This window comes from Idiomarina aquatica, assembly GCF_003987185.1.
Classification (GTDB): domain Bacteria; phylum Pseudomonadota; class Gammaproteobacteria; order Enterobacterales; family Alteromonadaceae; genus Idiomarina; species Idiomarina aquatica.
Map to the genome: position 1 here is coordinate 860786 of NZ_PIPS01000001.1, position 115343 is coordinate 976128.

Below are 115343 nucleotides of genomic sequence, written 5' to 3' on the forward strand. Positions count from 1 at the left end.
CCTGATGAACCAGTTGGCTATGGAGTCTGCCATGAACGTAATCTTCTACTGCAAAGTCATTATTAGGCCAATCAGACGAAACTTTACGACGATTTACGTCAATTTTACGGTCACTAGCGGTAAACACGATTTCCTGACTTGCCGCCTGCGTTCGTTTGGGTGAGTAATAACTTGCCAACCTAGAAGATAATATATCAGAGGGGCTCTCATCAACTGGCGGGACGTTAGTGCCGTTATCTTTTCGGGCGAACATCAAAAAAGAGTTTGCCAGATCTGCAGAAAGGCCATTACGACTAATAACATCCCAAGCACTTTCTAACGAAAATAACGGGTTAGCGATGCCCTGCCGGTCATAATAGGCGGTATTTGCCAGCAAACTGCCCAACTCAAAATTTTCATTGTTATAACCCGCCGGGTGAACAATAAGACTAGGTAGTTTATAGTCGGGCAAAGATAAGTGAGTTTGAACACTAGAGAACCCGGCTTTTTTTATGCGCTTCTCCAGCTCTTTGCGACCAAACGTAATTGGCGTATTCTCCCCGTACGTGTCGTTAATACCGGCCATTAGCCCAACACCGTGATCTTCTGGTGCACCGGCAAAATACTTCAAACCGAGCTGATTTTCGATCGCAACAATAAGCTGTCCGCCAGGTTTTAAATACGTTAGCGCTCGCTGCAGGACATAGTGAATGGGATCGTCAGCATCAACATATATTTGTGAATATTCGAGCACACCGATTAAGGTGACAACATCAAACTGCGCTTCAAACGGCACGTCCTGTAACTTATCCTGAATAATTGTCACATTTTTCAGATCGCGGCAACGCTCAGCCGCTATCGTGGCGCGCTGTATACTGCCTTCAACCGCAACCACTTGCCCAGCGTGCTCTCCTAAAAACCGCGTGATCGCACCACACCCGCAACCGAGCTCTAAAACACTCGCACCAGCAAGGTCCCCAACAAAAGGCCTCAGCAGGTTGGTTCGGTCAGCTGATAAATGGTACTCGCTCGGCCAATCAGTTTGATGCGGTAAGAGTTCCGATGAAAACACACTGACATCGTTACAGGACTTTACAGCATCCAAGATGCGTTGCTCTATCGCATCTCCATCAGAGTAACCAAATTCGTCATCGGATAGTCGCGCCCAAACGTTGTTTTCAGGTAAAAACGCGTAGGCATCTCCCAAAAGCTGATCAATACTGTCCAATTTAAGTGATTTATTGGCTAGCTTTCGCTCATGAATCATAAAATTTATATCGTAACCCACTTCGTTAGTTAACTGTTCTTTTTGATTCTGAATACGGGCACTAGACAGTTGCTTTGAGAACTGGAAATCAAAACTGAAACTGCTCGATAACTGAAAATAGTGTTCGGCAATATCAACGTGATCAGCTAGATAGTTGGCTTTGGCTAAACTGTTGTAAATACCACCAAGAACCAGCGATGCAGACTCATATTGAGCAGATGAAGGTGCCGTGGAACCTTTACCGATGAAGCACCTAGCTGTATCGAAATCACCGTATTGATAACACGCAACAGCGAGCTTCATTAATGATTGAGCAGATAACGAACTAGAAATGCTTCCACACTCGGCATGTAACGTTTTCCAGTCGCCCACGTACCATGCGGATTCTATGGTTCCATTAATTTCGTGATTTTTTGGTGGCATGTTATTTTATTACTCTTGGTTCAAGTCAAGCAAGCAGGCCGTAGACAATACGCTGGTTATGCAATTTGATTCTAGCCATTTATTAGCGTTATTTACCTCACTCCAGCTTGACACAAAAACAAAGTCCAAACCAGCGTATTGTGCAGACTCGTGGTCGTATTTGCTATCACCAATAAAAAGTGCTGGCTGCTGAATATTCCCAGTTTCTAATTCACGATCCAAGATGTCTTTTTTGGGAGTGGGGCTGCCAAAAATACCACCATCAAAAAGTGATGCTAACCCCCGTTTTTCAAACACCAATCTCAGCTCATCTTGGTCGCCGCCAGATACAATCAACCAACGGCTGTCGGGGGTTTGTTTGCGGAGCTTCTCAAGCCCTTCGGCAACGTCGCAAGTTAATAAGCCATCAACAACCTCTGTTGCATAGCGCTCTAGCAACTCATCAAGCCCTGGACCTTTAATATTACCTGCGATTTCCTCTAAGAAGTGTGCGAACTTTTTGTACCGTGATATACCTCCATTTTCGGTATGATACTTAACAAAGGTACTAGCTGCCTTTTCACCATAGGGTAACGTAGCCTTATAAAAGGCCTTGGTTTTTACGTGGTTTGAATTTAGAACAACACCATCGCAATCAAAAACTAGTGTCTTATATTGACTCACGCTTCGCATCAATTAATTTGCCTTTCTTGTGCCCACTCAATCATTTTTAACATACCGTCGCTAAAATTAGTTAAGCTTTTGACGTAAGAACCTTCGAGCAATCGAGTAGGATCTCCGGTTTGTCCATGAATGTCGCCCCTAGTTGAGCCTGAAAACTGTGTAGGCTTAGCGAGCTTGACTTTATTTTCGATAAATGTGCATACCTCATTTACTGTTGTGCCCTTACCAGTACAAACATTAATAATGCTTTTAGCCTTTACATTGGCCTCTAAAACTGAAACAAAGGCTTGAACCACATCATCGATGTAAACAAAATCACGAAACCTATCACCGCTGCCCTTTACAAGAATTTGTTTCTGTCTCAAAGCTTGTGCCAAATATATACTTGCCATACCCTGATTAAGGTTATCTAAATTCTGTCCTGGCCCATAAACATTGAACAGCCTCAGTGATGTACAATTTATTCCATATTCTTTCGAGTACAGACTCAGGTAACGTTCACTTGCAAGCTTACCTACAGCATAAAATGATACAGGGTTAACTGTTTGCTCTTCACTTAATAATAATGGATTTTCCTGTTCTCCATAAACAGTTGCAGAACTAGCAAAAATAAACTTTTTTATATTCTTCTCTATTGCAATTTGTAACAAATTAAGTGTGGAGGTCACATTGGCATTAAGATCATAGATGGGATCTGAATAACTTACATCAGCACTACTTTGCCCTGCGATGTGAAGAATGCCATCAAAACTATACGCTGCTAACAGACTTTTTAAGTGAGAAGAACTTACATCAAGCTTAATAAATTCCACATCACTAGGTATATTTTCTAACTTCCCTGTAGATAAGTTATCTACACCAACGACCTTGTAATTTCTTTTCAATAGATCCTTTGCAACAGCTGCTCCTATAAAGCCTGCTACCCCCGTAATAAGTACGTGTCGTTGCATGATGATTTATCCTAGTTTGTTTTTACGAAGCCAATTTTCAGTTCTACCTAGATCTTCAATCGTGTGTACATCAAAGCTCTCATCTACCACTAATGGTTTTATTCTATCACCCAGAAACGTCCATGGTTTTTGGCCTTTAGCACTATAAAACGAGTTTTTTAAATTCATTGCCCAAAAACTGTGGCAAAGAAAAAAGCAATCACTGAGCTCTTGTCTATTAGTGGAAACATTTTCCTCTCCAAAGTCAAAAAAAGGAATTAACTCTCCGCTATCATTTAATGTTTTTGCCCTATACGGGTGGTGATCTTGATCTTGATAAACAGGTACAACAGCAGACAACTCCGGCTCAGCTTTCAATATTTCAACCGCTGTTTTGATCCATTCCGGCTTTATGGTTCCGGTATTTGCCATTAATACTACTAACACATCAGTACTTTCATCAATTTTCTGTAAAGCATGTCGTATAACATCAAGGTGTTTAGCTGTTGCTGTAGCAAGCTCTAACGGCCTGACTATTTTCGTGTAACCTATTTCCTCTGCAGCTGAAAGAATCTTGTCACAGTCACTGCTCACATAGAATTCATCAATTACCCCGGATTTTTTCGCGGCAGATGCTGGATAGTACAATAACGGTTTGCCTAAAACTGGTAGTACATTTTTATCTTTAAGAGTGTTACCGCCTCTTCCCGTTAATAAAGCTGTTATTTTCATTTCTAATTATCTCTATATAAATTGTGTATTCAACAGCGGTTCGAGGTGAAAATAAATTTGCATGCCTCGGTAAAAATATTCACATCGACCGAGTAGGCGATGTAGTCAAAGCCCTGCTGTTTAAATTTTTTAAGGTTTTCAAGGCTATCACAAAACGTTCCCAGCGCGACATCTGCTGCCTTTGCTTGCTCAGCTATTTTCTGCATCAACTCGGTCACTTCCGGAGCATCAACTTCGCCCGGTTTACCGACTGATTGCGATAAGTCGTATGGGCCGATAAACAGTACATCAATGCCCGGAATCGCAAGGATCTCTTCTAGGTTATTGACGCCTTCTACCCCCTCAACCTGCAAGATCAGTAACTTTTCATTCGCTGATGAAAAATAATCACTTTTGTCCTGCGTTCCAAAGTTTGCTGCACGCACGAAACGGCACACACCGCGACTGCCTTTCGGGTGAAACTTGGCCGCCGAAACAGCTTGCTTGGCCTGTGCAACCGTATTAACGTTTGGCACTTGAACGCCATCAGCCCCCGAGTCCAATGCACTACCTATGCTGTGCTCGTCATTCGACTTAGCCCGGATAATTGAATGGACTCCGCCTAATTTAGCTGCTCTTACATGGTTATGGACCGTTTCATAAGATACTGGACCATGCTCCATATCGATAATGATAAAGTCCAACCCCGCATAACCGCATGCCTCAACGAACGCACTGTCGGTGGTCTTACTAAAACACCCTAGTGCGGTTCGAGCCTGAAACGTTTCTTTTAGTGACATTTATCCCTCTCACAAGCCGTAAATGCTTTTCGCTGGCAACGAGTACCGCGTTGGTGTCAGTGATGTCAACGGCACAACATCACCCGACTCAACATACGTATGGAACAGCGCGTTCATTTCAACATTTCGCGGATCATCCGCACCATACCCATCAAATCCGACCATCGATACAGAAGATGCTTTACCACTGTTTATTACCGCTAACGCATACGCCACAACTAACGATGTCGGAACCGTACAGGAATGCTCATTAAATACAAAAGTATTCGCTTTAACATTCAAACCAAAATCATAAATTTCTTTAGAGCTTAACGAGCTTTTCACATCATCAGGCAACATACTATATGGCGTTATCAGCGGGTGGGGCAACTTCGCGTGCTGGTCGCAATCTGCCAGTAGCCTGACTGGATGACAGGCAATACGAATATCGATAAGACTAGCATCAATATCTGATTGGGTATTAAGTGCCAGAACCAGCGGTTTATTTATTTTGATATGACGTTCAATAGCTACCTTATGACTTTTTATACCGGGCCCCGTGCCTATCAACAGAACTTCCCGACCTTCAAACACCGACGATGGGGACCAGCCGCCTGATGCCTCACCATTATAGAAATGACGCGCCGTATCTAACGTATCAAAGCTGAACTTCTTGCCGCCCTCCTTACGCAGGTGCTCAATCACGGCCAACACGTCTTCTTCGCTGAAACGAGCGTCGCTGAGCATTTCCTGAATATAGGTCGGGTGGATACCGTATTTGCCTGACAAGTAGTAGTATGGATTCGTACCCCAGCCATAATGCTGTTGCATCGGCTTAAAGTACTTACGGATGATGGTCATCAGTGGCACGATATTCAGTGGTGTTCCGCGACGCTGCGCAATCTCAATTGCCAGCTCTTCGGTGCGCGAGTTACCCGGTCCCCGTCCCATACCGGTTACCGTAGCATCAACCCAAGTCACGCCGTCATCCAGTGCTCGCAGGGTGTTAGACAGTGCCAGACCCAGATTATCATGAGTGTGGATACCCAACTCGCCTTTCCATTCGCTGCGCAGCCAGCCAATGATGTCAGACGCTTGATCGGGACTCATGCTGCCCATGCTATCGGCGAAGTACAGTGCGTCCAGCTCATAACCCGAGGCCACTTTTGCAAGCGCTTTAATTTCCGCTTCGCTTCTATCAGCTACCTGCATCAGGTTAAAACCGACCAAGTAGCCCTTATCTTTTAGCCAACTTACCGCGTCCAGCGCTTCCTCAAACTCATGCACATGGCAGGCAATACGGACTAAATCAACCGGCGAATCCGATGCTGAGGCCGGAAACAACGTTTCCAGCGCAGTCGTCATTGATTCAAGGCCCACCAATTCACTGGCATTGACCATGACTCCAACCGTTAAGCGAGCCGGGATTGGTAGGCTGCACAGATAGTCGTCCGTAGTGTACGCACAAGCGCCTTTAAAGCCGCTGTTCTTTAATGAGCGCAGACCAAGCTCCACCATATCGACACCGGCAGCCTCCATGGCTTCGAGATACTCGTTGACCAGCTCAGGGTCAAAGTTCCAGGCATTATAGTAACCGCCATCTCTTAACGTGCAATCTAACAACTTCATTGAGTTCACCTACATTTTCAAAAAATTAAATTCGATTCTAAATTTCAAAATATCGCCACTCTATATAACTAGCTAAAAATTTGTAATCATTTAGCCATCAAAAACACAGTGCTAAAGATCAACAAGCTTTGGGATAATCGAGGTTATTCAAATACTCTTTAAATAAAGACTCATAATGCTCTATCGCACTTCGGAAATAGTCACTAAACTTTAAGTTCATTGCCAGAATAGAGCTTTCAGATTTAGTTGATTCCAAGAGAATGAGCATAAAGGTTGCCTTTAAAACCGGACATGAGTCTAAAACTTCTAAATTTTGAGTAATATAAATATCATACGCATCATCACGTACTATTCTATTTGAAAGCATACCACCCCAATAATGAATCTGTTTTTCAAGGTTAGGGTTTTTTTCGGGCTTAATTGAATAAATTAATCTAAACGTATTAGCAAACCTTTCAGTAAATAAGGAATTTGATATAGCTAGAGCGCATGCCCGTTGGGTTATATCTCCAAAATCTATAAATGTCTGAACGACCGACCAGAGACTTCTGACAGTTAAGATTTTGGATATTACGTTAAAATTTTTTATAAAAAAAGACTCAAAAAACTTCCAGTCCTTATCTATATACTGATAACTTTTACCATCAAACCTTCCTCTCCACCCAAAAGCGCGCTTCCCTCTTCTAAGTCTTATCATTAATAACTTAAAGGCTATTATATCTGGATATTTCTCGAATATCTGTTCTGTAGATAAGCTCTGAATGGAAAAGTCTTTCCGATCAGTAACTTGAAATTGTTCGAACTTATCTCTCCATTCTAAATATGAACCGCAAAACTTAATAATCTCAAATTTTTCGTCATCAGCCTTTAACAATAATGTAAAAAAATTACCTTCTAAATTATCGTTAAATATTCTAGATGTATCAAATCCACATTTGATATTTTTTGTGAGCTCTAGTTTTAAGACATCAGGTCGATTCTGATCTATTGGCACTATAAAATTTCTTCCTAAAGCATCGCTTATACTAATCTTATTATTGATATAGCGAGGTTCAGAAACCCAACCTGATAACTTCCCATTATCGTAATCAATTGAATAAATCATTTTAAATACCAATAGAGAAATCTTCTTTTTCTGTTGTCAAGTGTGGATTGTAGAAAGGATCCTGGGTTAATATTCCACCCCATATAGTAACCATATAATTCACTTCAGTTTTAAATCGATCCTTTTTTTCCTTGGTGTCTTCATGACCGCGACTAATCGACTCATGATGATAAAGTTCAGCATATGGTGTCCATAAATTACGATAGCCTGCCTGCCGAACTTTCAAACAAAAATCTACGTCGTTAAACGCAACTTTTAAATCTTTTTCATTGAGACCACCAACCTTTAAGTAGGTATTTCGTCTAACTATCAATACAGCTGCTGTTACAGCCGATAAGTTTTGCGTGAGCTTTAATCGTGAAAAATAGCCAGACGCACTGGTGTCAAAATACTTATGAGAATGACCTGCTACACCACCAATTCCCAAGATAACACCGCCATGCTGGATTTGGCCATTTGAATAATAAAGCTTTGCCCCCACACAACCGATATCTGGCCGGATAGCGTGACTTACCATTTCTGTTAACCACTCGGGATTAATAACTTCTATATCGTTGTTTATTAGTCCTACCAATTCGCCCGACGTCTGTTTAACACCAAAGTTATTAATGGCCGAATAATTAAAGGGATGGTCGTAACGTAATACGCTAACACGCTCATCTTCTTCTTGGATCTGTCTGAAAAAGCTTAACGTTTCGGGCTCGACACTTCCGTTGTCCAAAATAACGATTTCGTAGTTTGGGTATGTGGTTTTTTCCAAAATGCTACGCACCGCAACTTCAGTAATGGCCTTTCGATCTCTCGTCGGTATCAGCAGTGACACCTTAGGAGCCTTGTCTGGTAACGGCCAGTTTACCTTATAAGTGTTGGGGACTAAGCCAGCCTCGACCTTAACCCCGGATGGGCCATTATCAGTAAAGTAGTCCTGCAAGGCTTTAATACCCGCTTCAGTTGTGTAACTTTTTTCGCCTGACGCCAATGCGGTTGAACCTTCTAGCATGCGCCAATGATAGAGGATGCGCGGAATGTGATGTATTTCATTATCTTTGACATGCGAAAGACACCGTAACAGCAAGTCTTGATCTTGCGAACCCTCAACCCCGGTTCTGAAGCCTCCAATCTTTTTAATAATCTCGGTTTTGTAGACCCCGAGGTGTGAGACATAATTTTGTGAGAAGAATAAATCTGGGTTCCAGTCACACTTAAAATGCGGGCTGGAACGATTTCCTTCTTGATCGATTTTATCCTCATCACTGTACAAAATTTTTGCATCTGGATGATGGTTAATAGCTTCAGCCATAAAGTAAAGGGCGTGTTTTGCTAGCATATCGTCATGATCCAGCAGGACAATGTAGTCGCCCGTTGCTACCTCTATGGCAGAATTTGTCGCCCTTGAAATATGGCCATTCTCAACTCTTTTGACGACTTTTACCCTACTATCCGCCTTAGCGTATTCATCTATTACTTTCACAACATGGGGCTTTGGAGAATTATCGTCAGCGATACAAAACTCGATGTACGGGTAACTTTGATTTAATACCGATTCAATACACTCGCGAAGGTACTGTTCATCCGTGTTATAGGTCGGCATAACAATCGAGAACAGTGGTTTGTGCTGCCATTGTTGAATATCACGTTGGACTTGCTTTTTAGAGGGTAGACTTGGTAATTCGACCTGCTTGATCCAGTCTTTATAACTAACTTTATTGGCTTTCGGTTCCAAATGAGCATCATAATCAGTATATAATTTTTCATTCGCGTTTTGCGAATTATCGCCTAAATTTGGAACCTTTTCATTATCTAGCAAACCAACCATCATTGTGTCTTTAGCAAATTGATGGTCTATTTCGCCAAACGAAAAACTATCTAAAACAAATTCATCTTTATGATCGATAGGGTCAATACGGACTGATTTAACGGGAGCCTTTAAAAATATAACTCTTGAAACTTGCTCTTCCGATTTTCCGAAAATATTAACAGTATCGTTTTCATTAAATCCGTCTCCATAATCCAGATATAATCGCGTCGTATAGTTTTTTCTTTCAGACAGTAGTTTTAGCTTAAGCCCTACGAGTTGAAAACCTCTAAGAACGGGGTTTTCAAGGCTCAATAAAAAACTTGGGTCATCATTTAATGCTTTGAAACTATTATTTTCATTTTTTAGGTTCGCATTTATAATGAGCTTTTCTTTATCTAGCCTGAATTTATTGATAAGTTCATGTTTTAATGATACCAACTCTTTCTTATTATTTTTTATCCTTAATAGATTTTCTAGCGCAGAGGATTCACAACTCTTTTCTTGACGTTTATAAAGAATCGATAGATTAAATAATATGAAGTCACTTACGGCATCACTTTTCGATACCCAAAGCGCTCTATAGTATTGTTTTTCTGCAGCCTCTAATTTTCCATCCCTAAATAACTTATTAGCTTTAGAAAAAACTGTCTTCTTCCTTGAACCGCCGTTTCCCTTAGTCATTTGTTCTCCTGACATCTTAAACGAGAATCTGTTTACTTAAATTTTTTAATGTCATCAAAGACTGAGCCATTTTCATCTTTTTGCGAAAGCTCGACTTTACCATTAATGATCGGCCATTTAATATTCACAGTCTTATCATTCCATAGTAACGAATATTCGTCACCGGGGGCATAATAATCGGTACATTTATATTGGAATTCTGCATATTCACTGGTTACATAAAAACCGTGTGCAAACCCTGGCGGTACCCAAAGCATTTGTTTATTGTCTTCGTTAAGATGTACACCGACCCATTGACCGAATGTTGGAGAGCTTTCTCTCATATCAACCGCCACATCAAATACTTCGCCTCGGGTAACTCTTACCAGCTTACCTTGTGGGTTTTGATGTTGAAAATGGAGGCCCCTCAGAATACCTTGCTTAGACGCTGAGTGATTGTCTTGAACAAATTCGTAATTACCACAATGTTTTACAAACTCATCTTGGCGAAAGGTTTCCATAAAAAAGCCACGTTCGTCACCAAAAACTTTTGGAGTCAGTAATACGACGTCTGGGATTTCTAGCTGTTTATAGTCCATAATTATTTGTTTCCTTCCTCGGATCTGATTTTGAATAAAATATCTTTAAGCACCTCGACTTGAGCTTCGACTTTTTGCATTTCTCTGCCAATGGCATCCTGATTTAACTTTGTTTTTTCGTTTTCTTCTGCAAGTTTATAATTTGCTTGCTCAAGCTCTGTGTTTCGTTTTGATTTTATTTCTAGTTTTTGTGTTAAATCCTGTTTTTCGGATTGAAGTTGCTTTAGCTCAATTTTTAGTTTTGAAAGTTCGGCGGCGGTTTTCTCCAACTGCTCCGATGTTTGGGTTAGATTATGCTTTAATTTTTCGAGTTCTTTACTCGTGCCGGAGGCAAGAGCTACGGCGTCGTCGCGTTCTTTTTTCACTTGTTCGAGTTCTTTACTCGTGCCGGAGGCACGAGCTACGGCTTCGTCGCGTTCTTTTTTGATTTGTTCGAGTTCTTTGCTCGTGCCAGAGGCGCGGGCTAAGGCGTCGTCGCGTTCTTTTTTGATTTGTTCGAGTTCTTTACTCGTGCCAGAGGCACGAGCTACGGCTTCGTCGCGTTCTTTCTCTGCATCGGAGGCACGAGCTACTGCTTCGTCCCGTTCTTTTTTAAGTTTGGCGAACTCGGCGGCTGAGTATTTATCGAAGGAGTAACACAGAACCGGGAAGTCTGGATCGTCGTATGGCTCGTTACGGGTATGGTACCCTTGTTTATCCAGCCATTGTTTGATTCGCTCAAGCGTACCGCCTTGCTCAAAGGCTTGTTCGGTGGTGGTGGTTAGCACCATCTGTGAGAACAATGGCTTTTGGCCGGCTTTCAGTATCGACTCAATCAGCTCCAATGCCTGTCCTGGCAGGTCAACAATCAGCAGGTTGTTTTCTTTACTGCTTAGTTCCAGTTGCCGCACAAAATCCGGCAATGCCTGGGTATCAACGGCTTTTTCCTGTTTCAACTTTAACCCGGGGAATAGTTGATCAAGCTCCTTGGCTTTTTTTAAACCACTGAACTCGTCCAAATTATAGCTGAACCAGGTCTTTGTTGTTCCATCGTCGGACACTACATGTTTGTGCAGGGTAACTTTGTCGCTGTTTTGCAGTGCGTTCATCGCTTGCTGCAACGGTTTGTGTTTTTTGCTGTCGCCTTCCACCAGGTGCCAGTGGTTGGCGTTAATTTGCGTCAGTAACTCGTCCAGGTTCTCACCATAGCCAGCGCCAAGGTAGACCACGGAATCAAATGTTATTGCTGCGAACGGATGTTTTGCTGCCATGACTTTACTGCCCCGTTACTTATTGGTGTTTTTCGGTTGAGGCTTTGGCAGCCGTCCTTCTGCCTCCCCGTACAAGACGAAATGTAGCAGTGGGTTTACTCCTTCCTGCGCTACATCGGGGTTTTGCTCAAGATAAAAGGCGCTGTTAAATTTCGGGCTGGGGTCTCGTGCTTCGAAACCACCGAAACGCAGGTAATGTTCAGCGGGATTTACCCCGGCTTCCTGCAAGTCGGGATATTGTTGCAGATACCATTGGCCGTCAAAATATTTCGAACTTTGTAGTTGTGCAGCCTGCTCCTTGATCCATGCGTTTTTGTCACTGCCTTTGCGTTTGCCCAGCTTAAGCCGGTTTTTAATGCGTGACGACAGCGCGCGTTTGGCTGGTTGCTTTGTGGTAGTCGGTTCCATTGCAACGGAGGTTGCCGTTTCTGCGGATGCTGCGCTGTCCGTATCTCGTGTTGCAGTAATTACCGGTTCTGCTGTCTGCTGCGTTTCTTCTGTGCGGGTGTTTGATGCCTGAAACTGTTGGTTCAGAGTTTGCAGTTCCAGGGTGATGAGTTGCTGGTTGAGTCTGGCAATTTCGGCTTCTTTTTGGGCCAGTAATTCTTTACTCGCGCCAGAGGCGCGAGCTACCGCTTCATCGCGTTCTTTTTTAAGTTGTGCGAGTTCTTTACTCGCGCCAGAGGCGCGAGCTACGGCTTCGTTGCGTTCTTTGTGCGCTTGGTTCAGTTGCTTTTTGCTGACGGTATCGGCAAGGGCCACTTCTAACTGTGCTTGAGTGTCCATCAGTTGTTTGAGCAGCTTTTTATTGTCAGCTTTTAATGTCGCGATTTGCTCTTTGTATTTTGCATCTATTTTCTTTTCATTTGCCATGCGTTTTTCATTAATCTCGCGGTTTCGTTTTTCAGCTTTTTTTAGTGCCTCTGCGTTACTTATTACCTCTGTCTCAAACTGTTCCTGAAGTTTTTGTAATTGCTCAAAGATCTCATCATTTTCTTTTTTCAATGAATCTTCTGTTTTCAACAATTCACTTTGTTTTATTTGCTTTCTTTCGAGCTCTTCCTGAATATTTTGCAACTCATTAAGCAGAAGTTCATTTTCGCTTTCCAGGTTTTTTAACATTGAAACGTCAGCAGCTTTTTTCTCTGCTTCGTCAGCGCGTTTAATGCTATTGCTTAGCTCCTGCTTGATTTGTTCCAGCTCTTTATTCAGTACAGATGCCTGGGCTTCGGCCTCATCTTTGGCATTTTTGAGCTCTTGCTGCTTATCCAAGGAAGTTTCGTATTCCTCTTGTACTTGCTGCAACTGGAGTAACAGTAATTCGTTTTCTTCTTTGGCTTCTTTTAGTTCGTTGCTCGTGCCAGAGGCACGAGTTACGGCTTCGTCGCGTTCTTTTTTGAGTTGTTCGAGTTCTTGGCTCGTGCCGGAGGCGCGAACCACGGCGTCATCGCGCTCTTTTTTGATTTTTTCGAGTTCTTGGCTTGTGCTGGATGCACGAGCGACGGTGTCATTGGCTTGTTGTAGAACGCTTTCGACATCCACATCGACGTGGTAGGCCTGTTCGGATAGCTGCAGAGTGCTGGCCTCCAGTTGCTCGATGATGGCCATGATGTCGTTATTTTGCAGCACTAACTGGTGTCCCGCCATCAAGGTCAGATGGCCGGGGCTTACATCAAAAACTGCTAACTCGTTGCTGTCCAGTTCGGTTTGTTCGGCCAGTGCATCTTGGTGTTCCAGTGCATCCTGTAAACACAGTAACCGCACTTTTCGACGGTTTTTACGTTGTGCCTGGAGGGCTTCGTTAATGCCGTTTAACCAATCACTACACACGTCTGCGGCTTTTTTTCCCTGCTCTAGCCCGTGCGCTACATACACACTAGGGTGACTGTAAAACACGTGAACGGTGTCGTCACTGGTTTGCAACTTCTCGGCAATCTGCTTGGCAGTGGCTGGTGTTGCCGTATCGGCAAACACATGAACGCTCATTATCTCTGTCATCTAGGGTGTACCCGTATTCGTTAGATTCTGTTTTTAATCGGATTAGAGTTTTAATATTTTTATCAATTTGCGGTTTACATCACGCACGTTAAAGCGCGCTTCAGCCATTTTACGACTGGCGCGGCCCATCGCAATCAATGCGTCTGGGTTATCAATCATGCGTTGCATCGCCTGCTCCAGCGCATCCACGTCGTGTGGCGGCACCAGGTAGCCATTAATGCCTTCGTCCACGGTCTCACGGCAGCCGGGGCCGTTGGTGGTGATCACCGGACGGCCGACGGCAAGGGCTTCCTGAGTGCTGCGCGGCAGCCCTTCACGGTAGTAGGAGGGCAACACAAACACGCTACTTTGCTGAATATGAGGTACTACATTATCAACCTGACCGTGATGCACAATCACTTTTTTATCAACGTAGTGGTTCAGTTCTTGCTGCGACATACCGTGCTGTGGTGAGGCGGCGCCCACCACGGAAAAACGCACGTTAGGATGACGTTTTTTAATGCGCTCGGCGGCCTGCACAAAATAACGGATGCCCTTTTCGTTGAGCAGCCGCCCGACAAACACAAAGGTTAACGGTTTTAGCGGCACCTCGGTATGGGCAAAGCGTTCGAAGCACACGCCAATACCGCCCAACACCACGGTGTTGGGTAAGTCGACGTTGCAATGGTGCTTCAGATCCGCCTGATCGTCATGGTTCAGCAAAATCAACGCGGTCGAGCGTGGCAAAGCCAGTCTGAACAGCCAGCACTGTATTTTTTTTGCCAGCCGCATTTTCAGGCTGGGCTTGTGGGCCGCGACGGTAAAGGGTCGCCCCAGCCCCTCAATTTTCGCGATACGCTGCGGTATCCGCGCGAACCAGGCAGCCAGCGTACCGTAGATAGCCGGCTTGGCAAAATAACAAAAACTGATGTCGATGCGATGCTGTTTAAACGCTTTGTACAATTGCCATAAGGTTTGCAATTCGTTGAGCGGGTTGAGTGAGTAACCGTCCAACGAGTAGCGCACCGGAATAAACCCCATCTCACGAATTTTCATTTCGCTGGAGGTGGTATAATCAATCGCAAAGGCATAGATCTTATGGCCTTTGGCGGCTAGCTCACGCATTAACTCGCCGCGGAAGCCAAGCATCACACTGACTTCTTTGCCGACAAAAGCGACCCGCTTTTGCGTTAATCCGGACGCTTGTGCCATGTCGGTTAGTACCGGCGTAGCATGTGTTTTATCACGCGCCGCAGCAGCCGTTTCGCGGTGCTGATAAGGCGGGTTTTGGCGCGGACCGTAAATGCTGTTGTCGATGACTGCTCTCGCTGTTGTTTCAATAACCTGTGAGATAACCAGTTAATAACCTCTTCAGGGCCTACCTCGGCCGTGCGGTTGTCCCGGCTGTCAGCGTACCCGGGTATACTGTACCGTGGGTAACAAATGAGGCTGGCCGCGACCAGCTCGGCCAGGCTCCGCCGGCGGCTGCGGCGCGGGTTAGGCAGATGATCCCGGGTTAACCCCCAGCCACTGTAAAACGGCTGGCCGTAGCAATGAACCTGTTTATTGACCTGACCCTGCCAGCGCAGCAGTGCTTCAAAGCCGGTTAATGAGGTCAGTGTATGCACTTCGTCGGCGATCGCCAGCACGTGATTGATGCTGACGTCGGTCACAATAACATCGGCGTAATCGCTGGCCTTTTGCTCGTGCCGGCCTTTACCGCGGGCGCCGGCGACAACGTCGGGATGCGGCTTATAAATGATCAGTGCCTGCGGGTTATCCTCGCGTACCCGCTGCAACAGGCTGATGTTGGTTTTTAGCTGCGGCGAACCTAACTGAATGCTGGCGTCGGTTTCGACCTGCCCCGGTACCAGTAAAATGCGTTGTTGTTTTTGTTCGGCATGCGCTTGCAGCGCTGCGCCCTGCGGCCAGTGGGTATTACCCGTGTTGTATTTATTGATGCCGCTTTGATTAAGCTGTTGTATCAATGCTTCAGCACGCTGTTGCAGCGCGTCACTGAAGGTTTCATGCTGCAGCATATGCTCCAGATCCGACGGCCGGGTGGCATCAAAATACAGCCCACGGCGGTCGATAACCCAGGAGCACGGCTGGGTAAATTCGGCCCCCAGGCCGACCGAGCGGATAAAGCCGTCTTCTACCCGGTAAACGGTGACCTTGGGGTGAAAGGCGCTGTCTGGGGTTTTTAGCCCCCAGATTAAGGCGGTAGCGCCTTCGGGTACCTGGTCTGGCTTGCTGACGTAGATTGGCTTTAGGTGCCCGAAAAAGCGTTGCCAGGACGACTTCCAGAGTTTGTTGACGCCGACGATGTAAACCCCGTAGCGTGCGCCTTGGCGCACGGATGTTTCTGTCGCGTCAGGACGCGACCTACGAACGTCGGGGTGCGACGTGCCATCGGGATCAGTGTTTGTGGTCACGGATGATCGCGCGGGCCAGATGTACGATGGCGGCGATAAACAGGGTAAATAACAGGAATACCACCCAGTTGTACATGCGCTCCGGCTTGGTTGAATACTCCGGCTGAGTCGGGAACTCCAGTATCGACACCTGTTTGAGCTTCCGGGCCGCTTCGATGCGGGTACTTTCCAGCGCGGTAATAGTGGTGGTGTACAACTGTAACGCAAACTCAGCCCGCAGTTGCAGGGTTTCGTACTCGGCCGAGGTCTGGTTCAGCGCGTTACCGGTTTGCTTCGCCAATTTGTCCTGCTCTAACTGGATTTGTTCTTCTAACGAGCGGATCTCGCTGCTTAGCCGCATCACCTCTGGCGACTGTGGGCTTTGATAGCTCAATAACGCTTTTTTCCGCGCCTCTAACGCGGCGGTTTGTGCCTGCAACTGCGATACCGTACTGAAGATCGCCTGTACCGTTTGAGTGGGTGCTACCAGGCCCTTTTCGTTTTGAAACTGCAGCAATCGTTCGCGCGCATCAAACAACCGTTGTTCCGCAATTTTCGCCTGCTCGTCGATAAATTCGACCTGCTCTTCGGCCAGCCGCTGACCCATTCGGTTCATGTGCTGTTCGCCTTCATCCAGCAACGCTTGCACAATGTTGGTTGCCATCTCACGGTCATAGGCTTCCACCTGAATTTTTAAAATGGCTGAATACTCATCAAATTCGACGCTGATGTGTTTTAGCATGTATTCATGGAAGTGCTCGATGGGCACATCGGCGCTGCCGAGTCGTGACCAACGGTCAATAAACTGTTGTGAATAGTGGCTGCGGAGATCCAGATCCTGTTGCAGTTTTTTTAACATCGTCACCGACAGCAGATGGTCGCGCAGTAACAACAGATCACCCGAGCCCTGGGTACCGCTTAACAGCGATGAGATGTTCATGCTCGACAGATTCACTTCGGGGCTTTCCAACACGATGTGAGCGCGTGACACGTAGCGGTCGGTTGCGATCAGTCCCCAATAAATGGCGGCGATGACAATTAACACGCCCGCCAAAGCCCAGTGCGGCTGTCGTTTGGTAAAGCGGCGTGCAAAACGCAGTAATTTGCTCAGCAAAGCTTAATCCTCGTCGTCTTCGGTTAGGTTGCTGCGGTCGTATTTACCGCGGCCCTTTTTCTTTTTGTGTGCCGGCACCCGGCCGATGCTTTCGTAGTAGGCGTCCAGCGCATCATCGAGTTGGTCGTACCAAATGGCTTCGCCGTTGTGCAAAAAGATGCCTGACTGACACAGGTCGCGCAGGATCTTAACCTGGTGCGACACCATAATAAGGCTGGAACGGCCAACCCGATCCTGAAACGCCTTCGTGGCTTTTTCTTTAAAAGTGACGTCACCGACGGCTGTAGCCTCGTCCGACAGATAAACGTCAAAATCGAACGCCAGTGACAGCCCGAACCCCAGCCGGGATTTCATACCACTGGAATAGGTTGCGATGGGCTTGTCAAAGGCCGGCCCCAGCTCGGCGAAGTCTTCGACTTCTTTGATGACTTCGTCAACGTGCTTGTTGCCACCCTGTATGCGGGTTACAAACTTAACGTTCTGGCGGCCGGTCATCGATGCCTGAAAACCGCCGCTTAGACCAATCGGCCAGCTGATGCGGCAGCGTTCAATGATTTCGCCTTTGTCGGGTTTGTCCATGCCGCCCAGCAATTGCAACAAGGTGGATTTGCCGGCGCCGTTTTTACCGACAATACCCACCGATACGCCACGGGGAATTTTAAAGTTAAGGCCCTTGAGTACCCAGCCACCGCCAAAGGGGCCGTGATAGCGCTTCCAGACATTGCGCGCCTCCAGCATCGGTAATTCACTCACCCTTGCACCTCATTGTGTCTACGTAGCTTGCGCCTTTGGCGCAAGTCATAGTGCTTGTGCCAGCATTGCTTGCGCCCAAGGCGCAAGCTACGAACGGCGTTCATCGTGACACCATCCGCATTTTAAACCTAACGTGCAGCATTAGACCCAATAGAATTGTGCATATAGCCCATTCATACACATAACTCAGTTCAACTCCTCGCAACATATGATAGGTCGAAAAAAAGCTGCCGCGGATGAGTTCAATTGCATGCAACATTGGGTTATACAGCAGATATTCCTGTATAGCCCGAGGCATCATTTGCATTGGGATCATAACTCCCGAGAGAAGGTAAAGTGGTAAAGAAACCAGACTAACAATTTTTCCTGCCTCAGGAAAAAATGTAACCAAAACAGAGAAGCACAGAGCAAAGCCTAACCCTAACAACGCCACACCTAACCACACTTGAATAGCTTCCAAGGGTTTATGGGGTATCATATTAAAATCAAGTAGCACAAATATGGTTATCATTATTAGAGCTACAATGCTATGTAGAACCCCCTCCATTGTACAGCGAACTATCACGGTATCTGTAGGATGCACTTGACGGTAACAGAACAGAGCTTTATTGCCATTAATCGCTGACATGCCTCGGTTCCATAGCGCTTGGAACTTAAAGTACGTCAACAGGCCTATTACCAACCACGGAATAAACTCCACACCAGGCACCAACCTTCCACGACCAATCATATCGCGTACTGCAACGAGTAATACGACGTGCAAGATAGGCTGCAGAAACAACCACACCGGCGCAAAGCGATCCTGAGTCAGGCGCGCACTAAACTCGCGCATAAACAGCGCGCTGTATACGTGCCAGGTTACCAGGTACGGTGACCGCTGCTTGGCGTGCGGAATGCTCATATCGCTGTCAGCGGCCTATAAGTCCAGTGCCACTTTGGTGGCCACCGCGATTTGATAGACAATTTGCGAAATCGACTGAGCCAACTGGATGTTTTTACTGCTGACCGCTGGCAATACCAGAATTTCGTCACCGGCGCGCAGTTGCGCCTCGTCGGCGTCCACCACTTCACCGTTTTGACGCACGATTAAAATGCGGTCATCGTCGGCGCGCTGGGTGATGCCACCGGCACCGTCGATGTAATCCCACACCGTTTTATTATCCACAAACACCGCCGATTGTGGCACGTACACCTCGCCGCTGATCAGCACCGAGTCGGTACGTTTTGGCAGCGTCACCACGTCACCGTGCTGCAACCGAATGTCCACCAATTGATCGTTATTGGTGACCACCAGGCGGCCGGTGGGTTTGGTGTCGCGGGCTTTTTCCACAAACTGACTGATCAATTCAGCTTCCTGCGCCCGTACCTGCGCCTCTTCGGCGGTCGATGACGGCGCCCCCAGGTAGGTTTGCTCTAGCCGGTCGAGGCTTTCTTCCAATGCTTTTTTCTGGCGCTCAGCTACGCTCTGACGGCGGATCGAAACGCTGTTGTAATCGGTTTCTTTCGGGTCAATCGCGACGGTGTTTAAAAATTCCAGTAAGCGCGCGCCTTTCGGCAACACAAAATACGACTGCCCAAGGTAACTGCCTTCTACCTGCACTACGATTTGATCCGCGCGCACGTCGGCAAAGAAGGCGATCTCGTCACCGTCCGTGACTTGTGTCTGCTGAAACTGTTGCAGGGTAAAATAGTCGGCTACCGGATTAACCCCACGGGTACCAACCAGCAACGCGTGCGACACGCCCGGGTTCAGCTTGGTCAACTCGGCAATGCTGGCACCGCTGGCTTGGTTTTCAACCAATTCGTAGTGATAGGCGCGGCCCACATCGCCATAAACGGTCACTTTCGGGCCTCGCTCATGCACCAATAAGGTGTCGCCTTCTTTCAGTTGTGGGTGCTTTAACTGGCCGTTTTGTAAAAAGTCGTACAGATCCAGAGTTTTCAGCACCTTACCGTCGCGCATTAAATCGATGCGGCGGTAGGACCCCAGTTCGTTGTCGATGCCCGAGGCCTGATCCAGAAAGTACAACACCGAGTCGCTCGGTACGCCAGCGTAACGGCCGGGACGATTGACCTTACCGGTGACCATCACCGCGACCGGCTGCACCCCCTGTACGTTGGTGTAGACGTTGACTTCGTTGGGGTAGACGGTTTTAATCGCACGCGTGATAACGCTGTTTAATTGCCCGGCTGGGGTACCCTGCACTTTTACCGGCCCAACGGAAGGGATAAAGACAAAGCCCTGCGCGTCGACCGGCAGAATGCTCTGTACTTCGGTTGCGCCCCAAACCCGCAGCGTGATTTGATCACCCGGCATGATTTGATATTCCGGGTTTAACCCGTCTGAACGCATGCCCCGGAAACCGCCGCTAAACAACTCGGCACCGTAGGGCTTAATGGCGGCGCGCTCCTGCTCCGACAGCATTTCTTCCATTACCGGGCCATAGGTGCCGGTGCGCCAGCTTGAGCGGACCGGTTGCTGCACATTTTGCCCGGTCAGCGGGGACAGCTGTTGTCCCGATGCTGAAAACACCTGCGGATTCACTTGCGGCGGCAGGCTTTGTTCGCTTTGCTGACCGGACTGCGATGCCATGCGTTGCTCGGCTTCAGCCCGTTGTTCGGGGCTGAGATCCGACAAACTTTGTGCCTGAGCGGTGGTGACCAGTGTCGAGCTGAGCATACCCGCCCCCATCAATGCGCTTAGAGCGATAACGCGTAAACCCTTCATTGTGAGCCCCCCTCGGTCAGCGCCCGGCTTTCGAACGCCGGCGTTAGCCCCCAACGTGGATTGGCATCCGGTGTCTGCGCGGCGCTGTAGTCGCAAGCTATGCGTTGCGTATCAACGGCCTGCAACCGCACACAGTAACGACCACTGGCGGCAAAATAACGGTTAATGACTTTGGCCTGAAACTGCTGCCGTCCCTGGGTAGCAATATCGACGACTTCTCCCACCTGGGCAAAACGCACGTCGCGGCTGCTGGCCGGCGTCAGATAATCAATACTGTCGCTGTTCAGCCACTGGCTGGTGTCGGTTTGCGAGGCACATGCGCTTAACAACATGGCCGCCGTTCCGAGCAGAGTTCGTTTGATGGTCACGGGTACATTCACAGGTTTTGATTCCCTTTGCTGTGCAGTTTTGTGCCTTGTTGGATGAATTTTGGGCACGCTACCGCCCTTGGGTTGCGGTTCCCAAAGGCCGATAAATAGGTACATCTTAATTGAGCGTTATTGTACCGACGCAGGCGCCGGCTATCTAGACCTTGAGCAGTCCGATTTGTTAAAAACTGTTTAATTGCTGTAAAAAGCATCACGTCCGTCGGTAACACCAAATAAGGTGCGTTGGCGCATCAGCATCTGTCCGCCGTCACGGGTAAGCGGTGTCCAGCCCACGGTGGCGCGGCCTTTTGAGTCACGGATTTGGAACAAATCAAACGGCAGACTCAGATAAAAGCCTTTGGTAAAGCTGCCCTCACCGTAATCTTCCGCCGACACGTTGGTCTTGGCGGCATAGGCACCGACGATGACGCCGCTGTCAAACTTATGTTCGAAGTTGACCTGCACGCCCCAGTCTTTGGCCAAAAAGCGGCCGGCCGCCACCCGCACCATGGTGTCCGGCAGGAACTCCGGCTGCCAGTAGCCCGATACGTGCCCGGTGATGACATCATAGTCACGGTAGCCGAAATGACTGTCGAAGTCGCGTTGTTTCGCCCAGTTGATGTCGGCAGCAATGCCCCAGCCCTGGTTGTAGGGACGATATAAGATCTCGCTGCCAACACCGCCGAACATCCGCTCGAAATAGCCGCCATACACCGAGGCATACCAGTTTTTATTCAACTGCTTAAGGTAGGTCGCCTGTAAGTTTTCCAGCCAAATATCGGAGAATTCGACGTAACTACGGACAAAGGTGCGAACCCGCGGTAGCGGCGCATCTTCGTCGGTGACCAAAAAGTTGAACTCATCGTAGTTGCCGGCCAAACGCAGTGCAGCGCGACCATCGACAAAGAGATTTTCTTTGATCTCCCAGGTGCTGTACGCGTCAGCACGCAGCTCGTACATGTAAAAGTTTTCTGGACTACCAAAGGATTGCTGAATATAGGGGCGCACGCTGAATGACGGCATATTCCAGTCGGTATCGCGTCGAGACAACTGTCGCCCTTGTGTGGCGATGGTGTCAATATCGCCGCGCTGAATGGCTTCTCTGGCATCGGCGTCTATGGTTTCAGCACGCATCGCCGCTTTAATTTTGTCAGCGTCGATGGTGGTTTGCCGCAGTTTAATGCCATACGGTGCGTCGATGAGGCGATACGCTTCTATCGACTCTGGCAGTTTGGTGGCCAACAGCCGGCCGGTGCGTTCATCACTTTCGTCGCGATCGCGATAACGGGTTTGATAACCGTAGCTGTTCAGGGTTTTACCGTCGTCATCGATGGTCAGTTCGGCACTGACCCAACCGGTTTCGCGATACACCTCGCCCGCCAGGCGGTCGGCATCCAGTTGGTCGATGTACACCGGCCGGCGGGTGTTATCGAGATCTTCTGCCAAACGCTTACGCGGGCGCTGTTTGTATTGGGTGATGTCGTTAAAGTTGGTGCGTAGGTTAAAACCAAACATGACGGTGTTACCGCGCTCGAAACTGACCTGTACGTTGGCGTATTCGTGCAGCCGGTAATGCAACCCGAGGTTCCAGTTGGAATCCTGTATGATCGGCGTGCGTGACGATTCATCGCTGTAGTCGTTGCCGTCGTATTCAACTTTGACGCTCAACGGCTCCCACGGCGTTTGCCATTCGACACCGCCGTACAGCGCGGCATTACCTTTAAACCATTCGTCGTATTCAAAGCTGCCGCCTTCACCCCGGAACCCACCAGGTCGCTCGCAATAGGAGTCGGTGAGTTTACAAAAGGGGTTATCGATATTGCCGCTGCGGCCTAAATAACCCCAACCGATACCGAGGGTGAAATCGAAATCGTGCCAGCGCTTCGAGGCCACCAGGTACTCACCGGAGAACTGCCCGGTGCCGGCGAAATCGCGTAAGCCAACGCTCACTTCGGGACGGTACTGGGTTTCTTCCCAGAGTCGGAATTTCACATCAACGCCGCGGTCTTTGTAGGTTTGGTCACCGGAAAAGTCGGGGTTGGGATTATAAAGCCGGGTACGCACGTCGTTGTAGCGAATGATGGTTTCCAACCAGGGAAACAATTGCAGGCTGAGACCAACGCGCCGGTATTCGTCGTTGTCGTAATAAAACACGCTGAATTCGCCCTGCCGAGCCATGCGTGCCGACGGCATTTGTAATAGCCCGGTACCGCCGACATCGGTTTGCGTAGGCTCGTAGCGTAAATAATCCGGAATGTCCTGCGCCTGGGCAGCGCCGGTGAGGCTCAGCGCGACCATGCCTGAGGTTAGCAGCCCCTTACGGGTTAATGGCGAAAAACGGCTCATTCGTTACGTCCTGCTGCGTCGTAATGTTTTAAGATGCGTACCATAAGTTCATTAATACCGGTGAGTTGCTGCGGCAACTCGGATTCGTCCAGGCCGATGTAAAGTAATGTGCCGCCGGTCAGTTGGGCCGGCACCGGACAGTCGTGTGGGTTAGCCAACGCCAATGGTTGCTGCCGACGATGGTCGTAGCAACGCGCGAGTTTATGGCTGTTGTAATTAGCTACCGGCCGATGGGCGACACTGCCGTTGCTGTTAATTTGCCAGACAAATCCAGGCTCTGCAGCGGCGCCGGGGGGATGTTGCCGCAATAGCTTCTGAATACGGTTGTCGTTGGCCGGGCTTTGTAACACCGGCGTGCCGGGATTTTGAGTCACCCCAAACCATTCAACCACCGCGCTGCGCTGAGCGAATTTCAGACGAAAGTGTTGGCTCTGCTGATTATCGGCGAGAACCGGGTTACTGCCTTGTTGCAAGCGCATGGTCTGCCAAGGGATGCCAAGATAGTAACTGGCGTAAAAGTCACTGTGCTGGAGCTGCTGTTGCAACTGCTGCGCTGCTTGCACTAACGCTGCGTTATTCTCGCCGCGGGCGTAACGCTCGATGGCGTTCAAATGCTGGCGGGCTTGCTCGATCATGCCTTGTAAATCGTATTGCAACTGTTGCGAGCCAATGCGGCTGGCTACCCAGTCAAATTCACCAGCCCGGCTGAGCAATGGTTTGATCACGCCGGTCAGTCGAGTACCCGGCGGAACACTGTACTGCTGCTGTTCACCGTTGGGATACACCACATCCAGCGTCAACGGCGGCTGTTCGGCGAGCGCTGTACCACTCACGAACAGCGCCCATGTCATTAATCGTTTCAACCGTATACGCAACGCCACTATTGACCTCCGTTCGTGACATAGGGTTTTAGCTCTACCCACTCGGCACGAGGAAAGTCAGGCGTCAGCTGTTGTGTTGATTTAACCACCCGCGGCTGTTGCTGGCTGATCCAATAGTGGTTTTGATAGTGCCATTGTTGCCCCGCCAGCGTTGCTGTTAAGTGCTCCGTCCAACGGGTTGCTTCGATGCGACGGTCCCCCGGCAGCGTCAGGGTTTCGGTGTCACCGCGACGGAATTCACTGCGGATGTGATAACTTTGTTCGTCCATGCCTTCGCCGACATACACGGTTGCCTGCCAGGTTTTTTCGCAATCACGCGCCGCAGTGGTTAGACAGACTAACGGATCCGCTGATTGATCATGCACGCTTTTCAAGGGCCGCTCGATGGCGTCGAACGGACTGTCCAGCCCTTCGGTTTCGAGCATTCGCCCGTGTCGTAATACCACCGATTCGTTATTGGCTGAAACGTAGGTGTGCCGTTCACCGTCGACAAAACCAAGCACCACCGCCGCTCGCGGTTGGTTCTCGATGGTCACGTACTGACTGGCGTAGGTCAGATTATTTATCTGGGTATCGGTAAGTGTCACCGAGTCTGCGCCAAAAACGGCGTATTCGAGGGTATTTTGCACGCTTTTAACATAAGCACTGCACCCGGTTAACATTAATCCTGCCGCCAATGTCGCCAGTACCGTTTTTGTGCCTGTTGAGTTGATGCGCTGCATTATTTGTCAGAATCCTATTTTTATGGCGCAAAGCTGGTTTTAGGGTATAAAAAAAACCGCTGCGTGAACAGCGGTTTTTCATTTACCTTACAACCTAACGACTGAGTGGAATTAACCGCCCGTTGTCGTTGTTGTGGTGGTTGTCGTCGTTGTTGTTGGCGGCGGCGGTGGCGGAGGCGGCGGAACGATATCATCATCGTCGTTTGCCTCAGCGATTGCTGCTGCCGCTACCGCTGCTGCCGCTACACCTGCAGCGATTGCACCGGCGCTGATGCCACCAGCGGCTGCTGCACTGGCACTAGCACCGGCTGCGCTACCAGAAGCACCGCCTCCGGCTGTACCAGCACCACCTTCTTCCTGTGGTAATGGCAATGGTTCTGCCATTACAGGAGAGGCAGCCAGCATGGTTGCTGCGATTGCAGCTGCTAACTTCTTCATCATGTAAAACACCTCAATATGTGTTTGTTATCGATTGGCCAATCAAACCACACACCTGTGGTTGATTACCTACAAACGTAGCGCGAAGCGGCCTGTTTTGCAAGCGGTTTTTTGGCTTCGCTTCGCTCCGCGGTTTGGGGCCTTCGGCCGGGATGGGCTTCGCTTCGCTCCGCGGTTTGGGGCCTTCGGCCGGGATGGGCTCGCTTCGCTCGCGGTTTAGGGCCTTCGGCCGGGGTGGGCTCGCTTCGCTCGCGGTTTGGGGCCTTCGGCCGGGATGGGCTTCGCTTCGCTCGCGGTTTGGGGCCTTCGGCCGGGGTGGGCTTCGCTTCGCTCGCGGTTTGGGGCCTTCGGCCGGAGTGGGCTCGCTTCGCTCGCGGGATAGGGCTGCGCCGGCTTGGGGTTTTATCGTTATCCCGCGAGCGAAGCGAGCCTAAACCGCGCGAAGCGCCTAAACCAGCCGTAGGCTCTATCCCGCGAGCGAAGCGAGCCTAAACCGCGCGAAGCGCCTAAACCAGCCGTAGGCTCTATCCCGCGAGCGAAGCGAGTCCAAACCGCGCGAAGCGCCTAAACCAGCCGTAGGCTCTATCCCGCGAGCGAAGCGAGCCCAAACCGCGCAAAGCGCCTAAACCAGCCGTAGGCTCTATCCCGCGAGCGAAGCGAGCCTAAACCGCGCGAAGCGCCTAAACCAGCCGTAGGCTCTATCCCGCGAGCGAAGCGAGCCTAAACCGCGCAAAGCGCCTAAACCAGCCGTAGGCTCGGAGACAGTTGTTGTCGGTTGTATAAAATGTTTAAATCGTGTTAACAACTCAACATCTCATTTGGTACCTTTGTATGACATTAAAACCTCTTGCGCTTGCCGCGTTGCTGGCATTGCCTGCGGCAGCTGAAACCCAGTACCCCGATGTTCATTCGATGATGACTCAGGGTAATTTGATTGTCGGTTCTACTCTGAACGTTGCCGGTCAAACGCTTAAAATTGCGGACAGCAGTCTGCCCGAGCGTGGCTTTCTGGTTCTGGAGACACTACGCCAGGTAAATGGTAAAAACGCCTACCGCGGTTTTGTCCAACAGGGGCCGGATGTCACTCTGACGGTGTTGCAACATGCCGATGGTTCCATTACGAAGATTTATCAGTCCGACAACGGTTCCGAAATAAAGACAGTGAATGGGGTACGGAAAGAGCCGCTGCAACCTTCTGTGGATGTTGATTCGACCGCTCGTGCCGAAGGCACAAGGTACGAAGGCGTAGCTCGTGCCTCCGGCACGAGTCCCCAACCTCAATTATCCCCCGCTCCGATCGACGACGGGCTTAACCGCGTTGACACATTGGTGTTGTTTGATCCGCGGCTGCCGGCACGGGTTAATATGATTGGCCGTCAGTTCGAAACCGATTTGCAGGGGGCGATGAATCTCACCCAGACCATTTTCAGTAACTCTGAGTTGCCGTTTGAGCACAATCTGGCCGCAACTCACGCGATCAACCTGCCAAGCACCACCGACCGCTACATTAACTCGCCGACCGAGGATATCCTTGATGAACTGGTCGCCAGTGGCGAAGTGCAACGGCTTAAAGACATCTACGACGCTGACGTTGTGCATTACATCGGCATCACCGACCAGGTGTGTGGACAGGCATTTGTTGCCAATGATATCGATTTGAATAACGAATTTAACTCGACCTCGCTGGATTTTCAGGTGGCTTACACCAACTACGGCTGTTTGGGGAACAGTACCTTTGCGCACGAGCTCGGCCACAACTTAGGTCTGTACCACGACCGTTACACCCTGGCCAACAACGAAGACGGTGCCGGCGAGTCGTTTGATAATCATATCCCTTACGGTTACATCGAGCCCGAAGGCCAGTTTTACACCACCATGGCGTATCAAAGCAGTTGCACCGACGTGTTTGCCACCGCTGAATGTGAGTCTGCGCCGATTTATTCCAACCCGGATGTGGTCATCGACGGTGAATCGGCCGGCGCCCCGGCCGAAGTCACCGAATCCGCCGACGCCAGCCGTGGTTTAGCGCTGACGCTACCTTGGGCCGTGGCCTACTCGAGCCTTCAGGATTATACCGGTATGAGCCTGACCCCCGCCGGCGACGGTGGCGGGGTGTTAAGTTTTGCCACCAACGACAACCTTGATTACGTGCTGCTTGACCGCTCCTGTAATGACAACCGCTTTTTCACCGCCGCGCAAATTGCCGACGGCACCGATGCCAGTAGCGGTGTTGCCAGCGGTTCGTTAAGTGACAGCTCAACGCTGCGCGCCTGTGTGCTGGAAGCGACGGACGCCGCCAATTCCGGTTATCGGCCGGTGGCTGAATACCAGGCTAATATTGATCAAAGTGGTTCTCAGCCTGCCTACCTGCTGGTGCAGAATAACAGCCTGTGGGTGTACGACAGTAGTCTGGCGCAAACCATCGACTTTATTGTATCGGACGATACGGTAGCTAACAGCGACATCGCACTGGCGTTGTTTAACGACGCAGCAGGCGGCCGTCCGGCACTGGCCGATGGCATCGCGCAGGCACAACAGTGGTTTGATGTGAGTATCAGTGGTAGCGGTAGCGAGCGTACGGCGACGCTGAATTTTATTAAATCCCCGGCAGAAATCGCGCTGGAACTGGCGGCTGACGACCAGCGTAACCCCTTCCATTTACCCTTGGCGCTGGTCGACACCCGTTACAATGAATACGCCGTAGCGTCCGTTGTTTGGGTGACCGATGACCCAGAACAACCAGGCAAAGGCCTGCCTTATGGCTTTTTCGAAGACGGTGAATTTTTGCTGGACGAACAACCCTACGAAATTTCAGCCTTGCTGAATAACCTTCCGGCGGATGCGACGGTAACGGTTGAGCAGGCCGGCGATATTACTTTACCGAATTTTTCATACACGGTGACCGAAGGTGATACGGCCAATCAACGTGTTATTGAGGTACAAGGTGACCCGGTTAATATTGACGCGAACGGCACCTGGCAGCTGATTGCTCGTTGGGGTGACCGCGCCGACCAGCGTGTTACCTTAAACTTGAGCGGCTACGCCGAAGATGGCAACCGTGTTGAAGACGTGCAAGTGTTGTCGGAGTTGGTTGAAGGGGTTGATATCCTGCTGGAAGTTACCCTCGCCGATCTTGAGGATAACTCATTCTGGGACACCTTGGAGATCCGTCGTTTAGTCCCCGGAGCCGAAGACGTTGTTTACGATACGCCCGAGTCACAGGACGGCAACCGGTTTGTGTTTAACTTGGGGCAACTGGATGCCGATGACTACGAGTTTCAGATAGCGCTGGACTATGTTGATGGTGGCCAGATTGTCTATTCTTTGGATCTAACCGTCGCTGAGGGCGATGGTGGCGGCGGTAGCGTCAACCAGGCACCAACGGTTTCAGTCAGTGCCGACAGCTCGACTGTCGAGGTTGGGGACAGCTTGGTAATAAGTGCTTCGGCTTCCGACCCCGACGGTGACGAATTGACGTACTCCTGGGAGCAGGTTTCCGGTAACGACTTGACCTTATCCGGCACGGATACTGATGAGTTGACCGTAACCGCCAATGAAGAGGGCTCGTACACCGTAGAAGTGACTGTTACCGACCCATCCGGCGCCAGCGATACGGCATCGTTTGAGTTTAGTGCAGAAGCCGCAGCGGTCGAGCCACCACCGGTCACCGAACCGGACAACGGCGGCTCCAGCGGCGGCAGCAGCGGCTGGCTGGTTATTTTGCTGGCGTTGTTAGGCTCGCTTCGCTCGCGATTTAGAGCCTTCGGCTGATCTAGGCTCGCTTCGCTCGCGGGATAGAGCCTTCGGCTGACCTAGGCTCGCTTTGCTCGCGGGATAGAGCCTTCGGCTGACCTAGGCTCGCTTTGCTCGCGGGATAGAGCCTTCGGCTGGCCTAGGCTCGCTTCGCTCGCGGGATAGAGCCTTCGGCTGACCTAGGCTCGCTTCGCTCGCGGGATAGAGCCTTCGACTGACCTAGGCTCGCTTCGCTCGCGGGATAGAGCCTTCGGCTGACCTAGGCTCGCTTCGCTCGCGGGATAGAGCCTTCGGCTGGCCTAGGCTCGCTTCGCTCGCGGGGTAGAGCCTTCGGCTGACCTAGGCTCGCTTCGCTCGCGGGGTAGAGCCTTCGGCTGATCTAGGCTCGCTTCGCTCGCGGGATAGAGCCTTCGGCTGGCCTAGGCTCGCTTCGCTCGCGGGATAAAGATCAAACCCTAAACCGGCGCAGCCCGATCCCGCGGAGCGAAGCGAGCCCATCCCGGCCGAAGGCCCTAAACCGGCGCAGCCCTAAACCGCGGAGCGAAGCGGAGCCTATTCCGGCCGAGGGCCTTAAGCCGGCAGGCCTGAAAAACCGACAATATCTTACAATTCTTGCAGTTGCTGTCAGCTGGCAAACTCGTTAAGCATGTATCATCTTTGAAGCTTCTTTTTCAATACCTGTAGGAGGCTTCGTGCTTTATAACCGCGCCAAACTCATCTCACTATCTGTTTTCATCACTCTATCCCTATCCGGCTGTGTCAGCACCACCCCAAAGCTCGGTGGTAGCGGTGGCATGACCACCAGTGGCGGCGCCGGCGGCGCATCCGCCAGCGGCGCTAATTCAGAACTTGAGCGCTGCGATGCACCACTGGGTACACTGTCGGTATTTGAGGATACCGAGGACAATTGGTGGCGGGACTATCAAAGCCGTTACCCCAAGCTCGGCTCTACCCTGCCTGTGATTCGACTCATGATCCAGCAATCTAATTGTTTTGTGATTGTCGAACGCGGAAAAGCAATGGCCGCCATGCGCGCCGAAAGAGCATTGATGGACAGCGGCGAGTTGCGCGCCGGCAGTAACTTCGGCAAAGGCCAGTTGGTATCCGCCGACTATACCGTCACCCCGTCAATTCAGTTTTCTGAAAAAGGCACACAAAAGGCAGGCGCCCTGCTCGGTGGCTGGGTAGGTTTAGTCGCCGGGGGACTTTCGGCTAATGAAGCATCAACCACGCTAATGCTGATTGATAACCGCTCCGGTGTACAGGTTTCAGCCGCGACCGGCAACGCCAAGAACTATGATTTCGGTGGCTTCGCTGGATTCTGGGGGCTGGGATTAGGTGCCGGCGGTTACACGGATACCCCAGAAGGAAAAGTGATTTCCGCCGCGTTCCTGGATTCCTACAACAATATGGTTCGCGCACTGCGCAATTACAAATCTCAGGAAATCGCAGGGCCAAGACTTTCGGCGGGATAGGCTCGCTTCGCTCTGCGATTTAGGGCCTTCGGCCGGGATGGGCGCTTCGCGCGGTTTAGGCTCGCTTCGCTCGCGGGATAAAGATCAAACCCTAAACCGGCGTAGCCCTATCCCGCGGAGCGAAGAGGAGCCTATCCCGGCCGCAGGCCCTAAACCGCGGAGCGAAGCGAAGCCTATCCCGGCCGCAGGCCCTAAACCGCGGAGCGAAGCGAAGCCTATCCCGGCCGCAGGCCAAAAACCGCGCGAAGCGAAGCCGGGAGAGCCGGGAGTGTTTAGAATTTGTAGGTTATACCGACGCGGAACTCGTTGTCGATGTCATCAAAGTTGCCACGGAAACCGACATCGGCGGCAAAGTTCTGGTCAAAGTTATAACGCACCGATGCCCCTACTGAAGCATAGCCATCGAGCGCAGTATCGTAACTGGCATCAAACATGGCACTGGCCTGGGTACTCAATGGTAGTTCGGTACCAATACCTGCGTATGCACCGGTGTCGTCGCTGCGACCAAAATCATAATGGCTTACACCGCCACGGATAAATACCGGTGAATTCGTGATCAAATACTGACCACCTGCACGAAGACCGACATCGCCGAGATCAAAAGCTTCTGCTTCAACGACCCAATTGCGATCCAGCTGACGCGACGCCTTAATAAAAAAGTCTGAATCACCAAAGTCATTGTAACCACCGCTCACATAAGTGCGGTCTTGAGCTTCTGCTGTCGCCGCGATGCTTACGGCCAAAATTGCGGTTAATCCGATTAACTTTTTCATGTTACTGCCTCCTGTGAAATACGTGATCTCAGTATGGCACTTTGGCTGAATTCGGCTAGGGTTGGGGGCGTAAAGGTTTTGCAAAACTTTGGGCTCGCTTCGCTCGCGGGCTAGAGCCTTCGGCTGTTCTGGGCGCTTCGCGCGGTTTGGGCTTCGCGGCTTAGGCTCGCTTCGCTCGCGGGCTAGATCCTTCGGCTGATCTGGGCGCTTCGCGCGGTTTAGGCTTCGCGGGGTAGGCTCGCTTCGCTCGCGGGATCAAGATAAAACCCCAAACCGGCGCAGCCCTATCCCGCGGAGCGAAGCGACGCCTACCCCAGCCGAAGGCTCTAAACCGCGAGCGAAGCGAAGCCCACCCCAGCCGAAGGCTCTAAACCGCGGAGCGAAGCGGAGCCTATCCCGGCCGAAGGCTGGAAATCATAGGGAGAATGTTATGGATTACAGGAAGTTGAAAGTTTGGGAGTTATCGTTGTCGAGTTGTTTTCTTGTGCTGGAGCAGGCGGAAAGTTGCCGGGTGTTTGTTTTTAATGACCAAATTATTCGTTCGTCGCTCTCGGTGCCAAGCAATATTGCAGAGGGAATGGTGCGACCAACTGCAAAGCAGCAATTGCAATTTCTGAATTATGCGCGGGCTTCTAATGCGGAAATGGAAACTCAGATTTTAGTGGCTCAACATGGACACTATTTTTCGGCTGATGCCTGCAGTACGCTATTGCAGAACTGTACTAGGGTTGGGGTCATGCTGTTTAGGTTGATGCAAAAAATCGAGAGTCGTTAGAGCCTGCGGCTGATCTGGGCGCTTCGCGCGGTTTGGGCTCGCTTCGCTCGCGGTCTAGGGCCTTCGGCCGGGATAGGCTTTCGGCGGTTTAGGCTCGCTTCGCTCGCGGATTAAAGATAAAACCCCAAACCGGCGCAGCCCTATCCCGCGTAGCGAAGCGAAGCCTACCCCAGCCGAAGGCTCTAAACCGCGGAGCGGAGCGAAGCCTACCCCAGCCGAAGGCCCTAAACCGCGAGCGAAGCGAGCCTACCCCGGCCGAAGGCCCTAAACCGCGGAGCGAAGCGAAGCCTACCCCGGCCGAAAGCCCTAAACCGCGGAGCGAAGCGGAGCCTATCCCGGCCGAAGGCCCTAAACCGCGAGCGAAGCGAAGCCTACCCCGGCCAAAGCCCCTAAACCGCGAGCGAAGCGAGCCTACCCCGGCCGAAGGCCCTAAACCGCGAGCGGAGCGAAGCCCACCCCGGCCGAAAGCCCTAAACCGCTAGCGAAGCGAAGCCTACCACGGCCGAAAGCCCTAAACCGCTAGCGAAGCGAAGCCTACCCCGGCCAAAGGCTCTAAACCGCGGAGCGGAGCGAAGCCTACCCCGGCCAAAGGCCCTAAACCGCGGAGCGAAGCGAGCCTACCCCGGCCGAAGGCTCTAAACCGCGGAGCGAAGCGAAGCCTACCCCGGCCGAAGGCCCTAAACCGCGAGCGAAGCGAAGCCAATCAAAGCTCCGCTTCTTGTACTTCGATGTAGGTTTGTTCGCGCCAGACGCCTTCGATTTCGATGATGGAGCCGACTTCGAGGGCGGCGAAAAATTCTTCTAGGGTCGCGCTTTCACCGTCGATTTCCAATTCGCTGTTTGAAGTGAAGCGTAACTCGTGGCCGTTAACGATGACGCTGTCGCCGTCAATGGACTCTACGGAGCCTTCAAATTCGGCTTTGCCGCGTTTGTCCGCTCCATTGTCGTCATCTTCGTCTTCATCGTCTGCTTCGATTTCGACTTCGCGGGCTACCAAGATGTCACCGTCGTAGTCACCTTCGACCTCGACTTCGATGTCGGTTTCAGCGCTGAACAATGCGACAAACTCCTCAACGGTCAGTTCTTCATCGTCACCTTCAAACTCGGTGTTGTCAGCAAATGCGACGCTGATGCCGGCGACGGTCATGCCGTCGACGGTTACATCACTGGCAATGCCTTTGACTTCACCTTCGCGGTCGTCCTCTTCTGCGCGTTTAATTTTTAGCGCCAGATATTCGCCGTCATCGTTGACCACAGCCAATACTTTTAGCCAGTCGTTAACGGCGATTCGGTCAAAATTAAACTGACGTGCGCCCTGACCGGAGGTATCGAGGTAACTGGTGTCTTCGTCAACAACAAAGGTGATGTCGTTAACCACGAAGGTTTGCGCGTCAGCATCGACGGCGGTGACCTGACCTTCGGTCTTCTGGCGTGCTTCCTTAGCAATAAATTCGACTTCTTTGGCGTTTAACTGCTCACCGTCGTATTCCGCTTCGACTTTTACCCGCACGCCGTTGGTCAGGCGCGAGGCCGGGCCGTCTTCAAATTCGGTGTCGTCGGTTACGGTAAAGGTATAGCGGTTAACCTCAAAGGTACCTGCGGTTTCATCATAGCCGCTGACGATACCGGCAATTTTTACTTCGTCGGCATCATCGATGTCGTCAAATTCACGATCTTTGTTCTCAATTTCGGTCGCTACCAGGGTCTGTGTTTCAGCATCAAACGCTTCACCTTCGACTTTAACGTACAGACCGTCTTCCAGATCGTCAGCCGTCATGTCATCAAACTCGGCACTGCTGTAGTCAATGGTCAGTTCGTTGAGCATGAAGGTTTGTGCTGTGGTATCGAGCGCACTGACGGTGCCTTTAAGCTTCATTTCCGTTTCGTCGTTTTCCAACTCGATACGGGTCGCATAAAAATCGCCGTTGTCATCGATGTAACCACTCACTTCGATGATATCTCCTACCGCCAGGGTATCGGCGTCGGTTTCGTCGAACTCGGTTAAGTCATTAAAGACGACTTGCTGGCCAAGCACTTCAATAATGCCGGCTTCACGGTCAATAAAGCTGACCGGACCTTGCAAATGTTCTTCGTAACGGATATCGGTGGCTTCAGGGTCCTCGCCATCGTTAGAGGAGGAAGCCGCCAGTGAAACAACCATACCGACTTTAAGATCACCTTCTGTTGCCGCCGGATTATTGCCGGTCGCAATGTTGGCGTTCTCTGAGCGATAGCGCTGACCGTTTACATACACACTACCAAACCCGGTTATTACGCCTTCAGTATAAACCGTGGTTGAGCTGCCGCTGTTGTCATCGCCTGGCGGTGGGTTGGACACGTTGTCATCGGATGAATCGGAGCCGCCGCAAGCAGCCAGTGTGGTGGACAGTGCAAGTGCAATGAGTGATTTAGAGAAACGCATGGTAACCTCCCGTGCGAATAATCAAAAAAGTGTAACAAAGTATTACCATGCTTCTGATTAGTTACAAAGGGGTTTACGGGAAATTTACTATTTAGGCTCGCTTTGCTCGCGGGGTAGAGCCTGCGGCTGGGATAGGCCTTCGGCGGCTTAGGCGCTTCGCGCGGTTTAGGGCCTTCGGCCGGTGTAGGGCTGCGCCGGTTTGGGGTTTGATCTTTATCCCGCGAGCAAAGCGAGCCTAAACCGCCGAAGGCCTACACCAGCCGCAGGCTCTAGACCGCGGAGCGCAGCGAAGCCTACCCCGGCCGAAGGCCCTAAACCGCGGAGCGCAGCGAAGCCTAAACCGCGAACGAAGTGAGCCTAGAAAGCCGTCCGGGCGTTGCGGAACAGGCGCATCCATGGGCTGTCTTCGCCCCACTCGTCTGGGTGCCAGCTGTTGGCGACGGTGCGGAATACGCGTTCCGGGTGCGGCATCATGGCGGTGACTCGACCATCGCTGTTGGTCACCGCGGTAATGCCATTCGGGCTGCCGTTCGGGTTACACGGATAGCTTTCCGTGACTTCGCCCCAGTTATTGATGTAGCGCATGGCCACCTGACCGGCATTTTCTAACTGGCTTTGCTGCGCCGTGTTCTTGAACTCGGCGCGGCCTTCACCGTGCGACACCGCAATCGGCATCCGTGAACCGGCCATGCCGCTGAAGAACGCTGAATTGGACTCGGCTACCTCCACCAGGCTGAAACGGGCTTCAAAACGTTCACTGCGGTTGGTGACAAACCGCGGCCAATGATCGGTTCCCGGGATCAGTTCTTTCAACGTGGTCAGCATCTGACAACCGTTACAAACCCCAAGTGCCAGCGTGTCGTTACGTTCAAAGAACGCCTGGAACTGCTCGCGGGCGCGGGCATTGAACAGAATCGACTTCGCCCAGCCTTCACCGGCGCCCAGTACGTCACCGTATGAGAAGCCGCCACAGGCCGCCAGCGCTTGCATATCTTTGAGGTCAACACGGCCAGCGAGAATGTCACTCATGTGCACGTCAATGGCTTCGAAACCGGCACGATCCCAGGCTGCGGCCATCTCATAGTGAGAATTAACGCCCTGCTCACGTAAAATCGCCACGCGTGGGGCATTGCCCTTACTGATGTATGGCGCCGCAATATCCTCGTGTACATCAAAGGTCAGATCCGCCTGCAAGCCCGGGTTGTCAGCACGCTGCTTGAGCTGGAATTCCTCATCAGCGCAGACCGGATTATCCCGCAGTCGCTGCATCTGATGGGTGGTTTCCGCCCACAGAGTACGGAAATGGGTGCGCGAGCCAGTAAGTACTTGCTTACCGTCGATGGTAAAGCTCACCTCATCTTTCTCGGTTGGCTGACCAATGTTGTGAACCAAATGACCGATGCCGTTGATGTGATACGCCTTCATCACATGTTCAAGTTGTTCGTCGGTAACCTGCAACACCGCACCGAGTTCTTCTGAGAACAGCAATTTCATGGCATCTTCGGTGGTCGAGCCAAAATCACGCCCGAGCGCACGGCCGCCGGCCTTGGCGGCGTCGTCGAGATCAATCTCAACACCGCAATGGCCGGCAAACGCCATTTCGGCCACAGTGGTGAATAAGCCGCCGTCGGAACGGTCGTGATAGGCAAGGATACGACCTTCGCCGATCAGTTCCTGGGTGGTTTCGAAGAAGGCTTTAAATTCGCCCGCGTCATCTAAATCTGGCGTTTCAGTACCGAACTGCTGGAACACCTGTGCCAGCGCCGAGGCGCCTAATCGGTTTTTACCGTTACCTAAGTCCACCAGCAACAAATGAGTCTTGCCTTTATCCAGGCGCAACTGCGGTGTGAGCGTATTACGAATGTCATTGACCCGTGCAAACGCCGTGATCACCAGCGACATCGGTGCGGTTACTGCTTTATCTTCACCGTCTTCCTGCCACTGTGTTTTCATCGACATTGAATCTTTACCGACCGGGATGGTGATGCCTAACGCCGGGCAAAGCTCTTCGCCGACGGCTTTCACGGCTTCATAAAGGCCAGCATCTTCACCGGGGTGGCCGGCTGCCGCCATCCAGTTGGCCGACATTTTCACGCGTTGCAGATGGCCAACGTCAGCTGCGGCAAGGTTCGTTAACGCCTCACCCACTGCCATCCGCGCGGATGCGCCGTAGTTCAGCAATGCCAGCGGCGTGCGCTCACCCATCGCCATGGCTTCGCCGTGATAGGTATCGTAGCTTTGTGCGGTAACGGCCACATCAGCCACCGGGATCTGCCACGGACCAACCATTTGGTCACGGTTAACCAGGCCGGTAACGGTACGGTCACCGATGGTGATTAAGAAAGTTTTCTCGGCAATCGCCGGCAACCGCATCAAACGTTCTGCGGCTTGCTGAGGGCTAATACCGTCCAGTGTCAGCACCTCGCCCTCGGCTTTTTTGCTTTGCACGTCGCGATGCATTTTCGGTGGCTTACCGAGCAACACGTCCAGCGGCAGATCGATCGGCTGGTTATGGAATTTAGCGTCGTTGAGCAAAATGGTCAGCTCTTCGGTGGCCTCGCCAATAACGGCGTATTCCGCGCGTTCGCGGGCACAGATGTCTTCAAAGCGCTGCAGATTTTCCGGCGCAATCGCCATCACATAACGTTCCTGCGACTCGTTACACCAGATTTCCAACGGCGTCATACCCGGTTCGTCGTTCGGAATGTCACGCAGTTCAAACTTGCCGCCACGGCCGCCATCGCTGACCAGTTCCGGCATGGCGTTGGACAAACCACCGGCACCAACGTCATGAATAAAGGCGATGGGGTTGTCCGCACCGAGCTGCCAGCAGCGGTCGATGACTTCCTGGCAGCGACGTTCCATTTCCGGGTTGTCACGCTGCACCGAAGCGAAATCGAGATCCTCGGTTGATTCACCGCTGGCCATCGATGAGGCAGCACCGCCGCCCAGGCCGATGTTCATCGCTGGACCACCCAATACCACCAGTTTGGCTCCGACCGGGATGTCGCCCTTTTGCACGTGCGCTTCGCGAATATTACCCAAACCGCCGGCGATCATGATCGGTTTATGATAGCCGCGCATCTCACGGCCATTATGGCTGTTGACGGTCTGTTCAAAGGTGCGGAAGTAACCGGTCAGTGCCGGACGACCAAATTCGTTGTTAAATGCGGCACCACCCAGCGGACCTTCCAGCATGATGTCCAGCGCGGTCACGATGCGCGCCGGTTTGCCGTAGTTTTCTTCCCACGGCTGCTTGAAGCCCGGGATGTTCAGGTTAGAAACACTGAAACCGACCAATCCGGCTTTAGGTTTGGAGCCGACACCGGTAGCGCCTTCGTCACGAATCTCACCGCCGGAGCCCGTTGCTGCACCCGGATACGGCGAAATGGCCGTCGGGTGGTTGTGGGTTTCGACTTTCATCAGAATGTGAATGGGTTCGTGGTTGTAGCTGTAGGTTCCGGCTGCGCCTTCACGGTTTAGGCTCGCGCTTTGCGCTTGCGGTTTAGGGGCTGCGCCCGATATCGGGGCTGGGTAAAAACGGCCGGCGTCGAACCCTTCCATCACGGCGGCGTTATCTTTGTACGCCGACAATACGTAATCCGGGGTTACTTCATAGGTGTTTTTGATCATTTTAAACAGCGACTTCGGCTGTTCGACACCGTCGATGGTCCAGTCGGCGTTAAAAATTTTGTGTCGGCAATGCTCTGAGTTGGCCTGCGCGAACATGTACAACTCGATGTCGTTCGGGTTGCGGTTGAGTTTTTTAAAGTTTTCAACCAGATAGTCAATTTCGTCGTCGGCCAGCGCCAAGCCCAGGCTGATGTTGGCGTCAGCCAGTGCCGCGCGGCCGCCGGCCAGGATGTCGACGCTGGACAATGGTTTTGGCTCATGCTTCTCGAATAACTTTTCGGCGTCCTGCTCGTGATACAACACGGACTCGGTCATACGGTCATGCAGCAGCGCAGCGGCCTGTTTTTGTTCTTCGCCGGATAAATCCCCCTCGAGGAAATAGGCAATACCACGCTCGATACGATGGACATTCTTCAAGTCGCAGTTATGCGCGATATCGGTCGCTTTTGATGCCCAAGGGCTGATGGTACCCAGACGAGGGGTAACCAATAGATAGTTGCAACCATCCTCGTGGGACTGTGCCTCGCCGGCATCCGGGCCGTAAGTTAAGAGTTTTGTGAGGGTATCGCGCTGGGCGTCTGAGAGCGGTGAGTGTAGATTTACGAAGTGTCGGTATTCGGCGTAGAGCCCTTTGACCGGCAACCCCGCCTGCTTTAACTGTTCGAGTTTCTTGGTAATTTTAAAGGCGGATAATGCCGGTGCACCACGAAAGATTTCCACTTTGCTGTCTCCAAACGCTGGGGAATTTTTGCGTGCGAAGTATACAGTAAAGCATGGGTTAATGGAATTCCTAGAGCCTTCGGCTGGTTTAGGGCCTTCGGCCGGTTTAGAGCCTTCGGCTGGTTTGGGCCTTCGGCTGGTTTGTGCTCGCTTTGCTCGCGGTGTAGCTTGCTGCCTTCGGCGCAAGGGTTTGGGGGCTTCGCCCGTTAAACCGCGAAGCCTAAACCGGCGCTGCCCTATCCCGCGCGAAGCGCCCAAACCGCGCGAAGCGCCCGGATCGCGAGCACAGCGAGCCTAGAGAGCAAGTTCGCTGTAACTAAAGGTTGCGGTAACTTCTTTTTGCATCCATTCAAGCATGACGAAACAGCGTGATTCGCCGTCGAGTTTAATGACCTTTGCCAGGAAGCCTTTGAAGGGACCGGATTTTATTTCGACCTTGTCGCCAACCTTGGGCGCCAGCGTATCTTCGCCTTGATCCAGCTGTTTGAGCTGCTGGATAAATTCGTCGGGGATTTGTGGAATATTGTCACCAAAACGCAGTACTGAGGCGACGCCGTAGGTGCTGCGCAGTTTGTAAAATTGCTCGATGAGGTTGTCGGGGTGCACGAAAAGATAGCCCGGGAACATGGGTTCGAGGACTTTTTGGCGCACGCCACGGCGGATTTTTTCTACCATTAACTGCGGGCAATAGGCTTCAAAGCCTTGGTTTTCAAGGTTTTGTACTGCCCGGACTTCCTGTCTGGGTTTGCTTTTTAAAACGTACCAAGCGTCGTTATCCATAACTCATCCACCCTCGTTTATTGTGTTTTTTACCGCTAAGTTTTTTTCACCGCGGAGAGCACTGAGAACGCGGAGAAAAGACTTTTAATGGAAAACCCATTTGTTCAGGCTTTGGTTTTGGAATGGGCTTTGTGCCCATCAACAACACCAGCAATTATATCATCCGTGAGCTTTGGTGTTTTAACCTTAAAAAAACTCTGTGCTCTCAGCGCCCTCTGCGGTGAACACGGTGTTTTTTCACCGCGGAGAGCACTGAGAACGCGGAGAAAAGACTTTTAATGGAAAACCCATTTGTTCAGGTTTGGTTTTGGATTCGGGCTTTGTGCCCATCAGCAACACCAGCAATTGTATCATCCGTGAGCTTTGGTGTTTTAACCCTAAAAACCTCTGTGCTCTCTGCGCCCTCTGCGGTGACCCGCTTGTCTCTGCGCTCTAGCCTCAATCGATTTTTGGGTTGCCGCCTTTTTGCACGATGCGGAACCATTTTTCGCGGCGTTCGGTGATGCGTTTACGGCGTTTGCGGATGACCGCGCGGCGGCGTGCGTCGTTTGCGGTTTTGCGGATTCGGCGCATGGTTGGCTCCTACGTGTGGGTTCGGGGGTATTGTGCCTTAACTTGCGCCGAAGGCGCAAGCTACCAAAGGTGCGGGTGCGTTATAAGCGTCCTTGTTCGTCGAGCCACTTTAACGTGTCATAAAAACGGCGGATATTGCCAACATAGGTGACCGGCTCGTCACCGCGGGCGAAACCGAATTTAGTCTGGCGGTAGAACTCCTTCTTGCGCAGCAGCGGTAACCGCTGCTTAACGTCCAGCCAACGATCGGGGTTACCGCCTTGACGTTCCGTCAGTACCCGCGCGTCCTCGAGGTGTCCAAAGCCAATGTTATAAGCGGCCAGTGCAAACCAGGTGCGATCTGGTTCGGGTATGCGTGCCGGAATGCGCCGCATCATCCGCTCCAGATAACGGGCTCCGCCACGAATGCTTTGCTCGGCATTAAGACGGCTTTTCACCCCCATCGCCTTGGCTGTCGGCAAGGTCAGCATCATCATCCCCCTCACCCCGGTTGGCGATACCGCCCGTGGATTCCATAACGACTCCTGATAAGAAATCGCGGCTAATAGCCGCCAGTCCAGTGTACCGGCATGCTCTTTAAATACATCAATATACTTAGGTAGCGTGGTTTTTACCGCCTCAATGAACAGGCTGGTGGTGACGTAGTTAAATTGTTTGACGTGGCCAAAGTGGCGCTCTTTGATATAGGCTAGGCGCCCACTGCTGCGAATTTCACCAAAATACTGAATAACAGCGCTGTACAATGAGTCATCCGTCGTTTGCGCCAGGGCCCAGGCGACCGGCTGATCGTGTTTAAGGGTAAAGGCGACACTCAAACCGGGGTAGGCACGGCGTTGCACTTCCAATTGGTTGCTGTCAGCAATGGTGTAGTCGATTTCTTCGCGGGCCACCATACGAAGTAATTCCACCGCATCGTGGTCACGGGTCGCGCGCCATTGCAAACCGGGAATACTCTCGCCCAGTGCCTTTAGGTATTCATGGTGTGAGCTGCCTTCGACAACCACAATCTCACCGTCGGTGACTTGCTGTAAATCCCGCGGGCGCTGGCGGGAGCCTTGTTTAAACACCAGTTTCTGGCTGATGATGTCATACGGAGGGCCAAAGCGGTACAGCGTAGCGCGTGCTGAGGTTCGGTCAAGACCGGCAGCAATGATGTCAACGTCACCACGTCGTAACATCGTGAACAGGTCATTCACATCAAAGCGCGGCACCATCTGCAGCTCAACACCCAACCGATCGGCGAAGCGCTTGGCTAGGTCATACTCAAAACCTTGCTCGCGATCGTGATCAAAATAGTAGCTGGTCGGATTCATCAATGTACCGACCCGCAACACCTGACGTTCTTTAACGACCGTCAGCTTGTCGGGGACCTGCTGGGGCTTGCAGGCGACCAGCGTCACCACACATAAGAGCCACAGAACAACACGCACAAATAGACTTGGCATTCGCTTCCTATTAATGAACTGACAGGGTCATTTTAAGGCGGTCTTAAATCGATGCCAAGTTATCTTATCCTTAAATACTCTGATAGTGCTCCATGGCCGCCCGAACTTTACCCATATAAGCACGAGTTTCCTGGTAAGGAAGTTTTTCTTCCAGCCGCTGATAAACTGCCTCTGGCGTCATCTGATTGATCACGTCGATAGCTTCTTGCACACTCTTTTCACCGCGAGGATGAAACGCTGTTGCCACGTTGCCGGCGCCGGTGTTGTATGCGGCAATCATGCAGTAAAGACGGCTTTCAGGGTTTTCAATTTGCTTCAGGTAACGATCCCGCAACAAGGCCAGGTAGTTTCCACCAAACCGCATGTTTTGTGACGCTTCGAACAATACGTCAACACTCGGTGGCTGCTGTTTTCCATAAACCAGACGATTGACATCCAGGCCGGCGGTGCTGGGCACAATTTGCATCAACCCAAAAGCGGGAATGGGTGACTGCGCCAGTGGATTGAAGCTCGACTCGGTTTGCATGACCGCCATGAGCAACGCAAACGGCAGGTTCAATTCCGTCACCACCTGGCGAGCATCTTCCATATAAGGTTTTGCCCGTTGGCTATACACACTGCCGCTGTTGAGGCTAATCGTCATCCGTTGAATGCGTTTCACCGTTGGTGGCGGTAATTGTTCTTGCTCAACGTTTTCCGGTGCCGTCGTTGCCGGTTGTTCCGATTCAACATCGGCGATGGTTTCCTGCACAACTTCAGCCGGCACTTCGGCCTGATCTTCGCTGGCTTCGATGGTTGCCTGTTGCAGTATGCCATCGACATCAGATTCAGGCACCCAACTGGCCAGTACCGTTTGATCATTAGCAACCGGAATAGACTGTAGGATTGGATCGCGTTTTGCCTGCTCTGTTACCGGCGTTTCACTTAAGGCGGTTAACAGTGCTTCGACCTCCTTGATGTCGATAGCATCATCACTTAAACGCTCAACCACAATGCTGTTATCGGCGTAATCGATCACCGTTTTTTGTTGCAAATCGTCGGAGTAATGCACGTACGTATCAGCATCTGAGATTTCAGCCTTATCACCCCACTGCGCTGTCACACGTTGCTTAAACGACTCGTAAGATTTTAAGTATTCAGCCTGGTAGTCCGTATAGCGTTGCTGATACTGTTGTTTAAACGCTTCGTAAGACTGCGTTGTCGCAGGCGTAGACACCACCATCAGTGTCGCTGCGCTGATTCCCAGATACCAATAGTTCATGGTTATAGCTCTTCTCTGACTTGTTCGAGTTTTGACTTCGAATTATCAATCAAAAACTGCTGGAACAACTCCGGGTTTTCCGGATCAATCGGGTTATTAAACAAGCGGTCAACGTTTTCTTTGTAACCGGCCTCGTTTAAGCCTACCAACACATAAACACCACCGTTAGGGCTGGTTTGTGAACGATAAATACGGCTATAAACCACGTTCATTGCCAGTTCACTGAGCATGGTCTGTTCGATAGCGTCAACACTGACATTTTCGCCATTGGTGGTTTTATCGGCCGTGTAACGTTTGTACTCGGACGCGATCTGCTGAGCAAAGTTTTGTGCCAGACGATTACGAGCTTCCTGCGCGGCCACGTCTTTCATGAAACCCGGACCGGCCGATTTTTTCGGCGAAAAACCGACAGCCTGAACCCACACATCTTTTACCGGCTGTTCACAAATCCAGCCTGGTGCTTTATGGTCAGGAGCGTCCGGAAACACACAGGGGTCATAGCTTACTGGTTCACCACCATTACTGGCGCACCCGGAGAGTGCGCCAGCGGTGACGAATAAGCTGGTGATTAACCACTTTTTCATCGAGTATCTCACTTATTTTATGATCTTGTTAATACAGAAGCCCGGTAACCAAGCATCGCCTTCACCGATTCCACACTCAGAGTGACGAAGCTGGATAACGTGACCGCGACGAATTTGATTGACCAAGTTTTTGTCGCTGACATAAACATAGGACATATCTGTGCCCACGCCCTCAACAATTTCACCCTCACCTAACTCAACCCGAGTGATTTTTTCTTTGGTGTACTCAGATGCCGGGATTTTCTCCATTTTGAAGATTTTTACTTTAGCACCGGCTTGTGCACCTTTTGATGTGCCCAGGTTAGTACGAAACAAGGTACCACTTTCACCGTCACGACGCTCCAGTACATAGAAGTTAGGCGCTAGCGGTGTTAACAGTTGATGCATGTTGCTTTCTACTGCATCCGTCGTCGCTTCATTCACCATACTGCTCATCGCACCGTCAGACAGAGGACAACGACTGTTGCTGGTTTCGGTGCTGGACAATTCGCTACCTTCAAATTTCCAGGTACCTACAGGCTGCATTGACGGCAGATAATACGCTTTTACATCAACGCTTGATGTTGCTTTAAAGTCACAGTGTGCAGGGTACACTTTGGTTTCACCGTCATCACGTTCGGTACGGCGTTCGGTAAAATCATAAGAGACACCCACGCTTTCGACTTTGGCCATAATCGCAATGTCTGCTGCCAGCACGCCTTGAGTGTTGTACCGGCCTTCTTCCTCAGCAACTATCAGCTCTTGCTGTAATTGACGGGCTAAATCACGGTCGATAACTTTATTGCCTGACTTCAACAGCAGCGATTCGACCTGGCCATAGACTCTTTCGGCGATGCTGCTTGGTACGTCGCTGCTGTACTTAACCGGAGTAACCACTACACGGAAGCCGGGATCTCTCACCTGTTCTGGCGTTGGCATAACTTGCGCGTCAGGAAAGTTGACGACACGAGTTTCAGCCACTTTCGGACCTGAACTCATACAGCCAGTAAGTGCTAACGCCAGTGTTGAGATTGCGGTTGCTTTAATGAGGTTTTTCATAACGATTCCCTAATTTAAGTTTTCAAAGCCTAAGGTTATCCAAAGACCTCTTTCCTTTAGATTATTAAGCGCTGTCGTGACGGCTCCCCGGTCAGCAGAACGACTGCTGCTCACCGACGACACTTTATTACTCCAGCTTTTGGTTTTAAGAAGCTGACCGCCTTCGGTAACGGAAAACTTCAGGTTCATTTCACTCACATACTGACCAAACATCTCTTTGCGAGCGATAGTGGCCGAGTGTTCTATCCAGGTTGGGCAGTTGCTGCGACAAATCGGCAATCCCTGCTCCGCCAGTTCCAGTTCCAACACTTCGTTGATCTGTGGCAGCTCACCTTTGATCCCGATACGTAAGGTGCTCTTGTCCAGTAATCCACTGACCGCCTGATATAAGCTAGGGCCAGCCTGATGGTCGCTGATACCGGTCAGGCGCGCTTCCAGTACGTCCGCCTGCTGTGCCTCTAACAGTACGTCTTTCAGTTGTAGGTAATCGTTTAATGTTGTCGCCGGGCCGCGTTGGATTTGCGGTACGATAAGTGCCTTTTGATTTTTTAACTGGCGCTGCCAGTCTGCAGCCAGTTTTTGCTTGTCCAGTCGCACCAGTACGCGAGTACCCGAACCTTCATCAGCGGTACGCAAAACGCTGTAATAACCGAGTTGCATATCGGCAACCTGGGTCTTAATGGTACGGCGAATATCATCCGCGCTGATGCCTGACATATCCTGCGTATTGCGGCTCATTTCCGAGGCGATGGTGGTGCCTAACTTGCCGGCAATGTTATTCAGCGCCAGTTCCTGCGCCTGTTGCTTAGTATATCCTTCACCCAGCCCATAAAAGTATTGTTCATCATCCACCGGCGGCGAATTCCACCAGTCCTGCGCGATGGCTGCGCTGGTACTGCAGGCGCTGGTTGCCATGACAGCGACTGCTACTAACAAAGCTTTCAGGCGTATCATCGATTAACTCTCCTGGCCAAAATAGGCTTTAAACTCATACCGCGTCAGCACCATTTCTGCGGCCTGCTCCAGGCTTAACCGGCCTAATACATAGGTATTTGGGCGCTGCTGTTCGCGTAACTGGGTTAACTGCGTGCGCAACAGCTCGGTATCGTCCAAGGCGTAGGCGTCACTGATGCGGTTAAGGGTTTCTGCGATGGGTTGTACCTTGCGCTCAGAATCGCGGTGATCCGCTCCATACTCGACATAAGCAAGATAACGGTTATAGAACAGTCCTTCGCGCGCCAGCTGTTTTTGTTCCATGTAGTAATGAATGTTGGCGGCATCGGCTGTAAACACACCGGCAAAGTCTTGCATTTGAGCAAAGCTTTGCTCACCCAGCGTTAAGTCTGAAAATGTAATCGGCGGATGAAATGCCGGCCGCAGCGAGGTGACGGTGTAGCCGGTTACCTGATTTTGACGAACCGCCAGGGTCAGCATAAATTTGGGATGTTGGTAATAGCGGTATTGCGTATCGGCTTCGAGCGAGCTGCTCTTGATCAGCTTCGCGACACCGAACACCTGTTCAAGGTACTCTAAGTTACCACCGACCCGCACTTCGGATAGCATCTCCAACTCGACCTCATCGGTGAAGTGGGTGATGAATCCCTGGTAAGTGTCGATGAGTAGATCCCGCGTGTCGACCCATTGCCCCATGGCGATGAGCGGTAACGACACCGTAACGATAATACGTGCCAGTTTCTTCCAGAATCCCGGCGGCTGCGCCGAGTTAGCGGCGGTATCGGTTGGGGTCGATGACGACGGTTCACCTTGCATATGTGGGGCTTCCCTGCTTTACTGTTTCTTTACAAATCTTTACGTTGCAAGGGTATTTTAATGTACGATAAAGTGCAACATTAAATGTTAAAAATTCATACAAACTTCAACGTTCCCATCCACTTAATTCCGGCCGATGCAAATAAAACCCTTGTAAGAAATCCACATTAAGCAGGCGCAGGCGCTCTAAAATGGCGTGACTGCTGACAAATTCAGCAATGGTCTTGATGTTAAGATTACGAGCCATATCGACAATGCTTTTCGTCACCAGGTAACTTTGCTCATTATCGACAATGCCGCTGATGATGGAGCCATCAATTTTTATGTACTCCGGCTTTAACTGCACCAGATAAACGAAGTTGGAATAGCCACTGCCAAAATCATCGATGGCGATGGTCGCGCCGAACGTTCGCACACGGTCGATAAACTCACTGACCCGGGCAAAGTCATTGACCGCCTCCGATTCGGTAATTTCAAAAATAATGCGCTGCCCACCATAGTGCAGTAATTGCTGTTCGATAAAAGCCACGGTGTCGGTGTCCAAAATATCCTGAATACATAAGTTAACGGACACCTTACAACGGTTGTGGCCGGCAAATTCCAATGCGCGAACGACCATTTCTTTGGTCAGTTCGGCGTAGTAACGGGTCTTTTTCAGGTGATCGAGAAATTCCAACGGCGAAACCACGCGGCCATTGCGCAGTTTTATCCGTGCCAGTGCTTCGTATTTGTCGTTACCGGTGCCTGGGTCTTTAGCGCTGCACATCTTGTGGAAACAAGCGAGCAAGCGGCCGTCCCGTAGCGCCTCCTTGATTTCCTCGACCCAACAGAAGGCATTATCACCACTGTCACTGCCATCTTTTATCACCACCGCTCGGCCATAAAACTTAGTTTTGGAGTCAGCCACCGCGCTTTCGGCGTAAGCAAGCGCCCGGCTCGGTGAAATACCGATACCGACGGTTAACTGAATATCGCAGTCAATGTCATTAAACAGAATGTCTTTATGTTCGAGTTCGTACTTAACCTGCTCTACCATCAGGCAGAACTCGTGCTTTTGCAGGCGCTGGCGGGGCCGAATCGCAAAACAAGCGCCATTTAAGCGATACACTTTTACCTCGTAGCTTTGCTCTAATAGCTTGAATTGCTCGCCCAGCTTGCGGATATAGACATCACCGATGTCGATCCCCCAGTAGTCGTTAAACAGTTTGAAGTTGCGAAGGTCAAACACCGCGGCCGCCCCCACTTTGCATTCTTTCAGTTCATTAAGGAGCGCCATGCGATTAGGCAACCCGGTGAGATCATCGGTTAGCTGCTCCCTTAACTGGTGACGTACTTCTATGATGTCAGTGACGTCATTACGAATACTCAGAAATTGAGTGATCTCGCCGTTGTCATCCAGCACCGGCAGGATGACGCTTTTAACGTAGTAAGCACTACCGTCTTTGCGCAGATTTTTTATCAGGCCACGCCAGGGTTTCCTGTTACTGATCGTCTGCCACAGTTGTTCAAACACCCGCTGCGACATATCCGGATGGCGAACGACATTGTGCTTTTGCCCAATCAGCTCGCTGCGCTCATAGCCACTGATTCGAACGAACTGTTCATTGACATAGGTAATCACACCATCCCGATCTGTGATCGAGACAATGGCGCTGTAATCCAGAGCGCGCAGAAAATGTTGCAGTAAATCAATACTGAGTGACTCATAGGGATCGTCGATATAATCGGCCAGTGAGTACAAACTTGATGCCGAGTTAGTGAGCTGTTTCATGCGCAACGCCCTGTTGTGCTTCCCAAAATTGAAGGGTGAGTTTGTCCAGTTGATTGGCAAATTCGACCGTGCGATGGCTGACCTCGCGACTGAGCTGAACCGCCTCAAGATTTTCCTGCGCACTGGCGCGGATACCGGCGACCGAGTCCTGTACGCTGTCGCAGGCCTGTTGCTGTTGCTCTACCGCGCTGACAACCTGTTCGGTCAAAGCACTAACGCGGCTGATGGCGTCCACCACGGTGGTTAAATAGTGTGCCGCCTGTTGGCTGCTCTCAACACTATCGGCCGCCATCGTCTCCCCTTGTTGCATGGTGGTCACTGCCTGTTGCACCGATTGTTGCAGTTGCTCAATAACACCGCGGATGTCAGCCGTTGACTCCTGCGTGCGGTTTGCCAGCGAGCGCACTTCATCGGCAACCACGGCAAAACCACGCCCCGAGTCGCCCGCGCGCGCAGCCTCAATAGCAGCATTTAGCGCCAACAGATTAGTTTGCTCGGCAATACTAAGGATGACATCAAGGATTTGTTCAATGTCCTGACTGCGCTGCGAGACCGTCGATATCACCGATGACGCCTGTTGCAGTTGTTGCGTCAATTGCTGGATTGACTGTTCGGTCGCCTGAATCACAGCTTGACCATCTTCGGCGGTTTGTAACCCGCGTTGCGTGGCATCCGCGGTTTGCCGGGTACTACTAGCAACTTCATGCGCGCCCTGCTGCATCTGTTCCAGCGCTGTCACCACCGCGTCGGTCTGCTGTAGCTGGCTTTTACTGCCGGTTTCCGACTGCATAACCGCACTGCTAAGGCTCGACGCATTATCGGACAAGGCCAGTGAGGTGTCGTGGATACGGCCAATCAGTGCCGAATTTTCAGCCTCCAATTTCTTCAGCGCCAGCAATAAATTGCCGGCCTCGGTATTGTTGCCGGTGTAGATGTAACGCGCGACGGGATCATCAATCACGTCTTTCGCTTTACTGACCGCCTCACGGTAGGGTTGCCAGGTCATAATGACGAGCACAATCGATAAACAGACCGCAGCTAAGACACTCAAACTAAACATGGTTAACGACGGGGCAATAATAAGGCTGGCAGCGGGGATAAAGTAAGGTAGCAGGACACTGAGTAACAGCCGGATGTGGGTTGGCATGGCATCAGCAAGCTTCCTCACCCGCCGCCCTTGGTTGAGTGTCCGATAGATGTCGCTTGCCCGCTTTACCCAAATCGATTGCGCTTTGCGCCGCACCGACTGATATTCGGTAACTTTGCCGTTGTTTTTAATGGGGGTAACAAAGGCATCAACCCAGTAGTGGTCACCGTTTTTACAGCGGTTTTTCACCAGTCCCATCCACGACTGACCTTGCTTGAGGTTATCCCAGAGCATCTTGAACGCCTGCTTCGGCATGTCGGGATGACGAACGATGTTATGGCCATGACCAATCAACTCGTCACGCTGAAAACCGCTGATGTCAACGAAGTCCTGATTAACGTAAGTTATCTGGCCTTTTAGGTTCGTTGTTGACAGGATGTTTGCGCGTGCCGAAAAGGTTTGTTCAACACCGGTCACTGTTGCCTGTTTTGGCGTAGGCATAAGAGTCCCCTAATAACCCTGTACAAAATATGGACTTAGTAATTTACTAGAGGTTTGACGTTAAAAAAACGTTAATTAGGTGTTATCAGGGATGAAGTTGACGTAGATCAGGACGTACCGTGCGCCTTTGGCGCACGTTGTTAACCATTAAACCGCAGAGGCCGCTGAGAGCGCGGAGAAAACCTCTTAATATGGAAAACCCAATCGTTCCGGCTTTGATTTTGAGGGCGGGCCAAGCGCCCATCACCAGCACCGGTGGTGATACGGTCCGGGAAGCTGTTCGTTTTAAAATTAAAACCTCTGCGTTCTCTGTGCCCTCTGCGGTGAAAAGGTAGTGTCGCGCCATAGGCGCGACGTACCGTTGTTACATGGACTCTAGTGCCCAGTTGACGTAGAGGTCGACACCGGTGCGCAGTGCGTCCTCATCGGCATAAAAATACGGCGAGTGGTTAGACGGCGCTTCGTCCATGTCTTGATCCGGCGGAGTTACCCCGAGGAAAACAAACATTCCCGGTACTTCCAGTGCATAAAACGAAAAGTCCTCTGCCCCGGTCACCAACGGCACTTCACGCACCTTATCCGCACCGGCAATGCGCTTGGTGATCGGCAACATTTCCTCGACCAACTCCGGGTTGTTGACCGTTACCGGATACCCCAAGTCAATCTTGACCTCGGCCTCAGCGCCGTTAGCCATCGCAACATGCTTAGCGGTATGCTCAAGCTTTTCGTGGATGTCTGCACGAATGTCCATATCGAAGTTACGAATAGTACCTATCATGGTTACTTCGTCAGGAATGATGTTGTTGCGAACGCCGCCTTCAACAATACCGTAGCTCAGCACCGCCGGCGCTTTGGTGATGTCAGACTGGCGACTGATGATGGTTTGCGAGCTGTTGATGATCTGCGCTGACGTCACAATAGGATCAACCCCACCCCAAGGCCGTGAACCGTGGGTTTGAACGCCTTTAACCTTAATTTCAAATTTATCAGACGAAGCCATCAGCGGGCCTTTGCGATAACCGATGTGACCGGTCGGGAAGCCGCCCCAAACATGGATTCCAAATACGCGCTCCGGCTTGTAGCCTGGGAATACGTTAGTGAACAAGCCTTCTTCCAGCATCAGCTCGGCACCACCCTCTTCACCTTCCGGGGCGCCTTCTTCTGCCGGCTGGAAGATAAACAGTACGTTACCGTTAAGCTGATCTTTCATTTTCACCAGTTGTTCGGCTGCGCCCATCAGCATGGCAACGTGGGTGTCGTGACCACAGGCGTGCATGACGCCAACGTCGTTACCACGGTAGGTTGACGTAACGGTCGATTTAAACGGCACATCGGTTTTTTCCGTTACCGGCAGCGCGTCCATATCAGCCCGCAAGGCGATGGTTGGCCCATCACCGTTGCCTTTGAGCAACGCGGCGACACCGGTATGTGCAATACCGGTTTTCACCTCCAGCCCCAGCGACTGCAAATGATTGGCGATGTATTTAGCGGTTTCGTATTCACGGTTACCGAGTTCCGGGTTGGCGTGAATATGACGACGCCATTCGATGACTTTTGCTTCGAGTGTGTCATCAATGGCAACCGGTGATTGCTGTGCCGCAGCCTGAGGAGCCGCAAAAGAAACGGCGCTAATGGCCGCCGCAAGTAAGAGCTTTTTCATTGTTATTCTCCCTGGATGATCTGCAATCATCTTAGGGGGAAAACAACGAATCTGCAATCAACGATTGGCAAGGGTAGCTTGCGCCTTTGGCGCAAGGGCAGCGGTAGTAACAAGCAGGCTTTACAGGCTCTGTTGCTCCCGCGGCAGGGGGACGCTGCAAGCCCACACGGATGTGCTCGTGGCGGTTCCTGGTCAAACCCCCTCGAGCTCTGGCAGAAGCGGGCTTGCTTTAGGGCCCACCCTTGCGCCAAAGGCGCAAGCTACCGCCAAAGGCGCGAGCTGCCGCCAAAGGCGCGAGCTACGGCTAGCGGCGGGCGCGGAAGAACTGGCGCAGGATGTCGCCGCAGGCGTCGCTGAGGATACCGCCCTGGACGTCGACTTTGTGATTCATGGAGGCGTGATTGAGCACTTCTATGGCGGTGCCGGTGGCACCGGTACGAGGATCGGTGGCACCAAACACCAGCCGTTTAACGCGGGCGTGGGTAATTAATCCGGCGCACATGGCACAGGGCTCGAGTGTCACGTACAGGGTGGAGTCAACCAGCCGATAGTTGTCGATGGCTTTGCCGGCGGCTCTTATGGCTTGGGCTTCAGCGTGCGCTGACGGGTCGGACAGCGTGATGACCTGGTTATAACCTTCACCAACGATTTCGTCGTTAACCACCAGCACAGCTCCTACCGGCACTTCGTCCTCTGCCGCCGCTTTTGCCGCCAGCTCCAGCGCCCGCTGCATGTAGATTTCGTCTTGATTCATCTTCTTATCCGTAGCGTGCGCCCTTGGCGCATGTTTTTAAAACATTGACCTCTGCGGTTCAGAGTTTTGCTCTTTTTGCACCCTAGTGTCGCGCCAAAGGCGCGACCTACATCACCGCGCCGGTGATGGCGTAAGCGATGGTGGCGCCTGCGCCGGCCAATAGCGCATAGGGCAATTGGGTGCGCACGTGATCGATGTGTTCAGTGCCGCTGGCCATCGAGGCAATAATCGTCGTGTCGGATATCGGTGACGCGTGATCGCCAAAGATTCCCCCCGAAATCGCGGCGGCGATAAACGGTGCCGCCGGTAGCCCCAGGGTCATGGCTATCGGAATCGCCAGCGGCAACATAATAGCAAAGGTTCCCCAGCTCGAACCAATCGAAAATCCAGTGATGGCTGACAACACAAAAATCAGCGGCAGCAACATCCACACGCTAACGCTGCCGTCCAGCACCGACGCCAGAAATTCACCGGTACCCAGATCACGGGTTAGCCCACCAAGCGTTATGGATAACCAAAGAATGACCGCCAGCGGTAAGATATTCCAAGCTCCCTTCAAGGCACTGGTTACGATCTTAGCCGCACCTGCCGAGCCGGTAAGCAACGTCCCCAGCATTGCCAGCCCCAACGCAATATAGATGGCAACAAATACGCTGAGCGTGCCATCGCCCTCAACCAGCACGCCGTTACCGGTTATCAACAGCATCACCGGCACCATTACCACTAGCGCTATCAGGCTCAGCAACACCACCGCCGTGCCTTTGCCAAAGCTGGCTTCCTCATCAGGACCATCGGACCAAGTGTGCTGGGTTACGCGGTTGGGCTTAGCGTTACGTTCAAAGGCCTTCATCGGGCCGATATTCCAGTCGAACCATGCCACAAACAGCGCCAGCAGTACCGCGAAGATGGCGTAAAAGTTAAAGGCAATGGATTGAATAAAGACCAGCAATGGCTGCTCTACCCCTTGATTAGCAATCAACGTGAGATTAAAGGCGCCCCAGGCATTGAGTGGGATAAGAATACAGATCGCCGCGCAGGTGGAGTCGACGATGTAAGCAAGTTTTTCGCGCGAAATGCCAAGTCGATCGTAGATAGGCCGGGATGTGGTGCCGGAGATCATGATGGTGACGTTGGATTCGATAAAAACGATAACGCCGAGTACCCAGGTCATAAGTCGGGCGCGGCGTTTGGATTCAACCCATTGTTTTTGTTCGAGTTTTAGCACGAACTGTTTGAACGTTCCGCCTTTTTCAAGGACGCCAAACAAGGCGCCGATGCCAAGGGTAAAGAACCAGACCAGCATGTTGCCGGGGTCGACCAGGGTACTCCAGGAGCTGAGTAGGACGCCTTCGCTGATGTCACTGCTGTGGGGCCAAAACAGGAGTATGTTGGCGAGCAGAATGCCGCCGATCAGGGCGAGCAGTACTTTGCGTGTGATGATGGCAAAAATGATCGCCAGTAGCGATGGCAGCAGGCTTGTCCAGGTCAGTTCCATGGGTCATTTCTCTATTGAATAATGTGCTGAGGTTATCGGAATTTTCTTGGTTTTTCTAGCGCGGCGCGTTGCGCCGCGCTTGGCGCCGCCTTTGGGCGGCTTGCTGGGCGGCTCCGCTTCGCGGTGCCTTGCTTGGCGTTCGCGGTGCGAACTTGCGTGGCGCGGCTGCGCCGCTTGCTGTTTTGCGCCTTGTCGCCTTCGGCGACTTGGCGCTTTGCCCTTGCCGCTACGCGGCTCGGGCGTTGGTTTCCTCCTTGCCGCTTTGCGGCTCGGGCGTTGGTTTCCCCCTTGCCGCTTTGCGGCTCTGGCGTTGGTTTTCCCCTTGCCGCTTTGCGGCTCGGGTGTTGGGTTGTTGGGCTATACTTTTTGTTTTGCCATGGAGGGCGGTTGGTGAGTTATAAAAATCTAAGGGTTTGGCAGGGGGCGTTGGAGATTGCGGTTGAGGTGCTGAGGTTGGTGGAGTCTTGCCAGAATTATGCCTTTGCTGATCAGGTAAGACGTTCGGCGATTTCGGTGCCGTCGAATATTGCTGAGGGGATGACGCGGGATAGTGAGGTTGAAAAAAATCGTTTTTTAAGTATCGCCAAAGCATCCAATGCCGAATTGGAAACGCAGTTATTGATTGCAAAAAAGTTAGGATATTTCAGTAATGATGTATGCGAAGAGTTGTTGAAGCAAGTCCAAAAAGTAAACTTTCAATTGTATTACGTGACTGCTCCCCGCCCTGCCGGGCGAGGCTTCCAACTTCTCAGGCAGCAACCGGCGCGTGGCCGGATTTACGCAAGCCTCCATTGGCAGGAACCGACAGTCCTTCGGCTCTTAGTTTGATAATACCCTGCTGGCGGATATTGACCGCGGCGTTGATGTCGCGGTCAAGCTCTGCTTTACAAGCAGGGCACGACCAGTTACGCACCGACAACGGCAGGGTGTCTACCTTGTGCCCACAGCAGGAGCAGATCCTGGAACTGGCTAACCACTGGTCGATTTTGACCAGATGTTTGCCCTGCTCCTTCGCCTTGTATTCCAGTTTCTGAATCAGGCCGAACCAGCTTGCGTCTGCGATGTGCTTCGCCAATTTCCGGTTCTTCAGCAGGTTCTTCACTTTCAATGTCTCGACCACCACCGCTTGGTTGTCGTCAATAAGTTGTCGGGACAGGTTGTGCTGGAAATCCGCACGTGCATTCGCTAGGCGCTCATGCGCCTTGGCAAGTTTCAAGCGTGCTTTCGTACGTCCTTTGCTGCCTTTCCGGCACCGGGACAGGGCCTTTTGCTTGCGTCGCAAGTTAGACTGAGCGCGTTTCAGGAAACGGGGATTCGTCGTTTTGTTACCTTCGGAGTCGATAGCAAGATGGGTTAGCCCCATATCAACGCCCAGCACGGTATCAACGCTATGCAATGGGGCAGGTGTTTGCAAGCCGTCTTCGACCAACAGCGAGGCATAGTATTTCCCTGTTACCGTGCGCGACAGCGTTACGCTCTTGAGCTTTCCGTCCAGCTCACGGTGGACCTGCGCCTTAATCGGTTTCATCTTCGGCACTTTGATCCAGTTCTCACCAGCACTTACACTCGTGCAGTGGTAGCTGGATTGTTTACCGTGTTTGCGCTTGAACTTCGGATAACGGGCGGGAAGCTTCGGGTCAAAAAAGTTCTGGAAGGCTTTATCGAGGTTGATGCACGCTTGCTGGAGTGCAATCGAATCGAAATCCTTGAGCCAGTGATACTTGCGGGACTTTTTCGCCACCGCCAACAGCGGCTTAAGGTCTTTCTTGGCCTTGAGCTTAAGGCCGTGGCGTTTGTACTGTGAGCTGATGATATGCAACGCCTTGTTGTACACGAACCGCATAGCACCGAACTGGCGGTTGAGAAATTCCGCCTGTTCAGGTGTCGGGTAGATGCGTACTTTCGTGGCCTTTAACATTTCAGCGCTCATTGATATGATTCATTTATTATAAGCCAGTAAGGTCACTCTTCAAGTGAGTATGCATAATAAAGCGTTGCTGTCAGATTACCTCCGAAAACGCCACAGCGTCACCAAGCTGGTTATGCATCTGGTCTTTACCACCAATCGGTTTCATCACGCCGGATACGCATACTCAATACCCACATACCCCGGCAAAGCAAAAGCGCAGCGCTCTGGTCACGCTCTTACTTTGCCTGTAGTGCAGGCGGGGCAACTATTGAAACACTGAGAGAGTATGTGCAGAGTCAGGCTACATCGGACTAGAACCGCTGCGCGGTTCCCGCTTGTATCCCCGCCCGATTGGGCGAGGGTTTACGCGGAGTTTTGCTAAAAATAAAAGTCGTGCCAAAGGCACGACCTACGTAACCCCGAGCCGCAAAGCGGCAAGGGCAAAGCGCCGAGTCGCCGAAGGCGACAAGGCGCAAAACCAGCAAGCGGCGCAGCCGCGCCAGGCAAGTTCGCACCGCGAACGCCAAGCAAGGCCCCGCAGAGCGGGGCCGCCCAGCAAGCCGCCCGAAGGCGGCGCCAAGCGCGGCGCAACGCGCCGTGCGATTAAAACTTATATTCGACGCCGATGCGTGCTGTCCATAGTGATGGACCCGACACCCGACTTTGAACATTCGGTTCTAAGAACTGGTCGAATACATACTGACCCTGTTCATTACGGTACGCCGATACCACTTCCTGATACTGCGGGAAGCCTGCTTGATACAGAACACCCCAGTCGTCATTCAGTAAGTTGGTCAGGTTATCAATGGTAAAGAACAGGCTGGCTTTATGACCTTCCATTAAACCCGGCAGATCTTGTGAAACGTGCAGGTCTAATTTATGCCACCAGGAACTGTACTGGGCGTTGCGCTCGGCTGAACCGCCGGCGTATTTGCCCAAACCTGAATCGTTCAGCCATGCAAAGAAGGCCTGTTGATCGAAGTTGTCGGTAAATACGACATTCGGGTCGTCTGCACCGTCTGGTACGTACAGCAACTGACGATCATCGGCGATATCAAGCCCCTGAATCGCCGGCTGGTCAGGAGTATTCTGGAACACATAGCTGTATGGACGACCTTTGTTGGCAGAGCCAAACAGTGACACCGTGGTGTTCAGCCCGTCAAAAAATTCTTTTTGATAGGTTAAACGCAAGGTAAAACGGTGTGGTATCTCGTAGTTCGAGGTAGCCGCAGACGGATTGTTAAAGTTGTCCGTGGCGAAATTCGCGTAGTTTGAGTACGCCACTGAGCTGGTCATTGGGTTACCATCTTCCGACTCGGTGAAGGCATACGCCAATGAGCCGCTCAGACCGAAGTCGTAGCTCTTGCTGATCGCGGTAGAGAATGAGAACGCTTTGGTGTCATCACTTAAGTTGGTTAACATCAAGTCTTCAGAACGACCCGCTTCGCGTTCGCCGTAAATTGGACGCCCGTCGGCCATCGTGCCAACCTGCTCAACGGCGATGTTTTTGATGTACGCTTCGTTTTTACGAACGGTGTACATGAAATCCGTCATCAGGATGTATTCGTCCGGGAAGGTGTAGGTTGCACCGAGCGCGTACTTCCATTCACTTGGAATGTCAAAGTTAGGATCCAACACATTGACCGCTGAATCGTTGGTCGCGTTGGTTACCGCGTCAACCAGCTCAGCCGGTGCATCATAGCCCGGACGCCCTTCGCCGCTCAGTGGTACGTCGAACAGGTTAAAGCCACTGAGAGAAACCTGAGTCTGGCTGATGCCATCCTGCTGGAAGTTGTTGGCCAACCACACGTTGGGATTACCACCGGAGTAAAGACCAATACCACCACGAACTTCAAGTGACGGGCTGACATTCCAGTTGATGCCAATGCGTGGCTGGAACAGGCCTTCGCCGTCGAGGTTCGAGGCATTGGTGAAACCGTAACGCTGGACGAAGTTCGGGTTTTCCTGCGGGTAGTCGTCGCTGGTGTACCAGTCGTAACGGAAACCCATGGTGATGGTCATGTCCATCGGCGCGTAATAGTACTCGTCCTGTAAGTAGGCGGTGTTGGTGGCGTATTTGAACGCACCGGCGGCATCACGTGGGTTGTTGGTGCCGGTACCCGAGCCATAGTAGTAACGGCCGACATCGCCGTTAATAAAGTCTTCCAGCGAGTAGAAGTCAATTTCACCACCGCGGGAATGCTGCACAAACATGTTAAAGATGTCGAGCTCTTCGCGCTCGAAGCCACCAAAAATGACGTGGTCACCGACAAAATAGGTACCCGCCATTTTGTAGAACATGGTTTCATAGTAAAGATCGTTGGCCTGACGTGAGTCATCGGCGCCAAAATAAACGGTGGCCGATGATGGCGTACCGTTGTTGTCGTGATCAAACTGGGTATTGATCTGGAAGTCGGCGATGTCTTTTGGACCAATGGTTTCCTGCAGGTTATCGAGTTCTGAATAGCCGACCCGGAACTCGGTGGAAAAACGGTCGGTCCAGTCAGAGTATAATTGACCAACGTACGAGGTGAACTCGGCGCCACGGTTATAAAAATGGTTTGAGAATTCGTATTCGAACGCATTACCACCGTCTGATGGAGTAATCGAAGAACCCTCGTTGTAGTTGTAGGTGACTGAGGCACGGTGGGCGTCGTTAATTTGCCAGTCCAGCTTCAGCAACATTTTTTCGTCTTCAACCGGCGACGACAAGAGTGGTTCGCCGACGTCATAGCCGTAAACATCACGAGCGATCTGTGCGATCTGATTTAATTGCTCCTGACTGACGCCGTTAACGACCGTAGCTGCATTACTGTTGGCCGGACCAAAATCGAAGTTATCCGCGCCTTCAAATTTTTCATAAGAGGCGAAGAAGAACAGGGTATCCTCAATGATCGGGCCGCCCAAAGTGAAGCCATAACGGTCTTCTTCAAAGTCGGCCTGCTCCAGCTTAGTGCCTTCCAGTTCATCACCGATCATAGATTCGTTGGTGTAGTCGTAGAAGAAACCACCGTGGAATTCGTTAGAACCCGATTTTGTTACGGCGTTGATGTTACACGCGGTAAACCCGCCGTATTGCACATCAAAGGGCGCAAATTCTACAGCCACCTGCTCGATGGCATCGTAGGAGAACGGCATACGTTCGGTTGGGTAACCGTTCGAGTTGAGGCCAAAGTTATCGTTCATGCGTACGCCGTCAACCGTCAAGCTGTTAAAACGCGGGCTTGCGCCGACACATTGAATGCCATCACCAAAGCTTTGGTCAATGTAAACACGGGGATCAACGCGGACGATGTCTTTCAAGTCACGGTTGATGGCCGGCAGGTTCTCCAGGTCACTCAAGTTAAAATTGGCCGCCGGACTGTTGCTGCCGTAGAGCGAGTTCGCCATGGTAGAACCGGTCACTGAAATGGTTTCCATATCCGCTTCCAGCACCACGCGCACGGACTCAGAGTCACCCAGTGTCAGATAAATGTTTTCAATCACGTCGCGACGGCCACCAGGACCTTCTGCAACGATGGTGTAAGGACCACCGACGCTGAGACCTCGTGCCGAGAAAGCGCCCTGTTCGTTAGTGGTATACGTACGTGTCGTACCGGTACGTTCGTCACGCAGTTGGATGGTTGCATTGGCCACGATTTCGCCCGATTCGGTTGCTACCGAGCCACGTAAATTAGACGAGGTGTCTTGCGCGACAGCCGCGCCTGACAAGGTCATGGCAACAGCCGCAGCAATCGCGGTGCGTTTGAAAGTTAACGTAAACATGATATTCGTTCATCCCTAGTGTTGTTTTTTTGAACACATATCAGGGTATAGTCGATTTATGACAAGTTTGTGAACTCTTTTTCGGATCTGAGCAAAAAAAAAGCCGCGTTAAAAACGCGGCTTCTGTTTCCGTCTATCAATGGCTGCTTAGAAGGTGTATTTAACACCCAACTTCAAGCGCCAAGTTGATTCTTCTGCTTCGAAGATGTTCCAGTCGCCGTAACCATAGAACGGGTCGGTGTACATGTAACGACCTTGGTCATCAAGACCAGCGAAGTCTACGATGGTTTGGTTGGTGTACTGCTGACGCAATACTTCGCCTTTTGAGCTGTCGATCAAGTTCAACAGGTTGTTGATGGTCACGTAGAAAATACCTTTATGACCTTCGGCGAATCCAGGAACTTCCTGCTGGAACTGGAAGTCCATGCTGGTAACCCATGGTGAACGACCAACACCTTTCGGTGCAAAACCACCCGCGTACTTATCCAGGCCTACGTCACTGAAGTAAGCCATAACTTCTTCATAAGACAGTGGGCTTTCCGGGCTGAATGCTGGATCGTCAGCACCAGTCGGGATGTACGGCAGATAAGAACCACCGCCCTGGAAGTAACGCTGATCACCGAAGTCACCATCGTTATACAAGCCCATGGTGTAGCTGAAAGCTGTACCTGAACGACGGTTGAAGAACAAGTTGAACTTAGACGCATAACCGTCAAAGAACTCTTTGCTGTAACCTAAAGCAATTTTCAGGCTGTGCTCAACTTGATAGTCAGCTGTGCCAATAATGGCTTCGTTACGGTCACGTACGATGTTGTACTGATAGTTTGACGTCGCTGTAGAAGACGTACCAGGGTTACCCTCTTCGATGTCCTGATGCGTGTAAGCAGCATACATGTTGAAGCCGTTATCCCACGCTTTTGACAACGAGGTGGTGAACAACCAGGCAGTACCTGTTTTGTCTTCATTCGTCAGTTGCAAGTCATAGTGACCTGTCGGTGCTGTTGGATCGCACGGTTCATAAATAGTGATTCCAGCAGCTGTTTCACCGGCTTCACAGCGAGAAATATCAACCCACTGGCTGTTGTCGGTCATCCACTTACGCGTCACTTCAGCGGTCGCCTGGAAGTCGTTACCGACGTTCGGGATGTCGAAACGATAGTCAACACCAACGCGGGCAATCCAGTCAGACGGGATGTCGTAGTTCGGGTCGATGCTGTTAGTATCGCCGTCACCAGCCGCCATGCTGTCCAATACGGCTTGTGGAATTTGCGCAACGTTTTGATCGTTTAGGTAAGCTTCTTCAGGTACCACGTCACGATCGAACTGAACCAAGGTGTAACCGTCGTTAGAGAACGAGTTTGAAATCCAAACATTAGGACGGCCACCAGAGAAACGACCTAAGCCAGCGCGAACAACCATGTCATCGGTAGCAAACCATTTGAAGTCCACACGCGGTAAGATGATGTCTTTGCCATCCAGGTTTTCCTGGTTGCTGTAACCATAACGGTCAACAAAGTTTTGGTTCAACGTAGGCTTGTCGTCTACCAGGTAGGTTTCGTAACGAACACCCAGACCTAACTCCATGGTGTCGCTCAGGTACCAGTTGTCTTGCACGTACAAGTTCAACATACCCAGTTCGAAGTTGGCCGCTGCGTCAGTCGCATCGTTGGTGTAAGCATTTTCATAGAAGAAGTTGCTTGCATTACCCGCTTCGAAGTCGTCGATTGAATCGAATGACCAAGAACCCAGTGAGTTACGAACGAATACGTTATACACGTCAACGCTGTCGTATTCACCACCAAACTCGATTTCGTGGTCGCCGATCAAGTAGTCAAAACGAGCGCCGATCTTAAAGTTATCGTTTTCAAGTTGGTTAGCATGACGGTTTGAGTCAGGACCAAAGTTGATGGTACCGCTTTCGGTACGAACACTGACGTCACCAAAGTCTTTGGTTACCAGCCCAGAAATTGCTTCTACCGCTTTGTGGCTAACGTAGATCTCGCTTGATAAGTCTGCGCTCCAGTCAGAGAACAGCGACAAACGAATCAAGTCCATGTTCTGCTGGTAGTTGTACCAGTTGGTGTCCAGGTTCAACGAGTTAGCACGGCTGCTAACGCCACGCAGGTTATTACCTTCGGTGCGGTTATAAGTCAGCGCCGCACGGTGGTCGTAGTTGATGTTCCAGTCTAATTTAACCAACAGGTTATCATTTTCAGTATCGCGAACGGTGTCCCAGTTACCGATATCGATACCATACTGGCTTTGAGCGATTTGCTTAAGGCGCTCGTACTCTTCCAACGTTACGTTACTGTCGTTTGGCGCACCGGCACCGGCTGGACCGTATTCGATTTGTGCGGGTTCCTGAGCGTTCTCGTAGTTTACGAAGAAGAACAATTTGTCCTGAACGATCGGGCCACCCAGCGCCAGGCTGTATGTGTCACGCTCGTAATCCAACGGGACTTCACGGTCGTTTGAAGGGTTTACCGGATCGCCGGCCCATGCGTCGCTCATGCGCTCATAGGTCAATGAACCGTGGAATTCGTTCGTACCTGATTTGGTTACTGCATTGATGCGGCCGCCTGAGAAACCACCTTCTGACGCGTCAAATGGAGCGACGTCTACAGCGACTTGCTCAACCGCGTCGATAGAAATCGGTGAACGCTGCGTTGGGTAACCGTTGCCGTTCAGACCGAAGTCATCATTCACACCAACACCGTCGATTGAGACGCTGTTGTAACGTGGGTTAGCACCACCAATACTCATTGGTGTTTCGCTACCTGACAACAGGTTTACGTATGGGTTTAAACGTGCAACTTCTTTCAAGTCACGGTTAAACGTTGGTGTGTTTGCAATATCGTCTTCGCCGAAGTAGCTGCTGCTACCGCTGTTGGACGAGCCGATGATCGCAGAACCAGAAACCTCAATACGTTCCATATCAACAGCTTCAAGCTCAGCATTGATACGGAAAGGTTCGCCTAGTGACAAGTATACGTCTTCGTATACTTTACGGCCGTTCTCACCTTCGATAACGATAAGGTAAGGACCGCCAACGCGCAGACCTGAGTTAGAGAATGCACCCGCTTCGTTGGTTGTCGCAACAGAGCGTGTTCCGGTAGGAATGTGAATGATTTCAACACGTGCATTAGCGGCAACTTCGCCTGAAGCTGTAACTACGTTACCACGTACAACAGATGAAGTGTCCTGCGCCATAGCGCTGGTCGATAACCCAACAGCTAGCGCTAACGCAGCCGAAAGGCGACTCACTTTAAAATTCAACGTCATGAGTTATTTCCTGGTTTTCGATTGAGGGTTAAAACAAAAAGCAACGAGCGAAGGTTTATATCGCGTAAAGATGACAAATTGATGAAAGCTTTGAAAAACTTGGGATTTATTCTAAATACAGCAGGGGAGATAGAAACAGCAAATCGTGAATTTCGTTTTCCCCGAAAAGATGAGGAACCGCGGCACAACAACTGATTAGCCACCGGAAAGCTGACAACGAGACAGGCTTCGCGGGTGTGGTAAGAGTTCGTCGCTGTGTATGGAGCGGTTGAAATCATTAAGCTTTTGATACCATTTTATGACATTAATGTGTCAATTTGTGCGCGCATTTTAATTAATTAAGCAACGCTTGCCTAGTGCCAATTGAACCTTTATTGTAAAAACTTGTCGTAGCTTCCCCTCACAAGGCGTACTCATGGGCTTTATGCGTTTTAACTTTTTTCTCTTGGCAGCACTTTTCATGGTTTCTTCTACATCGTTTGCGTCTGATCGCGTCCGGATAGCGACATTTAATGTCAGTATGGACGCCAGTAATTATGTCGATTATGAACAATTACCCACAGTCACGGAGTCTCCGGTTCCGGCGCAACTGGCCAACGGCAATGAGCAAATTGCCGGCATTGCTGAGATATTGCAACGTGTACGTCCGGATATCGTGCTACTGAACGAGTTTGATTATGTCGAGCGCGAACGCGGCATTGACGTGTTCCTGCGTGACTACCTGGGCGCATCGCAGAACGGTCTGCAGCCGCTTGAATACCCCTATGTTTACACCGCTCCGGTTAATACCGGTGTGCCATCGGCGTTTGATCTTAACCGCGACGGTGAAGCCACTGGCCGTGGTAATGATGCCTGGGGTTTTGGTTGGTATCCGGGTCAGTACGGCATGGTGATCTTGTCGAAATATCCGTTGGCTATCGATGACGCGCGCACCTTCCAACATTTCTTATGGCGCGATATGCCCGGCCATCATGTCCCCAAAGTACCTAATGAAGCCGGCGAACTGACCGCTGAAAACTGGTATTCCGACGAGGTCATGGCACAGTTCCCATTAAGCTCTAAATCCTATTGGGATGTGCCAGTTCAGGTCGGCGAACGCCGTATTCATTTACTCGCTGCGCACCCAACACCGCCGAGTTTCGATGGTCCGGAAAACCGTAACGGTATGAAGAACTTTGATGAAATTCGCTTAATCCGTGACTATCTGACACCAGGTGCTGATAACTACATTTACGATGACGATGGTGTACGTGGCGGTTTAGCCGCTGATGCCGCTTTTGTCATCTTAGGTGATCTTAATGCGGCACCGGGCGCCGGCGGCGTTGATGGTGCCATTGAGCAACTGCTTGAGCACCCCCGCGTGAAGGATCCTGCGCCGACCAGTAAAGGTGGTAAACGTCATTCTCCGGATATCGATGGCGCTGAGTATCACACCGCCGCCTGGCGCAAGCGCGTTGATTATGTGCTACCTTCAACGGACTTAACCGTTAACGACGCCGGCGTATTCTGGCCTATCAAAGGACAGCAAGGCTATCGCTTAATGGCCGAGCGCGGCGCATCCTCCGACCACCGGTTGGTGTGGGTGGATATTGAGATCTAGGCGCTCCGCGCGATCTAGGCTCGCTGCGCTCGCGGTGTAGCTTGCTGCCTTCGGCGCAAGGGTCTAGGGGCTTCGCCCGTTAAACCGCGAAGCCCTATCCCGGCCGAAGGCCCTAAACCGCGCGAAGCGCCCAAACCGCGAGCAAAGCGAGCCTAAAAAGAGGGAAAAGGAATGGACATTTACTCGGTTTCGAAACTGAACAACGACATCCGTCTGGCGCTGGAGCAGCAGTTTGGTAATGTCTGGCTGGTGGGTGAGGTGTCGAACTTTGCTGCGCCGGGTTCCGGCCATTGGTACTTTACCCTTAAAGACGACAAAGCACAGATCCGCTGTGCGATGTTCCGTGGCAATAATCAACGCGCTAAGATCCGGCCGCAGAATGGTGTCCAGGTTTTGGTGCGGGCACGGGTCACCGTCTATGCCCCTCGCGGTGATTACCAGCTGATTGTTGAACACATCGAAGATGCCGGTCAGGGTCTGCTGCAACAGCAATTTGAACAATTGAAAGTGAAACTGGCTGCTGAAGGTCTGTTTGCCAATGAACGCAAACGCCCGCTGCCGACGGATATTCGGCGGGTCGGCGTGGTCACCTCACCGACCGGTGCCGCCATTCAGGACATTCTGGCGGTGATGAAACGGCGCGACCCAAACGTTGAAGTGATCATCTATCCCAGTGCGGTTCAGGGTGAAGCCGCGATTCCACAATTAAAGCACATGCTGCACAGCGCCTTTGTCCGAAACGAGGTCGACGTTCTGATTGTCAGCCGTGGCGGTGGCTCCATCGAGGATCTTTGGTGCTTTAACGACGAAGGGGTAGCGAGAATGTTGGTCGATGCGCCGATGCCGGTGATCAGCGCCGTTGGTCACGAGATCGACTTTACCATCTGTGACTTTGTCGCCGATTTGCGCGCCCCCACGCCGTCAGCAGCTGCCGAGGTGGTCACCAAGGACCGTAGTCAGACGTTGCAGCAGTTGCAGTCACTGCAGCAACGCCTGATGCTGGCACAACAACGTAAACTGACGCACAGCGCGCAACGCTTTCAACACCTGCAGGTGCGTCTGCAACAGCAACATCCGCAGCGCCAACTGCAACAACAGGCACAGCGCGCGGACGAATTGCAGGCGCGCGCAACGCGTGCCATGCAGGTTCAGTTGCAGCGCTTAATACAACGCCAGAATTATTTCCAAAGTCGCCTACAAGCGTTACATCCACAGAAGGATCTGGATCGTTGTCAGCGTCGATTAAGTGATGTGCAACAGCGGTTAAACCCAGCAATTGAGCGATTGTTGAAGCAGAAAACAGAGCAGCAGCGCAGCTTGATGCAAGCACTGAACATTGTCAGCCCACTCAACACCCTCGACCGAGGTTACGCTATCGTTCGCGATAACAACGGCAACGTCATACGCGACAGCCAGCAAGCACCGCCGGGCACCGAGCTGGCTATTCGTTTAGCGAAAGGTGAGTTGAGGGCGGTCTCGGCGCTTCACGCGGACTAGGCCCTAGGCTCGCTACGCTCGCGGTTTAGGCGCTTCGCGCGGTTTAGGCTCGCTGCGCTCGCGGTGTAGCTTGCTGCCTTCGGCGCAAGGGTCTAGGGGCTTCGCCCGTCAAACCGCAAAGCCTAAACCGGCGCAGCCCCATCCCGCCCGAAGGGCCCATCCCGGCCGCAGGCCCTATTCCCACTCAATCGTTGCCGGTGGTTTGCCGGAGATGTCGTAGGTTACCCGTGAAATGCCGTTGACCTCGTTGATGATGCGGTTGGATACCTTCTCCAATAGCTCATACGGCAGGTGCGCCCAGCGCGCGGTCATAAAGTCGATGGTTTCTACCGCTCGCAGTGCGATAACCCAGTCGTATTTGCGCTGATCGCCCATCACGCCGACCGACCGCACTGGCAGGAATACCGCGAAGGCCTGACTGACTTTGTGGTACCAGTCGGCTTTGTGCAACTCTTCGATGAAGATGGCATCGGCCCGACGCAGTAAATCGCAATACTCTTTCTTGATCTCGCCCAGTACCCGTACACCTAAACCCGGTCCCGGGAACGGATGACGGTACAGCATGTTGTACGGCAGGCCGAGTTCTAAGCCAATTTTGCGTACTTCGTCTTTGAACAGTTCACGCAACGGCTCAACCAAGCCCAACTTCATGTCTTCCGGCAGACCACCGACGTTGTGATGCGATTTGATCACATGCGCTTTACCGGTTTTGGAGCCGGCTGACTCAATGACGTCGGGATAAATGGTGCCCTGCGCCAACCAGTCGACTTCGGTCAGTTTGGCCGCTTCTTCGTCGAAGATTTCGATAAAGGTATTACCGATGATCTTACGTTTTTTCTCTGGATCGTTTTCGCCCTTCAGCGCATCCAGGAAGCGATCTTCGGCTTTCACCGGCAGAATGTTCAGGCCGTAATGGTCGCCGAACATTTCCATCACCTGTTCGGCTTCATTTAAACGCAACAAACCGTTATCAACAAAAATACAGGTAAGCTGTTCGCCAATGGCGCGATGCAGCAACATCGCCGTGACTGAGGAGTCAACACCACCGGACAAACCCAAAATGACTTTATCGCTGCCAACCTGCTCACGGATACGTTCAATCGCATCGTCGATAATTTGCTCTGGTGTCCAGTTTTTCTCGCAACCGCAAATGCCGCTGACAAAATGTTCCAGCATACGCATACCCTGACGCGTATGCGTCACTTCCGGGTGGAACTGCACGCCGTAAAAACGACGCTCTTCGTCCGCCATCGCGGCGTACGGGCAGTACGAGGTTTTGGCCACGGTGTGGAATCCTGCCGGGATGGCATCGACTTTATCGCCGTGGCTCATCCAGACATCCAGCAACGGCGCACCGGATTCGCTGACCGCATCTTCAATGGCTTCAAACAACGGGCTTTTCTCGACCAGTTCGATTTGCGCGTAACCAAATTCGCGCTCCAGGGACCCCTGTACCGAACCACCCAGCTGATGCGCCATGGTTTGCATACCGTAGCACACACCCAGTACCGGCACGCCGGCTTCAAATACGTAATCCGGTGCGCGTGGCGAACCTTGCTCGGTCACACTTTCCGGACCACCGGACAGAATGATGCCTTTCGGGGCGAAGTCACGGATGTCCTGTTCGTCAACGTCCCAAGCCCACAGCTCGCAGTAAACGCCAATTTCACGGATACGGCGCGCAATCAACTGAGTGTATTGAGAGCCGAAGTCTAAAATCAGTATTCGATGATCATGAATGTCTTGAGTCATGCTGTTTTTCGTTTCCTGTCGGATAAAAAGGCGCTACTTAAGAGCTGCGATAATTCGGTGCTTCTTTGGTGATCTGCACATCATGGACGTGCGATTCACCCATGCCGGCCGCGGTCACTTTGACAAACTGCGGCTTGGTGCGCAGTTCTTCGATGTTGGCGCAACCGGTTAAGCCCATGGCCGAGCGCACACCGCCCATCTGCTGATGGATGATGGCCGAAATCGGTCCTTTATAGGCGATGCGGCCTTCGATACCTTCGGGGACCAGTTTTTCCGCTTCGTTCGAGCTTTGGAAATAGCGATCTGAAGAGCCGTTACGCTGATTCATCGCACCCAGGCTGCCCATTCCACGATAGGATTTGTAATAGCGGCCCTGATACAGCTCGACTTCGCCCGGCGATTCTTCGGTACCGGCCAGCATGCTACCCACCATGACACAGTGCGCGCCTGCCACCAAGGCTTTGGCGATGTCGCCGGAGAAGCGGATACCGCCGTCGGCAATCACCGGGATGTCAGTACCTTTAAGGGCGTCAACCGCGTCGGCAATGGCGGTAATCTGTGGTACGCCGCAACCGGTGACGATACGAGTGGTACAAATTGAACCCGGGCCAATCCCCACTTTCACCGCGTCAACACCCGCTTCTGCCAATGCCTTAGCACCCGCTGCGGTTGCTACGTTACCGGCGATGATCTGTAAGTTTGGATAGTCTTTACGCGTTTTCGCAACGCGATCAATCACGCCCTGAGAATGACCGTGTGAGGTATCGATGAGCAGAACGTCAACGCCTGCTTCGACCAGCAACTGGATGCGTTCTTCGGTACCCGGTCCAACGCCGACCGCTGCGCCGACACGCAAAGAGCCCAATTCGTCTTTACAAGCGTTGGGTTTGTTCTCGGCTTTTTCAAAGTCTTTCAGCGTGATCATGCCTTTCAGTTTGTAGGCATCATCGACCACCAGAATTTTTTCGATGCGATGCTGGTGCATCAACTGCAGGATTTCTTCGCTTTCAGCGCTTTCATGCACGGTGACCAAACGGTCTTTACCGGTCATGACGTCTTTTACCTGCTTAGCGTCATCGTCTTCAAAACGGGTGTCACGGCCGGTCACGATGCCAACCAGATCGCCGTTTTTCTCGATCACCGGGAAGCCCTGAAAGCCATGTTCAGCGGTCAATGCTTTGATTTCACCGATGGTGGTGTCAGGGTGAATGGTAACCGGGTCTGTGACCATGCCACTTTCGTATTTTTTCACTTTACGAACGTGTGCAGCCTGCTGCTCAGCGGTCATGTTTTTGTGGATAAAACCGATGCCGCCTTCCTGCGCCAGCGCGATCGCCAATGGGGCTTCGGTGACGGTGTCCATCGCCGCTGATACCAGAGGCACGTTCAGGGTAATTCCGCGCGTCAATTTGGTGCGCAGATCGGCTTGATGAGGCAGAACGGTTGAATGTCCGGGGACGAGTAAGACGTCGTCAAAGGTAAGGGCTTCTTGGGCGATTCGCAGCATTGCAACACTCCGTAGGGGGATTCATGTTGCGCGTGGATTATACATACCGACGTCATTTTAAGCAAGCTCTTCTGCGCAATTTTCGTGGGCGAAAATTGCGCTTGGCGCACCTTCCGGTGCTTGCTTGGCGGCGCGTTGCGCCTTGCTTGGCGTTCGCTGCGCGAACTTGCTGGGCGCGCTTTCGCGCTTGCGGTTTGTGCTCGCGCCTTTGGCGCTTGCTGCTTTGCTGCGCTCGCGCCTTTGGCGCTTGCTGCTTTGCTGTGCTCGCGCCTTTGGCGCTTGCTGCTTTGCTGCGCTCGCGCCTTCGGCGCTTGCTGCTCGCTGTAGCTTGCGCCTTTGGCGCAAGCCTTTTGGACGTCTAAACTTCTTGACAGCTAGAAATCTATTTGCGATCTTGCGGGTTCGGATAGTGAGGAGTTGATATGGTATTACCCGTTGGTCGTTCATTTTATACAAACACCCGCTTTGGTCGCGTGAAAGGGTTTCGCTACGCGGCTGATAATGGTCGTGCTGATGCCCCGGTGATCGTCATTCAGGGCGGTATCAGTGCTACCGGCCAGTTATGGCGGCTGGATGGCAGCGGCTGGTGGCAGTCGCTGTATAACGTGTTCGCGCCGGCCGAAGACGTGCAGGTGATCAGCTTTGATTATCTGGGCGGTGTTGGTGGTTCGGACACGCCGACGCAGCCACTGACGGTTACCGAACATACTCAGGCCTATACCGACGCCCTCACGCAACTGGGGGTTGAATCCGTCGAAGCCTGGGTCGGTGGTTCGTTTGGCGGGGTGCTGGGCCTGCATGCAGCGGCTCAACAACATGGGCCGGTCATTCGCCGACTGGCGGTTATCGGTGCCGCGCATAAACCTTCGATTCAGTCGGCGTTGTTGCGTTCGTTCCAGCAGCTGTTGCTGCAGCATGCAGAAAGTCCGCAACAGGGCGTGATTCTGGCGCGGGCGCTGGCCATGCTGACCTACCGCAGTGCCGACGAATTTGAGCAACGCTTTGCCAACAGCGATGACGCGCTCCAATATGTACTCGCGCAGGGTGAACGTTTACTTCGTCGCCACGGCAACCAGGCCAATACCTTATTTACCCATCTAACACCGGCACTGAACGATTATCAGGTCGATCCGAAACGCATTTCATGCCCGGTTCAGGTGATTGGTTTCGCCTCGGACAGTATTGCGCCAACGGCACTGGTGGCGGAGCTGGAAGCCTTATTACCCCATTGTCACAGTTATTTATCCATCGAGACGCCTTATGGTCACGATGGCTTTATCAAGAACGTTGCTGATTATCAGCAGCCGCTTAGGCATTTTATTCCACCGTTAAAAACATCCCGATTAGAACTTACGGAGAACCCTTTATGAAAGACGAAACGCTGGCCATCCACCACGGTTATCAAACGGATCCCACCACCAAAGCCGTGGCGACGCCGATTTATCAGTCCGTCGCGTTTGAATTCGATAACGCGCAACATGGTGCGGATTTGTTTGATTTAGCCGTGCCCGGCAATATCTACTCGCGCATCATGAACCCGACCAACGATGTATTGGAGCAGCGGGTTGCCGAACTCGAACACGGGATTGCGGCGCTGGCAGTAGCTTCGGGTATGGCGGCGATCGAGTATGCGCTGATTACGCTGGCTAAACACGGCGACAATATTGTCACGACGCCGCAGCTTTATGGCGGCACCTATACGCTGTTCCAGCACATGCTGCCTTCGTTTGGTATCGAGGTACGCTTTGCTGACAGTGACAAGCCCGAGGACATTGCCCGTGTTATCGATGACAACACCAAAGCGGTGTACTGCGAGACCATCGGTAACCCGGCTGGCAACGTCGCCGATATCGAAGGCCTGGCCGAAGTCGCGCATCAGGCCGGGGTGCCGTTGGTGGTCGATAACACCGTGGCGACACCGGTGTTGTGCAAGCCGATTGATTTTGGTGCCGACATTGTTGTCCACTCGCTGACCAAATACATAGGCGGCCACGGTAACTCGGTCGGTGGCTTGATTGTCGATTCCGGTCGTTTTGACTGGCTTAAGCACAAAGACCGCTTCCCTCAGTTCAGCAGTCCTGAGCCAGCCTATCACGGTATTGTCTACACGGATGCCTTTGAAGCAGCGGCGTTTATTGCCCGAGTACGTACGGTTGCGCTGCGTAATACCGGAGCTTCACTGTCACCGTTTAACGCGTTCTTGTTGTTACAGGGCTTAGAAACGTTGTCGCTGCGGATGGAACGTCACTGCCAGAATGCGGTGCGCGTGGTGGAGTTTCTGCAGCAACACCATGCGGTGGACTGGGTGAATTTTGCCGGTAGTGCTGATCATCCGGACAACGAGCGAGTCAGTAAGTACATCAGCGGCGGTGTGCCGGCGTCGTTACTGACGTTTGGCATTAAGGGCGGCTTTGACGCCGGGGTGCGGTTTTACGACAAGCTAAAATTGTTCAAGCGTCTGGTCAACATTGGTGATGCTAAGAGCCTGGCCTGTCATCCGGCGTCAACCACGCACCGCCAGTTGAGTGAGGAAGAACAGGCCCGGGTGGGTGTTAAACCCGAAGCCATCCGCTTGTGTGTCGGTATCGAGCATATCGATGACATCCTCGAGGATTTGGACAACGCTCTCTAGGCCCTTCGGGCGGTTTGGGCTCGCTGCGCTCGCGGGATAGGCTTCGCGGTTTAACGGGCGAAGCCCCTAACCCCTTGCGCCGAAGGCAGCAAGCTACACCGCGAGCGTAGCGAGCCTAGACCGCGCGAAGCGCCTAAACCGCGAGCGCAGCGAGCCTAGTAGACCGGCGAAGCCCTAAGGCTTATGCATGTGCACGTCCATTTGCGGGAACGGGATGCCGATGCCTTCCTCATCAAGACGGTCTTTGATGCGTTCCAGCAGATCCCAGTAGGTTGGCCAGTAATCTTCGGTTTTGGTCCATGGGCGCACGATAAAATCAACCGATGAACTGTTCAGTGCACTCACCCGCACGTTCGGTTCGGGATCGGTCAGTACGCGCTCGTCGCTGGTAATAACATCCATCAACACCTGTTTGGTTTGCTGCAGGTTGGCGCTGTAGCTGACACCGATCACCAGGTCGATACGACGCAGATCTTCACGGTTGTAGTTGGTGATGGTGCCACCGATAACCTGTGAGTTGGGCACATACACCACTTTGCGATCCGGCGTTTTCAGGATGGTCTGAAAAATATTGATTTCTTCGACGGTGCCTGCGGTACCGCCACATTCAACGTACTCACCGGCTCGCATGGGGCGGAACATGATCAGCAACACCCCGGAGGCGATGTTGGACAACGAGCCCTGCAACGCCAAACCAATCGCTAAACCGGCCGCACCTAAAATGGCAATAAACGACGTGGTTTCTACACCCACCTGATTCAACGCCACCAGCAATGCGGCGATAAAAATGATCGACTTCACAATGGCGGACAGGAAGCCAATCACGGCACCGTCCATTTCTCGTTTCGCCATACCTTTACGCATGGTGCCAGTCACCACGTTGGCGACAATTTTGGCGACGAAGAGAATGACAATGGCTATGATGACTTTAATGCTGTATTCAATCAACATGCCCTGGTTTTCGTTAATCCAGTCAATGATGGCCTGCATTGAGTAATTCCTTATGTTGCAGAGTGTCTGTTCAATTTAGCGTGAAATGCGCATTTGGGCAATTACAGCGAAAAACGATATCGTCCCTGCGCGTCCGGCTGACCAAGGTATTGCAGCATTTTGGCCAGCCCTTCGGGGGTACGAGGATTAGGCCGTACGGTACCAGCGATGCGAATATCCTGACTATTTACGGTGCCGTCGAACGCCAATCCCAGGCTGTTATTACCGTTCATGGAAAGCCCCACGGCGCCGGAATTATCACAACTCAGACCCACCGGAAAGTCGCCAAGGTTTTGCCAGACACCGTTGACCAGCACCTGGATATCCTGCCCCTGCGCATCACCTCGTAACTGGTTACACCATTTTACCGGGCCTGGATCGCTGACCGTAAAAGCGTCGACATTAACTGACCAACGGCCACGAGTGGTCAGTGGCAGACGGGTATTCGACAATTGCAACAGGGTAGCTAGATCACCCTTTGAACGGAGGTTATCGACCGACACACCGCTCAGCCCCGCTTGCACCGTGCCGTTGACTGTTAAAGGGTTACCAGCGGCTGCGGGCACCGTCACATCGATACTCAGTTGTCCCGTCAGCAGCTTGCTGACACGCCAATTCCAACCCACGTTCGTCAGCGGCACCCCCTGGATCTGCAGCGCACCGATATTACCCTGCCAGAGACTGCCGGACACCTGACTGACTGACACCTGCGGCGGCAGTGGCAACCAATAAATGACCTTAGCCGGCAGCATCACTACCAGGGCGACGACATAAACAACGAGTAACCACCACCAACGTTTCATGAATTATCCATTACCAGTAACTGTCTTACCCGGACCTGACCCGGGGTATCCAGGCGTGCCACATCCAGCGTTTCCACCCGCAGTTGATACTGTTGTTCCAGTTGCGCAACCAATTGCAGGACCTGAGCGAAACTGGCTTCATCGACGCTAACCACCATACCCTCGCCCTGCGGCTGCATGCGCGCCAAGCGAATATCCTGCGCTTCCGCAGCTTGATTGAGCCGTTGCGTTAACGAGCCGGATGCGGGTTCTACCCGCTCCTGCTGACGTGCTGCAAGGGCTTCGTAACGAGCGATGTTCTGTTGCACCCACAACAGTTGTTGCTGTTGCGCCTGCAACCGTTGTTCGGCCTGCAGCCGCGCTTGCTGACTGGGCTGCCAAATGAGGAAGTATACCACGGCCACACCCAGCACAGCGGCCAACACCTGCAGCAGCCGCTGTTCGCGCGGCGCAAACTGCTGCCAGCGTTGTTGCGCTCGCTGCATCAGCGGGTGTTGTTGCAGTTGCTGTGCCATACCTGAAAACGCCTTCATGACTGAGCTCCTCGTGCGATTGTCAGTGAACCGGCCACCTGATTGCCGCGATTATTCAATGCGCCCTGCTGCACTTGCAGCCCTGCCTGCTCAGCAGCTCGCTGAAAGCGTTCAAACTGAGAAAAATTCTGCGCCAATGCCTGCAGTCTCAATTCGCCGTCCTGATAGCGCAACAACTCCAGCGTCATCTCTGGTAAATCAGCAAAAGCCGGTTGCAGACTGTCCAGCAATGCCAGAGCCGATGCCTGCTCAGCACCGCTGGCACCGAGTTGGTTCAGCTCCTGTTGCAATTGTGCACGCAAGTTAACGATACGGGTTTTATTGGGAAAGGCTTCTAAGAAGCGTTGCTCAGCCTGCAACTGCAGGGCATCGGCTTCTGACGACAATTGATAGGCTCTTAATAAATTGCCGCCGACGGCGACCACCAGCGCTACCGACGCGGCAACCGCGAGTGGCTTCCAGCGAATGCTATCAACGCGCTTGCGTTTTACCGCGAATTCGCCACGACGAAGTTCTAAGGTATCGCCGGCACGTGCAAAAATACTCAACGGCACTTCAATATCCGCCGCTTGCATGGGTGATGGCGGTTGCGGCCAGTCGATGTCGCCATAATGGTCGATCAGTGACGGCGCCGGCCATTGCGCCACGATCACCGGCATCAGCGCGGCACTGGCCTCGGCTTCGATACTGAAGCCCTGCCACGGCCCCGTGCGCACCACCACATCAGCACCCACACGAATGGCACTCCAGTGGTTCTCTCTGTACGGCAGTAACAGCGTTTCCGGGTACCAGTGGTCGGCATCAATTGCCGCCTCTTTTAACCAATTCTGCCAACAGCTCATGCGACTGCGCGCGACTATCGCAACCGGGATACTGCTCTGGGCTTTACTGACGTTGGCTGGCCAACTGAAGTGCAGTTCATCGATATCACTTGCCAGCTCTTCTTCCAGTGCATAAGGAATCACGCGATCGAGATGACGGCGGCTACCGGCCGGCAACTCAACCTGTTTTAATAACACGTCCTGACCCGGCAGCATTACCGTGGTTTCGCAACGACGGGCCTGCTGCTGCAACTGCGACAGTTCCGCCGGCGAACCGAGTTCGCCACTGGCAATCACTTCCTGTTGCGCCTGGTGCCATATAAACCAGACTACCTTACCCGCATCGGCTACTGCCGTTTCTTTACCGCTACTGGCGGGTAGCCGGATAAACAGTCGCTCTTGCATTGTTATTCTCCCATCGCCCGGTAAATGACCCGGGCCGATTCTGGCGTTACTTGCATGACAGAGCGCGCCCGAGTTTCGACCTCGCCCCATTGAATGTACGCCAATAATTGAAAATACTGACTCGTGACCACCAGCTCATCGAGCGGGTTGCCGTCTTGATCTTTAATGCCGGCCAGCGGCCCCTCGGTCAGGGCCTGTTCGCGATCATCATACCCACCTTCAGGTCGACCTGCCAGAACCTGCTGCGCACCGGCCAGATCCAGCGCGCCATTGGTCAACGCGACCAACAACGCAGCATGCTCATCATCCATTGTGTTGATGTTTAACTTAAGTTCGCTATTGCCCGGAATGACGCACACCTGTGGTTTAATCTTCGCCACAATGTCGGCACTGAAGCCGCGCACCTGCCTGAGTTCACTGATGTCCAGTAATGGACTGTTGGCGGCTTGGTACGGGTGCGGCAAGGATTCATAGTCCGGATCCTCGGCGCCGTTTTCACTCAAGCGAGTGTCTTCATCAATCCAGTCAATAAGGGCATCGGTAAGCTGTTGCGCCAGATAACTGTCCACCTCGTTAGCCATCAGCAACTGCCGAAATTGCTGACGCCGGCGTTCCCCCTGCAGTTCCTGCTCGCCTCCGGGGACCAGGCTGTTGAGATTAAAACAACTGCGCAAATCCCGCACATCGGCGGCAATTTGTCCGCCGGCAACCGGAAATGGCCCTTGCTTGGTCGCCCAGTTCTGCTGGCGATGGACAATACCGTCACTCTGCTCCAGCTCTAGCTGCAACACTTCCGCCAGCACATCTTCCGCGCTCAGCCACATCCAGTAGCTCTGTTCGGCCTGTTGCAGATTGGCACTGCGACTGACCTGACGTTGCAGACTACTGCCCAAATTGACCGCAATCACTGAAACAATCGCAATCACCAGCATCACAGTGATTAACGCCGCGCCACGCTGCCTCGCCATCATTGGTCGCTGTCCTCATCGCTGACGCTGACTGCGGTGCTTGCCGCCGTTAAAAACTGTCGGCTAATTTCACCGTAGGCTTTGCTGTTGATGGTGACCTCAACGGCCTTGGGCACATCGCCTTCGGTATCCCAACTGCCCTGCCAGCCAGCGCGGATGCCCTGATTCTGTAGCTGCTGCTGGTCACCGGCGGCGTCATCGCGGAAAAACCGCACACTGAACGCTTCAACATCGTTCATTAACGGTTGTACCACCGGTTCGTCCGAGCGGTCATTCACGTAAGGAAAACTGACCCGCTCTAACACACCGTCGCGAACCCGATAAATGACCGGCTGCAACTCTGAGCGCGGCAATAACAAGCCCGGGTTGTCATAGCCGCTTTTGACCAGCGCCAGCACGCCACTGTCAGACTCAGTTACCCGCTCGTCGTTACTGACATAACGGCGCACCACCTCGGTACCGTTTGGCCGCGTTGGTTTATTCACTAACTGCCGCAGATCCTGCTCGATCATCAGCCAGCCAAACTGCATCTGTTGCAGTTGCTCACGCGCTGCCTCTGACTGCGTCTTGGTTTTACTCATTTGATCCAGCACGGTAAAGCTGCCGATTCCCAGCAATGCAAAAATGGCCATGGTCACCAACACTTCAACCAAGGTAAAGCCCCGTTGTTGCGTCATGGTCCGACTCCATTCGTATCGCTCTGAGCGGCCGCATCCGGGCGACGCAGATAGCGGGTCAACTGAACCAGTTGCGCGTCGCTGCCGGGTTTAGTGACCGTCACCGTGACCGCCACCACGTCCGGTGTAACCGTTTCAACCACCTGTTGTTGCCAGCGCCAGTCCTGTTCCGCCAGTTGCATTTGTCCGCTTTGTTTATCCTTAACCGGCCACTGCCGCGACAGACTCAGTTCGGTCAGGCGATTGGATGCTACGTACTGGGCAAAGGTTTTTTGCTGAATTTGACTGATACTGCTCAAATGGCCACTGGCTGCATTGACCGCCGCCAACGCGGCGGTACCAAAAATGGCGATGGCCACCATCACTTCAACCAGGGTAAAGCCGCGCTCAGTAACTCGCATCGAAACTGGCCTCATCCTGTATGCTGACTTGCCAGGCACTTTGTGCAATTAACCAACGCTGCTCCCGGCGTGCCAGTTGCGGCTTATCCAACGCCAATGAAAAGGCCGTCATCTCACCGCTCGGCAAGATCAGTATTTGCGGCTGTGGCTGCTCGTCCTCTTGTTCGTCATTATCGTTATCGGGCTGAAACAACAAATCGCGCGCCGCCTCTTCCTGCGCCACTAGGTTGCCTTCCAGCGGTTGCAGTCGCCAGCGCAGACGCTCATCCCAGTTAACGGCTTTTAAGCCTCTGGCATTAAGCGGCTGCCATTGATTGTCGTACCAGTGCACAAACTGATAACCGTCATCGTCCATGACTAAGCCCAAAGGCTGCTGCCTCACCATCGCGTACTCACGGGCGTACTGCAGTTGCTCTTTTAAGGTAACCGCAATGTCCTGCGGCGATTTATCTCGAGCGGATGAAGAAGGCAGAGTAAAGGCAACCGTACCGGCTATCATGCCAATAATGGCCATGACCAGCAGCAATTCGACCAGAGTGAACCCATTATTGCGGCGCCGTGGTTGCATCAGAGAGTCGATCAGTTGTTTTGTTCGTCCTGACCAATCATCCAACTGCCAAAGTCATCGTCTGTGCCCGGTTGACCATCAGGGCCTGCCGAAAACAGGTCGACGTCGTCATACTCGCCAGGGTTCAACAGCAGGTAGTCGTTGCCATAAGGGTCCTGTGGCAAGCGTTTGATGTAGCCGCCGTTACGGTAATTCCGTGGTTGTGGATCCATATTGGGGCGTTGTACCAAGGCTTCGAGACCCTGCTCTGTGGTCGGGAACATGCCGTTGTCCAAATGATACTGCGCCAGCGCATTTTCCAGTGCAACGATATCCGCAGTCACTTTCTGTTTGTTTGCCTGCTCCTGCGAACCCAACACGTTCGGCAGGATCATGGTGGCAAGAATACCGATGATGGCGATAACGACCATCACCTCAACCAAAGAGAAACCCCGTTGGGCTGTTGTTCTGTACATCATAATTAAAGTCCTACACTCTGATTTAACTGCAAAATGGGTTGAATAATAGCCAATACAATAAAGAACACGATACCTGCCATGGTGACAATCAGCACCGGTTCAAACACTTTTAAACTGACTTGCACCAGCGCCTCAAACTCACGGTCCTGGTTATCCGCTGTGCGTCGCAGCATTTGTTCCAGTTCACCGGATTTTTCCCCGGCTGCTATCATGTGCAGCATCATCGGTGGGAACAAACCGGTTTCCTGTAAGGCCGCCCGCAGCGATGAACCCTCGCGCACTCGTGTTGCGGCATCGTCGATGGCATCACGAATGGCAAGATTACCGATTACCGTTGAGGTAATGCGCAAACCATCCAGCAGCGGCACGGCCGAGGACGTTAAGATACTGAGCGTACGAGCAAAGCGTGCGGTGCTGACGCCGCGGATGACTTTCCCGATTAACGGCAGTTTAAGTAACTTGCGGTGATACCAGCGCTTATTGTTGTCTTTTCGCAGCCATTGCTTAAAACCAACGACCATGACCATAAGTATGACCAGCAACCACAGGCCCCAGTTCTGCAAAAACTCAGAAATTGCGATCATAAATAAGGTTGTGCCCGGTAGGGTTTGTCCCATATCGGCAAAGTTTTCGACAATTTGCGGCACAATTGACACCAACAGAAACACGACGATGCCAATCGCAACCAGCGTCAGCATCAACGGATAAATCAACGCCTGCGTTAACTGGCTTTTCATGTGTTGACGCTGTTCGGTGTAGTCCGCCAGCTCATTTAATACCTGATCTAAGTGACCGGATTTCTCACCCGCGGCCACCATGGCGGTGTACAAATGGTCGAACACGCCGGGGTAATCAGCCATCGCTTCGGCCAACGAGTAACCTTCCACCACTTTGCTGCGCACCGACATCAGCAGTTTCTTCAGGCGCGGTTTCTCGGTTTGATCCGCCACCGCCAACAAACATTGTTCAATCGGTAATGCTGAACTTACCAGCGTCGAGAGCTGGCGGGTGATCAACGCCAAATCCTGTGCTTTGACTTTGCGCACCATGGTCCAGCGCGAGGTCGTCTGACCCGGTTGTTGCTCTTTTTCTGACGCAGGCTCGACCTCGACCGGCATCAGTCCCTGATCACGGAGTTGCTGTCGTACCTGGCGCATCGTATCGGCTTCGATAACACCGCGCTTTTTACGCCCTTTGGCATCCAGTGCCTGATATGCAAATGCCGCCACTAGCGCTTACTCCTCACGCGTTACGCGCAATACTTCTTCGAGAGTGGTCTGTCCGGCCAGCACTTTATCAATACCGTCGCGACGAATACTGGGGGTATTCCGGCGCACGTATTTTTCAATCGCCTGCTCGCCGTGGCCGTTGTGAATGAGCTCACGAATGGTGTCGTCGACCACGATCAACTCATGGATACCGGTACGCCCCCGGTAACCGCTTTGGTTGCAGTGCTCGCACCCCTGGGCGCGATAAATCACGACGTCGTCGTCAACCGTGCCCAGCATCCGTCGTTCCTCAGCGTCCGGTTGATGGGGCTGCTTACACTGCGGGCACAGGGTACGCACCAAACGTTGCGACAATACCCCGAGTAAACTGGACGACAACAAGAACGGTTCAACGCCCATATCTTCCAATCGGGTGATGGCCCCGGCAGCGGTGTTGGTGTGCAACGTCGATAACACCAAGTGGCCGGTTAATGATGCCTGTACCGCGATTTGTGCGGTCTCGACGTCACGGATTTCGCCGACCATGACCACGTCCGGGTCTTGTCGCAAAATCGCACGCAAACCGCGGGCAAAGGTCATGTCCACGCGAGGGTTAACCTGAGTCTGGCCAATGCCCTCGATGGCATATTCAATGGGATCTTCAACCGTCAGAATATTGCGATCTTTGGAATTGATTTCGGTAATGCCGGCATAGAGCGTGGTTGATTTACCAGAACCGGTCGGTCCGGTCACCAAAATAATGCCGTGCGGCTTATGGATGAGCTGCGAGAAAATACCGCGGTTATGCTCGGTCATCCCCAGTTGCTTGAGGTTTAACCGTGCATTGTTTTTATCCAGCAGTCGCAGTACCACCCGCTCGCCGTGGTTAGACGGCATGGTCGATACCCGCACATCCACCGCCCGACCGGCGATTAATAGCGAAATACGGCCGTCCTGCGGTACCCGTTTCTCGGCAATATCCAGTTGCGCCATGACTTTAATCCGCGAGATCAGCAGCGACGCCAGTTTGCGGTTGGGCTTGAGTACTTCACGCAAGACACCGTCGATGCGGAAACGAATGGTCAGTTGCTTCTCGAACGTTTCAATATGGATATCCGAAGCCCCTTCTTTGATGGCTTCGCTAAGCATGGCATTGATCAACTTAATGATTGGCGCATCGTCTTCGCTTTCCAGCAGGTCTTCGGTCTGCGGTAACTCGTCGGCCAACGAAAACAGATCCGATTCGTTGCCGATGTCTTCCATCAGTTGCTTGGCCTCGGAGGAGTCACGCTGATACGCTTGGGTTAACAGTGTCTCAAACTCCGACTCCGGATGTTCTTGCAACTGGAAGGGCTGCTGCAACACACGTCTGACTTCCAGCAACGCTTCCGCCGCCACGCCGGCGCGGCAATGTACGGTCGGGTGCTCGCCCTGCTCCACCACCACGCCGAAGCGTTTGGCAAAACTAAAGGGCAAACGTTTGGTTGCAATGGCACTGGCTTCAGTCATTATTTTGACCTTTATCTTGCACCGACTTTTCTTTGTTATCCATGTATTCGTCAAAACTTGGCGGCAGCGTCAGGTCACCGTCCCACTCTGGCATTACCGGGGTTTCTTTGGTCGGCATTAAATCCACACCGCGTGCTTTACGGTCAAGCTGCAAAGCCCGCATGTAGTTGTATTTACCGCGACTGATTTCCGCCAGTTTGCTGCCGTCACGCACGATGGTCGGACGGATAAACACCATCAGATTGCGCTTCTGGGTCGAGGTTGAGGTTGAACTGAATAACTTACCCAGGATCGGAATGTCGCCGAGCAACGGAATTTTTGATACCGACTCCTGCACGTCTTCGTCAATCAGGCCGCCAAGCACAATAGTTTCACCGTCATTGGCCATCACCGTGGTTTTCAGTTCACGTTTATTAACAATGACGTCCACCGAGGTTGCCCCGCTTAGGCTGGAGACTTCCTGCTCAATGAGCATTTGTACGGCATCGCCCTCGTTGATCTGCGGCGTCACTTTTAACTTAATACCCACTTCCTGACGATCGACGGTCTGGAATGGGTTTTCGTTATCACCGCCCAACGTTGAGCCGGTAATGGTCGGAACTTCCTGACCCACGAGGAAACTGGCTTCTTCGTTATCAACGGTTACGATGCTTGGGGTTGCCAGAATATTGGAGTTGGTATCCTGCGAAATCGCCTGCACCACGGCCGCCCAATCGTTCTTAATGGTACCGAACATCATCCCGTTAACACTACCCAGCAACTCTGCTAACAAGCTGATATCGCCCGGCTTGTCCGGGTTTTGGGTAACCGCACCACCTTCCGAAATCACCGTGGTACCCTCTTGTGGCTGCGCCTGATAAGCGCCTGCAGCTAACGCGCCAATCGGCACTTGGTTACCAGTATTGTACTGCACCAGGCCACCGTCTTCGCTGATCCACTGAATACCAAAGTCGACATTGTCGCCTTCCAGTATCTCGACAATAATGGCCTCAACCTGTACCTGAGCCCGACGGATATCAAGGTCGCGAATGACGTTTTCCAGTGACGCCAGCATGTCCGGCTCGGCGGTAATAACTACGGCATTGGTCGGCGCATGGGGACTGATACTGACGGTGTTGTTACCACCGCCTGCGCGTCGACCACCGGTATTGCTGCCCTGCTGTTGTTCAACTTCTGCCTGAATCGAGCGGCTGACGTTATCCAGCACTTCAACCATTTCTTCAGCACGCGCATACTTCAGATAATAGACGCGTGTGTTGCCCTCGGTCTTGAGGTCTTGATCCAGTTGACGGATGAGCTTCACCACCCGCGAACGGGCACGCGGCTCACCACTGACAATGACGCTGTTACTGCGCTCATCGGCAACGATTTTTGGGATCAGCAAGGTCGGTGTGCCGTCCTGGGCGCTTTTTTCAAATAAGCTTTGGGCGATGCGGACCAACTCATTCGCCGACGCATACTCTAAATCAATAATATCGACGTCCTGGTCACCGGCCTGGTCGACGCGTTCGATGATTTCCACCAGGCGGCCAATGGTTTCTGCCCGGCCGGTCATCATGATCACGTTAGAAGGATCGTAACTGACCACCATGCCGCCACCGGTCTGATCATTTAACTGCCGTAACAAGGGCGCGAGCTCTCGTACGGAAACGTTTTCCACCGGCACCACACGGGTGATCATCATGTCACCACGTTGCTGTTGCTCACCCGCCACCACCGGTAACGGTGCATGCTGAGCATCTTTGTCGCGGATAACTTTAAGTACGCCAGAATCCATCTCCACCACGGCAAACCCATAAACTTCCAGCACATTCAGAAAAAATTGATAGTACTGCTGTTCGTTCATGACGTCATAACTGCGAACGTCAATTTTGCCGCGCACGTTAGGGTCAATAATGATGGTTTTACCGAGGTTACGCCCAACCACCTGAATGAATTCATTAATGTCGGTGTTTTTAAAGCTTGCGGCGTATTCATCAGCCATCGCAGCGGGCGTTGGTACCAACACCGCCGAAGCGATACCCAGCGCAAGTGCGCTTAACCAGACTTTGGGGCCACGAGAGTGAACTGCCATAGTTAGTTGTCCTGTTCGTTGGCGAGCTCAATGGTGAGCTGCATCGGTTGACCGTCGCGCACAATCTCTATGTCGGCGCGCGTCAGCGTGGTTAATTCGTTACTTAATTGCATTGCCTGTTGCATATCGGTTAAATCGTAACCGTTAATGGCAATGGCAAGGTCGCCGTTTTGTAAACCGGCCTGACGAAACAGTTCCGGCTTTTGTCCTGCTTCCAGACGGTACCCTATCAGTTGACCGTTATCCATGGCCGGGCTTATCGACACGTAATCGGTAAGCGACTGCGGATCCGCATTAATCTCCTCAACGGCCTGCTCAAGGTCTTGTTCGGGGACGGTTTCCGTCGCCTCTTGCTGCGGCTGTTCAACAATCAGCGACAACGCGGGCCGATCCTCGCCAATGTCTTCGAGTTGCAACGTTTCTATACGACCGTTGTTGTCTAACAATACCCGGTCAGCATAGATTTCTTCAACGGTCACACCGCTACGGCCAAGCTTATCGCCGACGATATAGGTCTGTTGTTGACCAGCCTGTTCAATAATAGCCGCAGAACGCAGCGGGTTGGAACTGGCCGATACCCCTACCAGACGGATGTTCAATGAGGTTTTCGGTGCATCACGACGCGTTGTCGATGAGGTTTGCGAACTTTCACCAAACAAGTTAAGACGTTGCAGAGCGGCAATATCGACCGCGGTGTCTTCTGCCGCGTTGTAGCTTGACGGTAGTGACGGTGCCGATGTGCCGCCCGTTGGCGCGGCCGGAGCCACCAACCACCAGGTTAACTGCGCTAGCAGTATCACCACCAGCAGCCAGATAGCGATGGTTGCCAGCGATATCAGCCGTGAGGGCGATGCCCATTTATTGCTGCGAAAGCCGTTTAGGTAAGACAATTTAGGTCACTTTATCATTATAGTTTTGTTAGACTTGTGTAGCTAACCGCATTCTAGCTCTCCGTGCAAGAGCCAACAATCGATTAACACAGTTTATGGTAATTTGATTGCAACTTTATGACAACAGCAAATGCAATACGTTTAGACAAGTGGCTTTGGGCAGCGCGTTTTTATAAAACACGGGCCATTGCCAGGCAGATGATTCAGTCTGGCAAAGTTCACTACAATGGCCAGCGCACTAAGCCTTCCAAGGCGGTGGAAATTGGCGCGATGCTGAAACTTAGACAAGGCTTTGACAGTAAAGAAGTCGAAGTAATTGCTTTGAGTGATCAGCGCCGCGGCGCCAGCGAAGCGCAGCTGCTTTATCGCGAAACCGAAAGCAGCATCAAGCAACGCGAGCAAAACGCGCAAGCACGAAAACTCAATGCCATGTATAATCCGCACCCACAAGGCCGTCCGGACAAAAAGCAGCGGCGGCAGTTGATCAGAATGAAAGACGGACAACGAAACGAAGGTGATGGGCAATGACCGAGCAAACTATCGAATACCCGACCGACCAACTGGTGCGTTATACCTTTGCTGACCAGGATGTGCGCGGTGAGTTGGTGCAGTTAACCAGCAGTTATCAAAGCTTGATCCGCGGCCACCAGTACCCACCGGCGGTGCAACAGGCGCTCGGTGAAATGATGGCGGCGGTGTCACTGCTGACCGCAACACTTAAGTTTGAAGGCCACATCGCTGTGCAACTGCAGGGCAACGGCCCGCTAAACTTTATTGCGGTTAATGGTAACCATCACCAGGAGTTGCGCGGCATTGCTCGCGTTCGTGGTGACATCACCGCGACGGACATTCGCAGCATGATTGGTAAAGGTGAGCTGGTTATTACCCTGGAGCCGGAACACGGCGAACGTTATCAGGGCGTTACCAGTTCAGACGCCGACTCAATTGCCGAAATGCTGGAAAATTATTTTATGCAATCCGAGCAGCTGGCCACCAAAATCTGGTTGCACGCCGACGGCGAACATGCGGCCGGTATGTTATTGCAACGGCTGCCGGCATCCGGTAAAGACATGACCGGGTTTGAACACTTGGCCACCTTAACCGATACCATCACCGAACAGGAGTTGTATTCGCTGCCCGCAGAACAGCTGTTGCATCGCTTATACCACGAAGAAACGGTGCACCTGTATCCGGCTCAGAAAGTTTCCTTTGTCTGCGGTTGTTCACGCGAGCGGACGCTGGATGCGTTGGCCAGCGTGCCGGTCGAGCAGTTGCGAGAGATTTTACAGACTGACGGCGAGATCGTCATGACCTGCGACTATTGCCTGACAGAATACCGCTTCAAAGAATCCGACTTCGCGTAGCTTGCGCCTGTGGCGCAAGTCTTTCACCGCTGAGAACACAGAGAGCGCGGAGGTTTTTATTGTTAAAACCACCCAACCCATTGGGTTTTCCATTAAAAAGCTTTTCTCTGCGGTTCTCAGCGCCCTCTGCGGTGAGAACCCTCAGCCTTTCTTCTTAATGAACTTCATTAAGCGGCGGCGTTTGCGCTGCTGAGACAGGGTCAGCTGGTTTTTCTTACCTTCGTACGGGTTAACCGGTTCGCGGAACTCGATCTTAATCGGTGTGCCCATCACACCCAGGGCTTTACGGAAGTAGTTGGTCAAATAACGCTGATATGAGCCCGGCAGCTTGGTGACCTGGTTGCCGTGAATAACGATACGCGGCGGATTGTAGCCGCCGGCGTGCGCGTATTTGAGTTTCACACGACGACCACTGACCAACGGTGGCTGGTGTTCTTCCTGAGCCATTTCCATGATCTTGGTCAGTTTAGACGTACTTACCCGCTGTGTGGCGCTGCTGTAAGCTTCTTCAACGCTTTCAAACAGGTGGCCGACACCGGTGCCGTGCAGCGCCGAGATAAAGTGTAAACGTGCGAAATCAACAAAGCCGAGGCGACGATCTAACTCACGCTTAATCTCTTCTTTGTGATCCTGCTCTAAACCGTCCCACTTATTCACCGCAATCACGATTGAACGGCCGGCGTTGAGGGCAAAACCAATCAGGTTGAGATCCTGGTCGGTGATGGTTTCGCGCGCATCAATGACAATCAGTACAACGTTGGCTTCTTCGATCGCCTGCAACGTTTTCACCACCGAAAATTTCTCGATCGCCTCATCGATACGGCCCCGGCGACGCACACCAGCGGTATCAATGAGCACGTATTCGCGCTCATCCCGTTGCATCGGGATATACACCGAGTCGCGAGTGGTTCCGGGCATATCAAAAACCACCACCCGCTCTTCACCAAGGATACGGTTAGTAAGCGTTGACTTACCCACGTTCGGTCGGCCGACAATGGCCAACTTCAGCGGTAACGCATCGTAGTCGATTTCATCGTGGTCAAGATCTTCCGGCGCTTCGTCGTTACGGACTATAACGTCCGGGTAGTCCTCAGCCAGCGGCTTAAAACAGCTTTCCAGCAACTGTTCAACACCACGTCCGTGAGCAGCGGCAATACCGTAAAGGTCGCCTAACGCCAGTGAGTAAAAGTCAGCCATTGCGGTTGAGGCATCGATACCGTCGATCTTGTTACAGACCATGTAGACTTTTTTCTGCTGCTGTTTTTTGCGCAGATGATCCGCAATGGCCTGATCGCCGACGGTCACGCCGTCACGGGCATCCACCAAAAACAACACCACATCGGCTTCTTCAATGGCTTGCAGCGATTGCTTTGCCATTACCTCATCGATGCCTTCTTCATCCCCGTGAATACCACCGGTATCCACGACAATGAATTGATATCCATCATAGTTGGCCTGGCCGTACTTACGATCGCGGGTCAGGCCGGGAAAGTCTGCTACCAGTGCATCCCGGCTGCGGGTTAAACGATTAAATAATGTGGATTTCCCCACATTCGGGCGCCCTACCAGGGCTACAACAGGTAACATGTTTGTTTAACTTCCTGAATTTATCTCAATTGCCACAATATCGCCGTCGCGAGTTTGTGTGTATAAGGTTGTTCCATCCACAACCGGCTGCGCAAAAATGCCATCACCGCCGACTTCATAGCGACCTTCAATAGTGCCATCGGTTGGATTCAACCAGTGTAAGTAACCGTCCAGATCACCGACAACGACGAAACCATCATGCCATGCCGGGCCCGTCAATTTACGGCCAAACATTTCGTTGTTGCTCCACAACTCAATGCCGCCTTCCTGGTTCAAGCCATAAAGATGGCTTTGGTAGTCGGTCAAATAAATGCGTCCACCGCGCACTAGCATATTCTCGAACGCACTGTAGTCACGCTTCCAACGTACCTCGCCGCTGCGTAATTCCAGTGCCACCAGTTCGCCGTTATACGCGATCATGTATATCACGCCACCGACCACAACCGGATTGGCGTCGATATCGGCCAATGCTTCGAGCTCGGTCGCGCCGCTTGGCGTGCCAACACTCTGTGTCCACGCCTGCTGGCCATTATTAGCGATGAGAATTGACGCGGTACCATTACTGTCACCAACAATCACACCACCACTGGCGATGGTCGGCGCCGATGAACCACGCAAGGTTAGCGTAGGTGTCTGGTATTCAAACTGCCACTGTTGCTCACCGCTTTCGGCATCATAACTGATGACTTTGCCGCCCGTGGTGTGAATGACGACTCGTCCTTCGCCAACCGCGGGATCAGAGTTTACTTCATTGCCAACGTCGACATGCCAGACCAGCTCACCGGTCTCGGCATTTAACGCTATCAAATCGCCGTTCTCGGTACCCAAAAACAGCTTGTCATAAGCTGCAACCAGACCGCCGGAAATGCGCGCCGGGAATGGTGATGACAGAATGCCGCTGAACCAACCCTCATCAGACGCTTCGTTAATTTCGATGAGGTCATGCAACTCGACTTCCCACAGCGTTTCGCCGTTGTCTTTACTCATCGCGACAACCGTGCCCTGACGATCGGCAGCATACACTTTATCGTAAGCAACAACTGGGTTAAGGCGAGAGAAAAACTCTCCTACACCATCACCAACGGAGCGCTCCCACTTAACGGAAACATTGAGGTTTTCGTTAATCGGCTGGAGCGGTGCAATCTTAATTTCTTCGTCATCATCACCGAACAGCGAGCAACCGCTGATGCTGGTTGCTAGTGCGGCAATCGCGAGTAACGAGGCGGACTTTTTTAACGTGTTAAGCAAATGCATTATGACGTAGCCAGGCTGTTGAGTTTAAGTTCCAGTGCCGGAGTCAGCGCTTCACCCTCAGCGGCAAGCGCACGCTGGTAAGCTTCGCGAGCTTGATCATTCTGACCCTGTTCAGCATAAATGTCGCCTTCCAGTTCGGCAGCCGCGGCTTGATAGGCCGTTGGCATCGCCGTTGTTACGGCGGCCAGAGCACCCTCGTATTGCTGCTGCGCTAACAGAACCCGTGCCAAGCGGATGTTGGCAACCGCTTTCAGATTGTTATCGTCGCTCTCACCGACCACCTGTTGCAGTGCGGTCACCGCCGTCGCCAGATCGCCATTGCTGGCGGCGTGTTGAGCTAACTGCAGTGCGGCAAGGTGCGCGTAATGTGAACCGGCGTGCTCATCGATAAATTGTTGCGCGTTAACCACTGCGTTATCGGCGTCTGCCTGTAACTGACTGGCCACTTGCTGATAACCTGCTGAAGCTGCGTTAGCCGCATCAATCTGTGCTTGGTCATAATAGCGCCAGCCAAAAAACAGGCCAAAACCAATCACCGCACCGGCGATAATGCCTTTGCCGTGTTCGGCCCAAAACTCTTTAATTCGTTCGACTTGTTGTTCTTCGTTCTGATCCACAGGATCACCTCTTACGCTTGCGTCAATGGCCGCAGATGGTCAATAAGTTCTGCGTGACTTAAAGTAATTTGTTCAGCCTCGCTGCGTAACGGTTTAACCGTTACTTGCTGCGTTGCCAGCTCATTCTCGCCGATAATTAGGGCGACTTCCGCACCGGATTTATCCGCTTTTTTCATTTGTTTTTTCATTGCCCCACCACCACAGTGGGTCACCAGCCGCAACTCCGGCAGTGCATCTCTCAGCTGTTCGGCAATCGCCGCTGCTTTTAGTTCCGCAGCGTCGCCTAACGGCATTAAATAAGCATCCACCGCACGTCTTGGCGTCAATTTATTTTGTTCCTGCAACAGCAACACTAACCGTTCCATGCCCATCGCGAAACCAACAGCCGGCGTTGGCTTACCGCCAAGTTGTTCTACCAAGCCGTCATAACGGCCACCGGCACAGACGGTACCCTGAGCGCCCAAGGCGGTGGTAACCCATTCAAACACTGTGCGGTTGTAATAGTCCAGTCCACGCACCAAACGCTCGTTTAGGGTGTAGCGAATACCGGCTTCGTCCAGCAATGCACGCAACTGCTCAAAGTGCTCCCGCGATTCATCGTCCCAGTACTCTGACAGACGCGGCGCTTCTTCCAATAGCTGCTGTGTATTGGGGTCTTTGCTGTCAAGAATACGCAACGGGTTGCTGTCCAACCGACGCTGACTGTCTTCGTCCAGTTGCTCTTTATATTGCTCCAGATACTCACGCAGAGCATCGCGATAACGCGCGCGGGCTTCATTCGATCCCAGCGAGTTTAACTGCAACTCAACCTGGTCGGCGATACCAAAGGCTTTCCACAGCCGCGCTGACAACAGAATAACTTCGGCATCAGCATCCGCTGAAGGTAGCCCAAAGGTTTCAATACCGAACTGATGAAACTGCCGATAACGACCTTTTTGTGGGCGTTCATAGCGAAACATCGGCCCCATATACCAAAGTCGCTGAATTTGATTATACAACAACCCATGTTGATTACCGGCACGGACGCAGCTTGCCGTACCCTCAGGACGCAAGGTGAGACTCTCACCATTGCGGTCATCAAAGGTGTACATTTCTTTTTCGACAATATCGGTCACCTCACCGATAGAGCGCTTAAACAGTGCGGTTTGCTCAAGTACCGGCATGCGAATTTCGCTGTAGCCGTAGCTTGCTGCCACTCGACGAATAATCGACTCAACCTGTTGCCAGGCTGGGCTTTGGTCGGGTAACAGGTCGTTCATGCCTCGAATTGCCTGTATGGATTTTGCCACGCTTGTTACTTCCGTCTTGGTTGCTATCTGTTGCCGATGGTCATTACGTACACGATGAGCCATAAAAACAAAGGCTCAAAAAACGAGCGCGTATTATAAGGATTTTATGACAGCGGGTAAAACGCGTTAACCGATTTCTTTTACGTCAATTTTGTGTTTTTCGACGTGGGCAACGCGTTCACGGATTTGACGTTCCAGTTGATCCACCAGGTCCTTGTTGTCGAGGCGCAGTTTTTGCCGTTCGCCGCCAATATACAAGCCACTTTTATTCTTTGCACCGGCCAACCCAACTTCGGCAACCAGGGCTTCCCCCGGGCCGTTGACGACACAGCCGATAATGGACACATCCATCGGCACCGTAACGTCTTCAAGCCGCTGTTCCAATTCGTTAACGGTTGCTATCACATCAAACTCCTGCCGCGAACAACTTGGGCAGGCAATGAAGTTAATGCCACGGGACCGGATCCTGAGCGATTTCAGAATATCGAACCCCACTTTGATCTCTTCGACGGGATCCGCCGCTAATGACACCCGCAAGGTATCGCCAATCCCTTCGGCCAATAGCATACCCAGACCGATGGATGATTTGACCGCGCCACTGCGCTTGCCGCCCGCTTCGGTGATGCCCAAGTGCAACGGTTGCTCAATTTGTTTCGCCAATAAGCGGTAAGAATCAACCGCGAGAAACACATCGGATGCTTTGACACTGACTTTAAAGTCCTGGAAATTAAGTCGATCGAGAATCTCGACATGCCGCATCGCCGATTCAACCAGTGCCGCGGGCGTTGGTTCACCATATTTTTCTTGCAGGTCTTTCTCCAGCGAACCGCCGTTAACACCAATTCGGATAGGAATGTTTTTATCTCTGGCGGCGTCAACAACCGCGCGAATACGATCTTCGCGGCCAATATTGCCGGGATTAATGCGCAAGCAGTCGGCACCATATTCCGCCACTTTTAAAGCAATGCGATAGTCAAAGTGGATGTCTGTTACCAAAGGCACAGGACTGCCCTGCTTGATGGCTTTAAACGCTTCTGCCGCCTCCATCGTGGGTACCGAAACACGCACAATATCCGCTCCCGCGTCGGCCAGCGCCTGAATTTGCGCTAAGGTCGCCTGCACATCGGTGGTTTCGGTGTTGGTCATGGACTGCACCGCAATCGGAGCGCCATCACCAATGGGCACATCGCCGACGTAGATACGACGGGAGGGTCTGCGCTTGATGGGACTTTCGTGCATCATAGATCGATATTCCTACTGCTTAGAGATCCACTATTAATTGGTTGCCGGTACGGTCAGACGCGCAACCCGTGACTGACGGAAGCTGCTCAAGTCTACGGTTTCGCCTTGATAAGTAATGGTCACCGCTTCTGGCTTACACACGGTAATCGAGAACGGTGCTTCACCGGGCACCTGCATGGTATAACCAGCGGCTTTGATACCGACCGCCTGAGTCTCGCCGTTGGCGTCATCAACTTTTACCCAACACTCTTCACTGAACTGAAACACCAAGCTGGCAGCTGTGTCTTCCTGTTGCGCTTGTGGTGACGTATCTTGGTCGGCGTCCGAGTCGGCTGCCGGCGACGGTTCATTGACGTCTGCAAGCTCACTCTCGTTGGCCGTATCATCGGTGACGGTAGCCGGTTGTTCATCATCAACGGCAGGCTCGTCACTCGCGCCTGATTCTGGTGCCGGCTCGTTGACTGCCGCCAGCGTCGTTTCTGGTTGCTCAGTTTCGGACACGGTTACTGCCTCATCCGCGGTCGACTGATTCGGGTCGTTGGCGGTCAACGAGGTACTCACATCGTCGGCCTCAACTTCCGATTCCAGCAACGGTTCTTCATCATTTTTAGTTGGTTCTGGCTGCGACGTCGTCGGTGACTGCAGTTGCGGCTGCGACGACTCCTGCACTTCCGTTTCTGTTACTGCTTGCTCAACATCATCACTGATGCTGTTAAAACTCAGTCCGCTGTCCTGCCACCACCAAATGACTAAGCCGATGACGACAATGATCACAGCATAAGTAATCAGCATGAGACGGTTGTCGTTCTCTTCGTGTTTTACGCGTCGCGAAAAACTTTGCATGGCGGAGGTATCGGGCTCTTTAATGCCCATTTTTCGATAAGCGGCGAAGATTTCCTGATCATTCACGTCCAGCAGTTTTGCGTAGGACCGCAAATAACCTTTAATAAAGGTAGGTGTTGAAAAGGAGTCGTACTCATCGTTTTCGAGCAATTCGATGATCTGTAAACGCAGCCGCAAGCGATCCGCGACCTCACGCTGACTCAGGTTTTTGCGTTCTCTGGCCTCTTTTAAGATCTGTCCAGGCCCTTTGACAGGTTCCTTCTGCTGTTCCGCGGAGGCTTTTACGTCGTTGTTATCTACCGCGTTTTCCTCAGTGTCGTTCGATTGATTATCAGCAGTCATGATATCTGGGTTGTTCCCTGTTAGTACGCTACCCTCTCGCTTCGGCTCAGCGACTGGTTAAGCACTGTGCTCGGTTGGCAGCAACATCTTGCTGTAACCTTTGAGCATGGTCAAACATCACCAGCGCTTGTTGCCAGTGACCGGATAAGCACAGCGCGATAGCGTAATTGTTGTACAATGCGCCGCTCATAGGTTGCCATGATAACGCTTGCTGGTAAAGTAGCAACGCAGAATTGAGCTTTTCTTTGTGTAAATACCATTGTCCGAGGGCGATGATGACGGCTTCTGCTCCTGGTGCGTCGGCGTATGCTTTATCGAGATGTTGGCGGGCGCGTTCCAGGTGTCCGCGTTTCATATATTCGAGGCCAAGGTTGAGGCGATGTTGGCCGGCATCGCTGAGTGATGTACTGGGGGCTGTGCTACAACCGCTCAGGGTTACGGCGAGTACTATCCATATTCTCATTTCAGCATTCCTTTGCTTATTTGCGCTACGCGCTTGGCGCCGCCAGCGGCGGCTTGCTTGGCGGCACGTGCTGCGCGGTGCCTTGCTCGACGCGGGCTCCGCCCGCTTGCCTGGCGCGCCGGAGGCGCTTGCTCAAAACAGCGCAGCTTGTCGTGCCTTCGGCACGACTCGCTAAGATGAGCCAGTAAGCTTGTGGGGCGCCTAGCTGTTAGAAGCGATGGCGATCTCGTCGCCGCGCGCCGCTTGTTGGCGCTTGAGGATGCGCTTGGTGCGGTCAATCACATCACCCACCAATTGACCACAGGCCGCATCAATGTCGTCACCACGGGTCTTCCTGACCATCACGGTAAAGCCATATTCCATCAACACTTTAGCAAAACGGTCGATGCGCGAGTTGCTCGAACGCCCGTAATCCGATCCCGGGAACGGATTAAACGGAATAAGATTAATTTTACTGGGCGTGTCCTTAAGCGTTTTCGCCAATTCGTGCGCCTGATCCGTCGAATCATTGACGTGATCCAGCATCACATATTCTACGGTCACTTTGTGTTGCGCTTTTGATTGATCAACATAGCGGCGACTCGACGCTAAAAACTGTTCAATGTTGTACTTTTTATTGATCGGCACAATCTCGTTACGCAGCTCATCATTCGGCGCGTGCAACGAAATCGCCAGCATCACATCAATTTGTTCGGCCAGTTTATCCAGTGCCGGTACCACCCCTGAGGTGCTTAGCGTGACACGGCGTTTTGATAAACCAAAACCGTAGTCGTCCAGCATCAATTCCATCGCCGGAACAACATTATTCATATTCAGTAGCGGTTCACCCATCCCCATCATCACCACGTTGGTAACCGGTTTTATGCCGGTTTTACCGTAGGCTCCGAGTAGTTGATTAACGCGCCATACCTGACCAATGATTTCCGCAACGTTGAGATTACGGTTAAAGCCTTGCGCCCCGGTCGAGCAGAAGGTGCATTCCAGCGCACAGCCAACCTGCGATGACACACATAAGGTCGCTCGATCACGCTCGGGAATCCATACCGTCTCCACATCCTGTCCGTCAAATAAGGTCATGACAAACTTGATGGTGCCGTCGGAGGATTGCTGTTGAGTGCGGACTTCTGGCGCCCGAACTTCTGCAACTTGCTTGAGTTTTTCCCGCAGCTTTTTGTTGAGATTGGTCATCTCATCAAAATCATCCACGCAAAAATGATACAACCATTTCATCACCTGATCGGCACGAAATGGCTTCTCCCCCATTTCGCGGAAGAATTCTTTCATTCCCTCGCGGTTGAGGTTAAGAAGGTTCACTTTTTTGTCGATGGTATTGGTCATAAATTTCCTGTTAAATTGGAATACTTCGGCTCCGGCTTCGCCTCCGCGGTTTAGGCTCGCTGCGCTCGCGGTTTGGGGCCTTTGGCCGGTTTAGGCTTCGCGGTTTGACGGGCGAAGCCCCTAAACCCTTGCGCCGAAGGCAGCAAGCTACACCGCGAGCGAAGCGAGCCCAAACCGCGCGAAGCGCCTAGACCGCCCGCAGGCCCTAGACCGTGAAGCCGAAGCTAAGATCTTACCGAGTGCGTGGGCAGATTTCTTCGTCGCTGAAGAAGTAAGCAATTTCACGCGCAGCAGATTCAACAGCGTCTGAGCCGTGTACTGCATTTTCGTCGATAGTTTCAGCATAGTCTGCACGTAACGTTCCTGCCAGTGCTTCTGCCGGGTTCGTTGCGCCCATGATGTCGCGGTTTTTACGGACGGCGTCTTCGCCTTCCAGAACCTGAACAACGATTGGGCCAGAGGTCATGAACTCAACCAAAGCGCCGAAGAAAGGACGTTCTTTGTGTTCCGCGTAAAAACCTTCCGCCTGTTCTTTGCTCAGGTGCATCATTTTAGCTGCAACAATGCGCAGACCTGCAGATTCGAAACGGTTGTAGATAGCACCGATTAAGTTTTTAGCAACTGCATCGGGCTTGATGATTGATAAAGTGCGCTCTAAAGCCATCTGTTTTACTCCAAAAAGGGTATTAAACCAGTGATTAAATTTTCCGCGCGAATTATACGGGAGATTGCATTAAAAATCGAATAGCGATTGATTGTTTTTGTTTAAATTCTAAGTTAGGATGCGAAAACATATAGCCATATAGACGTCTATACGACGAGAGGAGTAATAAGCATGGCACAAGCAACCTTGGGTGGCGGCTGTTTTTGGTGTGTTGAGTCTGCCTTCCTGCAAGTCAAGGGCATCAGCAATGTACAATCGGGATACACCGGTGGCCATACTGAAAATCCGACTTATGAACAAGTGTGTAGCGGTGAGACCGGACACGCGGAAGTCGCGCAGTTAACCTACGACCCTGAGCAAATTTCGTATCGTCAAATCCTAGAAATCTTCTTCACGTTGCACGATCCAACGCAGGTGAACCGTCAGGGCAATGACATTGGCACGCAGTATCGCACGTCGATTTTTTACCACGACGATGAGCAAAAGCGTGAAGCGGAGCAAATCATTGCTGAACTTGAGTCAGAGGGTGCCTTTGCTGATCCGATTGTAACTGAGGTGTCGCCGCTGGAGGTGTTTTATCCGGCCGAGGATTATCATACCAACTACTTTAACCGAAACCCGGAAAATCCGTACTGTCAGGCAGTGATTTCACCGAAATTAGCGAAATTCCGGAAAACCTTTGCCGGGCTTCTGCGCTAATTTCTAGCGCTTGGCGCCGCCTCCGGCGGCGGCTTAGGTGCTTCGCACGGTGTAGCTTGCTTCCTTCGGCGCAAGGGTTTAGGGGCTTCGCCCGTTAAACCGCGAAGCCTAGACCGCCCGAAGGGCCTAAACCGCGGAGGTGACGCCGGAGCCTAATTCGTGCTAAGGGCTCGGTAAACCGCGAGGATGTGTTCGGCGGCGTGGTCTACTTCCGCTTCCGTCGTTGGGCGGCCGAAGCTGAAACGTAACGAGGCATGCGCCAACTCATCCGTCAGCCCCAGCGCTCTCAGCACGTAAGACGGCTCGACACTGGCCGAAGTACAGGCAGAGCCTGATGAAATGGCGAGATCTTTTAGTGACATCAGTAAAATCTCACCCTCGACATCCGCAAAGCGCAAATTAATGATGTGCGGCACCCGCAACGCATCACTGCCGTTTAGATCGATGCCAGGCTCAGCCAGTAGCGGCGTTAAAAACCGCTGACGGAGTTGCTCAAAGTACTCTGCATCGTGTTGCAGTCGCTCTCCGGCAACCGCGCAGGCTTCGCCAAGCCCGACGATTTGATGGGTTGCCAGGGTACCTGAGCGCATACCTCGCTCATGCCCGCCACCGTGCATTTGCGCCTGTAGCCGCACTCTTGGCTGACGCCGCACATACAAGGCACCAATGCCTTTCGGGCCATACAATTTGTGCGCCGAAAGCGACAACAAATCGACCGGAAGCTGACTCAGATCCAGGCTCAGTTTACCGGCACTTTGCGCAGCGTCGACATGCAGTAAGGTACCATTGCTTCGGCAAATAGAACCGATCGCCTCGATATCCTGAATCACACCCAGCTCATTATTCACGTGCATCACACTGACCAGGATGGTGTCTTCCCGTAACGCCGAGCGCAATTCATCGAGATCAATACGCCCATCCGCCTGTACATCGAGAAAGGTGACCGAGAATCCTTCTTTTTGCAGTTGCAACATCGGATCCAACACCGCTTTATGCTCGGTTTTAACGGTGATCAGATGCTTGCCTTTGTCACGCAATTGGTAGGCAACGCCTTTAATCGCGAGGTTGTCCGATTCGGTTGCGCCTGAGGTGAAAACAATCTCGCGTGCGTCTGCGTTGAGCAAATCAGCCACTTGGTGACGGGCAATATCAACCGCCTCTTCAGCCTGCCAGCCATAGCGATGTGAGCGTGAAGCGGGGTTTGCGTAGATGCCATCATAGGTAAGAAATTGCATCATTTTATCAGCGACCTGCTGTTCTACCGGGGTGGTGGCCGCAAAATCCATATAAATAGGCAATTTCACTACGCAAAAACTCCTGAACCGTAATTTAACAACATACTAAATAACGTTTAACTCAATCTTTTCTGATGATTGCCGTTTGCCCACGGCATTCACATCCCTTGACGCCATTAGCTCGGCCAGCGTGATACCATCAAGGAAATCGGCGATGCGGTCGCTCAATCCTTCCCACAAGGAGTGGGTTAAACAGCGTTCGCCGCCCTGACAGTTGGCCTTGCCCTGACAACGGGTTGCATCGATGGATTCGTCAACCGCTTCAATCACGGCGCCGACCGAAATTTCGTTGGCACGGCGGCCGAGTTGGTAACCACCGCCTGGCCCACGGACGCTTTGAACGAGTTTGCGCTTTCGCAGGCGCGCGAACAGCTGTTCGAGATACGACAATGAAATACCTTGCCGCTCTGAGATGTCCGCCAATGGTACCGGGGCTTTTTGTGCAAACATGGCGACGTCAAGCATCGCGGTGACCGCATAGCGGCCCTTGGATGTCAGGCGCATGATTCTGTATCCTCTTCGCTGAGCTGGACTTTTAAGTTTACTTACCCGACTAAAATAGTCAAGTATTAGCGCGACGTGGGCGTTGCGCTTGGCGCGTTGGCCCTCTTGCGCCGGTGGCGCACGTTACGCTTTTTGTGCCAAGCGGTTATTTCTTAATGGAAGCGAGGATACCGCGCAGGATGTTGATTTCGCTTTCTTCCGGGCGCGCTCGGTTAAATAAGCGCCGCAACTTGGTCATCACCTGCCCCGGATGCTGCTTCACAATAAAGCCGGTATGGTAGAGCGTCTGCTCCAGGTGCTGGTAGAACATTTCCAGTTGTTCCGCACGGGGATAGTCCGCAATCTCATCCGTATGCGTGTATAACGACTGCCCTTCTGCCGCTTCCAAGTGTTGCATACGCAGCTCGTAACAAACCGTCTGTACTGCCATCGCCAGGTTCAACGAACCATAATCCGGGTTGGTCGGGATGTGCAAATGATACTGACTGAGTTGCAGCTCTTCGTTGGTTAAGCCATTGTTCTCACGCCCGAAGACCACTGCGACTTTATGCTTTGGTGCTTCGGCCAGCATTTTGGCGGCCGCATCGCGCGGACCTAACAACGGCCAGTCGAGGGTCCGATTGCGGGCGCTGGTCGCCAGCACCAACTCACAGTCTGCGATCGCTTCTTCCAGCGTGTCAACGATTTGGGCGTTGGCCAAAATATCCGTCGCCCCGGCCGCCAACGCGGACGCGTGGCTGTCCGGTTTGTTCACCGGATCAACCAGGGTCAGTTCTTTTAAACCCATGGTTTTCATGGCCCGTGCCACCGAACCGATGTTGCCTGTATGCGAGGTGTTTACAAGTACGATACGAATTGAATCTAACATGATGCCCTTGAACGATTAAAACGGATGACACACAACAGTGTTGCTGAATAAAAGTTGTGCATGATACCGCAATACTGGTATTATCCGCGACCAGATTTTTGTGATCCTCACAACGTTCTTTGACAGCACAGGTAATTTGATTATGCATCCGATGTTAAACATTGCGGTGCGCGCAGCGCGTGCAGCCGGCAAAATTCTTGTTAAGCAATTTGATCAGGGGCAACCCATCGACGCGGTTTCTAAAGGCCCGAATGACTGGGTGTCCGAAATGGACAAAGCCGCCGAACAGGCAATCATCAGCACCATCCGTAAATCCTACCCTGAACACGGTATCATCGCGGAAGAAAGCGGCCAGCAACAAGGCTCGGATAATGATTTTCAGTGGGTTATCGACCCGCTGGACGGCACCACAAATTACCTGCGCGGTATCCCTCACTTCTGTATTTCGATTGCGCTTTTGCACAAAGGTTCTGTGCAACAGGGCGTGGTCTATGATCCGATTCGCGAAGAGTTATTCAGTGCATCACGAGGTGCCGGTGCTCAGTTAAATGGTCGCCGTTTACGGATTGACCCGAAAGTTGAGCTTAAGGGAGCGTTGTTAGCGACGGGCTTTCCGTTCAAGTACAAGCACAAACTGCCTGAATATCAGCAAATGTTTAATAACTTGTTTGAACACTGCGCAGACATGCGCCGCCCCGGAGCAGCAGCACTGGACTTAGCCTATGTCGCGGCCGGTCGCTTTGACGGCTTCTTTGAAATGGGTCTCAAGCCCTGGGATATGCTGGCCGGCGAACTGATGATTCGCGAAGCCGGTGGTATCATCTGCGACTTCAGCGGCGGCCACAATTACGTGCAAAGCGGTAACGTGGTTGCAGGCGCACCGAAAGTGCTCAAGCAAATGCTGCCGGTCATGCGCAAAAAGCCTGAGTAACTTGCGCCCATGGCGCAAGCCATTCCGAAAGATAATGGGTCGCGCTCTGGGCGCGACCTACGTCAGGTCGATTTCTTCCAAATCGAGATCGTAGCAATAATCCATTTCGGCCAGTTCTTCCCGTAACTGGTATTTTTCTTTTAGTTGTTCAATTTCACGCCATTTGCGTTTTTTTGCGCGTCCCTTCGATGACTTGTCACTGACTTTCTGAAGCTCTTCTGAATGATCCATACTTGCCTCTCAGTTTTATAGTTATGGTCTTAGCGCACGTGAAAAAATTGTTATCACTTTTTATAACAATAAATTCACAAACACCTTAATACCACAGCGAGCTCCAGATTAAAAGCTAATTGTTACATTCGTGTTAACTCTTCCGCAATTTTTCATGAACATCGACAGCGTCTGTTCACCGCTGAGAACACAGAGAGCGCGGAGGTTTTTTATTGTAAAACCACCCACCCCTCTGATGATATCAACCGCGATGGTGACAACAGGCAAACTGCGTCAACCCAACAAAAAAACCGACCCATTGGGTTTCCCTTAAAACGTTTTTCTCCGTGTACTCCGCGCCCTTAGCGGTGAAAACCTTTGTGTTCACCGCTAAGAACACAGAGCGCGCGGAGGTTTTTAAGGGTAAAACCACCCACCCCTCTCATGATATCAACCGCGGTGGTGACAACAGGCACACTGCGTCAACCCAACAAAAAAACCAACCCATTGGGTTTCCCTTAAAACGTTTTTCTCCGTGTACTCAGCGCCCTCTGCGGTGAAAAACCTCTGGGTTCACCGCTGAGAACACAGAGAGCGCGGAGGTTTTTAAGGGTAAAACCACCCACCCCTCTCATGATATCAACCGCGGTGGTGACAATAGACACAAAGCGTCAACCCAACAAAAAACCCGACCCAATTGGGTTTCCCTTAAAAAGCTTTTCTCCGTGTCCTCAGCGCCCTCAGCGGTGAAAAGCCTTTGTGTTCACCGCTAAGGCCACAGAAAGCGCGGAGGTTTTTATTGTTAACCCCCCCCCTCTAATAATATCAACCGCGGTGGTGGCGACAGGCACTCTGCATCAACCCAACAAAAAACCCGACCCAATTGGGTTTCCCTTAAAAAGCTTTTCTCCGTGTCCTCAGCGCCCTCTGCGGTGAAAAACCTCTACGGTGAGCGAGTCACCAACGAATGGGCTCACGTCCAATGCTGACGAGATAGTCATTGGCTTTACGGAAGTGGTGCGCGTCGAAAAAACCTCGATGTGCTGAAAGCGGCGACGGGTGCACCGTTTTTAGCACGCAGTGGCGATTACCATCAATAAGGCGTGCCTTTTTCTGCGCATGCGCGCCCCATAACAAAAAGACAATGCCCTGCTGTTCTGCCGCCAACCGTTCAATCACCCGGTCAGTAAAGGTCTCCCAGCCCCAGTTGGCATGGCTGTGAGCGTTACCCGCCTGCACCGTGAGTACCGTATTCAACAGCAACACGCCCTGCTTTGCCCAGCGCGTCAAATCACCGTTCGCGGGCTGCGGCTGTTCGGGGTAGTCCACCTGAATGGCTTTCAGTATGTTGCGCAACGACGGCGGCAGCTTAACCCCATCCGGTACCGAAAAACTCAACCCATGCGCCTGGCCAGGCCCGTGATACGGGTCTTGCCCCAAAATCACGACCTTTACTTGTTCAGGCGCGGTTAGCTTTAATGCATTAAAGACATCCGCTGCCGGCGGGTATACGGTGGTTTGTTCGCGTGCCTGGGCAACGCGGTGCAGTAATTCCTGAAAATACGGTTGTTGTTTTTCGTCAGCCAGCAATTTTGTCCAGTCACCCATAGCGATTCCGATTGATGCGTATACGTAGAAAAAACTATATCATTAACGCCATCGCGAGTTAACGGGAGGCTTTCATGGCCGAGTTACCAAAAATCAGTGTTTATCTCATCACCAAAAATGAAGGTCGTCATTTAGACGAAGTGCTTAGCAGCGTGAAAGGCGCTGATGAGATCGTTCTGGTCGACTCTGGTTCGACCGACGATACCCTCACCATCGCTGAAAAGCATGGCGCTCGTATCATTCATCAAGACTGGCTTGGTTATTCAAAGCAAAAGGCGTTCGCGCTGGAACAATGTCGTAACGATTGGGTGATTAACCTGGATGGCGATGAAGTGCTTCCCAACGGGGCGTTCGAGCAAATTCAGCAGCGCATTGCCAAAGGGGACATCAACGGCATCTATCTGGCGCACGACGATATTTTTATGGGTCACTCGCTACCGGGTCACCGACATCACCGCTTCCGCCGTGTTTATCGCAAGTCCAAGTCACGCTGGAACACCTCATTAAAAGTGCACGAACACATCGAGGTCGAGCCACCGCTTGCGCACCTGCCCATTGATGTTAAACATTATGGCTATGACTCAGCGCACGGTTACATGGATAAACTGAACAAATACTCGTTACTAAAAGCCAAACAACGCGAAGAACAGGGGCGTACCTGTAGCCTGGCGCGGGTATTACTCATTTTCCCGCTGATGTTCATTAAATTTTATCTCATTCGCCGTATGTTCCTGGCTGGCTGGCGGGGCTTTATCAAAGCCAATATTGATGCCTTCCACTTTTTCCTGACGGAAGCCAAGCTCTACGAACGTGAATACCGCCGCAAGCGCGGTGATGATGTCGAAAAATCTGAGCGCTAAATGATGTTGCCCGTTTATGTTATTAACCTCGACCGTTCGCGCGAACGCCTACAGCACGCCAGCCAACAACTGCACAGTATCGGCGTTAATTTTACTCGGATCGCGGCGATTGACGGACGTCAGTTAAGCGATGCCGAGATTGATCGTGTCTATGACAGCGAACGCAATCGGCAGCGCTTTTACGCGTCACTAACGCGTGGCGAAATCGCCTGTTACATGAGCCACCGGAAGGCTTGGCAGCAACTGCTCGACAGCCCTGCGCAAGCGGCCGTCATTCTGGAAGACGATATTATGGTTAGTCCGGCCTTTGCCGAGTTGGGCGCGGCCGTTGCAACACTGTCGGACGACTGGCACTTGCTGAAATTAGCGCAACCCTTTAAGCCCAAGCAACATTATAAGCTGGCTGATGTTGGCGCATTTACGCTGGTGGACTACCGTACCGACAAACCACCGATGGGCGCCTGCGGCTACATTTTGAGCCGCTCCGGTGCGGCTAAATTGCTAGCTCGTAAACGATTTTTCCGTCCGGTTGATGTTGATTTTCAGTGGCAATGGGAAACCGGCTGTTACGTACAGGGGTTGCTGCCCTACTGCGTTGATAACACTCATCAGCACGGCAGTGACATTCTTGACGTTGAAGATCGCCACTTAAAAGATAAAAGCGCCTGGCGGCGCTTTCTCGAACAGTGGCGGTTTTACTGGCAAAACCGCCGTTTTTGCCGCACGCGGGATTAATCCTTGTCGCGGTACTTGTCAAACCAATGCAGGATGTAGGCAACTTTGTTCATCAGGTTACTTGGGCGCGCATAAATACCGTGCCCTGAATCCTGAATCCGCACCATCGCTGTCTCTACACCGGCTAATTTCAATGCTTGATAGTACTGCTCGGTTTCTGACATCGGTGTGCGATAGTCATTCTCACCCGTCAGTAACATCGTTGGTGTGGTCACGTTACCGACATAGCTTATTGGCGAATACTTCATATAGTGTTCCAGGTTATCCCATGGCAACCCCGGGAACCAGTACTGATAGAAGTAGTTATACATATCGGCGGTCAGTACAAAGCTGTACCAGTTGATTACGGGCTTCGCGACCACCGCCGCTTTGAAGCGATCGGTATGGCCGACAATCCAGGCGGTCAAAACACCACCACCGCTACCACCGGTGACGTACAGCTCGTCTTCATCAATAAAGCCCTTATCAATGACCGCATCGACGCCGTCCATTAAGTCATCGTAGTCATGACTCGGGTAGTTTTTATTAATGGTATTGGCAAACTCATCACCGTAACTGGTGCTGCCACGAGGGTTGGTATAAAGCACCACGTAGCCGGCTGCCGCGAATAACTGGATCTCGGCGGCAAAACGCGGGCCGTAATTGGTGTGCGGACCACCATGAATCTCCAGCATCAGCGGGTATTTTTTACTCGGATCGAAATTCGGTGGGTAGGCAATCCAACCCTGTAAGTCAAGACCGTCCACGCTGGACTTATAGTTAATTTCTTCGACACGCGCGAGCTGTTTATGCGCCAGCGCATCCTCATTCAGTTGCGTTAACTGACGACTGTCGCCGTCCTGCCATAAGGCCAAATCCGCCGGACGCTGAGGGTTCGAAACGGTATACAATACGCTGTCATCGGCAGCCACTGAGAAATCACCACCCCCATAAGGACGACTGTAGGACAAGCCGCCGACACGATCCGCCAGCTGTTCGTGATCGCCGGACAAGTCCGTGCGTGCCAGGTAGCCAATGCCGTGGTCGTCGTAGCTGAAGTAAATACCATCGCTATCACTGTCCCACTCAAAGCCGGTGACACTGCGATCCAGATCCGCCGTCAGTACTGTGTTGTCGCTGCCGTCAGCAGACATTACGTAAAGCCGCGTCACCTGAAAGCTTTTGCCATTATCGTCGTTCCCCAGATAGGCAATGTATTCGCCGTCCGGCGATACGGCAGGCGAGCGGTCAGGACCTTTGCGGTCGGTCACTTGTTGTATCTCGCCACTATTGACGGCCACTTGATAAAGTTCGCTGTTGGTTGGCTGACGAAACGCGTCGTCACGGCGATTGGCCGAGAAGTAAATGACCTCGCCGTTATCCGCCCAGGCCAGTTCGCCGCCGTGGTTATAGTCGCCGCTCGTCAGTTTACGCGCGGTACCACCTTCGCTGGGTACCACATAAATGTGTTGATAACCGTCACGGGCATAACCGCCGCCATCGTAGCGATAGTTGTCTTTATCGATGTATTTCGGCGCGTCCGTCCACTCGGCGCCTTGTGGTTTCCCCGGCAATGAAACCGGTGCCGGCTTGGCGTCCGGGGTAAACATAGTAAAGGCAATTTGCTTACCGTCCGGTGACCAACTCAGGCTTGATGGTGCCTGGGTTAGGTCGGTAATCGCAGCATGCTCACCACTATCGACCCAATAAATATGAATTTGCGGGCTACCGGTTGCGGTTGAGACAAACGCCAGCCGTTTCCCATCCGGTGACCAGACCGGCTGGCTCTCACTGGCTTTGTCGCCGGTCAGTGGCCGCAAGTCGCCATTCTCGTGGATTTTCCACAGTGTACCCACCTTACGGTCTTTGTTGATGTCCATCGCCTGACGCACAAAAACACTGTAATCCCCGCTGGGGTGAATGGTTGGTGAAGACGCATATTCCAGCGTAAAAACATCTTCTAACTGAAAGGTGTTATGGTCATCAGCGAATGCAGTGGCAGAGACCATCAATGCCGCTATTGCGGTTAACGCTCGTTTCATCTTGCTCTCCTGGTTTTTTATTAGGGCTCCGCCTTCGGCTTCGCGGTTTAGGCCCTGCGGGCGGCCTAGGCCCTTCGGGCGATTTAGGCCCTGCGGGCGATTTAGGCCCTGCGGGCGGTCTAGGCCCTGCGGGCGGTTTAGGTGCTTCGCACGGTGTAGCTTGCCGCCTTCGGCGCAAGTCCTTAGGGACTCCGTCCGTTATACCGCGAAGCCTACACCGGCCGAAGGCCCCAAACCGCGAGCGCAGCGAGCCTAAACCGCTGAGCCGAAGGCGAAGCCGAAGTCATTTCAAAAAAAAAGTCGCGCCAAAGGCACGACTTTCCGTTAGCTCATAAGCAGTCTAACCTTGTTAGAAGGCGTATGAGAAGCTGATGGACGCGAAATCACGGTCAGTCGTCGCATCATAGTCACTGCCACTGTACGTGGTGTAACCCAGGTTCACTTTATAAGTCGACAGGTAGTCGGCCGTCAGGTTAATACCCAGCGACTTACGGTCTTCGATAAAGTTACTGTTTGGTGAGTAACCCGATACATCGTGGTTAAATTGAACCACCGGGGTCAGGCTCCAGCCTTGCCATACGTTTAAGTATTCAAACTGGAAGCGGGTGCGGTAACCCCACGAGTTTTCGGTGACGAAACCTTCACAGTTGCCCGCGTTGGCCGGCCCTACTTCTGATGGCAGTAAGCACTTACCAAATAATGGCAGACGGCCATAACGTTGTTCTTCAAGACCCGGTAGGTCGTGTACCTGGTTCATCGCAATTTCACCGACGAAGGTCATGCGGTCAGAACCCCACAGACGGTCAACGAAACGCACAAAACTGGCCTGCGCCTGGCTGACGTCCAACCGGTCATAACCGCTGGCAAGACCACCCAACTCGGTGGTTTGCACGCGATCCGCAAAGGTGCTCGGTACATTCGGGCGCAAACCGGCGGTCAGAATTTCGGTGGTGTTAATTTGCACGGGCGCGTCTTTACGGAAGCTGTATTCACCAGCAACAGACCACATGCCCAGGTTGGTGCTAAAGCTCGCACCCATGACTTTGTAATCTTCCGGATACTCGATCACCAGACGCGGTCCGTCGATGGGGTAGCCGTTTGGTGTCGCATAGGTGTAACCTGGATTCATACGATCTTCATCGGACATATACTGTTCCGGATCGACGGTCCAGTTATACGCGGAAATGATCGGCGTATTGCTGTGCAGGTTGAGGTAGTACAAACCAAATTCAGCGTCTAAATCCAGTGAGTAATAACGGAAGTTAACCCCCCACTGACCGCTATCTGACGCATCAAGCGTTGGGTTGGAGCCAATGTAGGCACCCGATACAACCGACTCACGGTCGCTCAGATAACTGCTGGGATCGCCCGGAACCAGCTGTGGGTTCAGGGTCACTTTACCGCAACCCGGACCGCCGATGATATCAACGCTGGAGAAGTAAGTACCGCAGCCATCAAGCTTGGTGTTGTCCCACTCGTATTGATAGAAGGCTTCCATATTCAGGCTTTCAGTTAAGCCCATGTTGATGCTCACCATACCTACCGGTAACAGAGCTTCTTTGATTTCAGCACCCGGACGACGCGCCGCGTTAACGTCCAGTGGGTTAATGTCATTGATGCCGTTAAAGACAAAGGTACTTTCACCCCAGCTCAACACCTGACGACCTACCCGCAGACTGGTCGGGATATCGCCCATATCAAAGTTTGCCCAGACAAACGCATCCAACACTTCGAAACCACTACCCTGTGAGTAGTCATCAAAAATGTCATCGTTAAGGGTGGTGTTAGGCACGTAGTTGTTACCCGGATGACCGTGCGGCATTTCTTCTTCAGAAATCACGTAGTCATACCAGTAATTGAAACGGAAAAAGGCACCGTAGCTGCCGCCGTCAATGCTTAAATCGTGAACACCCTTAAATACTGAACTTACCAGATCGCCTTTTTCAAAGTTCAGGTTGCCGTCATCACCGACACTGGAACCGGCTGTGCCACCGGCGCGGTTACCCGGATGAATGAGGTGCATGGCCGGATCTTCCATCCGCCAAGCGGCACCGTAGGACAGGATGGAATCGAACTTGATGTCGAAATCACCCACTTCAAAGTCAGCAGCCTGAGTTGGCAACGCAAAGGCCAGCGCAATGGCCGACGCTAGAGGTAATTTTTTTAGCATAGTTGTTCTTCTTTTCATTGTGAGCCACCTAATATTTTTAACTTTTACGGCGGTTATGACTGAATCATGTCCGATGAGTTAAAAATATGCAAGTGTATCGGGGCGAAAAGTGAGGAAAATGACGCCACCTTTCATCAAGTTGTTGATTCAGGTGGCGTCAGAGAAGCGTTACTGCAGATTACAGTTTTTTGCTCAGTTCTGGCAGTACATCGAACAAGTCGGCAACCAAACCATAGTCAGCCACCTGGAAAATCGGCGCCTCTTCATCTTTGTTGATGGCAACGATCACTTTGGAGTCTTTCATCCCGGCCAGGTGCTGGATAGCGCCACTGATGCCCACCGCGATGTACAGTTGTGGGGCAACAATTTTACCGGTCTGTCCCACCTGCATATCGTTTGGTACGAAGCCGGCGTCGACCGCCGCTCGTGATGCACCCACTGCGGCGCCCAATTTGTCGGCAATGTCTTCGATCAGTTTGAAGTTTTCGCCATTTTGCATACCGCGACCGCCTGAAATCACGATCTCAGCAGAGGTCAGGTCAGGACGTTCTGATTCAGCCAACTGCTCACCAACGAACGCTGACTTGTCGTTGTCAATCACGATATCCAGTGACTCAACACTGGCGCTGCCGCCTTCTGCTGCGACCGCATCAAAGGCAGTGGTGCGCACAGTGATCACTTTGATCGCGTCTTCCGACTGTACGGTGGCAATGGCATTACCGGCGTAGATAGGACGTTTAAACGTATCCTCGCTTTCAACGCTGATGATGTCCGAAATTTGTGCCACATCCAGCAGCGCCGCTACACGCGGCATGAAGTTTTTGCCGGTCGTGGTGGCTGGAGCCAGCACGTGGCTGTAATCTTTGCCTAATTCAGCGACCAGTGCCCCGATGTTTTCAGCCAGTTGATGTTCATAGACCGAGTTATCGGCCAAGAATACTTTGCTCACACCCTCGGCTTTAGCGATGTTTTCGGCAACGGTTGAACAGCCGCTGCCAGCCACCAATACATGGATGTCGCCACCCAGTTTCTGGGCCGCAGCCAAAGTCTTCAGAGTCGACGGATCAACGGCGTTATTGTCGTGTTCTGCAACTACTAAAATGCTCATAGTACTTTGGCCTCGTTTTTCAGTTTCTCGACAAGCTCATCCACATCCGCCACTTTGATACCGGCGCTGCGTTCCGCAGGTGGCTCAACTTTTAGCAATTTAACGGTGCGTTTAACCTCAACACCCAAATCGTCGGTGCTGATGGTTTCCAGCGGCTTACGCTTCGCTTTCATGATGTTTGGCAGAGACGCGTAACGCGGTTCGTTCAAACGCAAGTCGGTGGTTACGATCGCCGGCAGGTTCAGTTTTACGGTTTGCAAACCGCCGTCAATCTCACGGGTGACGTTGATAAAGCCGTCACCGACCTCGACTTTTGACGCAAACGTGCCTTGAGGCATACCGGTTAATGCACCCAGCATTTGACCGGTTTGGTTGTTGTCCGAATCGATCGACTGCTTACCAAGAATGACCATATCCGGACCTTCTTTGTCGACCACGCCTTTAAGAATTTTGGCGACCGACAGTGAATCCGGCATGTCGTCGGTTTCAACTTGAATCGCGCGATCCGCGCCCAGCGCCAAGGCAGTACGTAATTGTTCCTGGACGGCTTTCGGGCCGATAGAAACCACCACCACTTCGTCGGCCGTGCCTGCTTCTTTTAGGCGAACAGCTTCTTCTACGGCAATTTCGCAGAAGGGGTTAAGAGCCATCTTGACGTTGGCCAAATCGACATCGGACTGATCTGGCTTAACGCGGACTTTGACGTTGTAGTCAATCACGCGCTTCACCGCGACAAGTATCTTCATGTTAACTTCCTTTTGTTTGGAACTTTTAAAAAGTTACTCTTGTGATTTGCTGTTAATTTATCGTTATTATCCTTAACTAGCGTCCATCTCACAAGTTATGCGACAATTTAGTTTCGCAGATGTAAGGGAGAGTTTACGAATTGAACTGGGAACAACAATACCGTCGCTTGGTGCAGTTAGCTCGTACCCTCCCTCCGTATCCGGACGATGCGCGTGATGAGCGGCATCTGGTCAGCGGTTGTGAGGCTAAGGTCTGGTTATACGTTGATAGCTCGAATCCGGATGCGGTGGTGATTCGTTTTGACAGTGCGTCGCGGATTGTGAAGGGGTTGTTGGCGCTGATTCAGCAGCGCCTTGATGGGCAACCGTTGGCAGAGATACGGGCGTTCGACCTCGATGCGCTGTTACGGGCTGAGAATTTGGAAAATCATTTAACCCCATCACGCAGCAACGGCCTGCGTAACGTCGCTAAAAAATTAACATCCGACTTCGACGCCCCCCGATCGGTACGCTCGCCTTCGGCTCGCTAAACCGATGGCTACTTATGAACTGAATACGTGAATCGGTATAGTCCGGCTCCTGAGGCTTTAATGACTTTGCACGTTGAATTCTTCTTGCGCCATGTTGCTGAGTCTCTGCGTGAACTCACCAGCTAGGCGCCGCCTACGGCGGCTTGCCAACACCGGCGAGTCGCGCCTGCGGCGCGACAAGCTTACTTGCGCCGCAGGCGCAAGCTACGGCTTTGATGCAAGGCGCCACGCGCCGCCAAGCAAGTTCGCGCAGCGAACGCCGAGCAAGGTGCGGTACGCACCGCCAGGCAAGCGGCTGTCAGCCGCGCCTAGCGCGGAGGCGCGCAGCGCCGGAGTAGTATAGCAACTGCGTGCATGGCGAAGCTGCAGGTGACGGTCATGGCGGCGCCGAAGCCGGAGGAGCAGTTCATTTGCATGCTGCCGCTGCCCGGTTTTTGCAACGTCACCTCGCCTTCACCCTCACCACTGATGATCGGATAGCGCAACTGCTCTTCCGAATAGACGCAGTCAACTCCCCACTTACGTTTCGGGTTCTTAGAAAAACCATAATTACGGCGCAAATCCGAACGCACTTTTGCCAATAACGGATCCTGCTTGGCTTTGGCCAGATCAGCCACGCGGATCTGAGTGGGGTCGATTTGCCCACCTGCGCCACCACAACACACCATCCGTACCTTATGCCGTTTGCACCAGGCGACCAGCGCGGCTTTGGTTTTGACGCTGTCGATCGCATCCAGGACCGCGTCTACGCCCTGCAGATACTCGTCAAAATTATCCGGTAGCAGGAAGTCATCGATAACCCGCACGTCACAGTCCGGGTTAATGGCACGCACGCGTGCTGCCAGTACCTCTGTTTTCGGTTGTCCGACGGTATCAAAGGTTGCCGGCAACTGACGGTTAATGTTGCTGACACAGACGTCGTCCAAATCAATTAACGTGAGTTTACCGATACCGGTTCGCGCCAACGCTTCTAGCGCCCAGGAGCCGACGCCACCGAGGCCGGCCACGGCAACATGAGTTTGCTGAAACTGAGTGAGTGCCTGGCGTCCATAGACACGCTGGATACCACCCTGTGCTTCTGTTATTGCCTGATGATTACTGTTGCTCACGTACTTGCTCACTGACGTCATAAATGATTAAACAGACCTGATACACCTCGCCGCGGGGGTTATGCAGCGGAATCGCGGTCATATTCTGATACATCCATTCACTGGTCGCGGTAATGGGCCGACTGTTACGAAAGCGAAACACGTAGGGGCGCTGCTCCCAGGTAATAAACACCCGGGCGTCGAGCTCCCACACCCGTTCGACCTTTCGTTTGAGCCAGGCTTCATCAATTTCGGGACACACGCTAAACAGATTTTGGTCACGCACCTGGCTGGGGCGCAGGCCGCTGTGGTTCTGCATGAATTCATTCCACAGTTGCACCCGGTATTCGCGATCCAGCACCACGATGCCCACATCGATGGCGCCGAGTATACTCATTTTGGCGTGTAATTCATCCATCTCTGTCATTTTAGTCCTCCTGCCCGGCCAACCAGTGCGCCAGTTGCTGGTCGAGTACCTTGACGGCATCAGCAGGGAACAGTAACAGTAAGTCAAAGCCGATTTGATGCTGTTTAAGGGTGTAACCAATTTCAATGGCGAGTATGTTCTGCCAACGTTGCTCGGACTCGGCAAGTAATTCACTGATGGCTTTTTGTTCACCTAATAGGACAGGCTGTGACGCGGTAAACTCGACGTGCAATTGTTGGCCAAGACCGTTCAGGCAAGCGGATGAAATAATGGAAGCGATATCCATCAGCGCCTCAATACGTTGTTGTCGCATCGAGCCACTTAACTGATGACCCAATAACTGACAAACATCATCAATTGAGGTATCACTGAACAAGGTCAGGGTTTCCCCCAAGATACCGCTACCCGCAAAGCCCTGACTGATCGCCGACACACGTTCGCTGTTATCAATAGCCTGTAGCGCCATATGCAGTTCGGACGGGGCAATGAAATTGACATTGGGCACCGGCAGTTCAATAAAGGTGTTGAGCATACGCGCCAGATGGTCGCCCGCCTGCCCCATCGCGACATTGCTGACTTCTCGATAAACATCCAGCGCGTTCTCCGGCTGTGCCTGACGTTCGTCCACCAATTGTAGGTGTCCTGATGCCGGTTGATACAACCCGAACTGCTGTAACAACTGACGCAACTCGCCCCCGGACATCGGCTTTTTCACAAACGCCATCGCACCGAGCTGAGTTACCCGTTGATGCGCCTGCGGCTGGATGTCGCCGGACACGACGATCACCAGCGATTCTAACTGCTGTTGTTGGATCGCCGCCAGGGTTTGATAGCCATCCATTACCGGCATATTCAAATCAAGAAATAACACATCCGCCTGACCGGCTTTGACACAGGCTAGCGCCTGCTCGCCATCCGCGGCCTGATACACCTTAGCGTCCCAGTCCTCGGGCAAGGTGCGTAACAATTGTTTGCGTGCCATCCCTGAGTCATCGCAAATGGTGACCTTCAGTGACATGATGGTTCCTATACCGCGAACGGGTATTTTATCGCCGGATGCGATTGATAACCTTGAACGTTAAAATCGTCCTTGCTGACCCAGGTTTCCAGGTCCTGCAAGGATCGGATGTCCGGGTTAATGTGCAACGACGGCGCCGGGTAGGGTTCGCGTTTCAGTTGCACGTCACGCATTAACGGCAACTGATTTTCATAGATATGGGCATTAACGATTTTATGATAGGCCTTACCCGGCTTATGGCCGGTGATTTGCGCCACTAACGCAAGTAACACAAAACATTGGATCTGATTAAAGTTTAACCCCAGCGGCACGTCGCAACTGCGCTGATAGGATGTCAGATGGAGTGTGTCACCCAGCAGCGAAAAGGTGTGCGTGTGCATACACGGACGTAAACAGCCAAGTTCAAATTCACCAGGATTATAAAACGTAATAATTTCACCGCGGTCGTCGATACCACGACTGAGGTTATCGATCACCTTGCGCAATTGGTCGAGGTGCGTTCCGTCGGGTTTGCGCCATTGGCGGGCCTGCACCCCGTACACCCGCCCCATGTCGTCTTCGCCTTTGCGGTTCGGGTTGTTCAGCCAGGCCTGATTTTCATTGGCGTTTGCATTCCAGGTATTACAACCAATCGCGCGAAACTGCGCTGCGTTGTCGTACCCCCGCAAATACCCCAGCAATTCGGCAATGGCCGCCTTATAAAAGCTCTTGCGGGTTGTGATAAGCGGAAACTCATTGTTGCCGACATCGTAGCTCAGGTCTGCGTCTATCACCGTCAGACAGTTAATACCCGTGCGCTTGTTTTCAACCCAAACGCCCTCATCAACGATACGCTGACACAACTGCAGATACTGTTGTTCCGGACGATTACTCATGGCTGCGCTACCTTTTCTTTACCCTTGGCCGCGTACAATAGGCCTATACCCAACAAAATCATCGGCAAGGTCAGCCATTGACCCATCGACATCCCCAGAGACAGCAACCCGAGGTGCGCATCCGGTTCACGGAAAAACTCGACGGTAAAACGGGCGACGCCGTAACCCAGTAAAAACAGCCCGCTGACCGCTCCGCGGCCGCGAGGCTTTTGCTGGAACCACCAGAGTAATGCAAACAATACCAAACCTTCGAGCAGCGCCTCATAAAGCTGCGATGGATGGCGCGGTACCGGGCCGCCGCTTGGAAACACGATGGCCCAGGGCACGTCCGTTGCGCGCCCCCACAGCTCACCGTTAATAAAGTTGCCCAAACGGCCAAAGAACAGCCCCATCGGCACCAGCGGTGCGATAAAGTCGCCCACCTGCAAAAACGGTCGTTGTTTCGCTCGGGCATACCAGAACATCGCGGTGATCACCCCCAGCAAGCCACCGTGGAACGACATTCCACCGTCAAATACCTGGAATAAAAACAGAGGGTTATCAATAAAGTCAGCAAATTTATAAAACAGCACGTAACCGATACGGCCACCCAGAATCACGCCCAGAAATCCCCAGAACAGCAAGTCGGAAAACTGTTCCTGAGTCCAATGCTGACTGCGTCGAGCCTGACGGCTGCCCCACCAGTAGGCAAACACAAACCCGGCGATGTACGCCAGACCGTACCAGCGGATAGCAATTGGACCCCAAATATGCAGAATCACCGGGTCGATGGTTGGAAATTGCCAAAAGTCCGTTGGGGGCACATTCATCTCCTACTTCATTAATAAGTTAATCGCAACGACCACCAAAAAGGCCGCAAAAAAACGTCGCATCAATCTGATTGGCAAGCGATGCGCAAGCTTGGCGCCTAATGGCGCCAATAGCACCGAAGCCATTGAAATCGCAATCCACGCCGGCAGGTTAATCAGCCCCAAGGGGCCACTGGTCTGCTCGGACAACCAGCCGTTGAGGATAAACATCACCACCGAACTGCAGCCGATAACAAAACTGCCCAGTGACGATATGGCGATGGCCTGCCGTACCGGAATTCTTACGCGTTGTAAAAACGGTACCGTCAACGCACCGCCACCGATACCTACCAGCCCGGAAATGGTGCCGATGAGCGCCGCTCCGATGGCCAACAATCGTTTTGAGACACTGGTTTTCGGTTCACCTTCCGGCGCCGGCAGTAACATACGTATGGACAAAATCACCAACACTGCCGCAAAGCTCAGCTTTAACCATTCTGGATTGACCACGGTCACTAAAAACGCACCCAACAACGCACCGACCGACAACCCTGGCAATACCCGTATCAGCCAAAATCGTTCAAGATAGCCGGTACGGGAGTGAGTCAACGCGGCCGAAGCGGTGGTCATACAAATGGTCGCCAGGCTGGTAGCGATAGCACTGGGTACCACCAGTTCCGGCGCCACACCGATCACCGGCAATAAATAAATCAGCAGAGGAACCACCACCAAGCCACCGCCAATGCCCAGCAGCCCGGCCAGTAACCCAGCTAACGCACCACCACCAAGACACCACAGCCAAACAGTTATGTCCATATTATTTGCCCGCCCGGACGAAGCCGCCAAGGCCAATACTTTCCATTTTATTCGCGATCATTTTTCGTATCTGCTCCGGGTGTCTTGCCTGCAAGGCTTTTGCCAGCATCACCTGCAACGTGCTGGAGCGTACGTTGCGTAGTATCCAGCGCACGCGATCGATGTTATAACTGTTCATGCTCAACTGGCGGTAACCCATCGCCACCAGCAGCAACGCGCCACCGGGATCGCCGGCAAGCTCGCCGCAAACACTGACCGGCTTACTTAACTCTTCACAACGTCGGGCAATTTCATCAAGACTTGCCAACACCGCCGGGTGGTACGCATCGTACAGGTTTGCCACGCGGCGATTGTTACGATCCACAGCCAGTAAGTATTGCGTGAGGTCGTTCGAACCGACCGAGAAAAAGTCCACTTTACTGGCCAACGCCGGCAACTGGTAAATGATCGCCGGCACTTCAATCATAACGCCTAACTGCGGCTGTACCAGATTGACGCCAACCGCACATCCCTGCTCTTCGGCCACCTCAAAATACGCCTGCTTGATCAGTCGCGACGCCTCTTCGACCTCACTAACGCTGGTCACCATGGGCAGTAAAATGCGTAAATTGGTGCGACCAATACTGGCCCGTAACATTGCCCGCACCTGCACCAGGAAGATTTCCGGATGATCCAGCGTTAAGCGAATGCCGCGCCAGCCTAGAAACGGATTATCTTCCTGCAGCGGTAGGTAAGGTAATGGCTTGTCACCGCCGACGTCCAGGGTCCGCATCACTACCGGTTGATCCGGAAACTGATCCAGCACCTCCTGATACATTTCAACCTGCTCATCTTCGGTCGGCAGTTGATCACGCATCATGAACGGAATTTCGGAACGGTACAAACCAATGCCGTCGATGTTCAGGTTTTTCAGGTGCGGTTGTTTAAGATCAAGGCCCAGGTTTAGATGCAAACTGACACGTTGGCCGTCCTGCGTTTGTGCCGGCAGATG

The 115343-nt window shown here is 52.3% G+C and carries 96 protein-coding genes and 1 pseudogene (2 of these 97 running past the window's edge); 16 read left to right on the forward strand and 81 right to left on the reverse strand.

The window, feature by feature from the left end; genetic code table 11:
* The 22 genes from CWE23_RS03960 to CWE23_RS04065 all read right to left on the reverse strand — a co-directional run.
* A protein-coding gene (locus CWE23_RS03960) for a class I SAM-dependent methyltransferase (RefSeq protein WP_126819572.1) crosses the window boundary here: on the reverse strand, window positions 1–1669 show its 5' portion. It extends 974 nt beyond the left edge of the window; 1669 of the gene's 2643 nt are visible here — the first part of the coding sequence; the start codon lies at window positions 1667–1669; the stop codon falls past the left edge of the window.
* A gap of 9 nt (window positions 1670–1678) precedes the next feature.
* A complete protein-coding gene (locus tag CWE23_RS03965) occupies window positions 1679–2341 on the reverse strand; it encodes an HAD family hydrolase (protein ID WP_126819573.1) in 663 nt (220 codons plus the stop codon).
* Window positions 2341–3282, reverse strand: coding sequence for an NAD-dependent epimerase/dehydratase family protein (locus tag CWE23_RS03970; RefSeq protein ID WP_126819574.1), 942 nt, complete (start codon window positions 3280–3282; stop codon window positions 2341–2343). The genes CWE23_RS03965 and CWE23_RS03970 overlap by 1 nt, the downstream gene beginning before the upstream one ends.
* 6 nt (window positions 3283–3288) lie before the next feature.
* Window positions 3289–3993, reverse strand: coding sequence for an acylneuraminate cytidylyltransferase family protein (locus CWE23_RS03975; RefSeq protein WP_126819575.1), 705 nt, complete (start codon window positions 3991–3993; stop codon window positions 3289–3291).
* Between the two features lie 29 nt (window positions 3994–4022).
* On the reverse strand, window positions 4023–4772 hold the full coding sequence (locus CWE23_RS03980) for an HpcH/HpaI aldolase family protein (protein ID WP_126819576.1): 750 nt from the start codon (window positions 4770–4772) through the stop codon (window positions 4023–4025).
* A gap of 9 nt (window positions 4773–4781) precedes the next feature.
* On the reverse strand, window positions 4782–6380 hold the full coding sequence (locus tag CWE23_RS03985) for an aldolase catalytic domain-containing protein (RefSeq protein WP_126819577.1): 1599 nt from the start codon (window positions 6378–6380) through the stop codon (window positions 4782–4784).
* A gap of 118 nt (window positions 6381–6498) precedes the next feature.
* Window positions 6499–7485 (reverse strand): hypothetical protein, encoded by a 987-nt coding sequence (locus CWE23_RS03990; protein WP_126819578.1) that lies wholly within the window; start codon window positions 7483–7485, stop codon window positions 6499–6501.
* Window position 7486: 1 nt separating this feature from the next.
* The gene (locus tag CWE23_RS03995) at window positions 7487–9964 is read right to left on the reverse strand and encodes a glycosyltransferase family 2 protein (RefSeq protein WP_126819579.1); all 2478 of its coding nucleotides are present in this window, start codon (window positions 9962–9964) and stop codon (window positions 7487–7489) included.
* A gap of 32 nt (window positions 9965–9996) precedes the next feature.
* Complete coding sequence (rfbC, locus tag CWE23_RS04000) at window positions 9997–10542, reverse strand: dTDP-4-dehydrorhamnose 3,5-epimerase (protein WP_126819580.1); 546 nt, start codon at window positions 10540–10542, stop codon at window positions 9997–9999.
* 2 nt (window positions 10543–10544) lie between these two features.
* Entirely contained in the window at window positions 10545–11792 is a 1248-nt protein-coding gene (locus CWE23_RS04005; protein ID WP_126819581.1) for a coiled-coil domain-containing protein, read from the reverse strand.
* A gap of 15 nt (window positions 11793–11807) precedes the next feature.
* Entirely contained in the window at window positions 11808–13790 is a 1983-nt protein-coding gene (locus CWE23_RS04010) for a coiled-coil domain-containing protein (protein WP_126819582.1), read from the reverse strand.
* 42 nt (window positions 13791–13832) lie between these two features.
* Complete coding sequence (locus CWE23_RS04015) at window positions 13833–14981, reverse strand: glycosyltransferase family 4 protein (protein ID WP_126819583.1); 1149 nt, start codon at window positions 14979–14981, stop codon at window positions 13833–13835.
* A gap of 5 nt (window positions 14982–14986) precedes the next feature.
* The gene (locus CWE23_RS04020) at window positions 14987–16204 is read right to left on the reverse strand and encodes a capsular polysaccharide export protein, LipB/KpsS family (RefSeq protein ID WP_157982905.1); all 1218 of its coding nucleotides are present in this window, start codon (window positions 16202–16204) and stop codon (window positions 14987–14989) included.
* Complete coding sequence (locus tag CWE23_RS04025) at window positions 16188–17297, reverse strand: KpsE/RkpR family capsule polysaccharide export protein (protein WP_241970519.1); 1110 nt, start codon at window positions 17295–17297, stop codon at window positions 16188–16190. Before CWE23_RS04025 ends, CWE23_RS04020 begins: the two co-directional genes overlap by 17 nt.
* A gap of 3 nt (window positions 17298–17300) precedes the next feature.
* A complete protein-coding gene (locus tag CWE23_RS04030) occupies window positions 17301–18050 on the reverse strand; it encodes an ABC transporter ATP-binding protein (protein WP_241970520.1) in 750 nt (249 codons plus the stop codon).
* A 100-nt stretch (window positions 18051–18150) separates the two neighbouring features.
* Window positions 18151–18951, reverse strand: a complete 801-nt coding sequence (locus CWE23_RS04035) for an ABC transporter permease (RefSeq protein ID WP_126819585.1) — start codon at window positions 18949–18951, stop codon at window positions 18151–18153.
* A 15-nt stretch (window positions 18952–18966) separates the two neighbouring features.
* Window positions 18967–20778 carry a polysaccharide biosynthesis/export family protein gene (locus CWE23_RS04040; protein ID WP_241970521.1) on the reverse strand — a complete coding sequence of 604 codons (1812 nt, stop codon included), beginning with the start codon at window positions 20776–20778 and terminating at the stop codon, window positions 18967–18969.
* Complete coding sequence (locus tag CWE23_RS04045) at window positions 20775–21158, reverse strand: hypothetical protein (RefSeq protein ID WP_126819586.1); 384 nt, start codon at window positions 21156–21158, stop codon at window positions 20775–20777. Before CWE23_RS04045 ends, CWE23_RS04040 begins: the two co-directional genes overlap by 4 nt.
* 180 nt (window positions 21159–21338) lie before the next feature.
* The gene (locus tag CWE23_RS04050) at window positions 21339–23492 is read right to left on the reverse strand and encodes a YjbH domain-containing protein (protein WP_126819587.1); all 2154 of its coding nucleotides are present in this window, start codon (window positions 23490–23492) and stop codon (window positions 21339–21341) included.
* Window positions 23489–24373 (reverse strand): capsule biosynthesis GfcC D2 domain-containing protein, encoded by an 885-nt coding sequence (locus CWE23_RS04055; protein ID WP_126819588.1) that lies wholly within the window; start codon window positions 24371–24373, stop codon window positions 23489–23491. The genes CWE23_RS04050 and CWE23_RS04055 overlap by 4 nt, the downstream gene beginning before the upstream one ends.
* Entirely contained in the window at window positions 24373–25095 is a 723-nt protein-coding gene (locus CWE23_RS04060; RefSeq protein WP_126819589.1) for a YjbF family lipoprotein, read from the reverse strand. The genes CWE23_RS04055 and CWE23_RS04060 overlap by 1 nt, the downstream gene beginning before the upstream one ends.
* Before the next feature lie 111 nt (window positions 25096–25206).
* Entirely contained in the window at window positions 25207–25536 is a 330-nt protein-coding gene (locus CWE23_RS04065; RefSeq protein ID WP_198678799.1) for a hypothetical protein, read from the reverse strand.
* Between the two features lie 828 nt (window positions 25537–26364).
* Between CWE23_RS04065 and CWE23_RS04070 the strand changes: the two genes are divergently transcribed.
* Together CWE23_RS04070 and CWE23_RS04075 are read left to right on the forward strand one after the other, a co-directional pair.
* On the forward strand, window positions 26365–29304 hold the full coding sequence (locus tag CWE23_RS04070; protein WP_126819590.1) for a PKD domain-containing protein: 2940 nt from the start codon (window positions 26365–26367) through the stop codon (window positions 29302–29304).
* 674 nt (window positions 29305–29978) lie between these two features.
* Entirely contained in the window at window positions 29979–30761 is a 783-nt protein-coding gene (locus CWE23_RS04075; RefSeq protein ID WP_126819591.1) for a CsgG/HfaB family protein, read from the forward strand.
* A 272-nt stretch (window positions 30762–31033) separates the two neighbouring features.
* Here CWE23_RS04075 and CWE23_RS04080 read toward each other — a convergent pair whose 3' ends face one another.
* Window positions 31034–31534 carry a porin family protein gene (locus CWE23_RS04080; RefSeq protein WP_105305733.1) on the reverse strand — a complete coding sequence of 167 codons (501 nt, stop codon included), beginning with the start codon at window positions 31532–31534 and terminating at the stop codon, window positions 31034–31036.
* A 430-nt stretch (window positions 31535–31964) separates the two neighbouring features.
* Here CWE23_RS04080 and CWE23_RS04085 point away from each other — a divergent pair, with 430 nt between their 5' ends.
* The gene (locus CWE23_RS04085; protein ID WP_126819592.1) at window positions 31965–32309 is read left to right on the forward strand and encodes a four helix bundle protein; all 345 of its coding nucleotides are present in this window, start codon (window positions 31965–31967) and stop codon (window positions 32307–32309) included.
* 703 nt (window positions 32310–33012) lie between these two features.
* On the opposite strand, the gene CWE23_RS04090 is transcribed toward CWE23_RS04085, so the two are convergent.
* From CWE23_RS04090 to CWE23_RS04155, 15 genes are all read right to left on the reverse strand, one after another.
* Window positions 33013–34731, reverse strand: coding sequence for a DUF5666 domain-containing protein (locus CWE23_RS04090; protein ID WP_126819593.1), 1719 nt, complete (start codon window positions 34729–34731; stop codon window positions 33013–33015).
* 357 nt (window positions 34732–35088) lie between these two features.
* A complete protein-coding gene (gene purL / locus CWE23_RS04095; RefSeq protein ID WP_126819594.1) occupies window positions 35089–39084 on the reverse strand; it encodes a phosphoribosylformylglycinamidine synthase in 3996 nt (1331 codons plus the stop codon).
* 294 nt (window positions 39085–39378) lie between these two features.
* Complete coding sequence (rfaH, locus tag CWE23_RS04100; RefSeq protein ID WP_126819595.1) at window positions 39379–39864, reverse strand: transcription/translation regulatory transformer protein RfaH; 486 nt, start codon at window positions 39862–39864, stop codon at window positions 39379–39381.
* A 438-nt stretch (window positions 39865–40302) separates the two neighbouring features.
* Entirely contained in the window at window positions 40303–40437 is a 135-nt protein-coding gene (locus tag CWE23_RS13935) for a hypothetical protein (RefSeq protein WP_262339975.1), read from the reverse strand.
* 80 nt (window positions 40438–40517) lie between these two features.
* On the reverse strand, window positions 40518–41882 hold the full coding sequence (gene mltF, locus CWE23_RS04105; protein ID WP_105305728.1) for a membrane-bound lytic murein transglycosylase MltF: 1365 nt from the start codon (window positions 41880–41882) through the stop codon (window positions 40518–40520).
* A gap of 70 nt (window positions 41883–41952) precedes the next feature.
* Window positions 41953–43143, reverse strand: a complete 1191-nt coding sequence (locus CWE23_RS04110) for a transglycosylase SLT domain-containing protein (protein WP_126819596.1) — start codon at window positions 43141–43143, stop codon at window positions 41953–41955.
* 2 nt (window positions 43144–43145) lie between these two features.
* Window positions 43146–43727: an LPP20 family lipoprotein gene (locus CWE23_RS04115; RefSeq protein ID WP_126819597.1), complete on the reverse strand. Its 582-nt coding sequence runs from the start codon at window positions 43725–43727 to the stop codon at window positions 43146–43148.
* A gap of 12 nt (window positions 43728–43739) precedes the next feature.
* A complete protein-coding gene (locus CWE23_RS04120; protein WP_126819598.1) occupies window positions 43740–44765 on the reverse strand; it encodes a hypothetical protein in 1026 nt (341 codons plus the stop codon).
* A gap of 9 nt (window positions 44766–44774) precedes the next feature.
* Window positions 44775–45719: an LPP20 family lipoprotein gene (locus tag CWE23_RS04125; RefSeq protein WP_126819599.1), complete on the reverse strand. Its 945-nt coding sequence runs from the start codon at window positions 45717–45719 to the stop codon at window positions 44775–44777.
* A 3-nt stretch (window positions 45720–45722) separates the two neighbouring features.
* A complete protein-coding gene (locus CWE23_RS04130) occupies window positions 45723–46535 on the reverse strand; it encodes an ETEC_3214 domain-containing protein (RefSeq protein ID WP_126819600.1) in 813 nt (270 codons plus the stop codon).
* 106 nt (window positions 46536–46641) lie between these two features.
* Complete coding sequence (locus CWE23_RS04135) at window positions 46642–48306, reverse strand: EAL domain-containing protein (RefSeq protein WP_126819601.1); 1665 nt, start codon at window positions 48304–48306, stop codon at window positions 46642–46644.
* Entirely contained in the window at window positions 48290–49894 is a 1605-nt protein-coding gene (locus CWE23_RS04140) for a methyl-accepting chemotaxis protein (protein ID WP_126819602.1), read from the reverse strand. The genes CWE23_RS04135 and CWE23_RS04140 overlap by 17 nt, the downstream gene beginning before the upstream one ends.
* Before the next feature lie 364 nt (window positions 49895–50258).
* Window positions 50259–51554, reverse strand: a complete 1296-nt coding sequence (locus CWE23_RS04145) for an amidohydrolase (RefSeq protein ID WP_105305720.1) — start codon at window positions 51552–51554, stop codon at window positions 50259–50261.
* Window positions 51555–51858: 304 nt separating this feature from the next.
* The gene (gene tadA / locus CWE23_RS04150; RefSeq protein WP_126819603.1) at window positions 51859–52308 is read right to left on the reverse strand and encodes a tRNA adenosine(34) deaminase TadA; all 450 of its coding nucleotides are present in this window, start codon (window positions 52306–52308) and stop codon (window positions 51859–51861) included.
* 106 nt (window positions 52309–52414) lie between these two features.
* Complete coding sequence (locus CWE23_RS04155; protein ID WP_105305718.1) at window positions 52415–53803, reverse strand: Na+/H+ antiporter NhaC family protein; 1389 nt, start codon at window positions 53801–53803, stop codon at window positions 52415–52417.
* Between the two features lie 390 nt (window positions 53804–54193).
* On the opposite strand from CWE23_RS04155, the gene CWE23_RS04160 reads away from it, so the two are divergent.
* On the forward strand, window positions 54194–54631 hold the full coding sequence (locus CWE23_RS04160; protein WP_198678800.1) for a four helix bundle protein: 438 nt from the start codon (window positions 54194–54196) through the stop codon (window positions 54629–54631).
* Here CWE23_RS04160 and CWE23_RS04165 read toward each other — a convergent pair.
* Window positions 54552–55733, reverse strand: coding sequence for an RNA-guided endonuclease InsQ/TnpB family protein (locus CWE23_RS04165; protein WP_198678801.1), 1182 nt, complete (start codon window positions 55731–55733; stop codon window positions 54552–54554). The two genes, CWE23_RS04160 and CWE23_RS04165, sit on opposite strands and share 80 nt — an antisense overlap.
* Before the next feature lie 132 nt (window positions 55734–55865).
* Between CWE23_RS04165 and CWE23_RS13985 the strand changes: the two are divergent.
* Window positions 55866–56027, forward strand: a pseudogene (locus CWE23_RS13985) (transposase); the annotation flags it as partial.
* Window positions 56028–56315: 288 nt separating this feature from the next.
* Here the strand turns inward: CWE23_RS13985 and CWE23_RS04175 are convergent.
* Together CWE23_RS04175 and CWE23_RS04180 are read right to left on the reverse strand one after the other, a co-directional pair.
* On the reverse strand, window positions 56316–59477 hold the full coding sequence (locus CWE23_RS04175) for a TonB-dependent receptor (protein ID WP_126819604.1): 3162 nt from the start codon (window positions 59475–59477) through the stop codon (window positions 56316–56318).
* 147 nt (window positions 59478–59624) lie between these two features.
* Window positions 59625–62759 (reverse strand): TonB-dependent receptor, encoded by a 3135-nt coding sequence (locus tag CWE23_RS04180; RefSeq protein ID WP_126819605.1) that lies wholly within the window; start codon window positions 62757–62759, stop codon window positions 59625–59627.
* A gap of 415 nt (window positions 62760–63174) precedes the next feature.
* On the opposite strand from CWE23_RS04180, the gene CWE23_RS04185 reads away from it, so the two are divergent.
* Both CWE23_RS04185 and xseA read left to right on the forward strand, forming a co-directional pair.
* Window positions 63175–64359 carry an endonuclease/exonuclease/phosphatase family protein gene (locus CWE23_RS04185; RefSeq protein WP_198678802.1) on the forward strand — a complete coding sequence of 395 codons (1185 nt, stop codon included), beginning with the start codon at window positions 63175–63177 and terminating at the stop codon, window positions 64357–64359.
* Window positions 64360–64530: 171 nt separating this feature from the next.
* Entirely contained in the window at window positions 64531–65856 is a 1326-nt protein-coding gene (gene xseA / locus CWE23_RS04190; protein ID WP_126819606.1) for an exodeoxyribonuclease VII large subunit, read from the forward strand.
* A gap of 174 nt (window positions 65857–66030) precedes the next feature.
* On the opposite strand, the gene guaA is transcribed toward xseA, so the two are convergent.
* Window positions 66031–67608 carry a glutamine-hydrolyzing GMP synthase gene (guaA, locus tag CWE23_RS04195; protein WP_126819607.1) on the reverse strand — a complete coding sequence of 526 codons (1578 nt, stop codon included), beginning with the start codon at window positions 67606–67608 and terminating at the stop codon, window positions 66031–66033.
* Window positions 67609–67645: 37 nt separating this feature from the next.
* Entirely contained in the window at window positions 67646–69115 is a 1470-nt protein-coding gene (gene guaB, locus CWE23_RS04200; RefSeq protein WP_105305712.1) for an IMP dehydrogenase, read from the reverse strand.
* Window positions 69116–69537: 422 nt separating this feature from the next.
* Here guaB and CWE23_RS04205 point away from each other — a divergent pair, with 422 nt between their 5' ends.
* Both CWE23_RS04205 and CWE23_RS04210 read left to right on the forward strand, forming a co-directional pair.
* A complete protein-coding gene (locus CWE23_RS04205) occupies window positions 69538–70485 on the forward strand; it encodes an alpha/beta fold hydrolase (RefSeq protein ID WP_105305711.1) in 948 nt (315 codons plus the stop codon).
* Window positions 70482–71747, forward strand: a complete 1266-nt coding sequence (locus CWE23_RS04210) for an O-acetylhomoserine aminocarboxypropyltransferase/cysteine synthase family protein (protein ID WP_126819608.1) — start codon at window positions 70482–70484, stop codon at window positions 71745–71747. The genes CWE23_RS04205 and CWE23_RS04210 overlap by 4 nt, the downstream gene beginning before the upstream one ends.
* A gap of 174 nt (window positions 71748–71921) precedes the next feature.
* On the opposite strand, the gene CWE23_RS04215 is transcribed toward CWE23_RS04210, so the two are convergent.
* From CWE23_RS04215 to gspC, 13 genes are all read right to left on the reverse strand, one after another.
* Window positions 71922–72737 (reverse strand): mechanosensitive ion channel domain-containing protein, encoded by an 816-nt coding sequence (locus CWE23_RS04215; protein ID WP_105305709.1) that lies wholly within the window; start codon window positions 72735–72737, stop codon window positions 71922–71924.
* A gap of 62 nt (window positions 72738–72799) precedes the next feature.
* On the reverse strand, window positions 72800–73540 hold the full coding sequence (locus CWE23_RS04220) for a type II secretion system protein N (protein ID WP_126819609.1): 741 nt from the start codon (window positions 73538–73540) through the stop codon (window positions 72800–72802).
* Window positions 73537–74073: a type II secretion system protein GspM gene (gene gspM, locus CWE23_RS04225; RefSeq protein ID WP_241970523.1), complete on the reverse strand. Its 537-nt coding sequence runs from the start codon at window positions 74071–74073 to the stop codon at window positions 73537–73539. The genes CWE23_RS04220 and gspM overlap by 4 nt, the downstream gene beginning before the upstream one ends.
* On the reverse strand, window positions 74070–75299 hold the full coding sequence (gene gspL, locus CWE23_RS04230) for a type II secretion system protein GspL (protein WP_126819610.1): 1230 nt from the start codon (window positions 75297–75299) through the stop codon (window positions 74070–74072). Before gspL ends, gspM begins: the two co-directional genes overlap by 4 nt.
* A 2-nt stretch (window positions 75300–75301) precedes the next feature.
* The gene (gene gspK, locus CWE23_RS04235; protein ID WP_241970524.1) at window positions 75302–76270 is read right to left on the reverse strand and encodes a type II secretion system minor pseudopilin GspK; all 969 of its coding nucleotides are present in this window, start codon (window positions 76268–76270) and stop codon (window positions 75302–75304) included.
* On the reverse strand, window positions 76267–76944 hold the full coding sequence (gspJ, locus tag CWE23_RS04240; RefSeq protein WP_105305705.1) for a type II secretion system minor pseudopilin GspJ: 678 nt from the start codon (window positions 76942–76944) through the stop codon (window positions 76267–76269). Before gspJ ends, gspK begins: the two co-directional genes overlap by 4 nt.
* Window positions 76941–77345 (reverse strand): type II secretion system minor pseudopilin GspI, encoded by a 405-nt coding sequence (gene gspI, locus CWE23_RS04245; RefSeq protein ID WP_126819611.1) that lies wholly within the window; start codon window positions 77343–77345, stop codon window positions 76941–76943. Before gspI ends, gspJ begins: the two co-directional genes overlap by 4 nt.
* Window positions 77332–77913, reverse strand: coding sequence for a type II secretion system minor pseudopilin GspH (gene gspH / locus CWE23_RS04250; RefSeq protein WP_126819612.1), 582 nt, complete (start codon window positions 77911–77913; stop codon window positions 77332–77334). The genes gspI and gspH overlap by 14 nt, the downstream gene beginning before the upstream one ends.
* Window positions 77914–77924: 11 nt before the next feature.
* Window positions 77925–78368, reverse strand: coding sequence for a type II secretion system major pseudopilin GspG (gene gspG, locus CWE23_RS04255; protein WP_105307675.1), 444 nt, complete (start codon window positions 78366–78368; stop codon window positions 77925–77927).
* A gap of 5 nt (window positions 78369–78373) precedes the next feature.
* Window positions 78374–79600, reverse strand: a complete 1227-nt coding sequence (gene gspF, locus CWE23_RS04260; RefSeq protein WP_105305702.1) for a type II secretion system inner membrane protein GspF — start codon at window positions 79598–79600, stop codon at window positions 78374–78376.
* A 6-nt stretch (window positions 79601–79606) separates the two neighbouring features.
* Window positions 79607–81088 (reverse strand): type II secretion system ATPase GspE, encoded by a 1482-nt coding sequence (gene gspE / locus CWE23_RS04265; protein ID WP_105305701.1) that lies wholly within the window; start codon window positions 81086–81088, stop codon window positions 79607–79609.
* Window positions 81081–83162 (reverse strand): type II secretion system secretin GspD, encoded by a 2082-nt coding sequence (gspD, locus tag CWE23_RS04270; RefSeq protein ID WP_126819613.1) that lies wholly within the window; start codon window positions 83160–83162, stop codon window positions 81081–81083. The genes gspE and gspD overlap by 8 nt, the downstream gene beginning before the upstream one ends.
* Before the next feature lie 2 nt (window positions 83163–83164).
* Window positions 83165–84052: a type II secretion system protein GspC gene (gene gspC, locus CWE23_RS04275; RefSeq protein ID WP_241970525.1), complete on the reverse strand. Its 888-nt coding sequence runs from the start codon at window positions 84050–84052 to the stop codon at window positions 83165–83167.
* Window positions 84053–84169: 117 nt separating this feature from the next.
* Here gspC and hslR point away from each other — a divergent pair, with 117 nt between their 5' ends.
* Both hslR and hslO read left to right on the forward strand, forming a co-directional pair.
* Complete coding sequence (gene hslR, locus CWE23_RS04280; protein ID WP_105305699.1) at window positions 84170–84580, forward strand: ribosome-associated heat shock protein Hsp15; 411 nt, start codon at window positions 84170–84172, stop codon at window positions 84578–84580.
* Window positions 84577–85416, forward strand: a complete 840-nt coding sequence (gene hslO, locus CWE23_RS04285; protein WP_241970526.1) for an Hsp33 family molecular chaperone HslO — start codon at window positions 84577–84579, stop codon at window positions 85414–85416. Before hslR ends, hslO begins: the two co-directional genes overlap by 4 nt.
* A 141-nt stretch (window positions 85417–85557) precedes the next feature.
* Here the strand turns inward: hslO and der are convergent, their stop codons facing one another.
* The 9 genes from der to ndk form a co-directional block, all read right to left on the reverse strand.
* Window positions 85558–87003 (reverse strand): ribosome biogenesis GTPase Der, encoded by a 1446-nt coding sequence (der, locus tag CWE23_RS04290; protein WP_105305698.1) that lies wholly within the window; start codon window positions 87001–87003, stop codon window positions 85558–85560.
* A gap of 6 nt (window positions 87004–87009) precedes the next feature.
* Complete coding sequence (bamB, locus tag CWE23_RS04295) at window positions 87010–88257, reverse strand: outer membrane protein assembly factor BamB (protein WP_105305697.1); 1248 nt, start codon at window positions 88255–88257, stop codon at window positions 87010–87012.
* Window positions 88257–88874, reverse strand: a complete 618-nt coding sequence (locus tag CWE23_RS04300) for a YfgM family protein (protein WP_126819614.1) — start codon at window positions 88872–88874, stop codon at window positions 88257–88259. Before CWE23_RS04300 ends, bamB begins: the two co-directional genes overlap by 1 nt.
* 11 nt (window positions 88875–88885) lie before the next feature.
* Window positions 88886–90163, reverse strand: a complete 1278-nt coding sequence (hisS, locus tag CWE23_RS04305) for a histidine--tRNA ligase (RefSeq protein ID WP_157982906.1) — start codon at window positions 90161–90163, stop codon at window positions 88886–88888.
* A 126-nt stretch (window positions 90164–90289) separates the two neighbouring features.
* Window positions 90290–91405 (reverse strand): flavodoxin-dependent (E)-4-hydroxy-3-methylbut-2-enyl-diphosphate synthase, encoded by a 1116-nt coding sequence (ispG, locus tag CWE23_RS04310; RefSeq protein ID WP_105305694.1) that lies wholly within the window; start codon window positions 91403–91405, stop codon window positions 90290–90292.
* 33 nt (window positions 91406–91438) lie between these two features.
* Window positions 91439–92590, reverse strand: coding sequence for a cytoskeleton protein RodZ (gene rodZ, locus CWE23_RS04315; protein ID WP_126819615.1), 1152 nt, complete (start codon window positions 92588–92590; stop codon window positions 91439–91441).
* A 46-nt stretch (window positions 92591–92636) separates the two neighbouring features.
* Window positions 92637–93053: a pilus assembly protein PilF gene (locus CWE23_RS04320; RefSeq protein ID WP_126819616.1), complete on the reverse strand. Its 417-nt coding sequence runs from the start codon at window positions 93051–93053 to the stop codon at window positions 92637–92639.
* A gap of 201 nt (window positions 93054–93254) precedes the next feature.
* Window positions 93255–94391, reverse strand: a complete 1137-nt coding sequence (gene rlmN / locus CWE23_RS04325) for a dual-specificity RNA methyltransferase RlmN (protein ID WP_126819617.1) — start codon at window positions 94389–94391, stop codon at window positions 93255–93257.
* Between the two features lie 232 nt (window positions 94392–94623).
* Window positions 94624–95055 carry a nucleoside-diphosphate kinase gene (ndk, locus tag CWE23_RS04330; RefSeq protein ID WP_105305690.1) on the reverse strand — a complete coding sequence of 144 codons (432 nt, stop codon included), beginning with the start codon at window positions 95053–95055 and terminating at the stop codon, window positions 94624–94626.
* Between the two features lie 171 nt (window positions 95056–95226).
* Here ndk and msrA point away from each other — a divergent pair, with 171 nt between their 5' ends.
* Window positions 95227–95754: a peptide-methionine (S)-S-oxide reductase MsrA gene (gene msrA, locus CWE23_RS04335; protein WP_105305689.1), complete on the forward strand. Its 528-nt coding sequence runs from the start codon at window positions 95227–95229 to the stop codon at window positions 95752–95754.
* 152 nt (window positions 95755–95906) lie between these two features.
* On the opposite strand, the gene CWE23_RS04340 is transcribed toward msrA, so the two are convergent.
* The 3 genes from CWE23_RS04340 to trmJ form a co-directional block, all read right to left on the reverse strand.
* Window positions 95907–97058 (reverse strand): IscS subfamily cysteine desulfurase, encoded by a 1152-nt coding sequence (locus CWE23_RS04340; RefSeq protein WP_126819618.1) that lies wholly within the window; start codon window positions 97056–97058, stop codon window positions 95907–95909.
* 36 nt (window positions 97059–97094) lie between these two features.
* The gene (gene iscR / locus CWE23_RS04345; RefSeq protein ID WP_105305687.1) at window positions 97095–97553 is read right to left on the reverse strand and encodes a Fe-S cluster assembly transcriptional regulator IscR; all 459 of its coding nucleotides are present in this window, start codon (window positions 97551–97553) and stop codon (window positions 97095–97097) included.
* Between the two features lie 145 nt (window positions 97554–97698).
* Entirely contained in the window at window positions 97699–98421 is a 723-nt protein-coding gene (gene trmJ, locus CWE23_RS04350) for a tRNA (cytosine(32)/uridine(32)-2'-O)-methyltransferase TrmJ (RefSeq protein ID WP_105305686.1), read from the reverse strand.
* Between the two features lie 142 nt (window positions 98422–98563).
* On the opposite strand from trmJ, the gene suhB reads away from it, so the two are divergent.
* Window positions 98564–99352, forward strand: coding sequence for an inositol-1-monophosphatase (gene suhB, locus CWE23_RS04355; RefSeq protein WP_105305685.1), 789 nt, complete (start codon window positions 98564–98566; stop codon window positions 99350–99352).
* A gap of 57 nt (window positions 99353–99409) precedes the next feature.
* On the opposite strand, the gene CWE23_RS04360 is transcribed toward suhB, so the two are convergent.
* Complete coding sequence (locus CWE23_RS04360; RefSeq protein ID WP_105305684.1) at window positions 99410–99583, reverse strand: DUF3545 family protein; 174 nt, start codon at window positions 99581–99583, stop codon at window positions 99410–99412.
* A gap of 936 nt (window positions 99584–100519) precedes the next feature.
* A complete protein-coding gene (ung, locus tag CWE23_RS04365) occupies window positions 100520–101170 on the reverse strand; it encodes a uracil-DNA glycosylase (protein WP_105305683.1) in 651 nt (216 codons plus the stop codon).
* A 74-nt stretch (window positions 101171–101244) separates the two neighbouring features.
* On the opposite strand from ung, the gene CWE23_RS04370 reads away from it, so the two are divergent.
* Together CWE23_RS04370 and CWE23_RS04375 are read left to right on the forward strand one after the other, a co-directional pair.
* A complete protein-coding gene (locus CWE23_RS04370; protein ID WP_105305682.1) occupies window positions 101245–102030 on the forward strand; it encodes a glycosyltransferase family 2 protein in 786 nt (261 codons plus the stop codon).
* Window positions 102031–102765: a glycosyltransferase family 25 protein gene (locus CWE23_RS04375; protein ID WP_126819619.1), complete on the forward strand. Its 735-nt coding sequence runs from the start codon at window positions 102031–102033 to the stop codon at window positions 102763–102765. It begins immediately after the preceding gene.
* Here the strand turns inward: CWE23_RS04375 and CWE23_RS04380 are convergent.
* The 4 genes from CWE23_RS04380 to CWE23_RS04400 all read right to left on the reverse strand — a co-directional run bounded on the left by CWE23_RS04380 (window position 102762) and on the right by CWE23_RS04400 (window position 108810).
* Entirely contained in the window at window positions 102762–104786 is a 2025-nt protein-coding gene (locus CWE23_RS04380; RefSeq protein ID WP_105305680.1) for a S9 family peptidase, read from the reverse strand. The two genes, CWE23_RS04375 and CWE23_RS04380, sit on opposite strands and share 4 nt — an antisense overlap.
* 349 nt (window positions 104787–105135) lie before the next feature.
* Window positions 105136–106956 carry a DUF1302 domain-containing protein gene (locus CWE23_RS04390; RefSeq protein WP_126819621.1) on the reverse strand — a complete coding sequence of 607 codons (1821 nt, stop codon included), beginning with the start codon at window positions 106954–106956 and terminating at the stop codon, window positions 105136–105138.
* 178 nt (window positions 106957–107134) lie between these two features.
* On the reverse strand, window positions 107135–108064 hold the full coding sequence (locus CWE23_RS04395) for an electron transfer flavoprotein subunit alpha/FixB family protein (RefSeq protein WP_105305678.1): 930 nt from the start codon (window positions 108062–108064) through the stop codon (window positions 107135–107137).
* The gene (locus CWE23_RS04400; protein ID WP_105305677.1) at window positions 108061–108810 is read right to left on the reverse strand and encodes an electron transfer flavoprotein subunit beta/FixA family protein; all 750 of its coding nucleotides are present in this window, start codon (window positions 108808–108810) and stop codon (window positions 108061–108063) included. The genes CWE23_RS04395 and CWE23_RS04400 overlap by 4 nt, the downstream gene beginning before the upstream one ends.
* 140 nt (window positions 108811–108950) lie before the next feature.
* Between CWE23_RS04400 and CWE23_RS04405 the strand changes: the two genes are divergently transcribed.
* Complete coding sequence (locus CWE23_RS04405; RefSeq protein WP_126819622.1) at window positions 108951–109340, forward strand: SufE family protein; 390 nt, start codon at window positions 108951–108953, stop codon at window positions 109338–109340.
* Window positions 109341–109648: 308 nt separating this feature from the next.
* On the opposite strand, the gene tcdA is transcribed toward CWE23_RS04405, so the two are convergent.
* The 7 genes in view from tcdA to ptsP are tightly spaced (at most 9 nt apart) and all read right to left on the reverse strand, a layout consistent with a single transcriptional unit that may run on beyond the window.
* Window positions 109649–110470: a tRNA cyclic N6-threonylcarbamoyladenosine(37) synthase TcdA gene (tcdA, locus tag CWE23_RS04410; protein ID WP_126819623.1), complete on the reverse strand. Its 822-nt coding sequence runs from the start codon at window positions 110468–110470 to the stop codon at window positions 109649–109651.
* The gene (locus tag CWE23_RS04415; protein WP_105305674.1) at window positions 110436–110855 is read right to left on the reverse strand and encodes a PAS domain-containing protein; all 420 of its coding nucleotides are present in this window, start codon (window positions 110853–110855) and stop codon (window positions 110436–110438) included. The genes tcdA and CWE23_RS04415 overlap by 35 nt, the downstream gene beginning before the upstream one ends.
* 1 nt (window position 110856) lies before the next feature.
* Window positions 110857–111873 carry a response regulator gene (locus CWE23_RS04420; RefSeq protein WP_105305673.1) on the reverse strand — a complete coding sequence of 339 codons (1017 nt, stop codon included), beginning with the start codon at window positions 111871–111873 and terminating at the stop codon, window positions 110857–110859.
* An 8-nt stretch (window positions 111874–111881) separates the two neighbouring features.
* Complete coding sequence (locus CWE23_RS04425; RefSeq protein ID WP_105305672.1) at window positions 111882–112748, reverse strand: thymidylate synthase; 867 nt, start codon at window positions 112746–112748, stop codon at window positions 111882–111884.
* Window positions 112745–113551, reverse strand: coding sequence for a prolipoprotein diacylglyceryl transferase (lgt, locus tag CWE23_RS04430; RefSeq protein ID WP_126819624.1), 807 nt, complete (start codon window positions 113549–113551; stop codon window positions 112745–112747). The genes CWE23_RS04425 and lgt overlap by 4 nt, the downstream gene beginning before the upstream one ends.
* 9 nt (window positions 113552–113560) lie before the next feature.
* Window positions 113561–114352 (reverse strand): sulfite exporter TauE/SafE family protein, encoded by a 792-nt coding sequence (locus CWE23_RS04435; protein ID WP_126819625.1) that lies wholly within the window; start codon window positions 114350–114352, stop codon window positions 113561–113563.
* A gap of 1 nt (window position 114353) precedes the next feature.
* Window positions 114354–115343, reverse strand: partial view of a phosphoenolpyruvate--protein phosphotransferase gene (gene ptsP, locus CWE23_RS04440; RefSeq protein WP_105305670.1) — the end only. Its footprint extends 1281 nt past the window's final position; only the last 990 of its 2271 coding nucleotides appear in the window; its start codon lies off the right edge, out of view — the gene reads right to left on this strand; it ends in the stop codon at window positions 114354–114356.

What these genes read in the sequence shown, in the direction of transcription:
- CWE23_RS03965 (WP_126819573.1), bottom strand. Translation starts at nt 2,341, where the DNA reads ATGCGAAGCGTGAGTCAATATAAGACACTAGTTTTTGATTGCGATGGT.
- CWE23_RS03970 (WP_126819574.1), bottom strand. Translation starts at nt 3,282, where the DNA reads ATGCAACGACACGTACTTATTACGGGGGTAGCAGGCTTTATAGGAGCA.
- CWE23_RS03975 (WP_126819575.1), bottom strand. Translation starts at nt 3,993, where the DNA reads ATGAAAATAACAGCTTTATTAACGGGAAGAGGCGGTAACACTCTTAAA.
- CWE23_RS03980 (WP_126819576.1), bottom strand. Translation starts at nt 4,772, where the DNA reads ATGTCACTAAAAGAAACGTTTCAGGCTCGAACCGCACTAGGGTGTTTT.
- CWE23_RS03985 (WP_126819577.1), bottom strand. Translation starts at nt 6,380, where the DNA reads ATGAAGTTGTTAGATTGCACGTTAAGAGATGGCGGTTACTATAATGCC.
- CWE23_RS03990 (WP_126819578.1), bottom strand. Translation starts at nt 7,485, where the DNA reads ATGATTTATTCAATTGATTACGATAATGGGAAGTTATCAGGTTGGGTT.
- CWE23_RS03995 (WP_126819579.1), bottom strand. Translation starts at nt 9,964, where the DNA reads ATGACTAAGGGAAACGGCGGTTCAAGGAAGAAGACAGTTTTTTCTAAA.
- rfbC (WP_126819580.1), bottom strand. Translation starts at nt 10,542, where the DNA reads ATGGACTATAAACAGCTAGAAATCCCAGACGTCGTATTACTGACTCCA.
- CWE23_RS04005 (WP_126819581.1), bottom strand. Translation starts at nt 11,792, where the DNA reads ATGGCAGCAAAACATCCGTTCGCAGCAATAACATTTGATTCCGTGGTC.
- CWE23_RS04010 (WP_126819582.1), bottom strand. Translation starts at nt 13,790, where the DNA reads ATGACAGAGATAATGAGCGTTCATGTGTTTGCCGATACGGCAACACCA.
- CWE23_RS04015 (WP_126819583.1), bottom strand. Translation starts at nt 14,981, where the DNA reads ATGGCACAAGCGTCCGGATTAACGCAAAAGCGGGTCGCTTTTGTCGGC.
- CWE23_RS04035 (WP_126819585.1), bottom strand. Translation starts at nt 18,951, where the DNA reads ATGAGCATTCCGCACGCCAAGCAGCGGTCACCGTACCTGGTAACCTGG.
- CWE23_RS04040 (WP_241970521.1), bottom strand. Translation starts at nt 20,778, where the DNA reads ATGAAGGGTTTACGCGTTATCGCTCTAAGCGCATTGATGGGGGCGGGT.
- CWE23_RS04050 (WP_126819587.1), bottom strand. Translation starts at nt 23,492, where the DNA reads ATGAGCCGTTTTTCGCCATTAACCCGTAAGGGGCTGCTAACCTCAGGC.
- CWE23_RS04060 (WP_126819589.1), bottom strand. Translation starts at nt 25,095, where the DNA reads ATGCAGCGCATCAACTCAACAGGCACAAAAACGGTACTGGCGACATTG.
- CWE23_RS04065 (WP_198678799.1), bottom strand. Translation starts at nt 25,536, where the DNA reads ATGATGAAGAAGTTAGCAGCTGCAATCGCAGCAACCATGCTGGCTGCC.
- CWE23_RS04070 (WP_126819590.1), top strand. Translation starts at nt 26,365, where the DNA reads ATGACATTAAAACCTCTTGCGCTTGCCGCGTTGCTGGCATTGCCTGCG.
- CWE23_RS04080 (WP_105305733.1), bottom strand. Translation starts at nt 31,534, where the DNA reads ATGAAAAAGTTAATCGGATTAACCGCAATTTTGGCCGTAAGCATCGCG.
- CWE23_RS04085 (WP_126819592.1), top strand. Translation starts at nt 31,965, where the DNA reads ATGGATTACAGGAAGTTGAAAGTTTGGGAGTTATCGTTGTCGAGTTGT.
- CWE23_RS04090 (WP_126819593.1), bottom strand. Translation starts at nt 34,731, where the DNA reads ATGCGTTTCTCTAAATCACTCATTGCACTTGCACTGTCCACCACACTG.
- rfaH (WP_126819595.1), bottom strand. Translation starts at nt 39,864, where the DNA reads ATGGATAACGACGCTTGGTACGTTTTAAAAAGCAAACCCAGACAGGAA.
- CWE23_RS13935 (WP_262339975.1), bottom strand. Translation starts at nt 40,437, where the DNA reads ATGCGCCGAATCCGCAAAACCGCAAACGACGCACGCCGCCGCGCGGTC.
- mltF (WP_105305728.1), bottom strand. Translation starts at nt 41,882, where the DNA reads ATGCCAAGTCTATTTGTGCGTGTTGTTCTGTGGCTCTTATGTGTGGTG.
- CWE23_RS04110 (WP_126819596.1), bottom strand. Translation starts at nt 43,143, where the DNA reads ATGAACTATTGGTATCTGGGAATCAGCGCAGCGACACTGATGGTGGTG.
- CWE23_RS04115 (WP_126819597.1), bottom strand. Translation starts at nt 43,727, where the DNA reads ATGAAAAAGTGGTTAATCACCAGCTTATTCGTCACCGCTGGCGCACTC.
- CWE23_RS04120 (WP_126819598.1), bottom strand. Translation starts at nt 44,765, where the DNA reads ATGAAAAACCTCATTAAAGCAACCGCAATCTCAACACTGGCGTTAGCA.
- CWE23_RS04125 (WP_126819599.1), bottom strand. Translation starts at nt 45,719, where the DNA reads ATGATACGCCTGAAAGCTTTGTTAGTAGCAGTCGCTGTCATGGCAACC.
- CWE23_RS04130 (WP_126819600.1), bottom strand. Translation starts at nt 46,535, where the DNA reads ATGCAAGGTGAACCGTCGTCATCGACCCCAACCGATACCGCCGCTAAC.
- CWE23_RS04135 (WP_126819601.1), bottom strand. Translation starts at nt 48,306, where the DNA reads ATGAAACAGCTCACTAACTCGGCATCAAGTTTGTACTCACTGGCCGAT.
- CWE23_RS04140 (WP_126819602.1), bottom strand. Translation starts at nt 49,894, where the DNA reads ATGCCTACGCCAAAACAGGCAACAGTGACCGGTGTTGAACAAACCTTT.
- CWE23_RS04145 (WP_105305720.1), bottom strand. Translation starts at nt 51,554, where the DNA reads ATGAAAAAGCTCTTACTTGCGGCGGCCATTAGCGCCGTTTCTTTTGCG.
- tadA (WP_126819603.1), bottom strand. Translation starts at nt 52,308, where the DNA reads ATGAATCAAGACGAAATCTACATGCAGCGGGCGCTGGAGCTGGCGGCA.
- CWE23_RS04155 (WP_105305718.1), bottom strand. Translation starts at nt 53,803, where the DNA reads ATGGAACTGACCTGGACAAGCCTGCTGCCATCGCTACTGGCGATCATT.
- CWE23_RS04165 (WP_198678801.1), bottom strand. Translation starts at nt 55,733, where the DNA reads ATGAGCGCTGAAATGTTAAAGGCCACGAAAGTACGCATCTACCCGACA.
- CWE23_RS04175 (WP_126819604.1), bottom strand. Translation starts at nt 59,477, where the DNA reads ATGTTTACGTTAACTTTCAAACGCACCGCGATTGCTGCGGCTGTTGCC.
- CWE23_RS04180 (WP_126819605.1), bottom strand. Translation starts at nt 62,759, where the DNA reads ATGACGTTGAATTTTAAAGTGAGTCGCCTTTCGGCTGCGTTAGCGCTA.
- CWE23_RS04185 (WP_198678802.1), top strand. Translation starts at nt 63,175, where the DNA reads ATGGGCTTTATGCGTTTTAACTTTTTTCTCTTGGCAGCACTTTTCATG.
- xseA (WP_126819606.1), top strand. Translation starts at nt 64,531, where the DNA reads ATGGACATTTACTCGGTTTCGAAACTGAACAACGACATCCGTCTGGCG.
- guaA (WP_126819607.1), bottom strand. Translation starts at nt 67,608, where the DNA reads ATGACTCAAGACATTCATGATCATCGAATACTGATTTTAGACTTCGGC.
- guaB (WP_105305712.1), bottom strand. Translation starts at nt 69,115, where the DNA reads ATGCTGCGAATCGCCCAAGAAGCCCTTACCTTTGACGACGTCTTACTC.
- CWE23_RS04205 (WP_105305711.1), top strand. Translation starts at nt 69,538, where the DNA reads ATGGTATTACCCGTTGGTCGTTCATTTTATACAAACACCCGCTTTGGT.
- CWE23_RS04210 (WP_126819608.1), top strand. Translation starts at nt 70,482, where the DNA reads ATGAAAGACGAAACGCTGGCCATCCACCACGGTTATCAAACGGATCCC.
- CWE23_RS04215 (WP_105305709.1), bottom strand. Translation starts at nt 72,737, where the DNA reads ATGCAGGCCATCATTGACTGGATTAACGAAAACCAGGGCATGTTGATT.
- CWE23_RS04220 (WP_126819609.1), bottom strand. Translation starts at nt 73,540, where the DNA reads ATGAAACGTTGGTGGTGGTTACTCGTTGTTTATGTCGTCGCCCTGGTA.
- gspM (WP_241970523.1), bottom strand. Translation starts at nt 74,073, where the DNA reads ATGAAGGCGTTTTCAGGTATGGCACAGCAACTGCAACAACACCCGCTG.
- gspL (WP_126819610.1), bottom strand. Translation starts at nt 75,299, where the DNA reads ATGCAAGAGCGACTGTTTATCCGGCTACCCGCCAGTAGCGGTAAAGAA.
- gspK (WP_241970524.1), bottom strand. Translation starts at nt 76,270, where the DNA reads ATGATGGCGAGGCAGCGTGGCGCGGCGTTAATCACTGTGATGCTGGTG.
- gspJ (WP_105305705.1), bottom strand. Translation starts at nt 76,944, where the DNA reads ATGACGCAACAACGGGGCTTTACCTTGGTTGAAGTGTTGGTGACCATG.
- gspI (WP_126819611.1), bottom strand. Translation starts at nt 77,345, where the DNA reads ATGCGAGTTACTGAGCGCGGCTTTACCCTGGTTGAAGTGATGGTGGCC.
- gspH (WP_126819612.1), bottom strand. Translation starts at nt 77,913, where the DNA reads ATGCAACCACGGCGCCGCAATAATGGGTTCACTCTGGTCGAATTGCTG.
- gspG (WP_105307675.1), bottom strand. Translation starts at nt 78,368, where the DNA reads ATGTACAGAACAACAGCCCAACGGGGTTTCTCTTTGGTTGAGGTGATG.
- gspE (WP_105305701.1), bottom strand. Translation starts at nt 81,088, where the DNA reads ATGACTGAAGCCAGTGCCATTGCAACCAAACGTTTGCCCTTTAGTTTT.
- gspD (WP_126819613.1), bottom strand. Translation starts at nt 83,162, where the DNA reads ATGGCAGTTCACTCTCGTGGCCCCAAAGTCTGGTTAAGCGCACTTGCG.
- hslR (WP_105305699.1), top strand. Translation starts at nt 84,170, where the DNA reads ATGACAACAGCAAATGCAATACGTTTAGACAAGTGGCTTTGGGCAGCG.
- hslO (WP_241970526.1), top strand. Translation starts at nt 84,577, where the DNA reads ATGACCGAGCAAACTATCGAATACCCGACCGACCAACTGGTGCGTTAT.
- der (WP_105305698.1), bottom strand. Translation starts at nt 87,003, where the DNA reads ATGTTACCTGTTGTAGCCCTGGTAGGGCGCCCGAATGTGGGGAAATCC.
- bamB (WP_105305697.1), bottom strand. Translation starts at nt 88,257, where the DNA reads ATGCATTTGCTTAACACGTTAAAAAAGTCCGCCTCGTTACTCGCGATT.
- ispG (WP_105305694.1), bottom strand. Translation starts at nt 91,405, where the DNA reads ATGATGCACGAAAGTCCCATCAAGCGCAGACCCTCCCGTCGTATCTAC.
- rodZ (WP_126819615.1), bottom strand. Translation starts at nt 92,590, where the DNA reads ATGACTGCTGATAATCAATCGAACGACACTGAGGAAAACGCGGTAGAT.
- CWE23_RS04320 (WP_126819616.1), bottom strand. Translation starts at nt 93,053, where the DNA reads ATGAGAATATGGATAGTACTCGCCGTAACCCTGAGCGGTTGTAGCACA.
- rlmN (WP_126819617.1), bottom strand. Translation starts at nt 94,391, where the DNA reads ATGACCAATACCATCGACAAAAAAGTGAACCTTCTTAACCTCAACCGC.
- ndk (WP_105305690.1), bottom strand. Translation starts at nt 95,055, where the DNA reads ATGGCTTTAGAGCGCACTTTATCAATCATCAAGCCCGATGCAGTTGCT.
- msrA (WP_105305689.1), top strand. Translation starts at nt 95,227, where the DNA reads ATGGCACAAGCAACCTTGGGTGGCGGCTGTTTTTGGTGTGTTGAGTCT.
- iscR (WP_105305687.1), bottom strand. Translation starts at nt 97,553, where the DNA reads ATGCGCCTGACATCCAAGGGCCGCTATGCGGTCACCGCGATGCTTGAC.
- trmJ (WP_105305686.1), bottom strand. Translation starts at nt 98,421, where the DNA reads ATGTTAGATTCAATTCGTATCGTACTTGTAAACACCTCGCATACAGGC.
- suhB (WP_105305685.1), top strand. Translation starts at nt 98,564, where the DNA reads ATGCATCCGATGTTAAACATTGCGGTGCGCGCAGCGCGTGCAGCCGGC.
- CWE23_RS04360 (WP_105305684.1), bottom strand. Translation starts at nt 99,583, where the DNA reads ATGGATCATTCAGAAGAGCTTCAGAAAGTCAGTGACAAGTCATCGAAG.
- ung (WP_105305683.1), bottom strand. Translation starts at nt 101,170, where the DNA reads ATGGGTGACTGGACAAAATTGCTGGCTGACGAAAAACAACAACCGTAT.
- CWE23_RS04370 (WP_105305682.1), top strand. Translation starts at nt 101,245, where the DNA reads ATGGCCGAGTTACCAAAAATCAGTGTTTATCTCATCACCAAAAATGAA.
- CWE23_RS04375 (WP_126819619.1), top strand. Translation starts at nt 102,031, where the DNA reads ATGATGTTGCCCGTTTATGTTATTAACCTCGACCGTTCGCGCGAACGC.
- CWE23_RS04380 (WP_105305680.1), bottom strand. Translation starts at nt 104,786, where the DNA reads ATGAAACGAGCGTTAACCGCAATAGCGGCATTGATGGTCTCTGCCACT.
- CWE23_RS04390 (WP_126819621.1), bottom strand. Translation starts at nt 106,956, where the DNA reads ATGCTAAAAAAATTACCTCTAGCGTCGGCCATTGCGCTGGCCTTTGCG.
- CWE23_RS04395 (WP_105305678.1), bottom strand. Translation starts at nt 108,064, where the DNA reads ATGAGCATTTTAGTAGTTGCAGAACACGACAATAACGCCGTTGATCCG.
- CWE23_RS04400 (WP_105305677.1), bottom strand. Translation starts at nt 108,810, where the DNA reads ATGAAGATACTTGTCGCGGTGAAGCGCGTGATTGACTACAACGTCAAA.
- tcdA (WP_126819623.1), bottom strand. Translation starts at nt 110,470, where the DNA reads ATGACGTCAGTGAGCAAGTACGTGAGCAACAGTAATCATCAGGCAATA.
- CWE23_RS04415 (WP_105305674.1), bottom strand. Translation starts at nt 110,855, where the DNA reads ATGACAGAGATGGATGAATTACACGCCAAAATGAGTATACTCGGCGCC.
- CWE23_RS04420 (WP_105305673.1), bottom strand. Translation starts at nt 111,873, where the DNA reads ATGTCACTGAAGGTCACCATTTGCGATGACTCAGGGATGGCACGCAAA.
- CWE23_RS04425 (WP_105305672.1), bottom strand. Translation starts at nt 112,748, where the DNA reads ATGAGTAATCGTCCGGAACAACAGTATCTGCAGTTGTGTCAGCGTATC.
- CWE23_RS04435 (WP_126819625.1), bottom strand. Translation starts at nt 114,352, where the DNA reads ATGGACATAACTGTTTGGCTGTGGTGTCTTGGTGGTGGTGCGTTAGCT.